At 64.7% G+C, this 110,386-nt stretch carries 111 protein-coding genes (1 of these 111 cut by a window edge); 65 read left to right on the top strand and 46 right to left on the bottom strand.

The annotated features are described in order from the left end of the window. Positions 1-1,338, bottom strand: partial view of a DHA2 family efflux MFS transporter permease subunit gene (locus AC066Y_RS26190; RefSeq protein WP_478276371.1) — the 5' portion only. It extends 267 nt beyond the left edge of the window; the window shows 1,338 of its 1,605 coding nt (coding positions 1-1,338); the start codon lies at positions 1,336-1,338; the stop codon falls past the left edge of the window. Further along, a complete protein-coding gene (locus tag AC066Y_RS26185; RefSeq protein ID WP_478276370.1) occupies positions 1,338-2,615 on the bottom strand; it encodes an HlyD family secretion protein in 1,278 nt (425 codons plus the stop codon). The genes AC066Y_RS26190 and AC066Y_RS26185 overlap by 1 nt, the downstream gene beginning before the upstream one ends. Positions 2,616-2,819: 204 nt before the next feature. Here AC066Y_RS26185 and AC066Y_RS26180 point away from each other — a divergent pair, with 204 nt between their 5' ends. Beyond that, positions 2,820-3,548, top strand: coding sequence for a TetR/AcrR family transcriptional regulator (locus AC066Y_RS26180; RefSeq protein ID WP_478276369.1), 729 nt, complete (start codon positions 2,820-2,822; stop codon positions 3,546-3,548). A gap of 5 nt (positions 3,549-3,553) precedes the next feature. Here AC066Y_RS26180 and AC066Y_RS26175 read toward each other — a convergent pair whose 3' ends face one another. Beyond that, on the bottom strand, positions 3,554-4,270 hold the full coding sequence (locus AC066Y_RS26175) for a dihydrofolate reductase family protein (RefSeq protein ID WP_478276368.1): 717 nt from the start codon (positions 4,268-4,270) through the stop codon (positions 3,554-3,556). A gap of 354 nt (positions 4,271-4,624) precedes the next feature. Between AC066Y_RS26175 and AC066Y_RS26170 the strand changes: the two genes are divergently transcribed. After that, complete coding sequence (locus AC066Y_RS26170) at positions 4,625-4,927, top strand: hypothetical protein (protein WP_478276367.1); 303 nt, start codon at positions 4,625-4,627, stop codon at positions 4,925-4,927. 1 nt (position 4,928) lies between these two features. On the opposite strand, the gene AC066Y_RS26165 is transcribed toward AC066Y_RS26170, so the two are convergent. The 7 genes from AC066Y_RS26165 to AC066Y_RS26135 form a co-directional block, all read right to left on the bottom strand. After that, complete coding sequence (locus AC066Y_RS26165) at positions 4,929-5,696, bottom strand: hypothetical protein (protein ID WP_478276366.1); 768 nt, start codon at positions 5,694-5,696, stop codon at positions 4,929-4,931. A 72-nt stretch (positions 5,697-5,768) separates the two neighbouring features. Next, positions 5,769-6,770, bottom strand: a complete 1,002-nt coding sequence (locus tag AC066Y_RS26160) for a hypothetical protein (protein ID WP_478276365.1) — start codon at positions 6,768-6,770, stop codon at positions 5,769-5,771. A 167-nt stretch (positions 6,771-6,937) separates the two neighbouring features. Next, positions 6,938-7,882 (bottom strand): DUF1259 domain-containing protein, encoded by a 945-nt coding sequence (locus AC066Y_RS26155; protein ID WP_478276364.1) that lies wholly within the window; start codon positions 7,880-7,882, stop codon positions 6,938-6,940. A gap of 46 nt (positions 7,883-7,928) precedes the next feature. Continuing rightward, a complete protein-coding gene (locus AC066Y_RS26150) occupies positions 7,929-8,261 on the bottom strand; it encodes a hypothetical protein (protein ID WP_478276363.1) in 333 nt (110 codons plus the stop codon). 56 nt (positions 8,262-8,317) lie between these two features. After that, a complete protein-coding gene (locus AC066Y_RS26145) occupies positions 8,318-8,551 on the bottom strand; it encodes a hypothetical protein (RefSeq protein ID WP_478276362.1) in 234 nt (77 codons plus the stop codon). 58 nt (positions 8,552-8,609) lie between these two features. Beyond that, positions 8,610-10,001: a chromate efflux transporter gene (chrA, locus tag AC066Y_RS26140; protein WP_478276361.1), complete on the bottom strand. Its 1,392-nt coding sequence runs from the start codon at positions 9,999-10,001 to the stop codon at positions 8,610-8,612. Beyond that, positions 9,998-10,816, bottom strand: coding sequence for a chromate resistance protein ChrB domain-containing protein (locus AC066Y_RS26135; RefSeq protein ID WP_478276360.1), 819 nt, complete (start codon positions 10,814-10,816; stop codon positions 9,998-10,000). The genes chrA and AC066Y_RS26135 overlap by 4 nt, the downstream gene beginning before the upstream one ends. A 468-nt stretch (positions 10,817-11,284) precedes the next feature. On the opposite strand from AC066Y_RS26135, the gene AC066Y_RS26130 reads away from it, so the two are divergent. From AC066Y_RS26130 to AC066Y_RS26120, 3 genes are all read left to right on the top strand, one after another. Continuing rightward, the gene (locus AC066Y_RS26130; RefSeq protein WP_478276359.1) at positions 11,285-11,563 is read left to right on the top strand and encodes a metal/formaldehyde-sensitive transcriptional repressor; all 279 of its coding nucleotides are present in this window, start codon (positions 11,285-11,287) and stop codon (positions 11,561-11,563) included. A gap of 5 nt (positions 11,564-11,568) precedes the next feature. Beyond that, complete coding sequence (locus tag AC066Y_RS26125) at positions 11,569-12,654, top strand: nickel/cobalt efflux transporter (protein WP_478276358.1); 1,086 nt, start codon at positions 11,569-11,571, stop codon at positions 12,652-12,654. 123 nt (positions 12,655-12,777) lie between these two features. Continuing rightward, complete coding sequence (locus tag AC066Y_RS26120; protein WP_478276357.1) at positions 12,778-13,908, top strand: Cj0069 family protein; 1,131 nt, start codon at positions 12,778-12,780, stop codon at positions 13,906-13,908. A 185-nt stretch (positions 13,909-14,093) separates the two neighbouring features. On the opposite strand, the gene maiA is transcribed toward AC066Y_RS26120, so the two are convergent. From maiA to metF, 3 genes are all read right to left on the bottom strand, one after another. Next, the gene (gene maiA, locus AC066Y_RS26115) at positions 14,094-14,753 is read right to left on the bottom strand and encodes a maleylacetoacetate isomerase (RefSeq protein ID WP_478276356.1); all 660 of its coding nucleotides are present in this window, start codon (positions 14,751-14,753) and stop codon (positions 14,094-14,096) included. Between the two features lie 226 nt (positions 14,754-14,979). After that, on the bottom strand, positions 14,980-18,834 hold the full coding sequence (gene metH, locus AC066Y_RS26110; RefSeq protein WP_478276355.1) for a methionine synthase: 3,855 nt from the start codon (positions 18,832-18,834) through the stop codon (positions 14,980-14,982). 14 nt (positions 18,835-18,848) lie between these two features. Continuing rightward, positions 18,849-19,763 (bottom strand): methylenetetrahydrofolate reductase [NAD(P)H], encoded by a 915-nt coding sequence (gene metF, locus AC066Y_RS26105; RefSeq protein WP_092119088.1) that lies wholly within the window; start codon positions 19,761-19,763, stop codon positions 18,849-18,851. Between the two features lie 390 nt (positions 19,764-20,153). Here metF and AC066Y_RS26100 point away from each other — a divergent pair, with 390 nt between their 5' ends. After that, positions 20,154-21,173 carry an LLM class flavin-dependent oxidoreductase gene (locus tag AC066Y_RS26100; RefSeq protein ID WP_478276354.1) on the top strand — a complete coding sequence of 340 codons (1,020 nt, stop codon included), beginning with the start codon at positions 20,154-20,156 and terminating at the stop codon, positions 21,171-21,173. A gap of 146 nt (positions 21,174-21,319) precedes the next feature. Here AC066Y_RS26100 and AC066Y_RS26095 read toward each other — a convergent pair whose 3' ends face one another. Together AC066Y_RS26095 and AC066Y_RS26090 are read right to left on the bottom strand one after the other, a co-directional pair. Continuing rightward, positions 21,320-22,180: a prephenate dehydratase gene (locus tag AC066Y_RS26095; protein WP_478276353.1), complete on the bottom strand. Its 861-nt coding sequence runs from the start codon at positions 22,178-22,180 to the stop codon at positions 21,320-21,322. A 21-nt stretch (positions 22,181-22,201) separates the two neighbouring features. Then, complete coding sequence (locus AC066Y_RS26090; protein ID WP_478276352.1) at positions 22,202-22,942, bottom strand: 3-deoxy-manno-octulosonate cytidylyltransferase; 741 nt, start codon at positions 22,940-22,942, stop codon at positions 22,202-22,204. A 199-nt stretch (positions 22,943-23,141) separates the two neighbouring features. Here AC066Y_RS26090 and AC066Y_RS26085 point away from each other — a divergent pair, with 199 nt between their 5' ends. The 6 genes from AC066Y_RS26085 (at position 23,142) to AC066Y_RS26060 (ending at position 31,624) form a co-directional block, all read left to right on the top strand. Next, positions 23,142-23,690, top strand: a complete 549-nt coding sequence (locus AC066Y_RS26085) for a c-type cytochrome (RefSeq protein ID WP_478276351.1) — start codon at positions 23,142-23,144, stop codon at positions 23,688-23,690. A 215-nt stretch (positions 23,691-23,905) separates the two neighbouring features. Beyond that, entirely contained in the window at positions 23,906-25,810 is a 1,905-nt protein-coding gene (locus tag AC066Y_RS26080; RefSeq protein WP_478276350.1) for an extracellular solute-binding protein, read from the top strand. A 16-nt stretch (positions 25,811-25,826) separates the two neighbouring features. Then, positions 25,827-27,698 (top strand): extracellular solute-binding protein, encoded by a 1,872-nt coding sequence (locus AC066Y_RS26075; protein WP_478276349.1) that lies wholly within the window; start codon positions 25,827-25,829, stop codon positions 27,696-27,698. Positions 27,699-27,701: 3 nt separating this feature from the next. Further along, positions 27,702-28,811 carry a microcin C ABC transporter permease YejB gene (locus AC066Y_RS26070; RefSeq protein ID WP_420968501.1) on the top strand — a complete coding sequence of 370 codons (1,110 nt, stop codon included), beginning with the start codon at positions 27,702-27,704 and terminating at the stop codon, positions 28,809-28,811. Continuing rightward, positions 28,811-29,995 carry an ABC transporter permease gene (locus AC066Y_RS26065; protein ID WP_092119064.1) on the top strand — a complete coding sequence of 395 codons (1,185 nt, stop codon included), beginning with the start codon at positions 28,811-28,813 and terminating at the stop codon, positions 29,993-29,995. The genes AC066Y_RS26070 and AC066Y_RS26065 overlap by 1 nt, the downstream gene beginning before the upstream one ends. Positions 29,996-29,998: 3 nt before the next feature. Next, on the top strand, positions 29,999-31,624 hold the full coding sequence (locus AC066Y_RS26060) for an ABC transporter ATP-binding protein (protein ID WP_478276348.1): 1,626 nt from the start codon (positions 29,999-30,001) through the stop codon (positions 31,622-31,624). A 136-nt stretch (positions 31,625-31,760) separates the two neighbouring features. Here AC066Y_RS26060 and AC066Y_RS26055 read toward each other — a convergent pair whose 3' ends face one another. Further along, positions 31,761-32,603, bottom strand: coding sequence for a C40 family peptidase (locus tag AC066Y_RS26055; RefSeq protein WP_478276347.1), 843 nt, complete (start codon positions 32,601-32,603; stop codon positions 31,761-31,763). Further along, entirely contained in the window at positions 32,596-33,975 is a 1,380-nt protein-coding gene (locus AC066Y_RS26050; RefSeq protein WP_478276346.1) for a leucyl aminopeptidase family protein, read from the bottom strand. Before AC066Y_RS26050 ends, AC066Y_RS26055 begins: the two co-directional genes overlap by 8 nt. A 205-nt stretch (positions 33,976-34,180) precedes the next feature. Here AC066Y_RS26050 and AC066Y_RS26045 point away from each other — a divergent pair, with 205 nt between their 5' ends. Then, positions 34,181-34,978 (top strand): tetratricopeptide repeat protein, encoded by a 798-nt coding sequence (locus AC066Y_RS26045; RefSeq protein WP_478276345.1) that lies wholly within the window; start codon positions 34,181-34,183, stop codon positions 34,976-34,978. 171 nt (positions 34,979-35,149) lie between these two features. Here AC066Y_RS26045 and AC066Y_RS26040 read toward each other — a convergent pair whose 3' ends face one another. The 9 genes from AC066Y_RS26040 to AC066Y_RS26000 form a co-directional block, all read right to left on the bottom strand. After that, a complete protein-coding gene (locus AC066Y_RS26040; RefSeq protein ID WP_478276344.1) occupies positions 35,150-36,124 on the bottom strand; it encodes a type II secretion system F family protein in 975 nt (324 codons plus the stop codon). A 9-nt stretch (positions 36,125-36,133) separates the two neighbouring features. Beyond that, positions 36,134-37,111, bottom strand: a complete 978-nt coding sequence (locus tag AC066Y_RS26035) for a type II secretion system F family protein (RefSeq protein ID WP_478276343.1) — start codon at positions 37,109-37,111, stop codon at positions 36,134-36,136. Between the two features lie 11 nt (positions 37,112-37,122). After that, entirely contained in the window at positions 37,123-38,586 is a 1,464-nt protein-coding gene (locus tag AC066Y_RS26030) for a CpaF family protein (RefSeq protein WP_478276342.1), read from the bottom strand. Between the two features lie 24 nt (positions 38,587-38,610). Next, positions 38,611-39,879 (bottom strand): CpaE/TadZ family protein, encoded by a 1,269-nt coding sequence (locus tag AC066Y_RS26025; RefSeq protein ID WP_092119041.1) that lies wholly within the window; start codon positions 39,877-39,879, stop codon positions 38,611-38,613. Continuing rightward, positions 39,876-40,628 carry a CpaD family pilus assembly protein gene (locus AC066Y_RS26020; RefSeq protein ID WP_478276341.1) on the bottom strand — a complete coding sequence of 251 codons (753 nt, stop codon included), beginning with the start codon at positions 40,626-40,628 and terminating at the stop codon, positions 39,876-39,878. Before AC066Y_RS26020 ends, AC066Y_RS26025 begins: the two co-directional genes overlap by 4 nt. A gap of 8 nt (positions 40,629-40,636) precedes the next feature. Next, a complete protein-coding gene (locus tag AC066Y_RS26015; RefSeq protein WP_478276340.1) occupies positions 40,637-42,121 on the bottom strand; it encodes a type II and III secretion system protein family protein in 1,485 nt (494 codons plus the stop codon). A 2-nt stretch (positions 42,122-42,123) separates the two neighbouring features. Next, on the bottom strand, positions 42,124-42,918 hold the full coding sequence (gene cpaB / locus AC066Y_RS26010; protein ID WP_478276339.1) for a Flp pilus assembly protein CpaB: 795 nt from the start codon (positions 42,916-42,918) through the stop codon (positions 42,124-42,126). 127 nt (positions 42,919-43,045) lie between these two features. Further along, positions 43,046-43,570: an A24 family peptidase gene (locus AC066Y_RS26005; protein WP_092119029.1), complete on the bottom strand. Its 525-nt coding sequence runs from the start codon at positions 43,568-43,570 to the stop codon at positions 43,046-43,048. A gap of 170 nt (positions 43,571-43,740) precedes the next feature. Beyond that, a complete protein-coding gene (locus AC066Y_RS26000; protein ID WP_092119027.1) occupies positions 43,741-43,905 on the bottom strand; it encodes a Flp family type IVb pilin in 165 nt (54 codons plus the stop codon). Positions 43,906-44,183: 278 nt separating this feature from the next. Between AC066Y_RS26000 and AC066Y_RS25995 the strand changes: the two genes are divergently transcribed. The 5 genes from AC066Y_RS25995 (at position 44,184) to AC066Y_RS25975 (ending at position 48,627) form a co-directional block, all read left to right on the top strand. Further along, positions 44,184-45,014, top strand: coding sequence for a sterol desaturase family protein (locus tag AC066Y_RS25995; protein ID WP_478276338.1), 831 nt, complete (start codon positions 44,184-44,186; stop codon positions 45,012-45,014). A gap of 24 nt (positions 45,015-45,038) precedes the next feature. Then, on the top strand, positions 45,039-46,487 hold the full coding sequence (locus AC066Y_RS25990; protein ID WP_478276337.1) for a hypothetical protein: 1,449 nt from the start codon (positions 45,039-45,041) through the stop codon (positions 46,485-46,487). A gap of 269 nt (positions 46,488-46,756) precedes the next feature. After that, on the top strand, positions 46,757-47,263 hold the full coding sequence (locus AC066Y_RS25985; RefSeq protein WP_478276336.1) for a pilus assembly protein N-terminal domain-containing protein: 507 nt from the start codon (positions 46,757-46,759) through the stop codon (positions 47,261-47,263). Between the two features lie 171 nt (positions 47,264-47,434). Further along, a complete protein-coding gene (locus AC066Y_RS25980; protein ID WP_478276335.1) occupies positions 47,435-47,989 on the top strand; it encodes a TadE/TadG family type IV pilus assembly protein in 555 nt (184 codons plus the stop codon). Next, a complete protein-coding gene (locus AC066Y_RS25975) occupies positions 47,986-48,627 on the top strand; it encodes a TadE/TadG family type IV pilus assembly protein (protein WP_478276334.1) in 642 nt (213 codons plus the stop codon). The genes AC066Y_RS25980 and AC066Y_RS25975 overlap by 4 nt, the downstream gene beginning before the upstream one ends. Before the next feature lie 158 nt (positions 48,628-48,785). Here AC066Y_RS25975 and AC066Y_RS25970 read toward each other — a convergent pair whose 3' ends face one another. From AC066Y_RS25970 to AC066Y_RS25960, 3 genes are all read right to left on the bottom strand, one after another. Beyond that, positions 48,786-48,998, bottom strand: coding sequence for a cold-shock protein (locus tag AC066Y_RS25970; RefSeq protein ID WP_016842648.1), 213 nt, complete (start codon positions 48,996-48,998; stop codon positions 48,786-48,788). Positions 48,999-49,265: 267 nt separating this feature from the next. Beyond that, positions 49,266-49,559: a translation initiation factor IF-1 gene (infA, locus tag AC066Y_RS25965; RefSeq protein ID WP_016842649.1), complete on the bottom strand. Its 294-nt coding sequence runs from the start codon at positions 49,557-49,559 to the stop codon at positions 49,266-49,268. Between the two features lie 24 nt (positions 49,560-49,583). Next, positions 49,584-51,014, bottom strand: a complete 1,431-nt coding sequence (locus tag AC066Y_RS25960) for a DEAD/DEAH box helicase (protein WP_478276333.1) — start codon at positions 51,012-51,014, stop codon at positions 49,584-49,586. 532 nt (positions 51,015-51,546) lie between these two features. Between AC066Y_RS25960 and urtA the strand changes: the two genes are divergently transcribed. From urtA to AC066Y_RS25875, 17 genes are all read left to right on the top strand, one after another. After that, complete coding sequence (gene urtA, locus AC066Y_RS25955; RefSeq protein ID WP_092119009.1) at positions 51,547-52,875, top strand: urea ABC transporter substrate-binding protein; 1,329 nt, start codon at positions 51,547-51,549, stop codon at positions 52,873-52,875. 198 nt (positions 52,876-53,073) lie between these two features. Then, complete coding sequence (gene urtB, locus AC066Y_RS25950; protein WP_478276408.1) at positions 53,074-54,669, top strand: urea ABC transporter permease subunit UrtB; 1,596 nt, start codon at positions 53,074-53,076, stop codon at positions 54,667-54,669. Beyond that, on the top strand, positions 54,666-55,835 hold the full coding sequence (urtC, locus tag AC066Y_RS25945; protein ID WP_478276332.1) for an urea ABC transporter permease subunit UrtC: 1,170 nt from the start codon (positions 54,666-54,668) through the stop codon (positions 55,833-55,835). Before urtB ends, urtC begins: the two co-directional genes overlap by 4 nt. Positions 55,836-55,839: 4 nt before the next feature. After that, the gene (urtD, locus tag AC066Y_RS25940) at positions 55,840-56,601 is read left to right on the top strand and encodes an urea ABC transporter ATP-binding protein UrtD (protein WP_050405363.1); all 762 of its coding nucleotides are present in this window, start codon (positions 55,840-55,842) and stop codon (positions 56,599-56,601) included. A gap of 3 nt (positions 56,602-56,604) precedes the next feature. After that, positions 56,605-57,300, top strand: a complete 696-nt coding sequence (gene urtE, locus AC066Y_RS25935) for an urea ABC transporter ATP-binding subunit UrtE (RefSeq protein WP_478276331.1) — start codon at positions 56,605-56,607, stop codon at positions 57,298-57,300. Between the two features lie 51 nt (positions 57,301-57,351). Then, positions 57,352-58,287 carry an urease accessory protein UreD gene (locus tag AC066Y_RS25930; RefSeq protein ID WP_478276330.1) on the top strand — a complete coding sequence of 312 codons (936 nt, stop codon included), beginning with the start codon at positions 57,352-57,354 and terminating at the stop codon, positions 58,285-58,287. Between the two features lie 28 nt (positions 58,288-58,315). Continuing rightward, entirely contained in the window at positions 58,316-58,618 is a 303-nt protein-coding gene (locus AC066Y_RS25925) for an urease subunit gamma (RefSeq protein WP_063695274.1), read from the top strand. A gap of 9 nt (positions 58,619-58,627) precedes the next feature. After that, complete coding sequence (locus AC066Y_RS25920; protein ID WP_038387566.1) at positions 58,628-58,933, top strand: urease subunit beta; 306 nt, start codon at positions 58,628-58,630, stop codon at positions 58,931-58,933. Positions 58,934-59,108: 175 nt separating this feature from the next. Then, the gene (locus tag AC066Y_RS25915) at positions 59,109-59,663 is read left to right on the top strand and encodes an HD domain-containing protein (RefSeq protein WP_478276329.1); all 555 of its coding nucleotides are present in this window, start codon (positions 59,109-59,111) and stop codon (positions 59,661-59,663) included. 1 nt (position 59,664) lies between these two features. Next, the gene (gene ureC, locus AC066Y_RS25910; protein WP_478276328.1) at positions 59,665-61,380 is read left to right on the top strand and encodes an urease subunit alpha; all 1,716 of its coding nucleotides are present in this window, start codon (positions 59,665-59,667) and stop codon (positions 61,378-61,380) included. A gap of 48 nt (positions 61,381-61,428) precedes the next feature. Next, on the top strand, positions 61,429-61,728 hold the full coding sequence (locus tag AC066Y_RS25905) for a putative quinol monooxygenase (protein ID WP_024581875.1): 300 nt from the start codon (positions 61,429-61,431) through the stop codon (positions 61,726-61,728). 25 nt (positions 61,729-61,753) lie between these two features. Continuing rightward, the gene (locus AC066Y_RS25900; RefSeq protein WP_092118991.1) at positions 61,754-62,053 is read left to right on the top strand and encodes a putative quinol monooxygenase; all 300 of its coding nucleotides are present in this window, start codon (positions 61,754-61,756) and stop codon (positions 62,051-62,053) included. Positions 62,054-62,061: 8 nt separating this feature from the next. Further along, complete coding sequence (locus tag AC066Y_RS25895; RefSeq protein ID WP_478276327.1) at positions 62,062-62,691, top strand: urease accessory protein UreE; 630 nt, start codon at positions 62,062-62,064, stop codon at positions 62,689-62,691. Further along, positions 62,672-63,409, top strand: coding sequence for an urease accessory protein UreF (locus AC066Y_RS25890; RefSeq protein WP_478276407.1), 738 nt, complete (start codon positions 62,672-62,674; stop codon positions 63,407-63,409). The genes AC066Y_RS25895 and AC066Y_RS25890 overlap by 20 nt, the downstream gene beginning before the upstream one ends. 171 nt (positions 63,410-63,580) lie before the next feature. Continuing rightward, the gene (gene ureG, locus AC066Y_RS25885; RefSeq protein ID WP_478276326.1) at positions 63,581-64,225 is read left to right on the top strand and encodes an urease accessory protein UreG; all 645 of its coding nucleotides are present in this window, start codon (positions 63,581-63,583) and stop codon (positions 64,223-64,225) included. 404 nt (positions 64,226-64,629) lie between these two features. Next, a complete protein-coding gene (locus AC066Y_RS25880) occupies positions 64,630-66,291 on the top strand; it encodes a CHASE domain-containing protein (RefSeq protein ID WP_478276325.1) in 1,662 nt (553 codons plus the stop codon). Positions 66,292-66,494: 203 nt separating this feature from the next. Continuing rightward, positions 66,495-67,523, top strand: coding sequence for a cytochrome-c peroxidase (locus tag AC066Y_RS25875; protein ID WP_478276324.1), 1,029 nt, complete (start codon positions 66,495-66,497; stop codon positions 67,521-67,523). A gap of 30 nt (positions 67,524-67,553) precedes the next feature. Here the strand turns inward: AC066Y_RS25875 and AC066Y_RS25870 are convergent, their stop codons facing one another. Beyond that, positions 67,554-67,715, bottom strand: a complete 162-nt coding sequence (locus tag AC066Y_RS25870; protein ID WP_171947852.1) for a hypothetical protein — start codon at positions 67,713-67,715, stop codon at positions 67,554-67,556. A 319-nt stretch (positions 67,716-68,034) separates the two neighbouring features. On the opposite strand from AC066Y_RS25870, the gene AC066Y_RS25865 reads away from it, so the two are divergent. After that, complete coding sequence (locus tag AC066Y_RS25865; protein ID WP_478276323.1) at positions 68,035-69,018, top strand: hypothetical protein; 984 nt, start codon at positions 68,035-68,037, stop codon at positions 69,016-69,018. A gap of 21 nt (positions 69,019-69,039) precedes the next feature. On the opposite strand, the gene AC066Y_RS25860 is transcribed toward AC066Y_RS25865, so the two are convergent. Next, positions 69,040-69,405, bottom strand: coding sequence for a methylamine utilization protein (locus AC066Y_RS25860; protein WP_478276322.1), 366 nt, complete (start codon positions 69,403-69,405; stop codon positions 69,040-69,042). 215 nt (positions 69,406-69,620) lie between these two features. On the opposite strand from AC066Y_RS25860, the gene AC066Y_RS25855 reads away from it, so the two are divergent. Then, positions 69,621-72,530: an EAL domain-containing protein gene (locus AC066Y_RS25855; protein ID WP_478276321.1), complete on the top strand. Its 2,910-nt coding sequence runs from the start codon at positions 69,621-69,623 to the stop codon at positions 72,528-72,530. 60 nt (positions 72,531-72,590) lie between these two features. Here AC066Y_RS25855 and AC066Y_RS25850 read toward each other — a convergent pair whose 3' ends face one another. From AC066Y_RS25850 to AC066Y_RS25840, 3 genes are read right to left on the bottom strand one after another with little or no spacing between them, the layout of a single operon-like run. Further along, a complete protein-coding gene (locus tag AC066Y_RS25850) occupies positions 72,591-73,112 on the bottom strand; it encodes a YdeI/OmpD-associated family protein (RefSeq protein WP_478276320.1) in 522 nt (173 codons plus the stop codon). 9 nt (positions 73,113-73,121) lie between these two features. Beyond that, positions 73,122-73,670 carry a sigma-70 family RNA polymerase sigma factor gene (locus AC066Y_RS25845; protein ID WP_092118964.1) on the bottom strand — a complete coding sequence of 183 codons (549 nt, stop codon included), beginning with the start codon at positions 73,668-73,670 and terminating at the stop codon, positions 73,122-73,124. Continuing rightward, on the bottom strand, positions 73,670-73,873 hold the full coding sequence (locus AC066Y_RS25840; RefSeq protein WP_018269610.1) for a NepR family anti-sigma factor: 204 nt from the start codon (positions 73,871-73,873) through the stop codon (positions 73,670-73,672). Before AC066Y_RS25840 ends, AC066Y_RS25845 begins: the two co-directional genes overlap by 1 nt. A 266-nt stretch (positions 73,874-74,139) precedes the next feature. Here AC066Y_RS25840 and AC066Y_RS25835 point away from each other — a divergent pair, with 266 nt between their 5' ends. Then, on the top strand, positions 74,140-74,952 hold the full coding sequence (locus tag AC066Y_RS25835; protein WP_212314214.1) for a response regulator: 813 nt from the start codon (positions 74,140-74,142) through the stop codon (positions 74,950-74,952). Between the two features lie 94 nt (positions 74,953-75,046). Here the strand turns inward: AC066Y_RS25835 and AC066Y_RS25830 are convergent, their stop codons facing one another. Next, positions 75,047-76,258, bottom strand: a complete 1,212-nt coding sequence (locus AC066Y_RS25830; protein WP_478276319.1) for a cytochrome P450 — start codon at positions 76,256-76,258, stop codon at positions 75,047-75,049. Between the two features lie 111 nt (positions 76,259-76,369). On the opposite strand from AC066Y_RS25830, the gene AC066Y_RS25825 reads away from it, so the two are divergent. The 3 genes from AC066Y_RS25825 (at position 76,370) to AC066Y_RS25815 (ending at position 77,636) form a co-directional block, all read left to right on the top strand. After that, on the top strand, positions 76,370-77,095 hold the full coding sequence (locus AC066Y_RS25825) for a TetR/AcrR family transcriptional regulator (protein WP_478276318.1): 726 nt from the start codon (positions 76,370-76,372) through the stop codon (positions 77,093-77,095). An 84-nt stretch (positions 77,096-77,179) separates the two neighbouring features. Next, a complete protein-coding gene (locus AC066Y_RS25820; RefSeq protein ID WP_478276317.1) occupies positions 77,180-77,521 on the top strand; it encodes an EamA family transporter in 342 nt (113 codons plus the stop codon). Further along, positions 77,496-77,636, top strand: coding sequence for a hypothetical protein (locus tag AC066Y_RS25815; RefSeq protein ID WP_173643732.1), 141 nt, complete (start codon positions 77,496-77,498; stop codon positions 77,634-77,636). Before AC066Y_RS25820 ends, AC066Y_RS25815 begins: the two co-directional genes overlap by 26 nt. A 26-nt stretch (positions 77,637-77,662) precedes the next feature. Here AC066Y_RS25815 and AC066Y_RS25810 read toward each other — a convergent pair whose 3' ends face one another. Then, positions 77,663-77,905, bottom strand: coding sequence for a hypothetical protein (locus tag AC066Y_RS25810; RefSeq protein WP_478276316.1), 243 nt, complete (start codon positions 77,903-77,905; stop codon positions 77,663-77,665). Between the two features lie 179 nt (positions 77,906-78,084). Here AC066Y_RS25810 and AC066Y_RS25805 point away from each other — a divergent pair, with 179 nt between their 5' ends. Together AC066Y_RS25805 and AC066Y_RS25800 are read left to right on the top strand one after the other, a co-directional pair. Beyond that, complete coding sequence (locus AC066Y_RS25805; protein ID WP_171947849.1) at positions 78,085-78,261, top strand: hypothetical protein; 177 nt, start codon at positions 78,085-78,087, stop codon at positions 78,259-78,261. Next, entirely contained in the window at positions 78,227-78,421 is a 195-nt protein-coding gene (locus tag AC066Y_RS25800) for a hypothetical protein (RefSeq protein ID WP_478276315.1), read from the top strand. The genes AC066Y_RS25805 and AC066Y_RS25800 overlap by 35 nt, the downstream gene beginning before the upstream one ends. A gap of 214 nt (positions 78,422-78,635) precedes the next feature. Here AC066Y_RS25800 and AC066Y_RS25795 read toward each other — a convergent pair whose 3' ends face one another. After that, positions 78,636-78,890, bottom strand: coding sequence for a hypothetical protein (locus AC066Y_RS25795; RefSeq protein WP_478276314.1), 255 nt, complete (start codon positions 78,888-78,890; stop codon positions 78,636-78,638). Positions 78,891-79,091: 201 nt separating this feature from the next. Between AC066Y_RS25795 and AC066Y_RS25790 the strand changes: the two genes are divergently transcribed. The 5 genes from AC066Y_RS25790 to AC066Y_RS25770 all read left to right on the top strand — a co-directional run bounded on the left by AC066Y_RS25790 (position 79,092) and on the right by AC066Y_RS25770 (position 82,354). Next, a complete protein-coding gene (locus tag AC066Y_RS25790) occupies positions 79,092-79,313 on the top strand; it encodes a hypothetical protein (protein ID WP_092118943.1) in 222 nt (73 codons plus the stop codon). Between the two features lie 61 nt (positions 79,314-79,374). Then, positions 79,375-80,055 carry a transglutaminase-like domain-containing protein gene (locus AC066Y_RS25785; RefSeq protein WP_478276313.1) on the top strand — a complete coding sequence of 227 codons (681 nt, stop codon included), beginning with the start codon at positions 79,375-79,377 and terminating at the stop codon, positions 80,053-80,055. 76 nt (positions 80,056-80,131) lie between these two features. Continuing rightward, complete coding sequence (locus AC066Y_RS25780) at positions 80,132-81,058, top strand: DMT family transporter (RefSeq protein ID WP_478276312.1); 927 nt, start codon at positions 80,132-80,134, stop codon at positions 81,056-81,058. An 83-nt stretch (positions 81,059-81,141) separates the two neighbouring features. After that, on the top strand, positions 81,142-81,321 hold the full coding sequence (locus tag AC066Y_RS25775) for a hypothetical protein (RefSeq protein WP_478276311.1): 180 nt from the start codon (positions 81,142-81,144) through the stop codon (positions 81,319-81,321). Between the two features lie 640 nt (positions 81,322-81,961). Continuing rightward, positions 81,962-82,354 carry a hypothetical protein gene (locus AC066Y_RS25770; RefSeq protein ID WP_478276310.1) on the top strand — a complete coding sequence of 131 codons (393 nt, stop codon included), beginning with the start codon at positions 81,962-81,964 and terminating at the stop codon, positions 82,352-82,354. Between the two features lie 153 nt (positions 82,355-82,507). On the opposite strand, the gene AC066Y_RS25765 is transcribed toward AC066Y_RS25770, so the two are convergent. The 3 genes from AC066Y_RS25765 to AC066Y_RS25755 form a co-directional block, all read right to left on the bottom strand. Continuing rightward, positions 82,508-82,957 carry a hypothetical protein gene (locus tag AC066Y_RS25765; RefSeq protein WP_478276309.1) on the bottom strand — a complete coding sequence of 150 codons (450 nt, stop codon included), beginning with the start codon at positions 82,955-82,957 and terminating at the stop codon, positions 82,508-82,510. Positions 82,958-83,075: 118 nt separating this feature from the next. Beyond that, positions 83,076-83,447: an ElaB/YgaM/YqjD family protein gene (locus AC066Y_RS25760; protein ID WP_092118924.1), complete on the bottom strand. Its 372-nt coding sequence runs from the start codon at positions 83,445-83,447 to the stop codon at positions 83,076-83,078. Between the two features lie 137 nt (positions 83,448-83,584). Further along, positions 83,585-84,697, bottom strand: a complete 1,113-nt coding sequence (locus AC066Y_RS25755) for an AI-2E family transporter (protein WP_478276308.1) — start codon at positions 84,695-84,697, stop codon at positions 83,585-83,587. Positions 84,698-84,907: 210 nt separating this feature from the next. On the opposite strand from AC066Y_RS25755, the gene AC066Y_RS25750 reads away from it, so the two are divergent. The 3 genes from AC066Y_RS25750 to AC066Y_RS25740 all read left to right on the top strand — a co-directional run bounded on the left by AC066Y_RS25750 (position 84,908) and on the right by AC066Y_RS25740 (position 86,752). Next, on the top strand, positions 84,908-85,729 hold the full coding sequence (locus AC066Y_RS25750) for a L,D-transpeptidase (protein WP_478276307.1): 822 nt from the start codon (positions 84,908-84,910) through the stop codon (positions 85,727-85,729). Between the two features lie 125 nt (positions 85,730-85,854). Continuing rightward, complete coding sequence (locus AC066Y_RS25745) at positions 85,855-86,484, top strand: DUF2865 domain-containing protein (protein WP_478276306.1); 630 nt, start codon at positions 85,855-85,857, stop codon at positions 86,482-86,484. A 112-nt stretch (positions 86,485-86,596) separates the two neighbouring features. Next, positions 86,597-86,752: a Thivi_2564 family membrane protein gene (locus AC066Y_RS25740; protein ID WP_061880958.1), complete on the top strand. Its 156-nt coding sequence runs from the start codon at positions 86,597-86,599 to the stop codon at positions 86,750-86,752. Between the two features lie 495 nt (positions 86,753-87,247). On the opposite strand, the gene AC066Y_RS25735 is transcribed toward AC066Y_RS25740, so the two are convergent. Next, positions 87,248-89,410: a malate synthase G gene (locus AC066Y_RS25735; RefSeq protein ID WP_478276305.1), complete on the bottom strand. Its 2,163-nt coding sequence runs from the start codon at positions 89,408-89,410 to the stop codon at positions 87,248-87,250. Between the two features lie 193 nt (positions 89,411-89,603). Continuing rightward, positions 89,604-90,839 (bottom strand): MFS transporter, encoded by a 1,236-nt coding sequence (locus tag AC066Y_RS25730; RefSeq protein WP_478276304.1) that lies wholly within the window; start codon positions 90,837-90,839, stop codon positions 89,604-89,606. Between the two features lie 92 nt (positions 90,840-90,931). Between AC066Y_RS25730 and AC066Y_RS25725 the strand changes: the two genes are divergently transcribed. Further along, entirely contained in the window at positions 90,932-91,933 is a 1,002-nt protein-coding gene (locus AC066Y_RS25725; RefSeq protein ID WP_478276303.1) for an AraC family transcriptional regulator, read from the top strand. Between the two features lie 144 nt (positions 91,934-92,077). Here the strand turns inward: AC066Y_RS25725 and cysC are convergent, their stop codons facing one another. Then, positions 92,078-93,997 carry an adenylyl-sulfate kinase gene (gene cysC / locus AC066Y_RS25720; protein ID WP_478276302.1) on the bottom strand — a complete coding sequence of 640 codons (1,920 nt, stop codon included), beginning with the start codon at positions 93,995-93,997 and terminating at the stop codon, positions 92,078-92,080. A gap of 49 nt (positions 93,998-94,046) precedes the next feature. Beyond that, the gene (gene cysD / locus AC066Y_RS25715) at positions 94,047-94,841 is read right to left on the bottom strand and encodes a sulfate adenylyltransferase subunit CysD (RefSeq protein ID WP_478276301.1); all 795 of its coding nucleotides are present in this window, start codon (positions 94,839-94,841) and stop codon (positions 94,047-94,049) included. A 247-nt stretch (positions 94,842-95,088) separates the two neighbouring features. Here cysD and cysG point away from each other — a divergent pair, with 247 nt between their 5' ends. The 12 genes from cysG (at position 95,089) to AC066Y_RS25655 (ending at position 106,688) form a co-directional block, all read left to right on the top strand. Beyond that, on the top strand, positions 95,089-96,540 hold the full coding sequence (gene cysG / locus AC066Y_RS25710) for a siroheme synthase CysG (RefSeq protein WP_478276300.1): 1,452 nt from the start codon (positions 95,089-95,091) through the stop codon (positions 96,538-96,540). Then, entirely contained in the window at positions 96,537-96,854 is a 318-nt protein-coding gene (locus AC066Y_RS25705; protein ID WP_478276299.1) for a DUF2849 domain-containing protein, read from the top strand. Before cysG ends, AC066Y_RS25705 begins: the two co-directional genes overlap by 4 nt. Before the next feature lie 27 nt (positions 96,855-96,881). Next, positions 96,882-98,537, top strand: a complete 1,656-nt coding sequence (locus AC066Y_RS25700) for a nitrite/sulfite reductase (protein ID WP_478276298.1) — start codon at positions 96,882-96,884, stop codon at positions 98,535-98,537. Beyond that, on the top strand, positions 98,524-99,039 hold the full coding sequence (locus tag AC066Y_RS25695; RefSeq protein ID WP_478276297.1) for a DUF934 domain-containing protein: 516 nt from the start codon (positions 98,524-98,526) through the stop codon (positions 99,037-99,039). Before AC066Y_RS25700 ends, AC066Y_RS25695 begins: the two co-directional genes overlap by 14 nt. A 23-nt stretch (positions 99,040-99,062) precedes the next feature. Next, positions 99,063-99,764 (top strand): phosphoadenylyl-sulfate reductase, encoded by a 702-nt coding sequence (locus AC066Y_RS25690; RefSeq protein ID WP_478276296.1) that lies wholly within the window; start codon positions 99,063-99,065, stop codon positions 99,762-99,764. Positions 99,765-99,946: 182 nt separating this feature from the next. Beyond that, positions 99,947-100,948 carry a sulfate ABC transporter substrate-binding protein gene (locus tag AC066Y_RS25685; protein ID WP_478276295.1) on the top strand — a complete coding sequence of 334 codons (1,002 nt, stop codon included), beginning with the start codon at positions 99,947-99,949 and terminating at the stop codon, positions 100,946-100,948. Positions 100,949-101,083: 135 nt separating this feature from the next. Next, positions 101,084-101,890 carry a sulfate ABC transporter permease subunit CysT gene (cysT, locus tag AC066Y_RS25680; RefSeq protein ID WP_092126216.1) on the top strand — a complete coding sequence of 269 codons (807 nt, stop codon included), beginning with the start codon at positions 101,084-101,086 and terminating at the stop codon, positions 101,888-101,890. Between the two features lie 8 nt (positions 101,891-101,898). Continuing rightward, a complete protein-coding gene (gene cysW / locus AC066Y_RS25675; protein ID WP_478276294.1) occupies positions 101,899-102,861 on the top strand; it encodes a sulfate ABC transporter permease subunit CysW in 963 nt (320 codons plus the stop codon). Continuing rightward, positions 102,851-103,900 (top strand): sulfate/molybdate ABC transporter ATP-binding protein, encoded by a 1,050-nt coding sequence (locus AC066Y_RS25670; protein WP_456720305.1) that lies wholly within the window; start codon positions 102,851-102,853, stop codon positions 103,898-103,900. Before cysW ends, AC066Y_RS25670 begins: the two co-directional genes overlap by 11 nt. Before the next feature lie 142 nt (positions 103,901-104,042). Next, entirely contained in the window at positions 104,043-104,540 is a 498-nt protein-coding gene (locus AC066Y_RS25665; RefSeq protein WP_050405382.1) for a CAP domain-containing protein, read from the top strand. A 162-nt stretch (positions 104,541-104,702) separates the two neighbouring features. After that, positions 104,703-105,887, top strand: a complete 1,185-nt coding sequence (locus AC066Y_RS25660) for a DUF3734 domain-containing protein (RefSeq protein ID WP_478276293.1) — start codon at positions 104,703-104,705, stop codon at positions 105,885-105,887. 12 nt (positions 105,888-105,899) lie between these two features. Then, positions 105,900-106,688, top strand: a complete 789-nt coding sequence (locus AC066Y_RS25655) for a 3-hydroxybutyrate dehydrogenase (RefSeq protein ID WP_021076374.1) — start codon at positions 105,900-105,902, stop codon at positions 106,686-106,688. A 114-nt stretch (positions 106,689-106,802) separates the two neighbouring features. On the opposite strand, the gene AC066Y_RS25650 is transcribed toward AC066Y_RS25655, so the two are convergent. Continuing rightward, the gene (locus AC066Y_RS25650) at positions 106,803-108,194 is read right to left on the bottom strand and encodes a lipopolysaccharide biosynthesis protein (RefSeq protein WP_478276292.1); all 1,392 of its coding nucleotides are present in this window, start codon (positions 108,192-108,194) and stop codon (positions 106,803-106,805) included. A gap of 274 nt (positions 108,195-108,468) precedes the next feature. Next, positions 108,469-109,305 carry a protein-disulfide reductase DsbD domain-containing protein gene (locus AC066Y_RS25645; protein WP_478276291.1) on the bottom strand — a complete coding sequence of 279 codons (837 nt, stop codon included), beginning with the start codon at positions 109,303-109,305 and terminating at the stop codon, positions 108,469-108,471. Positions 109,306-109,441: 136 nt separating this feature from the next. On the opposite strand from AC066Y_RS25645, the gene AC066Y_RS25640 reads away from it, so the two are divergent. Further along, on the top strand, positions 109,442-110,110 hold the full coding sequence (locus tag AC066Y_RS25640) for a YqgE/AlgH family protein (protein WP_478276290.1): 669 nt from the start codon (positions 109,442-109,444) through the stop codon (positions 110,108-110,110). The last annotated feature ends 276 nt before the right edge of the window (positions 110,111-110,386 follow it).

The raw sequence follows: 110,386 nt of genomic DNA, 5'->3' as shown, positions 1-110,386 counted from the left end.
CCGGCTCTGGTGGAACTGCTGGCGATGGGTCAGCACGTTGGAGACGATCGAGACGCCGATCGAGCCGCCGGTGTTGCGCGCCGCGTTGATCAGCGCGGAGGCCTGGTCGGTCTTGTCGGGCGGAATGCCGTCATAGGACGCTGCCATGATCGGCACGAAGATCAAGGGCAAACCGACGCCGATCAGCATGCGCGAGCGCGCCATGAACCAGAAGCCGAGGTCGCCGTACACGTTGGTCATGCTGTACATCGAGGCGGCGATCACCAGCGCGCCGGCGACGATCAAATATTTCGGCTGCACCTTGGCAGCGAGCCGGCCGACCGCGAACATCATCACCATGGTGACCACGCCGCCGGGCGAAAGCACGAGGCCGGCCCAGGTCGCGGTGTAGCCGAAATCCTGCTGCACCAGCTGCGGCAGGAACTGGGTGGTCGCGAGCAGGATGGCGCCGGTCGCCAGCATCACCAGGAAGCAGGCGCCGAACTGCCGGGTTGCGACCATGCGCAGGTCGATCATCGGATTGCGGCGGGTCATCTCCCACGGGATCATCAGCACGAACGCCGTGGCGCTGATCGCCGCAAAGGTGATGATGAAGGGCGAAGAGAACCAGTCGTCCTCGAGGCCGCGGTCGAGCGTCACCTCGAGCGCGCCGAGGAAGGTCGCAACCAGCGCGAAGCCGATGAAATCGAAGCTGTTGTTCTGCGGCTGCGCGGCCTTCTGCGCTCCCTTGGCCTTCGCGGGCTCCTGCAGCACGGCTGCGATCAGCGCGATCGCGAACACGCCGACCGGCGCGTTGATCAGGAAGCACCAGTGCCAGGACAGATTGTCGGACAGCCAGCCGCCGAGCGTCGGCCCGACCACCGGCGCCACCACCACGGCGATGCCGAACACCGCAAACGCCTGGCCGCGCTTGGCCGGCGGGAAGGCGTCGGCGAGGATCGACTGCGCCACCGGAACCATGCCGCCGCCGCCGAGACCCTGCAGGATGCGGAACAGCAGCAGGGCGTTCAGATTGGGCGCGAAGCCGCACAGGATCGAGCTGACGGTGAAGATGCCGAGGCAGATCAGGAAGAACGTCTTCCGTCCCAGCATTTTGGCGAGAAAGCCGGAGGCAGTCAGGATGATGGCGTTGGACACCAGATAGGTCGTGACCACCCAGGACGCTTCGTCCTCGCTCACGCCCATGCCGCCCGCGATATAGGGCAGCGCGACGTTGGCGATGGTGGTGTCGAGCACCTCCATGAAGCTTGCGAGCGCAACCACGATGGCGATCAGCCAGGGATTGACGGCAACGCTCGGAGCCGGGATACCTTTGGCGTCGATTGCGGCCGCGCTCATTACAGCCTCCTAAAATTCAACTTCTCAAGACGCTCGAGCAGCGACGGCGCGGGGTTGATCCGCACCGTCGGGACGACAGACATGCCCGGGCCGAGCGCGACGTCGGTCGGCGGATTGTCCATCACGATCTTGACCGGCACGCGCTGCACGATCTTGACGTAGTTGCCGGTGGCGTTCTGCGCCGGCAGCAGCGAGAACGCGGTGCCCGATCCCGGCTGCACACTTTCGACATGGCCGTTGATCGTACGGCCCGGATAAGCGTCGATGTTCAGCGTCACCTTCTCGCCCGGACGCATCTGGTCGAGCTGGATCTCCTTGAAGTTCGCGGTGACCCAGGTCTGGTCGGGCACGAACATCGTGAGATTGGTGCCGGCCTGCGCGAACTGGCCGACCGCCGCCGACAGGTTGACGACGCGACCCGGCTGCGCGGCGGTGACCGTCGTATAGGAGAGATTGAGCTCTGCCTGGTCGCGCTGGGCCTCGGCCTGGGCAAGGTTTGCGACCGCGCTCTTGCGCTGCGCCTTCAGCGATTCCACCTGGCGCTGCGCCAGGTTGAGCGTCGCCTGCGCGCTCAGCAGAGACGCCTGCTGCTGATGCAGTTGCGAGGTGTACTGTTCGGAGTTCTGCACGGTGCCGTAGCCGGTCTGCTCCAGATGCTGGTAGCGCGTCGCCTGCTGCTGGGCGAAGGTCAGCGCCGCCTGGGCCTGGTCGACCTGGGCCTGGTTGGCTGATATCTGCGCCTGCTGCACGTCGAGCTGCGCATCGACATTCTGGATGCTGGCCTGCGCGGCCGCGACCTGCGCCTCGGCCTGCGCCAGCGCGACGCGATAGTCGCGGTCGTCGATGCGCGCGATCACGTCGCCGGCGGCGATGTGCTGGTTGTCGGTGACCGGAACCGCAGTGATGTAGCCGGAGACTTTTGGCGCGAGCGCGAACTGCCGCGCCGCGATGAAGGCGTCGTCGGTGGATTCGAAATGCCCGGTGTAGTCCATGTAGAGGGTGCCGCCGCCGAGCGTGGCGGCGAGCAGCACGGCGCCGATCGCGGAGACGACCGGACGGCGGCGCAGGAAGCCGCGCCGCTGCGGCGTGACCTCCGGCGTGACCGTTTCCGGCGGCGCGGGCTCCTTGCTTGCGGGGCGCTCCTGCGCGGGCGCCCGCGCGGTGACCTCCGACCGCTCGGATGTGACGTTGGGCTCGTGTGAGGCGGGTGCCGAGGCTGAACCCTCGATGCTCTCGTGCCCTCTTTGGTCGCGCTCCAAAACAGTGTCTTCGAACATGATGGCTGCTCCTGCTGTCGGGCGAGGTCTGCAAGGTTTTCGAAAAAGGGAACGGTACCGTTCCGTTCTGTGCGGCAAATAGTCTCGCGGCAGCGCAGCGTCAATAGAAACGGAACTGTATCGTTCTATTTACAACTAGATGTGATAAGGCTATATTGCTTGATGTTGCCGGCCGGGCCGGCCCATGGAACCCGGGGAAGTCTGATGACCACCAGTACCCTGAAGATGCCGCGGGCGCCCAAGACCAGGACGGCGACCGGGCGGATCGAGGTGCGCGCCGGCCGGCCGCCAAAGGAATTGGCCGGCGAGGTCGACGCGCGCATCCTCGATGCCGCGCGCAAGGTGTTCCTGCAGCGCGGCTTCGAAGGCGCCAGCATCGACGAGATCGCCGAGGCCGCGCGCTCCGGCAAGCGCACCATCTATGCGCGCTTCCGCGACAAGCGCGCGCTGTTCACCGAGGTGGTGACGCGGGACATCCTGTCACGCATCGCCGAGTTCAAGGCGGACGCGCCGCTCGGCGCGACAGTGGAGGAACGCCTCACCAGCGTCGCCTCGACCCTGTTGCATTGGGGGCTCGACGCCGACCGGATCGGCCTGATGCGGCTTGCCATCGCGGAGGCGCATCGCTTCCCGGATCTCGCCGCCACCGTCAACCGCAGGGCGCGCGCGCTGGCCACCGAGCTCGGCGTTCACCTGCTGCGCGACCTGACGCGATCCGACGAGCTCGGCAAGCTGCCGGCCTTCGCGCCGGAGCACCTGCCGACCACGTCGCGCCTGTTCCTCGACATCATCGCGGTGCCGATGCTGATGCGGGCTCTGTACGAAGTCGACCTGAAAGCGCTCGACCCGGAGATCGACGCCCATGTGGCGCGCGGCGTTGCGTTCTTCGTCGCCGCGTGCCGGAGCGGCTGGGTCGAGAGTCCGCAGCAGTAGGCGACTCAGCCCGGCGCGCGCTCCACCGCGTGACGCAGCCACACCATGCCGCCTTCCAGCGTCTCGCAGTGCGTGAGCCGGAGCGACTGCCCGGCGCCGGGGCGGTCGCCGTCCGGGCCGTGATAGTCGACGATGCTCTGCGATCCGGCGACGCCGTCGACCGCCGGATGGATCAATGTACTGAACTCGTCGATCAGCCCGTGCTTGAGGAACGCGCCATTGATCCCGCCGTCGCCTTCGAGCAGCAGCGTCCTGGCGCCGAACAGCGCCGCGAGCTGCGCCATCGCGCTCGCCAGATCGTCGCCCTTCGGGCCGGCAAAGATGTAGGACGCGCCGTCCTCGCGCAGCTCGGCGAGATGGCTGTCAGAGACCTGCTCGCCGAGCACCGCAACGGCGTGATCGCCACCGACATTGTCCTTGCCGAAATGGACGCGGCCGGACGGATCGATGCCGACAGCGAGTTTGCGGCCGTTGCGGTTGCCGAGATACGCCTCGCGCGGCAGCTTGGGCGTATTGGCGAACTGCCGCTCGGTCCCCTTGGCCATCTCGTTCATGGTGACGCGGCCGATGATCCAGCCATCGGCATTGAAGCCGTCATGGATCCTCTCATAGTGGGAGCGCAGCACGTCGGCCGGGATGCCGGCGGCCGGCTTGGTGAAGCGGCTGGGATGAAGCCGGCCGTCGATCGACGTGCCCATGTGGCAGATGATGTGGGGTCGCATGCGATGAACTCTTCGGTGGGAACGACAGCGCCGCACGGGCGGGTGGAGCAGGTCCTGATTTAGAGAGCCGCAAGCAGGTTCTCAACGCCGATAACGCGGCGGTGTTTCAACTTCGCCTGTCCACCTAATCGAACCAGCCATGCCGCTTGAACCAGAGCACCGGCAGATTTCGGCCTCGAGCCGCGCTTCGATGCTGATGTGATCCGTTCACTGCCGACGTCATCGGCGGGCCGAATGCTGTCCCATGCGTTCTTCCTGGTTCCGGCGGCCGCCTTGCGGAGCAGAAGCAGCGTTGTGTTCCGAACCAAGGCCCAGACCGGGAGTTAGCGCTTAGTTCGAGAGAAGGAGGAATCCATGAGAAGCTTTGCCTCTCCGTCACTATTGTTGACCATCTCGGCATTGGTTCTCGCGTTCGCGACAGGCGGAATCGTGGGAGCCGCGCGGGCGCAATCCGCTGCCGTTGAACAGGCACAAACGCCGCAGCAAGCCGACCAGGCCCGTGAACGGGATCGCAGCCGTGCTGAAGACGTGAAAATCGGGCGCGATTGGAAGGCGCAGGGGGGTGAGGACAATCAACCCGGCCGCGCCGAAGTGAACAAGGATCACGAAACTGTCGGCCAGGATTGGCGCGCGCATCCGGCCAACAGGGACCATTAGTCTATCTCGGCAAGCTTGGCGATGCCCGGTGTTGCGCGGCGTGATCTTCGAAAAAGGAGAGCGGAAATCCGAAGGTCACGCCCGCGCGAATTTCGTTGACCGGGTGCCCGCCCGTGAGTGCGTGACGAACCGCGACATCGAAGCTGAGATCGTCGCTCACGCGGTAAATCAGCCCCACCAGGCCTGAGAACGTCTCCTGCTTCCCGAACTCGTTTTCGTAGAAAATCTCGGCGACCGGGCGAACGGTCCATTTCGATGGTCCTTCGACGATGGCGCCGAGGAACAGATCGCCATGATGATCTCGCGTGAGAGCGGTCTCCGCGTTGAGGTGAATCGTACCCCAATCCCAGCGCTGCGAGACGATGCCGGCCAGGCTCGCGCCGACACCGGAATTGCCGGTGCTATCCGGAACAAGGACGCCAAATTCGGTTGCGATGCTTGGGCCGGTTTTGTCCTGCAGGCTGCCGGGTACGAGCACATGTTTGAGAAACGCTCCCGCTGCTGTCAGGCTTGTCGGACTTGGCGGCGAAAGCGGCGTCTGACCTTGACCTTCGAGCACAGCCTCCCAATCGTCGGTCAGGCCGTAGTTGATGACAGTAGCCGGCGCGACAAGGCTTGTTCCGCTCGCGTCGTGCAACCGTCCAGCGGGTTGCAATTCGATCTCCATTTCGCCTTTTTTCGCGACGGCGGCATCGGTGCCGTCGAAGGGCCGATAGGCTTGCGCGGGATCTGTCCACGCGAGCAGATTTGCCGCGATTGCCGGGATCAAGACGAGCAGCCGTGGCGGATTTCGCAAACGTCGGCACCTTGCACGCATGTGCACCTCCCCGACAATCGATCCTCAAGGCGTCGGCTTGAACACCCAGATCGCCGCTGGCCCGCCCAGCCCGGCGCGGACGGCGAGCAGTAGACGGTCCGACTCCGGCACGTATAACGAGGTGCGCGCACCTGCGGACGTCGGGACGCGCGCCAAATGGCGGTAAGTCGTGCCGGCTGCCTCGAACACGTCGATAAAGCCCGCTCCACAACTGACGTAGACTCGCGCACGCCTGGGGTCGACAAAGAGGTCGTCGACGTCGCCGCACGTTTCAGCCTTCCAGAGAGATTTTCCGTCGGCTGCGGAAAAAATGGCGAGCTCGGGCGGCCTGCGGAACGCGACGAGTACGCGACCCCGGTCGCGATCCAGCGCCATTGCAAAATTTCCGCTTCTGTCCATCGGCCAACTCGCAAGAGCCTTTCCGGACTTCCCGTCAACGACCGCCAGCGCATGAGCGTCAGGCAGGTTGACAAAGATTCGACCCGTGCTGGCGTCGATCTGGAAACTTTCCGGGTGCGCTTTCAGCGGGACGCTCTGGATCTTGCGGCGGCTTGAAGGATCGACCATTGCCAGTCCTCCATCCCCATAGCCGATGACCACGCGGCCGGCCACCGCATCAACCCTGACGTTGTCGGCATCGCTGCCAAGGTCGATTTGCCCGGTTGCCTCATAAGCGTTTCCGTCGAACAGCTTGATCGAACCATCGCGGGCATTGGCGACAAAGAGCGTATCGGTGGATGGCTCGTAACCGACGCCCTGCGGCTCATTGAGGCCGGTGATGGTGCGAACCAGCCTGCGATCGGCGAGATCGACAACGCCAACGCTATCGTTGCCGAGCTCGGCAACGAACAGGCGCTGCCGCTTCACGTCGATGGCCATGTGATCGATGCGGCCGCGCACATCGCCAAGCAAGATCTTGGCTTCGAGTTGCAGCGGGGCATTCTCGGCCGATTGTGCCAGAGCCGCATGGCCGGCGAGCATCAGGAGGCTCGTCAACAGCACGGCTATCCGAAACTGACGTGGCATGCCCGTTCCCTCTCTGCTCGACCGGCCATTTTGCCGTGCGCTGATCGAGCTAACCCGGTCCCTCACCGAGACCGCGCACCAATTCGGCGATCCTGCCGGGCTCGATCGCCGTTGCCGCCGTCATTGTGCCGTTCCCCCGTCAGTACTTGTCCCCCGCCCGTTGTACGTCAGCTTTTCATGGTCGCCGTTTTGTCGAGCGCGGCGCGCAGGCCCTTGGCGAGCTTGACGGCGTCGTCATTGGCCCAGAAATGCATGAAGAACAGGCGCGGCTGTTCGTCCAGCATGTGGCTGTGAAGCGCGGTGACGTCGATGCCGTGTGTTCGCAGCGCCATGATCACCGGGTTGACCTCGTCATTGGTGAGCACGAAATCGCCGGTAATCGCCGCCTTGCCGCCGCCGGTCGGCTGGAAATTGATGCCGATGGCGACGCCCATTGGGCCGACCGGGCTCAACGCCATACCCGCTTCGGTGATCGGATCGCGCCGGGGCACGTTGAACTGATAAACGCCGCCATTGGCCTGGCCCTTGACGCCGATGATCTGGTCGAGCTGGGCGGTATCAAGATCGATTGCGGGCGGCGGCGTTGTCGGCGCTGCGGCCTTGAGCGGGGTCTTGCTTTCGGCAAGCCCGTCCCGGATCGCGGTGGCGATCTTGACCGGGTCGCCGTGACCGGCGACATGCATGTAGAAGGTGGCCGGGCTCGCGCCGAGCAGGTGGTTGTGCACCGCCGTGATCTGCAGACCATTTCCGATCATCTTGAGCATCACCGGGTTGATTTCGGATTCGAGCAGCACCAGGTCGCCCATCGCCATGACGCCGTCATGCATGGGCTTGAAGGCGACCCAACCGCCGAGCGCCAGCGCCGGTTTGATGGTGACGCCGTCAAGCGTCACCGTGAGATCGCTCCGCGGAAAGCCGTAGCGATGCACGTCGCCCGAGACGGCCGGCTTTCTGCCCAGCGTGTCGTCGACCTTTTGCCAGTCGATCGTCTGCGCATGAGCCGACGAGACGAATGGCTCGGTGAACACCTGCCAGTCGATCCTTTGCGCGCGCCCGCCGGTGGCGAAGAGGCAGGCGCTGATGCCGATCAGCGCTGAAATCGTGTTTCGCATTGGATTGCTCCCTTGTGGCTGATTTGGATGCGTCAGAACCTCGGCTCTATTCCTTCGAGAGCCCGACGATGGTCCGGAATCCCGAGATGTTCTGCACCGAGATTTCAACGGGATCGCCGACGCGGACGGCATTGAATATCAAGCCGTCCTGAACCTTGAACGGTTCGGTCTTGCCCGGGGACAGGCGTATCAGAAGGGTGTCGCTGCCTTCATCGACGCTGTCGACGACGCCGCGCAGCGTCTCGGTTGCCGGTGCGTGCACGATCGCCGCCTGCAGCGTGACAACTGCCGCCTGCTCCGGGCTGGTGTCGGTGGGCGCTGCAAGCGTCGCACCCGGCCAGAGTGCGGTCATGCACAGGGCCACAGTCGATATCTTCATGATGATCACTCCGTCGATTTGACGATTTGATTGACAGTTTCGCGGCAGGCCGCGGCTCAGTCCTGCTCCTTGACCTGACCGCTGCTGTCGACCACGAGCCGCACCGGCTTGCCGTTCTTCATCGCCCTCGCCGTCATGCCCTCGGCCGTCGACTTGACGTCGCTGATCTCCGCATAGCCGGCGGCCCGAAGTTTCGCGACAAGCTCGTCCAGCGTCAGGGCGTGGGCGGGCATGGAGGTGCCCGCGATTGCGAGCGCAAGGATCAGGTGCGAGAGTGTTGCTTTCTGCATGGTTGTTCTCCTGGTTGTGTTGTGCTGCCCCAGGTTCTCGTGACGCGTGCCGCTCGGCTCAGATGATGCCCGCAAGGCGGAGCAGCACGCCCGTGATGCAGGACGCTGCCAGGACGCTGAGCATCCCGACATTGAAGCGGAAGATCGCAATCGCTGCGGCTGCGGCCAGCGCAAGCGCAGGCCAATCGACGCTGTCAGGCACCGGCGCGTCGAACGACAGGCCAAGCCCGTGCACCGCAAAGGTTTGCCGAAACAGGGTATGCAGCGCGAACCAGATCGACAGGTTGAGGATCACGCCGACCACGGCGGCGGTGATCGCCGAAAGCGCGCCCGCCAGCACCTTGTTGCCGCGCAGCGCTTCGATGTAGGGCGCGCCGACGAAGATCCACAGGAAGCACGGTGTGAACGTCACCCATGTCGCCAGCAACCCGCCGAGCGTGGCGGCTAGCATCGGCGACAGCCCGCTTGCCTCGCGGAACGCGGCCATGAAGCCCACGAACTGGACCACCATGATGAGCGGTCCGGGCGTGGTCTCGGCCATGCCGAGCCCGTCCAGCATCTCGCGCGGGCTGACCCAGTGATAATATTCGGCGGCCTGCTGCGCGACATAGGCGAGCACGGCGTAGGCCCCGCCGAACGTCACCATCGCCATCTTGCTGAAGAAGATCGCGATCTGGGTGAACACGTCACCCGGTCCCAGAGCGATGAGCAGCGCGAACACTGGAATCAGCCAGAGCGCGAGCCAGACGGCGCCGACGCGCAAGGTGCGCGATGCGTTGGGGCGGACGTGATCCGGCAGCGCGTCGCCGAGCATGCTGTCGATCGCGGCCGAACTCTTCCCGCCATGCTCGATGGCGGCAAATTCGCTCCGGCCCAAGCGTGCGCCGACGAAGCCGACGACGGCCGCGCCTCCGATGATCAGCGGAAACGGCACGGCAAAGAAGAAGATCGCGACAAAGGCGATGGCCGCGAGCGCGATCATCACCCGGTTGCGCAGCGCACGCTTGCCGACCCGCACCACAGCCTGGATGACGATGGCCAGCACCGCCGCCTTCAGGCCGAAGAACAGCGCTTCGACAAATCCGACATTGCCGTAGGAAGCGTAGATGTAGCTGAGGCCCATGATGGCGAAGATGCCGGGCAGAATGAACAGCCCGCCCGCCACGATGCCGCCGAGCGTCCGGTGCAGCAGCCAGCCGATATAGGTTGCCAGCTGCTGCGCCTCCGGCCCCGGCAGCAGCATGCAGTAGTTGAGGGCATGCAGGAAACGTCCCTCCGATATCCAGTTCTTCTCCTCGACCAGAATGCGGTGCATCACCGCGATCTGGCCGGCCGGTCCGCCAAAACTCAGGATGGCGACGCGTACCCAGACCAGCAGCGCCTCGTTGAACGAGATGCCGTGTGCGTGATCCTGTCCGTGCGCCTTTGCTGCCGTTGCGACGTCGCTCATGGCTTCACCTTGCTGGTCGGCCAGTTGTGGGTCTCCTTGGTCGCGTCGCGGCACCAGCGATAGAAGGCGTCGTAGAGCAGCAGGCCGGCGCTCAATTGTTCGAGGTCGTCGTCGAACATGCGCGACAGGCCGAGCGAAGCGGCGAGCAGCCCCGGCGCCTCCGGCGAAAGATCGAGCCGCGCGGTATCCGCGGCCCGCACCATCGTCGCGAGCCGCTCCAGTGCAGGCGTCGACAGGCCGAACTCCCTGACCATCACGTCGAAGGTGCAGAGCTCGCCGCGATGGCTCCAGAACACGTTCTCGATGTCGAATGGTGTGGCGTCGAAGCGTTCGGCGACGCCCTCGACCTCCGCCGATGTGACGAACAGAAAGACGGCCGCGGGATCGACAAAGCGGCGGATCAGCCACGGGCAGGCGATGCGATCGATCTTCGGCCGCGATCGTGTCACCCAGACGGTGCGGCCGCGCCCGTCGCGTTTCGGAACCTTGTCGGCGGGAACAGTGGGAAGTTCCGCTTCCCTCCAGCCGAGGTGCCCACCCTCCAGAACTTCAGCTGCAATGTTGCTGCACCGCAGCCAGGCGGCGGTGCCTTCGGCCAGTTTCTGCCCCTTCTGGCAGACGACGACCACGGATTGGCCGGAGAGGCCGGAAGCCCAGTCCTGGAGGTCCAGATGGGAGCGCCTGATGGCGCCAGGGATCAAGCGCGGATCGGCGGCGAAATCCTCATCGAGGCGAACGTCGACGAGCGTCGGCGCTTTGGCCGTACCGATGAGACGAGACAGTTTTTCGGATGAGATCGATGTGTATGACGACATGGTGCGTCCTTGGTGAACAGGACGCGATTCTTGGGCATGTCGCCTCGCGGGGAGATCGCACATCCCCGTGCCCCGGAATTAAGACCTTGTGTTGATCGATGTCAACCGGAGTGCGCCGCGGTCACAAGGGGAAACGTCCAGGTCACTGTCACGAACAGTTCACCTGCGCGGTTTGGAACAATGTTCCGACAGCGACGCAAGACTCAGACAGTCAGGATCGCTGCGATCTAGAAGCCGCAATCCCTGAATTGTTTTGCGCCGACGTGAACTCGCGCGTGGACTTTCACGCGACGCCTCCCTTGCCAGTTGTTTCCTGACCCTTGTTCCTGGATTGACCGGATTCAATGCCGTCGGCGCCGCAATGTAAAGCGCGGGCCAGGTAATCCAGCGTGAGCGCGGCCGCGCCCGCGCACCCCACCGGGCCCGGAACGGGTTGACCGATATAGGGTACCCCCCTATATTATGGCCATGTCGCACACGATCAAGCACAAGTCCAAGCTCGTCGGCCGGGTTCGTCGCATCAAGGGTCAGCTCGACGCCGTCGAGCGGGCCCTGGAGTCCGAGATCGGCTGTGCCGACGTGTTGATGCTGGTGGCGTCGGTTCGCGGCGCCATCAACGGTCTCACCGCGGAACTGCTCGAGGATCATATCCGCCATCACGTCGTGGATCCGGCCCAGGAGAAGGATCCCGAGAGAGCGCAGGGCGCGGCGGACCTGATCGACGTCGTTCGTACCTATTTGAAGTGAAGCACATGACCGATCTGTCCCAGCTGCTCCAGCAGAGCAGCGCGCATGCATGGCTGTTCATCCCCAGTGCGATCCTGCTCGGCGCGCTGCATGGTCTCGAGCCCGGCCACTCCAAGACGATGATGGCGGCCTTCATCGTCGCGATCCGCGGCACCGTGGTGCAGGCGGTGCTGCTCGGCCTGTCGGCGACGATCTCGCACACCGCCATCGTCTGGATCATCGCGCTGGCGGGGCTGCATTTCGGCCAGCAATGGTCCGGCGAACGCAGCGAGGCCTGGCTGCAACTGGCCTCGGCGGCGATCATCATTTCGATCGCCGTCTGGATGGCCCGGCGCACCTGGCGCGAGCAGAATTCCGAACACGACCATCACCACGATCACGACCATGATCACCATCATCACGACGAAACGCGGCAATTGACCCTGGCCGGGCAACCGCTGTCGCTCGAAGTTTTCGAGGACGGCGTGCCGCCGCGCTGGCGGTTGCGAAGCGAGGCCGGGGCGCTGCCGGCAGCCGGCGAGGTCGATGTCGTGACGATCCGCGCTGACGGCAGCGAGCAGCAGTTCCGCTTCGCCGCGCTGGACGGCTATCTGGAAAGCATCGACGAAATTCCCGAGCCGCATGCCTTCAAGGCGCGCGTCTCGGTGCGGGCGGATATTGCGGAAGTCCCGTTCGAGGAGCACGACCATGCGCATATGGACCTCGGCGACGCCGACGATGCGCATGCGCGCGCGCACGCTGCCGACATCCGCAAGCGCTTTGCCGGACGGACCGTCACGACGTGGCAGATCATTCTGTTCGGCCTGACCGGCGGGCTCATTCCGTGTCCGGCGGCGATCACCGTGCTGCTGCTCTGCCTTCAGCTCAAGCAGTTCAGCCTCGGCTTCGTGCTGGTGCTCTGCTTCGGCATCGGGCTTGCGATCACCATGGTCTCGGTCGGCGTCGCGGCCGCGCTCAGTCTGCGTCATGTCGAGCGTCATTGGGGCGGCTTCAGCCGCTTCGCCGGACGCGCCCCCTACGTGTCGGCCGCGCTGATCGTGCTGGTCGGCCTCTACACGGGCTGGCTGGGGTTGCACGGGATCACGGCCTGATCCCACTTCCATCTTGAAACCTGCGCGAGGTGGTCTAGAGTTCCTGCCAAGGGGACAAGGCAGACTCCCCGTGAGACCTCGGTCCAAGCTCTGCGCGACACTCAACCGTCGTGGAGCTTTCATATGGACACCGAACCAAACACATCCCGTCGTTCCAAAATCGCCATCCTGTGGCGTGGCGATGCCGCGTCGCGCCGGGAGGCGACCCCACAAAACAGCCGTTTCGTTCGCGTCTTCGAAGCGCTCGCCGCTTCCGGCATCGACGCTTTTCCCGTCGTCTATGACGAGGCCGTCGCCGATCTCGTCCGCGACCAATTGCTGACTGCGGACGGCGTTCTCGTCTGGGTCGATCCGATCCATCAGGGCAAGACCCGCGCGGCGCTCGATCCGCTGCTGCGCGAGGTCGCGGCGAAGGGACCGTGGGTCAGCGCACATCCCGACATCATCCTCAAGATGGGCGTCAAGGACGTGCTCTATCGAACGCGTCATCTGGGCTGGGGCGCCGACACGCATCGATACGCCACCGCGGGCGCCTTCCGCGCCGAATTCCCGTCGCGCCTTCGCGCGGCCGGCCCGCGCGTGCTCAAGCAGAACCGTGGCAATGGCGGGCAGGGCGTCTGGAAGGTCGAAGCCTTGAAGGTGGAAGGTTTGCCGAATGCGGACGCGACCGTCCGCGTGCTTCACGCACTGCGCGGTAGCCGGCCCGAGGAGCTGCCGCTGGACGCCTTCATGGCGCGCTGCGAGCCGTATTTCGGTTGGGGCGGCTGCATCATCGATCAGGCATTCGAGCCGCGGCTGCCCGAGGGCATGATCCGTTGCTATGTCAGCGGATCGAAGGTCGCGGGCTTCGGACATCAGCTGATCAAGGCCTTGATCCCGCCACCGCCGGAAGGTCCGGATTCACCGGAAGCCCAACCCGGACCGCGCATCATGCACGGTCCTGATGCCGCACAATTCCAGACGCTGCGGCGGCTGATGGAGGAAGAATGGATTCCAGGGTTGATGGCTGCGCTGGCGATCGATGAAGCGTCGCTGCCGGTGATCTGGGACGCGGACTTCCTCTACGGTCCGCGCGATGCCGATGGCGCCGATAGCTATGTGCTCTGCGAGATCAACGCGAGCTCGTGCTTCGCGATTCCCGACGAAGCGCCGGCGGCGATCGCACGGACGGTCATGTCGCGAGAATGCGGTTGTATAACTCACAAGCCGCGCCACGACACTCACCGTCGTCCCGGCGAAGGCCGGGACCCATAACCACGAATGACTATCGTTGCGCGACGTTTGAACGACGAGTCCACTGAATCAGCTGCGAGTCCCGTCATCCTGAGGTGCGAGCGGAGCGAGCCTCGAAGGATGAATCGGCCACCAGCGGGGCCGTCGATCCTTCGAGACGCGCGCAAGTGCGCGCTCCTCAGGATGGCGGGAATGCTAGCGATGCACTACTTTGCCCGCATCGCCTCGGGCGTATCCGGCTGCGCGGAGGGATGCGCCTTGGCGAACGCCGACAGCGCCATTGCGGTGTCGTGGATGCGCTTCACGGTCGGCCAGGGCGACAGGCTGATCTGCTGGTTGATCGCCGCGGTGACATGGCCGACCAGGCAGATATCGGCGAGGGTCGGCGCATCGCCGTGACAGAACTGGCCGGTTGCGTTGTGGCCGGCGAGGTGGCCCTCGAGCGCCGCCAGCGTCTCGACCGTCCAGTGCCGCCGCCAGGCGTTCTGCTGGCTGTCGCGCAGATCGAGCTCGCGGTCGAGATAGCGGCGCACCCGTGGCGTCAGCAGCGGATGGCCCTCGCAGGCGACGACCAGCGCCAGCCCGCGCACCCGAGCGCGGCCGAGCGCATCTGGTGGCAGCAATGGCGGGCTCGGATAGGTCTCGTCGAGATAGTCGATGATTGCGAGCGACTGGAACAGCACCGTGCCGTCGTCGGTCACCAGCGCCGGCAGCGCCATCTGCGGATTGATCTTGCGATAGGCATCAGTGCGATGCGCGTCCGCATCGATGTCGACGAACACGACGTCCGCCGGAACGTCCTTCAGATTGAGCGCAATCCGTACCCGAAAGCTCGCCAGCGATCGCCAGAAGGAGAAGAACTGCATGGGGAGGGTCCGATGTTCACCTCGCCCCGCCCTTTTGCGGGGAGAGGTCGGCGCGCAGCGCCGGGTGAGGGGCATGGCACGATCGTGCCGCACTATAGCCCTCTCCGACTCGGAAATCCTCACCGAACAACAAAGGAAGCCGTCATTGCGGAGGAACCCCTCACCCGAAGCCTTCGGCTTCGACCTCTCCCCGCAAGAGCGGGGCGAGGTGAAGCGGCGGCTGGAGCTACCCCGCACCCACCTTCTTCTTCCGCCAGGCAAGGTGCACCGCGCAGGTGCAGCCCTGCGGATGCGAGGCCAGTTCCTCGTCGTTGGCGGGCGTCGCGGCGGGCGCGATCGCCTGGCCCTTGGCGCCGTCCTGCGAGGGGATGTAGTTGAGCACCGGCGCGAGCCAGCGCTCAATCTCAGCGACCGTCATGGCCTTGCGTGCGGCATAGTCCTCGACCTGATCGCGCTCGATCTTGCCGACGCCGAAATAGAAGCTTTCGGGGTGCGAGAAATACAGGCCCGAAACCGACGAGCCCGGCCACATCGCGTAGCTCTCGGTCAGCTTCACGCCGGACGTGTTCTCGGCATCGAGCAGCGCGAACAGCGTCCGCTTCTCGGTGTGGTCGGGCTGCGCCGGATAGCCGGGCGCGGGGCGGATGCCGTCATACTTTTCGAGGATCAATTCGTCCGGCGACGAGGCCTCGTCGGGCGCATAGCCCCAGAACTCCTTGCGCACGCGCTGGTGCATGCGCTCGGCAAAGGCTTCCGCCAGACGATCGGCCAGCGCCTTGCACAGGATCGAGGAGTAGTCGTCATTGGCGTTCTTGAAGCGGTCGGCGACCGCATCCTCGCCGATCCCCGCCGTGACGACGAAGCAGCCGATATAGTCGGGCACGCCGGTCTCCCTTGGCGCGACGAAGTCGGACAGCGCGGCGTTGAAGCGGCCCTCGCGCTTCTCGAGCTGCTGGCGCAGCGTGTGGAAGGTCGCGATCTTCTTGGCGCGGCTCTCGTCGGCATAGACCTCGATGTCGTCGCCGAGCGCATTGGCCGGCCAGAAGCCGATGGTGGCACGGGCGGTGAACCACTTCTCCTTGATGATCGTGTCGAGCATCTTGCGCGCGTCGGCATAGAGCGAGCGGGCGACCTCACCGACCTTGGGGTCGTCGAGGATCGCCGGGAAGCGGCCGGTCAGCTCCCAGGTCTGGAAGAACGGCGTCCAGTCGATGTAATCCGCGAGCTCGGCGAGATCGTAGGCGTCAAAACTCTTCAGCCCGAAGAACGCCGGCTTCTTCGGCGGCGCTGCCGCAAAGTCGATCGCGACCTTGTTGGCGCGGGCGTCGTTGAGCTTCAGCCGCTTCTTGTCGGCCTGGGCGCGGAAATGCGCCGTCGAGATCTTGGCGTATTCGGCGCGCACCTCGGCGGCATAGGCCTGCTTCTTCTCGGCCGACAGCAGCGAGGAGGCGACGCCGACGGCGCGGCTCGCGTCATTGACATGCACGACCGGGCCGCCCGGATAGTTCGGGTCGATCTTCACCGCGGTATGCACGCGGCTCGTGGTGGCGCCGCCGATCAGCAGCGGCACGTTCATGCCCTGCCGTTCCAGCTCGCCGGCGAGGAAGCTCATCTCGTCGAGCGAGGGCGTGATCAGGCCGGACAGGCCGATGATGTCGGCGCCCTCGGCCTTCGCGGTCTCGATGATCTTGTTGGCGGGCACCATGACGCCGAGGTCGATGACCTCGAAATTGTTGCACTGGAGCACGATGCCGACGATGTTCTTGCCGATGTCATGGACGTCGCCCTTCACGGTCGCGAGCACGATCTTGCCCGCGGCGTTGCGGCCGCCGGTGATGCCGTTGGCGAGGTTGCGCGCCTTCTCCTCCTCCATGAACGGCATCAGATAGGCGACCGCCTGCTTCATCACGCGGGCCGACTTCACCACCTGCGGCAGGAACATCTTGCCGTCGCCGAAGAGATCGCCGACCACGTTCATGCCGGCCATCAGCGGCCCCTCGATGACGTCGAGCGGACGGGACGTGTTCTGGCGGGCGGCTTCGGTGTCGGCCTCGATGAACTCGGTGATGCCGTGCACCAGCGCGTGGCTGAGCCGCTTCTCGACCGGCCATTCGCGCCAGGCGAGATCCTGCTCCTTGGTCTGCTTCTCCTTGCCGCGGAATTTCTCGGCAAGCGCCAAGAGCCGCTCCGACGCGCCCGGGTCGCGGTTGAGGATCACGTCCTCGCAGGTCTGGCGCAGCTCGGGGTCGATGTCGTCATAGACGATCATCTGCCCGGCATTGACGATGCCCATGTCCATGCCGGCATGGATGGCGTGATACAGGAACACCGAGTGCATCGCCTCGCGCACCGGCTCGTTGCCGCGGAACGAGAACGACAGGTTGGAGACGCCGCCGGAGATGTGCGCGCCGGGCAGGTTCTGCCGGATCCAGCGCGTCGCCTCAATGAAGTCGACGCCGTAATTGTTGTGCTCCTCGAGGCCGGTCGCGATCGCGAAGATGTTCGGATCGAAGATGATGTCCTCGGGCGGGAAGTCGAGCCGGTTGACCAGAAGGTCGTAGGCACGCTTGCAGATCTCGGTCTTGCGCGCGAACGTGTCGGCCTGGCCGGTCTCGTCGAACGCCATCACCACCACGGCGGCGCCGTGGCGCTTGGCGACGGTTGCCTCGTGCAGGAACTTCTCCTCGCCTTCCTTCATCGAGATCGAGTTCACGATCGGCTTGCCCTGGATGCATTTCAGGCCGGCCTCGATGACGTGGAATTTCGAGGAGTCGACCATCACGGGCACCCGCGCGATGTCGGGCTCGGCGGCGACGAGGTTGAGGAACGTCACCATCGCCGCTTCGGAATCGAGCAAACCCTCGTCCATGTTGACGTCGATGACCTGGGCGCCGTTCTCGACCTGGTCGCGCGCGACCTGAAGCGCGGCGGTGTAGTCACCCGCGGTAATCAGCTTGCGGAAGCGCGCCGAACCCGTGACGTTGGTGCGTTCGCCGACATTCACGAACGGAATTGCATCGGTCAGCGTGAACGGCTCGAGGCCGGAGAGCTTGAGCCGCGGTTCGATCTCGGGCACGACGCGCGGCTTGTGCGGGGCAACCGCCCTGGCGATCGCCGCGATATGGTCGGGCGTGGTGCCGCAGCAGCCGCCGACGATGTTGACGAGGCCAGCGGCGGCGAACTCGCCGATCAGCCGCGCCATGTAGTCCGGCGTCTCGTCATACTGGCCGAACTCGTTGGGCAGGCCGGCATTCGGATAAGCACACACAAGCGTGTCGGCGACGCGTCCGATATCGGCGATGTGCGCGCGCAGATCCTCGGCGCCGAGCGCGCAGTTGAAGCCGATCGTGATCGGCTTGGCGTGCCGCACCGAATGCCAGAACGCCTCCGGCAACTGCCCCGAGAGCAGCCGGCCGGACTTGTCGGTGATGGTGCCGGAAATCATCACGGGCACGTCGATGCCGCGCTCCGCGATGAGCTCGGCGATCGCATACAGCGCCGCCTTGGCGTTCAGCGTGTCGAAGATGGTCTCGACCAGCAGCAGGTCGGCGCCGCCGTCGAGCAGGCCCTTGGCCTGTTCGCCATAGGCCTTGCGCAGATCGTCGAAGGTCACCGCGCGATAGCCGGGATTGGAGACGTCGGGCGAGATCGAGGCGGTGCGGTTGGTCGGGCCGAGCGCGCCGGCGACGAAGCGCGGCTTGCCGTCCTCGGCGCTCACCCGCTCCGCGGCCGCACGCGCGAGCCGCGCGCCCTGCAGGTTGAGCTCATAGGCGAGGTCCGACATGTCGTAGTCGGCCTGCGCGATCGAGGTCGAGGAGAAGGTATTGGTCGCGACGATGTCGGCACCGGCACGCAGGTAGGCGGCGTGGATGTCCGTGATCGCCTCAGCCTGGGTCAGGATCAGGAGATCGTTGTTGCCCTTGATGTCGCGGTGGAAGTCCTTGAAGCGTTCGCCGCGGAAGGCGGCTTCGTCGAACTGCAAACCCTGGATCATCGTGCCCATGGCGCCGTCGAGCACCAGGATGCGCTCGCGGGCAGCCGCGAGCAAAGCGTTACGCTTGGGGGAAACGGGAACGGACATCGATCGCTTTCTGGTCAGGCAGCTTTTTGGGCACCGGTCGGCCGGATGCCGAGCAGGTGGCTGATCGCGAACACGAGGTCCGCGCGGTTCATGGTGTAGAAGTGGAAGGTGTCGACGCCGTGCTTGAACAGCTTCTGCACCTGGCCGGCGGCAACGGTGGCGGCGACCAGCTTGCGGGTCTCGGCGTCGTTGTCGAGGCCCTCGAATTTCTCGGCGAGCCAGTCCGGCACGCTGGTGCCGGCGCGGGTGACGAAATTGCGGGCCTGCTTGAAATTGTGCATCGGCATGATGCCGGGCACGATCGGAATCTCGATGCCGCGTGCGCGCACCCGGTCGACATAGCGATGGTAGAGGTCGTTGTCGAAGAACACCTGGGTGATCGCGCGCGTCGCGCCGGCGTCGACCTTGGCCTTCAGCGTGTCGATGTCGGCGTCGAAATCGGCGGCTTCCGGATGCTTCTCCGGATAGGCGGACACCGAGATCTCGATGTCGGCGTGGCGCTTCTTGATGGCGGCGACGAGCTCGGCGGAGCTTTGGTAGCCGTCGGGATGGGTGAAGTAGGGCGTGCCGATGCCGCCGGGCGGATCGCCGCGCAGCGCCACGATGTGGCGGACACCGACCTCATGATAGCGGTCGACGATCTCGTCGATCTCGCCGCGCGAGGCGCTGACGCAGGTCAGATGCGCGGCCGGCAGCAGATCGGTCTCGCGCAGGATGCGGCTGATGGTGGAGTGGGTGCGCTCGCGGGTCGAGCCGCCGGCGCCGTAGGTGACCGAGACGAAGTTCGGCGTCAGCGGCGCCAGGCGATTGATGGTCTCCCAGAGACTGCGCTCCATCTCCTCGGTCTTCGGCGGGAAGAACTCGAAGGAGATTTTCGGCGTTTTCGGCGCGCGCTGCCCGTTCGGCAGGGAGGAAATGGTCTCGGTCATGATACGCAAGGGCTCCGCAACTGGAGGGCAGACGTCCGGCCTGGCTATGGAGGCCCTAAGATAGGCGAAACCGGTGGGCCGAAACAGCCCATCGGATATGGGAAATTGCCCATTGACGACCAAGATGTGCTCAAAATGAGCGGTCGAGGACGAGTAGTGGGCTGCGCATTCAGCCGGCGAACAGTGGAATTAATTTATTGAATTATCTGAATAAAAAAGTTATCTCGAGTCGATTGAATGCCCGAATCGGCTGTGGGCAGGATCGCATGTCAACGAATCTTTGCATTTCGTCCCAAGAGTCGCGATGAGCCGCGCCGACTTTCCGGTGCGGGACTGGTCTGCGCGGCCGGCGTCTTTGTCGCCTCGTGGCGCCACATTAGGTTGTCGGCCATGATCCCGCTCTCCGTCCTCGACCTGTCCGTCGTCACGTCAGGCACCAAGCCCGCCGCTGCGCTCCGCAACAGCATCGATCTGGCGCGTCATGTCGATGGTCTCGGCTACGTCAGATACTGGCTCGCCGAGCACCACAACCTCGCCTCCGTCGCGAGCCCGGCGCCCGATCTGATGATCGGGCAGATCGCGGCGGTGACGCAGCATATCCGCGTCGGCTCCGGCGGCGTGATGCTGCCCAACCACGCGCCGCTGGTGGTCGCCGAGCGTTTCAAGATGCTGGAGGCGCTGTTTCCCGGCCGCATCGATCTCGGCCTCGGCCGCGCGCCCGGCACCGATGGCGCCACCGCCTACGCACTGCGCAGCCGGCTCGATCGCCGCGAGGGCGACGATTTCCTCGAGCGGCTGCATGAGCTGATCTTGTGGGAGACGCGCGATTTCCCGGCCGGCCATCCCTACAACAATGTGGTGGCGATGCCGGACGATTCGCCGCTGCCGCCGATCTGGCTGCTCGGCTCGAGCGACTATTCGGCCGAGCTCGCCGCGCAGGTCGGGATGGGCTTTGCGTTCGCGCATCATTTTGCCACTCACGACGCAATCGCGGCGATGACGAATTATCGCGCGCATTTCAAGCCGTCGGGCTGGCGTGCGGCGCCGCAGTCGATCCTGGCGGTCGCCGTCGTCGCGGCCGAGACCGATGCGGAAGCCGGGCGGCTTGCGATGTCGATGGATCTCAACCGGCTGCGCCGCGATCGCGGCCAGTATCTGCCGCTGCCGAGCGTCGAGGAGGCAGAGGCCTATCCCTACACCGACGCCGAGCGCGCCTCGATCGCGCGCAACCGCGCGCGACTTTTCGTCGGCAGCCCCGCAACCGTGATGACGAAGCTGCAGCCGCTGATCGCGGCGAGCCAGGCGGATGAGCTGATGGTGATCACCGCGGTCTACGACCATGCGGCGCGGAAGAAGTCTTACAGCCTGCTTGCCGAGGCGTTCGGCTTGCAGAAGGCCGCCGCATCATGATCGTCGTCGCGGCGCAGGCCGGGACCCATCACCACCGATGGTTATTGTTGCGCGATGCTTGAACGACGAGTCCCATCCACAACATCGGCTGCGGCGTATGGGTACCGGCCTACGCCGGGACGACGTATGGAGACGGCTCGCACGACTCAGCTCTGCGTTTCGCTAAACGTCGCGCGGAACGGATGGCCGGGATAGACGCCGACGATACGGAATTCGCGCGAGAAGAATTTCAGCTCTTCCAGCGCGAAGGCAAGTCCGCGGTCGTCAGGATGACCGTCGACATCGGCATAGAATTGCGTGGCGAAGAAATTGCCGTCGACCATGTAGCTTTCGAGCTTGGTCATGTTGACGCCGTTGGTGGCGAAGCCGCCGAGTGCCTTGTAGAGCGCGGCGGGCAGATTGCGCACCCGGAAAACAAAACTGGTGACCAGCGGCCCGGAGCCCTGCGCAGCCCATTTAGCCTCGCGCGCCAGCACCACGAAGCGGGTGGTGTTGTGGGCCTCGTCCTCGATGTCCTCGGCGAGAATGTCGAGGCCATAGATTTCGGCGGCGAGGCGCGAGGCGATCGCCGCCACGCTCTTGTCGCCGCGCTCGGAAATATCGCGGGCGCTGCCGGCGGTGTCGCCGGCGACGATCGACCGGATGCCGAGCTTGCGGATGATGCGCCGGCACTGGCCGAGCGCGTGGACGTGGCTCTCCACGCTCTTGATGTCGGCGAGCTTGGTGCCCTTGACCGCCATCAGCTGGTGGCGGATCGGCAAGAACCATTCGCCGACGATGAACAGGCCCGAGGCAGGCAGCAAATGATGGATGTCGGCGACGCGGCCGGCGACCGAATTCTCGATCGGGATCATGCCGAGATCGGCCTCGCCCGAGGCAATCGCGGCCAGCGCGTCCTCGAAGGTCGGGCAGGGCATCGGCTCGGCGTCGGGATAGGCCTCGGCGATCGCGATATGGGAATTGGCGCCAGGCTCGCCCTGGAACGCGATTTTCAGCTTCTTGGTCATGGGTGGCCTTTTAGCAGCGGCTTAGGCTTTTGCCAGTATCCGCCGGGCGGTTTCGAGGTCGGCCGGGGTGTCGACGCCGCGGGGGACGGTGTCGACGATGGTGATGTCGATCCGCATCCCGGCCTCCAGCGCCCGCAACTGCTCGAGCTTCTCCTGCTGCTCCAGCGGCGAGGGCGGCAGCCGCACGAACCGCTCCAAGGCGGCACGACGGTATGCATAGAGGCCGATATGGTGGTAGCGCGGTCCGTCGCCGTAGGGCGCGGTGGCGCGGGTGAAATAGAGTGCGCGCAGCCGGTTCGCGCCGATCGGGGAGCCGACCGCCTTGACGACGCTGGGAGCCAGATCCTCCTCCTCGGTATGGATTCGCGAGGCCAGCGTCGAGATGTCGACGGTGGGATCGGCGAGCGGCGGCATCACGCTGCGGATCGTTTCTGACGTGATGGTCGGGAAATCGCCCTGCAGATTGACCACGATTTCGGCTGCGCCGTCCGGGTCGAGGATCGTCATCGCTTCATGGATCCGGTCCGAGCCGGAGGGATGGTCCGGGCGGGTCATGACGACCTCGCCGCCCGCAGCCTTCACTGCGGCTGCGATCTCCGCCGCGTCGGTTGCGACCGCGACCCGGCCGATCCCGGCCGCCTCGGCCCGTCGCAGCACATGGACGATCATCGGCGCGCCCGCGATATCGAGCAGCGGTTTGCCGGGGAGGCGCGTGGCGGCCATACGGGCCGGAATCAGCACCAAGGTACGGGGTTGGGTCATTCGTGTCGGGGCCCGTCCGGCCTGCGGAAATTGGCGGGGAGGAGGTTGAATTCGGCGCGTTTATACGGGTTGCCAGAGCGCGGGCAAACCGATATCTCAACCCTGCTTGGGGCGGTGCGATAAGGCCGATTCCCAGGTCTTTCCCCGCGGCCGTATTCCCGGCCTGAAGTCGACATTCAAGGCCCGGAGCCTGACCGAAATGGACTCCTTCGAACTCAACAAAATCCTCGGTGCGGTCCTCGGCACCTGCATCGTCGTCCTGGTGATGAGCTTTGCCGCCAGCGCGAAATTCGCGCCGAAGCTGCCGGAGAAGCCGGGTTTTGAGATCGCGGTGAAGGAAGAGTCCCATGGCGGTGGCGGCGAGGCCGCTGCGGCCGCCTCCGAGCCGATCGAGAAGCTGCTGCAGACCGCCTCCGTCGAGAAGGGCGCAGCCGCCGCCAAGAAGTGCCAGGCCTGCCATACCTTCGAGAAGGGCGGCCCCAACCGCGTCGGCCCGAACCTCTACGGTATCGTCGGCGAGAAGAAGGGCGAGGGCCGTGGCTTCAATTTCTCGGCCGCGATGAAGAGCAAGGGCGGCGACTGGTCCTTCGACGACCTGAACAAGTTCCTGACCAACCCGAAGGGCTTCGTCCCGGGCACCGCGATGGGCTTCGCCGGCGTGCCGAAGGACAGCGAGCGCGCCGACATCATCGCCTATCTGAATTCGAACTCGGAGCATCCGGCTCCGCTCCCGACCGCTTCGAAGTAACGAATTGCTTCGCGCAAGCATGCGGATGAAACGGCCAGGCACAGCCTGGCCGTTTTCGCATGGGGAATCCGCTGTCGCGGGGTTGTTATCGGGACGTTTCGCCGCACCGATATTGTTCCCGGGCCAATATCATGAGGAAAAAGCAACGTAATTTGTCGAACCGTTGCCTTATATTGGGTCCCATGTAACGGGGGCCGCAAGCAGGAAGACCGAATTTGGCGATCACCCGACGACACCTCCTTCAAGGCAGCGCACTGGCGGCACTCGCCCCGGCGCTCGGACTGAACTCCGGCCTGTCGGCGATCACGCCGGCACTCGCCGACGACGCCCCCAACGGGCTGAAATGGCGCCACGGCCTCTCCACCTACGGGGAAATCAAGTACCCGGCCGACTTCAAGCGTTACGATTATGTCAAGCCGGACGCGCCGAAGGGCGGCGTGGTGCGGCTATTCCAGCCCGGCACCTATGACAGCTTCAACCTGGTGGTTGCGGGATTGAAGGGCACGGTCGCCGCGGCGGTCACCCGCATTTACGACTCGCTGATGGAAGCCTCGCTCGACGAGCCCGATACCTATTACGGCGAGCTCGCCGAGGGCGCAGCCTTCCCCGACGATTTCTCTTACGTGATCTACCGCCTCCGTCCCGGGTCGCGCTGGCACGACGGCAAGCCGGTCACGCCTGAAGACGTGATCTTCTCCTTCGAGGCGCTGAAGGCGAACAGCCCGATGTTCAGCGCTTACTACCGGCATATCGCAAAGGCCGAGAAGATCGGCGATCGCGACGTCAAGTTCACCTTCGACAGCCCGGGCAACCGCGAGCTGCCGATGATCACCGGTCAGCTCGTCATCCTGCCCAAGCATTGGTGGGAGGGCACCGACGCGCAGGGCAAGAAGCGTGACATCACCGCGAGCACGCTGGAGCCGCCGCTCGGGTCCGGCCCCTACAAGATCAAGGAATTCGTCGCCGGACGATCGGTCGTGCTCGAGCGCGTCAAGGATTACTGGGGCAAGGACATTCCGATTGCGATCGGGCAGAACAATTTCGACGAGCTGCGCTACGAGTATTTCCGTGACGACACCGTCGCGCGCGAGGCGCTGAAGGCCGACCAGTTCGATTGGTACAACGAGCGCAGCGCCAAGGAATGGGCGTCGGCCTACGACGTTCCGCCGGTGCGCGAGAACCGGCTGCTCAAGGAGCTCTTCACCGTCCGCAATCAGGGCCGGATGCAGGGCTGGGTGTTCAACCTGAGGCGCCCGAAATTCGCGGACCCCAGGCTGCGCCGGGCCTTCAACTACGCGTTCGATTTCGAAGAGATGAACCGCGTGCTCTCGACCGGCGAGTACCATCGCGATTCGAGCTATTTCGACGGCATCCCCGATCTGATGGCGACCGGCCTGCCGGAAGGCAAGGAGCTCGAGCTCCTGGAGACGGTGCGTGACAAGGTGCCGCCGGAAGTCTTCACCACGCCCTACACGAACCCGGTCGGCGGCACGCCGGAAAACGTCCGCGCCAATCTGCGCGAGGCGACGCGGCTGCTGAAGGAAGCCGGCTTCGAGATCCGCGATCGCAAGCTGGTCGATTCCTCGGGCCAGCCGTTTACGGTCGAGATCCTCGGCAACAGCGGCGATTCCGGCATGGAGCGGATCACGCTGTTCTACAAGCCGAGCCTGGAGCGCCTCGGCATCACCGTCAATCTGCGCGCCGTCGACACCGTGCAGTACCAGAACCGGGTACGCGATTTCGATTTCGAGATGGTCACCCAGGTGTGGGGACAGTCGATCTCGCCCGGCAACGAACAGCGCGACAATTTCGGCTCGCAGGCTGCCGACCGGGCGGGCTCGAACAATCTTCCCGGCATCAAGAATCCGGCCGTCGATGCCATCATCGAGCGCATCATCTTCGCCAACAGCCGCGCCGATCAGATCGCCGCCGCCAAGGCGCTGGACCGGGTTCTGCTCTGGAACTTCTATTGCGTTCCACACTTCAACTACGACAAGCAGCGCTATGTCTATTGGGATCGCTTCAGCCATCCCGATCCGCTGCCGAAATACGCGGTTTCAGGATTTCCAAATCTCTGGTGGTACGACGTCGACAAGGCAGCCAAGCTCAAGCGTTCATAAGCTCAAGGATCCGCGCATGGCGCTATTCTCCCGTCGGCACGCACTCGGTCTCGGCATCGGCGCGTTGAGTGCTGCAGGCCTGCGGACTGCACCGGCACTGGCCGACAACGGAACCGAGATGCACGGCATGTCGGTGTTCGGCGACCTGAAATATCCCGCGGATTTCCAGCAGTTCGACTATGTCAATGTGAGGGCGCCGAAGGGCGGTGTGTTTTCGACGATTCCTTCGACACGTGCCTACAACCAGTCCTTCTACACCTTCAGTTCGTTCAACGCCTTCATCCTCAAGGGTGAGGGCGCGAAGGGCATGGAGCTGACCTTTGACTCTTTGATGGCGCGCGCGGCGGACGAGCCTGATGCGATGTACGGCCTGGCCGCAAGATCGGTCTCAATTTCTCCCGACAAGCTCACATACCGCTTCACGATGCGGCCCGAGGCCCGCTTTCATGACGGCTCGAAACTGACTGCGCAGGATGTCGCCTTCTCGCTCAACACGCTGAAGGAGAAGGGACATCCGTTGATCGTGGTGCAACTGCGCGATTTCGTGAAGGCCGAGGCGCCCGACGACGGCACTGTGATCGTGACCTTCGCGCCAAACCGCGCGCGCGATGTGCCCCTTTATGTTGCGGGTTTGCCGATCTTCTCGAAGGCCTATTATGCGAATCGGCAGTTCGAGGAGTCCACGCTGGAAGTTCCGCTTGGCTCCGGGCCGTACAAGGTCGGCAAGTTCGAGGTCAATCGTTACGTCGAGTATGACCGCATCAAGGATTGGTGGGCGGCAGACTTGCCGGTCAATCGCGGCAGCTACAATTTCGACACCGTGCGCTACGAATTCTATCGCGACCGCGACGTGGCGTTCGAGGGCTTCACCTCGAAGAGCTATCTGTTCCGCGAGGAGTTCACGGCCCGCGTTTGGGCGACGCGGTACGATTTCCCGGCACTCAAGGACGGACGGGTCAAGCGCGAAACATTGCCGGACGAGACTCCGTCCGGTGGACAGGGCTGGTTCATCAACACCCGTCTCGACAAGTTCAAGGACCCGCGCGTCCGCGAGGCGTTGATCTATGCCTTCGATTTCGAGTGGACCAACAAGACTATTATGTACGATGCGTATGCGCGCACCGTCTCGCCGTTCCAGAATTCGGACATGGTGGCGAACGGCTTGCCCTCGCCGGAAGAATTGAGACTGCTCGAACCGTTCCGGGGCCAGGTGCCGGATGAGGTGTTCGGCCAACCCTTTGTGCCGCCGGTGTCAGACGGATCGGGACAGGACCGCGCGCTCCTGCGCAAGGCGACGCAACTGCTCAACGAGGCGGGATGCGTCGTCAGGGACGGCAAGCTCCGGTTGCCTAACGGCGACCAGCTTACAATCGAGTTTCTGCTGGATGAGCCGACGTTCCAGCCGCATCACGCCAGCTTCATCAAGAATCTCAAGCCGCTTGGGATTGATGCGACCATCCGGCAGATCGACGCCGTGCAGTATCGCGCGCGCGTCGAGGCTTTCGATTTCGAGGTGACGACCGAGCGTATGTCCATGTCAGCGACGCCGGGTGACAGCCTGCGGCCTTACTTCTCGTCCCAGGCTGCGGCCACCAAAGGCTCCTACAATCTGGCGGGTGTTGCCAACCCGGCAATCGACGCATTGACCGAAAAGGCCATTAATGCCGAGACGCGGGCGGACTTGACCTTTGCTTGCCGCGCCCTCGATCGCGTCTTCCGCGCCGGCCGCTACTGGGTGCCGCAATGGTACCGCAACACGCATCCGATCGCCTATTGGGATCAGTTCGGCCATACCGAGAAGCTGGCGAAATATACCCAGGGCGTCGGTGCGCCGGAGAATTGGTGGTACGATGCGGCCAAGGCCGCCAAGCTCGAGCAGGCGAAGTAGCCGATGAGCGCCTATATCGCCCGACGTATCTTCCTGATGCTGCCGACGCTGCTCGGCATCCTGTTCGTCTCCTTCGTGGTCGTGCAGTTTGCCCCCGGCGGTCCGGTCGAGCGCGTCATCGCGCAGATCAACGGCGCCGACACCGGCGGCACCTCGCGGGTGTCGGGTGGCGGTGGCGATTTCGGCGCGCAGCGCGGCCAGGGCGCGGGGGCGGCCGGCGCCGTCAACTCGAAATATCGCGGCGCGCAGGGGCTCGATCCCGATTTCATCAAGAAGCTCGAGGTGCAGTTCGGCTTCGACAAGCCGGCGCCGGAGCGGTTCGCGCTGATGGTGTGGAATTTCGCACGGTTCGACTTCGGCGAAAGCTATTTCCGCAGCGTCAGCGTGCTCCAGCTGATCAAGGAGAAGCTGCCGGTCTCGATGTCGCTCGGCATCTGGATGACGCTCTTGACCTATCTGATCTCGATCCCGCTCGGCATCCGCAAGGCGGTGAAGGATGGCTCTCGGTTCGACACCTGGACCTCGGCCGTGATCATCATCGGCTTTGCGATCCCGGGCTTCCTGTTCGCGATCCTGTTGATCGTGCTGTTCGCCGGCGGCTCGTTCCTCAACATCTTCCCGTTGCGCGGCCTGACCTCGGACGGCTGGTCGCAATTCCCCTGGTACTGGAAGATCATCGATTATTTCTGGCACCTGACGCTGCCGCTGGTGTCGATGGCGCTCGGCGCCTTCGCCACCATGACGTTGCTGACGAAGAATTCGTTCCTCGACGAGATACGCAAGCAATATGTGATGACCGCGCGCGCCAAGGGCTGCAGCGAGCGCCAGGTGCTGTACGGCCACATCTTCCGCAACGCCATGCTGATCGTGATCGCGGGCTTCCCGGGCGCGTTCATCCACGCCTTCTTCTCGGGCTCGCTGCTGATCGAGACCATCTTCTCGCTCGACGGGCTCGGCCTGCTCGGCTTCGAGAGCGTCCTCAACCGCGATTATCCGGTGGTGTTCGGGACGCTGTTCATCTTCTCGCTGGTCGGACTGGTGGTCAATCTGATCTCCGATCTGGCCTATATGTGGATCGATCCGCGGATCGACTTCGAGGCGCGGGAGGTCTGATGACGATGCTCGCGCCCCAGCCGGTCGAGACCACGACGCAATCGCCGATGGGTGAGGCGGTGCCCGCCACCCGCCACGCCTTCGCGCCGTCGCCGCTCAACCAGCGGCGCTGGCAGAACTTCAAGGCGAACCGCCGCGGCTACTGGTCGTTCTGGATATTCCTCGTGCTGTTCGTGCTGTCGCTGTTCGCCAATTTCATTGCCAACGACAAGCCGCTGGTCGTCAAATATGACGGCCGCCTCTACTGGCCGGTGGTGTTCACCTATGCCGAGACCACTTTCGGCGGCGATTTCGAGACCGCGGCCGACTATCGCGATCCCTATCTGCAGAAGCAGATCGCCGCCAAGGGCGGCAGCATGATCTGGCCGCCGATCCGCTATTCCTACGACAGCCGCAACCTCGACCCGCCGACGGCGGTGCCGTCGAAGCCGACCTGGCTCCTGACCGAAAAGCAGTGCGCGGACGTGGTGAAGCGGAAGGGGCTGACCGGCTGCCGCGACCTCGAATACAACTGGCTCGGCACCGACGATCAGGGCCGCGACGTCGTCGCACGATTGATCTACGGCTTCCGCATCTCGGTGCTGTTCGGCCTGACGCTGACCATCCTGTCCTCGATCATCGGCGTTGCCGCCGGCGGCGTGCAGGGCTATTTCGGCGGCTGGATCGATCTCGGCTTCCAGCGCTTCATCGAGATCTGGACCGCGATCCCCTCGCTCTATCTGCTGCTGATCATCTCGGCGGTGCTGCCGCCGGGCTTCTTCATCCTGCTCGGCATTCTGCTGTTGTTCTCCTGGGTCTCGCTGGTCGGCCTGGTGCGCGCCGAATTCCTGCGCGGCCGCAACTTCGAATACATTCAGGCGGCGCGCGCGCTCGGCGTCTCCAACCGCGTGATCATGTTCCGCCATCTGCTGCCGAACGCGATGGTCGCGACCATGACGTTCCTGCCCTTCATCGTCTCGTCTTCGGTGATGACGCTGACGGCGCTGGATTTCCTCGGCTTCGGCCTGCCGCCCGGTTCGCCCTCGCTCGGTGAATTGCTGTCGCAGGGCAAGGCCAATGTGCAAGCGCCGTGGCTCGGCCTCACCGGCTTCTTCTCGGTCGCGATCATGCTGTCGCTCCTGATCTTCATCGGCGAAGCCGCGCGCGACGCCTTCGATCCGCGCAAGACGTTCTCGAAGGGCTGACGCATGGACGCGACCAACCAGCCCCTGCTCGACGTCAGCGACCTCTCGGTTGCCTTCGGCCGCTCGCTTGCGGTCGATCGCGTCTCTTTCTCGATCAAGCGCGGCGAATGCACGGCGCTGGTCGGCGAGTCCGGCTCGGGAAAATCGGTCAGCGCGCTGTCGGTATTGAGGCTGCTGCCCTATCCGGCGGCATCGCATCCCTCGGGGGCGATCCGTTTCAAGGGCCGCGATCTCCTGGGATCGTCGGAACGCGAGATGCGCGGGATTCGTGGCAACGACATCTCGATCATCTTTCAGGAGCCGATGACCTCGCTCAATCCGCTCCACACCATCGAATCCCAGATCGGCGAGATCCTGTCGCTGCACAGCGGCATCAGCGGTACCGCGGCGCGGGCGCGGACGCTGGAGTTGCTCGGCCAGGTCGGCATCCCCGAGCCGGAGACGCGGCTCAAGAGCTATCCGCATCAATTGTCCGGCGGCCAGCGCCAGCGCGTGATGATCGCGATGGCGCTTGCCAACGAGCCCGATCTGCTGATCGCGGACGAACCGACCACCGCGCTCGACGTCACCGTGCAGGCGCAGATCCTCGCCTTGCTGGCCGAGATCCGCGCGCGGCTCGGCATGAGCCTGTTGTTCATCACCCACGACCTCGGCATCGTCCGCCGCATCGCCGACACAGTCTGCGTGATGAACAACGGCAAGATCGTCGAACAGGGCCCGGTCGAGCAGGTCTTCACCGCGCCGAAGCACGCCTATACGAAGGCGCTGCTGGCGGCCGAGCCGAAGCCCGATCCGGCGCCGCCGCAGCCGGACGCGCCGGTCGTGATGTCGGCGGACAATCTCAAGGTCTGGTTTCCGATCAAGCGCGGGCTGATGCGCTCGACCGTCGGCCACATCAAGGCGGTCGATGGCGTCAGCCTTGCGGTGCGCAAGGGCGAGACGCTCGGCGTCGTCGGCGAATCCGGCTCCGGCAAGACCACGCTTGGGCTCGCGCTGCTCCGGCTGATCTCGTCCGATGGCCCGATCGTGTTCCTCGGCAAGGACATCCAGGGCCTGCGCTTCAAGCAGATGCTGCCGTTCCGTCGCGACATGCAGATCGTGTTCCAGGATCCGTTCGGCTCGCTCAGCCCGCGCATGTCGGTGGCCGACATCATCGCCGAGGGGCTCGAGGTGCACCAGAAGCAGCTGTCGCGCGAAGAGCGCGAGGTGCGGGTGATCAAGGCGCTCAAGGATGTCGGGCTCGATCCCGACTGGCGCTTCCGCTATCCGCACGAATTCTCCGGCGGCCAGCGCCAGCGCATCTCGATCGCGCGCGCGGTCGTGCTGGAGCCGAACTTCGTCGTGCTGGACGAGCCGACCAGTGCGCTCGACATGCTGCTGCAGGCCCAGATGGTCGATCTTCTGCGCGACCTGCAGCGCAAGCGCGACCTCACCTACATGTTCATCTCGCACGATCTGCGCGTGGTGGCCTCGCTCGCGAGCCACCTGATCGTGATGAAATCCGGCAAGGTCGAGGAGGAGGGGCCGGCCTCCGAGCTGTTCAAGAACCCGAAGAGCGACTACACCCGCGCGCTGTTCGCCGCCGCGTTCCGCATCGAAGCGGCCGGCGAGGGGACGGTGGCGACGTAGCCATCTCTCTCGTTCCACGTCGTCCTGAGGTGCGAGCGGAGCGAGCCTCGAAGGATGCGTGGCCCGAGTTGGGCCGTGGATCCTTCGAGACGCGCTTCGCGCTGCTCAGGATGACGGAAGACGCCCGTCGCGCCAATTAAGGCCGCTTGATCGCGGCGACCTCGCTGCCGCCGGCCTTGATCCGTGCGATCGCGGCGTGTGTGTTCTCCACCACCGTTGCCATGTGATGCGCGTTGGCGTGCACGATCGTCGTCGCATCGCGCACGATGGCGACATGGGCCTTCCAGAAGATCAGGTCGCCGCGCTGCAGATGCCTCGATTCCGCTGCCGTCAATTCGCGGCCGAGCCCGTCCTGCTGCATGTCGCTGTCGCGCGGGCAGCCGGTGCCGGCGGCGGTCAGCGCGATCTGCACCAGGCCGGAGCAATCGATGCCGAGGCTCGACTTGCCGCCCCAGAGATAAGGCGTGCCGACGAACTGCTCGGCGATTGCCACGAAATCCTGCGCCATCGTGTCGAGAGAGGCGAGATGCCGGCTTGGCAGATGCCAGCCCTCGCGGGTCACCGCGAACGGACCGTCCTCGCGGGCAATTGCGAGCCTGGTCCCCATCGCCAGCGCTTCGACCGGCGGCAGCTTGATCGACGGTCCCGGAAACGCCAGCGTGCGCAGCGCCGTCACCTTGTGCGTCGGTGCCGGGCCGGGCGCCGTCAGCGCGGCCTCGGCAATCCAGCCGACATAGCCGTCATCGGCGAGCTGGCCCCAGGCCCAGCCTTCGCCGTTGCGGTCGTAGACCGTGATGCGTTCGCCTTTCAGCGCCTGCGTCATCTGTTCGGCATCGGCCGCCGGCGCGCGCCGCAGCGGCGCGATGGCGTCGCCGACCTCGAGTGTCTCGCCGTCGACGAAGCGCGCCGCCTTCACCTTGCCCTCGAGATATTTTGCCGCGACGTCCTTGCGGGCCGGCGTCAGTCTGACATCATGCATAGCGCTGGCTCAGCAATTTGTAGATTGCGCGCGCGGCCTGGCACTCGCCGCCTTCGGGGCGGCCGGGCTTTGCCGACGGCGTCCAGCCATAGATGTCGACATGCAGCCAGCTCCTGGCGTGCTCGACGAAGCGCTGCAGGAACAGCGCGCAGGTGATCGAGCCGGCGAAACCGCCCGACGGCGCGTTGGTGATGTCGGCGGTCTTGGAGTCGAGCCAGGCATCGTAGGCCGGCCACAGCGGCATCCGCCACAACGGGTCGTTCTCGCTCCTTGCATATGCTGCAACGTCGCCGGCGAGCGCCTCGTCATTGGTGTAGAACGGCGGCAGATCCGGGCCGAGCGCCACGCGCGCCGCGCCGGTCAGCGTGCCGAGATCGACCAGCAGGTCCGGCGTCTCCTCGTCGGCCAGCGCCAGCGCGTCGGCGAGCACCAGCCGCCCTTCGGCATCGGTGTTGCCGATCTCGACGGTGATGCCCTTGCGCGACTTGAAGATGTCGAGTGGACGGAACGCGTTGCCGGCAACCGCGTTCTCGACCGCCGGGATCAGCACGCGCAGCCGCACCTTCAGCTTCGCATCCATCACCATCTGCGCCAGCGCCAGCACATTGCCGGCGCCGCCCATATCCTTCTTCATGATCAGCATGCCGCTCGACGGCTTGAGGTCGAGCCCGCCGGTGTCGAAGCAGACGCCTTTGCCGACCAGCGTCACCTTTGGATGCGCCGGATCGCCCCAGCTCAGATCGATCAGCCGCGGCGCGCGGGTCGATGCCATGCCGACGGCGTGGATCAGCGGGAAGTTCTGTGCGAGCTCGTCACCATCGATGCAATTGAAGGCGGCGCCGAACCGCGTTGCGAGGTCGCGCGCCGCCTCAGCGAGCTCGGCCGGGCCCATGTCGTTGGACGGCGTGTTGATGAGGTCGCGCGCCAGTGCCGCGGCATCCGCCATCCGCGCGATCTCGGCCGTGTCGACGCCATCGGGCGGCACCAGGCGGACCTCGGGGGTCTTGTTCTTGCGATAGCGGCCGAAGCGGTAGCAGCCGAGCGCGAAGGCGAGCGTCGCAAGCCGCGTGTCATGCGGCGCATTGGCAAAGCGATAGACGCCCGGCGGCAGCAGGCCGGGCAGGGCGCCGGCACGGAACGGATCGCGCGCCTTGTGGTCTGCATCCTCGAGGCCGAACAGCACCTGCGCGATGCCGCCATCGGCTGCCGGCAGGGCGAGCGCCTTGCCCGGCTTGGCCGCAAAGTCATTGGCCTCCGCGAACTGGCGCGCCGGCGCCGGCAACTCGCTGCGGATCGCATCCCATGTCGCCTTGCTGGCGAAGGTGATCGGCGTGACGGCGGTCGTGGGTGCGGTCTCGAACACGGATGGCATGCGGCTCTCGGCTGTTCTGGCGTCGTTGCTGGTGACTAACACGCCTTTCGCGATGGATGGTAGCGCGCCCGCGGTGACGCGACCTGCGGGACTGGAACCGGCGTGCCGGCCGCCGGTGCCGCAGTTAACCAGACGTTAGGGTTAACAGTCTATTGCTGGCACGCTCGGCTCGATCCATTTGCCCGATTTCGTGAGTCACAGTGCCATGCGTCGACAGTCCATTTTGACCCGGCATCTTAGTTCCGCGGCCCTCGTGGCGGTCCTCGCCGCCGGGCTTGGCGGTTGCCAGACCATGTCAGACGTCACCGGATCGATCGCGTCCCGGTCCGATCCGGTGCCAGACGATCCGCGCCGCAATCTCGAAGTGTATGGCGAGCGCTATCGCAAGAATCCCAAGGATGTCGACGCCGCGATCGCTTACGGGCAGGCGCTGCGCATGACCGGACAGCGTTCGCAGGCCTGCGCCGTGCTGGAGCAGGCCACACTCGCCAGCCCGGGCAGCAAGCCGCTGCTCGCCGCCTATGGCCGCGCGCTCGCCGACAACGGCAATTCGCAGGCCGCATTCGACGTGCTGAGCCGCGCGCACAGTCCGGACAATCCTGACTGGCGGATCCTGTCGGTGCAGGGCACCACGCTCGACAAGTTGAACCGGCACGAGGAAGCGCGGCGCTATTACGCCAGTGCCCTTCGACTGGCTCCCGACGAGCCGTCGGTGCTGTCCAATCTCGGCCTGTCCTACATGCTGACCAAGGAATTGCCGAAGGCGGAAGAGACGCTGCGCCAGGCCTATGCCAGCGCCCGCGCCGATACCCGCATCCGGCAGAACCTTGCCCTCGTCGTCGGCCTGCAGGGCCGCTTCGCGGAGGCCGAGACCATCGTCAAGGCCGACCTCCCGGCCGATGAGGCGGCCGCCAACGTCGCCTATCTCCGCGACATGCTGAACCGCAAGGACGGGCCGCGCATTTCCTCGCGCGCCGCGCCTGTCGTCGCCAAGGACGACTAAGCCAACACGGCAACTTCCACACCTCCCCTTAAAAAGGGGAGGTCGCTTTGCTCGCCAGAGCAAAGCGGGTGGGTCATCTCTTGCCGCGAGCAGCGTCGTCTGCGGCTGACGCCCGTCCCGACCTTCCCCCTTTCAGGGGGGAGGGGAAGGCAGCCGGCGTTGCGGCGCGGCTCAATGCATCGTGGCGATCTTGATGTAGGACGGCCCGAGGATCACGATGAAAAGGCAGGGCAGGAAGAACAGGATCATCGGCACGGTCAGCTTGGGCGGCAGCGCTGCCGCCTTCTTCTCAGCCTCGTTCATGCGCATGTCGCGGTTTTCCTGCGCCATCACGCGCAGGCTCTGGCCGAGCGGCGTGCCGTAGCGTTCGGATTGCTGCAAAGCCATGCACACCGACTTCACGCCTTCGAGCCCGGTGCGGCGCGCCAGGTTCTCGTAGGCGGACTTGCGGTCCTGCAAATAGGACAGTTCCGCGGTGGTCAGCGCGAACTCCTCCGACAGCGCGATCGACTGTCCGGCGATCTCGTTCGCCACCTTCCGGAACGCGACTTCGACCGACATGCCCGACTCGATGCAGATCAGCAGCAGGTCGAGCGAATCCGGGAAGGCGCGCTTGATCTGGAGCTGGCGCTTGGAGATCGCGTTCTTCAGGAACAGCATCGGCGCCTGGAGGCCGGCATAGGCCGCACCGACGCAAATGCCGATCTTGAGCGTGAGCGACCAGGTCGCGCCCGCGATGAAGAACGTATAGACGATGGCGCCGAGCAGCAGCACGATCGGCGTCACCGCGCGGGCGAACAGGAAGGTGACGTAGGGAGCGTGGCCGCGATAGCCCGCCATCACGAGCTTCTCAAGCGCCGCTTCCTGGGCGAGCCATTTCGTGAGGTTGAGATCATCCACCACCCGGGAGACCACCTGCTTCGGGGTCTGCCGCAGCGCGACCTTCTCCGTCTTGGCGAGACGATCGCGCTCGCGCTGCCGGAGACGCTCCCGCTCGCTGGCGACGGCCTTCATGCGCTTGTTGAGGTCGCCGCCGGCGAGCAGCGGCATCACCAGCGTGTAGACCGTCGCGCTTGCCGCGATGAAGGCAAGCAGCATGGTCATGAACCTGACGTCGTGGAGCTTGGCGACCAGAATATCAATCATGCTGCACCGTCAGAAATCGAAGTTGATCATCTTCTTCATCACCAGCACGCCTATCGACATCCAGACGGCGCAGGCAACCAGCATGAGCTGGCCCATCGAGTTCGTCCACAGCAGGGCGATGTAGTCCGGCGTCGTGAGGAACACGAGGATCATCACGATCGGCGGCAGCGAGCCGATGATGGCGGCGGAAGCTTTCGCTTCCATCGACATCGCCTGGATCTTCTCGGCCATCTTCTTGCGGTCGCGCAGCACCCGCGACAGGTTACCGAGCGCTTCCGACAGATTGCCGCCGGACTTCTGCTGGATCGCGATCACGATGCCGAAGAAGTTCGCTTCCGGCAGCGGCATGCGTTCGTACAGCCGGGCGCAGGCTTCGCCAAGCGGCATGCCGATCGCCTGGGTCTCGATGATCGCAAGGAACTCGCTGCGCAGCGGCTCAGATGCGTCGTTGACGACCGCCTTGAGCGATTCGAACAGCGGCAGGCCGGCCTTGATGCCGCGCACGATGACGTCGACGGCGTCGGGCAGCGCCTTCAGAAAGGCTTTTTCCCGCCGCTTCTTCAAGAAGCCGAGCAGCCAGCGCGGCAGGCCGAGACCCATGGCAAAGCCGATGCCGGCCGCGCCCAGCAGGCCTCCGCCGACCATGAATGCTGCGCCGAACCCGAACAGGCCGAGGCCGCCGGAGATCATCCAGAATTTCTGCTCGGACCACTCCAGTCCGGCCTGCGAGATGCGCACGCCGAGCGGGACTTTCTTGTCCTTCTGCCGGCGCGCCTCGAGCTCCTTGAGCGATCCTTCGACCTGCTCGCGGCGGGAGCGCTGCGTGCGGTCGGTGCTTCGCGGCGTCGATGGTTCGCTGCGTGCCACCGATGCGCGGCGCGACTCGGCCTTCTTTTCCCCCGAGAGGTAGGGATAGAGGAAGACCCAGGCGATGCCGCCCACGGTGGTGGCGGCGAGGAAGGCCAGGGCAAGGGTTTGCGTCTGCATCCTGCGTTCCCCTAGACCGGCGCCGGCGAGTCGGAGGCATCCAGCGCCGCCGCAAGCCGCTTCTCTTCATTGTAGTAGCGCGCACGCTCCCAGAAGCGCGGCCGGCCGATGCCGGTTGAGCGGTGCTTGCCGATGATCTTGCCGTTGGCATCTTCCCCGACCACGTCGTAGAGGAAGATGTCCTGGGTGATGATGGTATCGCCTTCCATGCCCATCACCTCGGTGATGTGGGTGATGCGGCGCGAACCGTCGCGCAGGCGCGCGGCCTGCACGATGATGTCGACCGAGGCGCAGATCATCTCGCGAATGGTGCGCGAGGGAAGCGAGAAGCCGCCCATGGTGATCATGGATTCGCAGCGCGACAGCGCTTCGCGGGGATTGTTGGCGTGCAGCGTTCCCATCGAGCCGTCATGGCCGGTGTTCATCGCCTGCAACAGATCGAACGCCTCGGGTCCGCGGACTTCGCCGACGATGATGCGCTCGGGCCGCATACGCAGGCAGTTGCGGACCAGTTCGCGCATCGTGACCTGGCCCTCGCCCTCGATGTTCGGCGGCCGGGTTTCCAGCCGCACCACATGCGGCTGCTGCAGCTGAAGTTCGGCGGCGTCTTCGCAGGTGATGATGCGTTCGTCGTGCTCGATATAGTTGGTCAGGCAGTTCAGCAGCGTGGTCTTGCCCGAGCCGGTACCGCCCGAGATGATCACGTTGCAGCGGACACGGCCGATGATCTGCAGGATGGTCGCCCCTTCCGGCGTGATCGCGCCGAACTTGACGAGCTGGTCCAGCGTCAGCTTGTCCTTCTTGAACTTACGAATGGTGAGCGCAGGTCCGTCGATCGCCAGCGGCGGCACGATGGCGTTGACGCGCGAGCCGTCGGCGAGGCGGGCGTCGCAGATCGGCGACGATTCGTCGACGCGCCGGCCGACCTGGCTGACGATGCGCTGGCAGATGTTGAGCAGCTGCTGGTTGTCGCGAAAGCGGATGCCGGTGCGCTGGATCTTGCCGGCGACTTCGATGAATACGGTGCCGGCGCCGTTGACCATGATGTCGGCGATGTCGTCGCGCGACAATAGCGGCTCCAGCGGTCCGTAGCCGAGCACGTCGTTGCAGATGTCGTCGAGCAGCTCTTCCTGCTCGGCGATCGACATCACGATGTTCTTGATCGCGATGATCTCGTTGACGATGTCGCGGATTTCCTCGCGCGCCGACTCGCTGTCCAGCTTGGCGAGCTGGGCAAGGTCGATCGCCTCGATCAGGGCGCCGAAGATCGTCGCCTTGACCTGGTAGTAGTTGTCCGAGCGGCGGGCTTCGACGGCGGGAGCAGGCGGTGGCTTGGCAGGGGCCAGCGGCGGTGACGATATCGTCGGGGCGGCGGACTCGCGCGCCATCGGCGACGAGCCGGCAGGCTCCGGCGTCTGAAAAGCGGGCTTGGCTGCCCGCATATCCCCATCGTTTCCGCTACGCTTACCAAACACGACGTCTTGACTCCACGCGGGCCACTATTTGGACCGCAGCTTTTCGAGCAGGGGCGACAGGAAGGACCCCCTTGGCTTCTTGGTTTCGCCGCGGCCTGTCAGCCGCTGCGCCATCTGCAGAAACATCTCGACTGCGCGGTGATTGGCGGAGATTTCCGCGATCATCTGGCCGTTGTTGGCGGCCGAACCGAAGATCTGCGGATCGAACGGGATGGCGGCGATCGGCGGGCTTTCGATCGCCTTGGCGAATTCGCCTGCCGCGATCTCCGGCCGCTTCGGCACGCCGACCTGGTTCAGGCAGTAGAGCGGCGCGCGGTCGTTCGGCCGCGACGCCTTCAAGAGGTCGAACATGTTCTTGGCGTTGCGCAGATTGGCGAGGTCGGGCGCCGCCACGATCAGGATGTCGTCGGCCGCGATCAGCGCGCGCTTGGTCCAGCCGGACCATTGGTGCGGCACGTCGAGCACGATGCAGGGCATCGTGGTGCGCAGCGTGTCGAAGATCGCATCGAACGCTTCGGCGCCGAAATCGTAGACCTTGTCGAGCGTGGCCGGCGCCGCCAGCAGGCTTAGATGGTCGGTGCATTTCGACAGCAGGCGGTCGACGAAGGCGGTATCGACACGGTCCGGCGAGAACACCGCATCCGCGATGCCTTGTGCCGGGTCCTGGTTGTAGTTGAGGCCGGCGGTGCCGAATGCAAGGTCGAGATCGGCCACTACGGAATCCAGCGCCAGATCGCGGGCGATCGCCCAAGCGATATTGTGGGCGATCGTCGAGGCGCCGACGCCGCCCTTCGCGCCGACGACGGCGATGACGCGGCCGACCGCCTTGGCTTCCGGCGCCGAGAACAGGTTGCAGACCGCGCGCACCACGTCGATCGCATGGGCCGGCGCGATCACGTAGTCGCTGACGCCGCGGCGCACCAGCTCGCGATACAGCGTGACGTCGTTGACCCGGCCGATCACGACCACCCTTGTGCCGGCGTCGCACACCGTGGCGAGCTGGTCGAGCCCGGCCAGAATGTCGCTGCGGCCCTCGGTCTCGAGGATGATGACATTGGGCGTCGGCGCCGAGCGATAGGCCTCGATGGCAGCCGCCATGCCGCCCATCTGGATCTTGAGGTGGGCCTTGGCCAGCCGGCGATCCTCGCCCGCCGACTGCACGGCGGCAGCGGTCTCGACCGTCTCGCAGAACGCCTGGACCGAGACCCGTGGCGCCGGAGCAATATGGTCGTCCACGGCCTGCGGCGGGGCGTCCGTCTGCTCTTCGGAGTTTTGCTGCGCGTAGGTGATCATTTTCCTGTGTCGCTTAGCTTGGCCCTGTCGGACTCGGGATACGTCGTGGCGGTGGTGGTGCCCTTGCGATACTTGTCGAAGGCGATATTGCGGCGCGACGTGTAGGCAGGGGTCTCCGCGCGCGGCTGCACGAGGTCAGTCGGGTCTTCGACCATGGCTGCGAGGTTGCGCTGATTGGCGCAGCCGAAATTGTAGTATTGCTTGTTCTGGATGTAGGAACCGTTGTGCATCGACGGGCCGAGATCTTCCGGCCAGAGGCCGCACGGCCCGGCCTCCGCCTTCATCTTTGGATAGTTCACACGGATCGCAGGCATCAGGCGCGGATTCTCGGGATGGTATTTGCGCACGAGGATCCCGCGCGGCGGCACGCCGGCGGCGGCGAAGGTCGCCTGGATCTCGCGCAACGATTCCTGCGCGGGCCGGGCGTTCGGCGTGTCGGCGGGAACGTCGATGGTGACGGCGCCGGTGCCCTCACGCATCCAGTCCCGCGCCATTCCCATCACCTCGGCGCGCTGCTCGGCGGTCAGGCCGCCGCGGCTGCGGCCGACGAAGACCACGATCGAGCGATCGGCCTCGGTCACTGCGATAGGGTGACGCTGGCGATAGTCGGCCGGCGAGTCTGCCATCGCGAAACTGTTGTCGGCGGCGTGCTGGCAGGCGCCGAGCGTCATGGCAAGGCCGACGAGCGCTCCGGCGAGACCGGCCGTGCGCTTGTAATCGGCGGATGTTCTGGGTGTGGTCTGTGTCATCGTCCGCCTCAGTCGGTAATGAAGCCGTAGGTGCCGCGGTAATTCCGCGCCGGCTCGGTGCGGCCAGGCACACCGTAGACGCGATTGATGCTGCCAAGCAGGTCGGCCTGCGGATCGGACGCGTTGGCAAAGCCGTCATCCGGACGCGACAGGTCCTTCTGCGCCACGGCACGAACGACATAGGGCGTCACCAGAACCATTAGTTCGGTCTGGTTGTTGACGAAGTCCCGGCTGCGGAACAGCGTGCCGAGCACGGGCAGGGACGCCAGTCCCGGAAGGCCGTTGATCGCCTGCTTGGTCTGATCCTGGATCAGGCCGGCCATGGCCATCGAGCCACCCGAGGGAATTTCCAGCGTGGTCTCGGCGCGGCGGGTCTTGATCGACGGGATCGTCGTTCCACCCGCGCCGCCGGTCAGCGCGTTCTCGGTCGAGACTTCCGACACTTCCGTCATCACGCGCAGGCTGATGCGCCCTTCGGTCAGCACCACCGGCGTGAAGTTGAGCGAAATGCCGAACTTCTTGAAGCTGACGGTCTGGACGCAATTCCCGATCGCGCCCGTCGACGAGGTCTGACAGGTCACGCCGGTCGGAATTGGAAACTCGCCGCCCGAGATGAAGGTCGCCGATTCGCCTGATATCGCGGTCAGGTTCGGTTCGGCGAGCGTCCGCACGACGCCGGCGCTTTCCATGGCGCGGATCGTCGCCGACACCGACGATCCGAACGATGTCGTGAGCGCGTTGCCGGACACCAGCGGTGAGCTGTTCGCGGTGAACGGGTTGCTGTTGGCGAATTTTACCACGGTCGTGCCGTAGTTGAGGTTTGCGGTGAGGTCGATGCCGAGCTGCTTGATCAGGCTGCGCGAGACTTCGGCGACCGTGACCTTCAGCATCACCTGGTCGCGGCCGCGAACCGTGATGGAGTTCACGACCTTTTCCGGGCCGCCGACCAGCCGCGCGGCGATCTCGCCGGCCTGCTGTGCGTCGATCGGGCTCGCTGCGCTCCCGCTCAGCATCACGCCGTCGCCGACGCCCTCGATCTGGATATCGGAATTCGGCAATGCCGCGCGCAGCGCGGCGCGCACGCCGTTGAGATCGCGCTTGACAGCGATGTCATAGGCCGCGATCTGCTGGCCGGCGGCGTCGAAGAACACGATGTTGGTCTGGCCGACCGTCGCGCCGATGATGTAGGCGCGTTGCGCCGAGCGGACCACGGCGTTGGCGATCTTGGGATCGGCGACCAGCACGTCCTTGATGTCGCGAGGCAGATCGATCACGATCGACTTGCCGACGCCGAGCGAGAGAAAGCGGGCATTCATCTGGCCGCCGTCGGCCGATGCGGCAGGGGCAGGCGCGGCGCGGTAATCGCTCGCCACCACCGGTGTCAGCGCCGGATTGAGCGTGAGCGCCGCGACGGCCGAGAACGACAATGCGCGGACCATGAAGGCCCGCATCGTCCGTTGAGTTGCCCCGCCCTTCATCACGTGTGTCCTCATGGTCACTTCTGCATCGTCGCCTGGTTGGCAACGCCAAAGCGGATGACGTTGATCGTGTCACCGCGCTTCTGCCGGTTGTCGTCGGTCTTGGTGTCGGGCGCGTTGTTGTCGGCGATGCTGCGCAGCGCCAGCGACAGGACGCCGCTCTGGCGCGCGCGCGCCAGCGTCTCGGTCTGTTCGGGCTTCAGCTCAAGCGTCACCGTCTTGCCGATCAGTGCATTGGTGCCGTCCTTTTCCTTCGGCGCCTGGTCGATCGCGAGCACGCGAACGTTGGTCAGGATCACTTCGGAGTTGACGATGTCGGCGCCATTGCGGTCCGGATTCTTGTCCCGCTTCGACAGCAGGACGTCGACCCGGTCATTCGGCAGGATGAAGCCGCCGGCGCCGGTCTCGGGTGAGATTTCGGTCGATACCGCCCGCATGCCGGTCGGCAGGATCGCGGCCATGAAGCCGCTGCCGTCGGCCTTGACGAGCTTCTGCTCGCGAATCGGTTCGCCCTGGATGAACGGGGCGCGCGCGATCGAGCCGGTCACGTCCTTGATCGCTTCGGCGTTGCTGTCCCTGCGCATGAAGCTGGCGCTGGCGGTTGCCGCCGGCCAGGTCTGCCATTGCAAATCCTCGGGCTTGACGGCCTGGCCGAGGCCGATGTCGGTTTTCGCGACCAGGATGTCGACGGTGGGCAGCTGCGCGACCGGCGGAGCCGGCGCCGGCTTGTCGTCGCTTCCGCTCGCCAGATAGAGCGCCGCAAGGCCGGCGCAGCCTGCGATTGCGAGGACCAGAATGCGGGCCTTATCCATTACGCTTCACTTTCCACATGACGCCGCGACGCTGCCGCCGCCGTGATGGGAGTTGACCAGCTATTCGTCAAAGCATGGTTAATGAGGCGTATCTAAATCGCCTTAACGCGCGGTTACCGCTGCTTTCTCAGCGCATGGCGAAGTGCGCGAGATCGATCGTCTTGATCCAGTCCGTCTCGGGATAGATCAGCAGGGCGCCGAGGGCGAGTGCGATGCCGTAGGGAATTCCGGTCTGCTTGTCGTGCAGGCGGCTGAGCCAGGCCTGGTTCGCGAGCGCATAGGGCAGCGGCCATTGCCGGAGCTGCAGCAGCAGCACCGTCAGCGCACCGCCGAACAGCGACGCGAAGACCAGATAGGGGAGCAGATGCTCGAACCCGAACCACAGGCCGGCTGCGGCCGCGACCTTGGCGTCTCCGCCACCGACCCAGCCCATCGCAAACATGCCGAATGCCACCACCAGAACCAGCGCGCCCGCGCCGGCATGGTTGAGGATCTCGTGCACGCCCATCCCGGTCAGCGGCGCCAGGACGAAGAAGCCGGCCGCCAGCGCCAGCGAGATTCGGTTCGGGATCGTCATGGTCAAGAGATCGCTCGCCGCCGCGAAAGCCATCAGGGCCGGAAACAACATCAAGCGTGCGATGTCGAGGATCATGGATTCATGCCGTCAAGCTGGAGCTGCGGTCGAGACCCGACGCTAGCGGCCAATGGTGAACAATCGGGAAAGGACGCCATGGTCGCCATCAAGGCGCCGACGGCCGGTCCGCCAAATAGCAAAGGTCCCGGGGGTGCCGGGACCTTTGATGTGAATTCGTCGGAACCGGCTTACTTCAGCGAGCTGGCGACCGTGTTGAAGGTGCCCGAGAGATTCTTGCCGACGCCGTTGACTGCCGCGATGATCGCGATGGCGATACCGGTGGCGATCAGGCCGTATTCGATGGCGGTCGCGCCCGATTCATCCTTCACGAAGCGCGAGACGAGATTCTTCATAAATAGCTCCTGTGTACACGTGGCTGGTCGAACTAGGTTTGGTCTCGCCGGCGTTCTCAGCACCGTGACCATTGCGGCACCCTACGGTTCGACAATTTCGGCGCGGTTAATTTGATCGTATAAACACACCGGGAACCCGCAGTTGTTGCGCACAGTAAATTTGGAATTAAGCGGACCGCTAAGATTGCGCATTGTTGCCGGGGCCCGCTATCGGCACCTGTTCACGGCTCCTTAAGCGCACATCTATACCCATGGGGCTTCCATCAAATGAGGCCGTCATGCCCAGCCTTCCCTTTGAAGTCATTGAGATGATCGGCCAGACGATGATGAAGGTGGTGCCGATCACGATCGCGCTGGCGCTGTTCTTCACGGTGCTCGCTCATTTCTGGGCCTGCAATCCCGGCAAGCCGTGGTGGCAGAAGCGGGAGCTGGTCACCGACATCTGCTACTGGTTCTTCGTGCCGGTGTTCGCCCGCGTGCTGCGCATCGGGCTCCTGGTGGTGGGCGCAGCCGTGGTGTTCAACGTTCACGACGCCGACGATCTGATCGCGTTCTACGAGAACGGACATGGCCCTCTGGCGCAGCTTCCGCTCTGGCTGCAGTCCATTATCTTCCTCGTCGCCTCCGATTTCATGCTGTACTGGCTGCACCGGATGTTCCACCGCGGCGAGTTCTGGAAGTACCACGCCATTCATCACTCCTCCGAGGATCTTGAATGGATCTCGGCGGCACGCTTCCATCCGGTCAATCTTCTGATCGGCACGATCACGGTCGATGTGATCCTGCTGATGGCGGGCATCTCGCCGAACATCATGCTGTGGGTCGGCCCGTTCACCACATTCCATTCGGCATTCGTGCACGCCAACCTGAACTGGACGCTTGGCCCGTTCAAATATGTGATCGCGACGCCGGTGTTTCACCGCTGGCATCACACCGGGCTCGAGGACGGCGGCGACACCAATTTCGCGGGCACGTTTCCGCTCTGGGATATTCTGTTCGGAACGTTCCGCATGCCCGAAGGCAAGCTTCCGGAAGATTACGGCGTCGATACCGAGCAGGGCGTGCCGTCCGAGATCGGCGGGCAGTTGGCCTATCCGTTCCGGCAATGACGCCGCCAGCCGGCCGGTGCGATCATGAGCGCTGAGACCGCGACCTTCCCGCGCGCGAAAACCTCCGTGTTCGCCGAGCTTCCGGCCTGGTTCTGGATGGCGTGCGGCGTCTATGCGCTGCTGCTGTTCGTCGGCGACAGGCTGCTCGCCGATTCCGACACCTACTGGCAGATTGCCGTCGGCCGCTGGATCCTCGACCATCGCACGCTGCCGTCCGTCGACATCTATTCGTTCACCAAGGCCGGTGAGCCGTGGGTGTCGTCGTCCTGGCTGGCGCAGGTTCTGTTCGCGAAGGCCTATGACCTCGCCGGGTGGACCGGCCCGGTGGTGCTGGCCGCCGCCTGCGCCGCTGCCAGCTTCGCGCTGCTTACCGCCATCCTCAGCCGCGCGTTGCCGACGATCTACGCGAGCCTGATCGCCCTTGCGGCGCTGGTTCTGACCTCCGGGCACCTGCTGGCACGTCCGCATGTGCTGGCGATGCCCATCATGATCGTCTGGGCGAACGGCCTGATGACCGCCAGCGAACGCCGCAAGGCGCCCTCGTTCTGGCTGCTGCCGCTGATCGCGCTGTGGGCCAATCTGCACGGCGGCTTTCTATTTGGTTTGGTGCTGGCCGGCGCATTTGCGCTCGATGCGATATGGAATGCCTTGCCGGCCCAGAGGTTGGCGCTGGCGCTGCGCTGGGCGGCGTTCGGCATCGGCGCTCTGGCTGCGTGCTGCGTGACCCCTTATGGCTGGGGCTCGATCCTCGCCTCGCTCAGGATTCTCGGCCTCGGTGAATTGTTGCATCTCATCTCGGAGTGGAGGCCGGCGACGTTCGGCGAGATCGACCCGTTTGGACTGTCGATCCTCGGCCTGCTCGGCGCTGCGCTTTATTGCGGGGCGAGGTTGCCGCTGCCGCGAATCATCCTGGTGCTGGGCCTGCTGCATATGGCGCTGTCCCATGTCAGAAACCTCGAGCTGTTCGCCCTGCTGCTGCCGCTGGCCGTGCTGACGCCGGTCGCCGCCCAGTTCGGGCTGCGTCGTGCCGCCAGCGCCGTCCGCCCGAGAGTTGCTCCGGCCGCGATCCTTATTGTCGGGCTTTGCGCGTGGACCGCAGTCGTTGCCGCGCGCCAGGTGATATCGCCGCCGCCGATCTATTCGCCGGCCGCCGCCGTTGACGCGATGAAGGCGCACAACGTCAAGCGCGTGCTCAACGATCTGCAGTTCGGCGGCTACCTGATCTGGCGTCAGATGCCTGTTTTCATCGACGGGCGCGCCGAGCTCTATGGCGAGGCGTTCGGCATGAGCCTGGCCCGCGCGCTTCAGCTGAAGGACGTCAACGGTTTCCTCAATCTGCTCGCGACCCATGACATCGATGCGGTGATGCTCGATCCGACCACGCCGGCGTCCAAATTGCTGGATCACATCGGAGGATGGCAGCGCCTCTACGCCGATGACCGCGTGGTCGTTCACGTCCGCGCCGCCAGTTGAAGCCGCCGCAGCCGCTGCTTTAGAGCTTCCTAAGATTGCCATAAGCGCACCTCGTCACGCCCAATGGCCGGACGACGGGATCGGCGACCGGATAGTCCTGCGCGAGGTACCGGACGGTCGGCCGATCCGCTCGGGAAGTCGTGACATCCGCGCAATTCGGCGGTCGATCTTTGCTCTTCCTAAATGAATTGCCGTCAGATTTGCCGGCGTCGGGCGCCGGTCCGCAGCGTATCGCCTTTGCCGGCCTGTTAAACGTCCCGGGGTAGAGTATGTCGTTTCAGTCCCAGCGTATTCGCGCCGTCGCGCGCATTGGATTCATCTCGATGGCCGCAGCCATGCTGCTGGGGCCCGCACTCGCAACGGCAGCGCCGGATCCTGACCGGATCGCGGTCAATGTCGATCAGGCCAAGCTCGTCAAGCTGCCCGGCGGCATTGCCACGATCGTGGTCGGTAATCCCCTGATCGCCGACGTCACCCTGCAGAATGGCGGGGTTGTCGTGGTCACCGGCAAGGGTTACGGCGCGACCAATTTCATCGCACTCGACCGCTCCGGCCAGGTGCTGGTGGATCGCCAGATCCAGGTCGAGGGTCCGACCGATCAACTGGTCACCGTCTATCGCGGCATCGATCGCGAGACCTATAGCTGCATGCCGGTTTGTCAGCGCCGCATCACCCTCGGCGATGGCGAGGCCTATTTCAACGCGACGATGGGCCAGGCCGGTTCGCTCAACAATCAGGCCACCGGCTCGGGCGGCGGCGCGAAGCCGCAGAACTGACGTGCGTCCGCTCGGGCGCTTCACACGCCGGGGCCTTGGCCGATCGCAGGCGGTTCGCCCGACATGCTTAATCAAGGCCTAACGGATCGGGTCGCTCTGTCTCGATCCGGCGAAATACTTCGACAATGACTCTTGGGTAGTTGTTGCCACCATGTTGATCCGGGGTCGTTGATGCCGCTGCCCGCTCATTCTTTTGCGCGCCTTCTCCGTCGCTTTCGCCGAAACCGCCGTGGTGTGACCGCGGTCGAATTCGCGCTGGTCGCGCCGCTGTTTTTCGGGCTGCTCTTTGCGATCATCGAAGTGGCAATGATCTTCTTTGCGAGCCAGGTGCTCGAGACGGTGACGCAGGATTCGTCTCGCTTCATCATGACCGGACAGGCCCAGGGCGCAAGCTATACCCAAGCGCAGTTCAAGAGCTACGTCTGTGGCCAGATCAATGCGCTGTTCGACTGCACCAACGGCGTCTATGTCGACGTCCGCAGCTATCCGTCTGCGACAGGCTTTAGCAGCGTCAACATCACGCCGATAACCGATCCCACCCAGGTGAAATGGTGTCCCGGCAAGGACGGCGACGTCGTGGTGGTCCGGCTGTTCTATCAATGGCAGCTGTTTGTCACCCAGCTGGGCTTCAACGCCTCGAACCTTTCCAATGGCAAGCGGCTCCTGATCGCGACCGCGACATTCAAGAACGAGCCATCCGGAACCGCCGGGGTCACTTGCTCATGAGCAAGGTCGTGAAAACCCTGTCTGCGGCCTTGCTGCGCTCGGTTGCTGCTCTCGCGCATGACCGCCGGGGCCTCGCCGCCGTCGAGTTTGCCTTTATCATGCCGCTGATGCTGGTGATGTTCTTCGGCACCGTCGAGTTTTCATCCGGTGTCGCGGTCGACCGCAAGGTCACGCTGATGGCGCGCGCCGCGTCAGATCTCACCTCGCAGGCGACGCAGGTGGTGGATGCGGACCTGCAAAACTTCTTCAGCGCCAGCGTCGGCATCATGACGCCGTACGATGCGTCACCGACCAAGGTCACGTTGTCGGAGATCTACGTCGACAACTCAAACATCGCGCGGATCCAATGGAGCAAGGCGGGGACGATCGCCTCGGGCGCCACGCAGGCCACGCTGACGGCCTCGACCCGCAGTCAGGGCGATATCGTGACAAGCATCGTTCCGCCGGCGCTGCTGGTTGGGGGCACCTATCTGATCTTCAGCGAAGTAAGCTACAAATACGTTCCGACGATCGGCTATGTGATGGCCAAGACCGGCATCAATCTCAGCGACGTTGCCTTTACGCGGCCGCGGCAGTCGGTTTGCGTCTTCTATGCCCCGACGTCCGCCACCATGCCGACGACCTGCTCGACTTTCTAGAGCGCTTTCGGGCGAAGTGGCTACCGCTTCGCGTGAAGAAAATGCTCGACGCCGCGCTGCCAGAGACGCGATCCAGACAAAAAGGGCCGCACCCGAAGATGCGGCCCTTGATGCTTTGACGACAATTTCCTGGAGCTTCGCGCTCCCGGGAAATCGGCTTATCCAGCGGCGCGCAGATTGTCGGCCGAGGATTTGCCGGAACGGCGGTCAGCAACGATCTCGTAGGAGATCTTCTGGCCTTCACGCAGAGTGCCAAGGCCGGCGCGCTCGACTGCACTGATGTGCACGAACACGTCGTTCCCGCCTTCATCCGGCTGGATGAAGCCGTAGCCCTTGGTCGCGTTAAACCACTTCACGGTTCCCATGCTCACGTGGGTAGTCCCTTCTCAGATATACAAGTTCAAGACCCGCTTGTCGGCGGGGTGGTGAGATCGAATTTTTGGAAGGGTCGTCAGCGTCTGAACCGGCTGTACCGGTATTGGCTAATGTCGTCCGGCCGAAAATCGATGGGTAGGATAATATTCGATAGAAGGCCTCAAAACAATCCTGACGTGCGCGATTTTTTGGCCGGCGCAGCCGCCGGCCATTTGTTGCGCAGGACATCACGACGTCTGCGCGTAACAGTTGCAATGCCCAACCTATCGGCGGCGGAACTGGCCGCCGCGCTGTGCGCCGCCCCGCGGCGGACCGCCGGGTGCGCCACTCGGACGTTCGTCCTTGTGCCGGAAAATCAGGCGGCCCTTTTCGAGATCGTAGGGCGACATTTCGATCGTGACGCGGTCGCCGGCCAGCGTCTTGATGCGGTTTTTCTTCATCTTGCCGGCGGTGTAGGCGACGATCTCGTGGCCGGCGTCGAGTTGCACCCGGTAACGAGCGTCGGGGAGGATTTCGGTCACCAGTCCTTCGAACTGGATCAGCTCTTCCTTAGCCATATGTTTCTCCAGATCGAGCGACGGCTAGTGCTTCGGTCGGTTGTTGCGGTTGGGTTGCGGATTCGGCCGGCTCTCGCGATGCAAGAAGGCGACGCCCTGAATGCCTTCGCTGCTGCCGGCCTGCGACGGACGCGGCGACTCGCCCCGGCTCGTCTGCGGCGCGGCATTATTACCACCTCCGCGGCGGCGGCGGCGAGGCCCTTTTGCACTCGGAGCGGCCTCATTCCCACGGACATTATGCGCGCGCGGCGCAGAGCGGCCGCCCCGGTGGGGGTGGGTCGCCGATGCGGGCGCGGCGGCCTCGCGGCTGCCAGGGGAGCCGCCTTGTGTGCGGCGGTCTTCCCGCGGCACGGTAATCCGGATCAGCCGCTCGATGTCGCGCAGATAGCCCATCTCCTCGGCGCCGGCGACCAGCGAGATCGCGATGCCGTCGGCGCCGGCGCGCGCGGTGCGGCCGATGCGGTGGACGTAGGTCTCCGGGATGTTGGGCAGGTCGAAGTTCACGACATGGCTGACGCCGTCGACGTCGATGCCGCGGGCGGCGATATCGGTCGCCACCAGCGTGCGGATCTCGCCGGAGCGGAATGCCGCCAGCGTGCGCTCGCGATGGTTCTGCGACTTGTTGCCGTGGATCGCATTGGCCTCGATGCCGGCCTTGGCAAGGCTCTTCACCACCTTGTCGGCGCCGTGCTTGGTGCGGGTAAACACCAGGGCGCGATTGACCTGCTCCTGCTTCAGAAGCTGGGCGAGAACCGTCGGCTTGGCCGCGAAATCGACCTGGATCGCGCGCTGGGCGATGCGATCCACCGTCGAGGCCACCGGCGTCACCGCCACGCGGGCGGGGTCGCGCAGCATCGCCTCGGCGAGCTCGGCGATGTCCTTGGGCATGGTGGCCGAGAAGAACAGCGTCTGCCGCCGGATCGGCAGCTTGGCGACGATTTTGCGGATGTCGTTGATGAAGCCCATGTCGAGCATGCGGTCGGCTTCATCGAGCACCAGGAACTCGACCTGGTTGAGCTTCAGCCCGTTGCTCTGCACGAGGTCGAGCAGGCGGCCGGGGGTGGCGACCAGCACCTCGACGCCCTGCATCAGGGAACGGACCTGGCGGCCCATCGGGACGCCGCCAATGGCGAGCGTCGAGGACAGCCGGACGTGGCGGCCATAGGTGTTGAAGCTGTCGAGGATCTGCCCGGACAGTTCGCGGGTCGGCGAGAGCACCAGCACGCGGCAGCTCTTGGGCTGCGGGCGGATGCGGTTCTCGAGCAGCCGGTGCAGGATCGGCAGCGCGAAGGACGCGGTCTTGCCGGTTCCGGTCTGGGCGATGCCGACGACGTCGCGGCCGGCAAGTGCGAGCGGGATGGTCTGGGCCTGGATGGGGGTCGGCGTGAGATAGTTTTCTTCTCGAAGCGCGCGGGCGATGGGATCGGCAAGGCCGAAATCCTGAAAGGAGGTCAAAAGGTGGTTCTTTCCATAAAAGCCATCATCGTCCCGGCCAGTATCGGCCGGAATCGCATGAAAGCATTCGGGGACACCCGCGTGTCTGGGGCGTCAAGCTGGGTTAGCTGAAAGGCGAGCCAGAAGCCGCTTGGGGCAGCTTGAACACGCAGCTCGCAAAGGCACCGCGATGTCGCGGGCATGGCGAGGATATGGACCAGGAACTGGGCGGTTTCAAGATGATATCGCCGGAATAGGCGCGCGGAATGCGCCGAACCATCGCGCAAACTGTCACAAATCGGTGCCGGAAATTTAGCCAAGAAGGTAATTATGCCTACAAAATGACCTGATTGCTCTTTCGGCAGTCAAGTTGACAGCTCAATGATTGAGCAATCGCTCTCCGTATTTGCCCGGAACTCGCGAAATTATCCAGTTGGTTCATCGGCTTACGGTGCCCACACACCGTGGCACAGTTCTTGCGATTCCCTTAACCGCAGGCGGCCAAGCGGCCGTTCGCAAGCGTTCCACGCCTGCGTCAGGGAGACGACATTTCATGCTTACTCAGCTTACTCACAAAATAACGACGATGACCCGCCGCCGCGCGCTCGCGGCGACCGCCGGCCTGGTTTTGGGTCTGGCTGCGTCCTCGCCGTTCGCGCCCGCTCAAGCGGCCGACGACACCATCAAGATTGGTATTCTTCACTCGCTGTCGGGCACCATGGCCATCAGCGAAACCACGCTGAAGGACACGATCCTTTTCCTGATCGACGAGCAGAACAAGAAGGGCGGCGTGCTCGGCAAGAAGCTCGAGGCCGTCGTGGTCGACCCCGCATCGAACTGGCCGCTGTTTGCCGAAAAGGCCCGCGAGCTGATCACCAAGGACAAGGTTGCGGTCGTGTTCGGCTGCTGGACCTCGGTGTCGCGCAAGTCCGTGCTGCCGGTGTTCAAGGAGCTGAACAACATCCTGTTCTATCCGGTGCAGTATGAGGGCGAGGAGTCCGAGCGCAACGTGTTCTACACGGGCGCGGCGCCGAACCAGCAGGCGATCCCCGCCGTCGACTATCTGATGAAGGAAGAAAAGGTGAAGCGCTGGGTGCTGGCCGGCACCGACTACGTCTATCCGCGCACCACCAACAAGATCCTGGAGGCCTATCTGAAGTCGAAGGGCGTCGCCCAGGACGACATCATGATCAACTACACGCCGTTCGGTCACTCCGACTGGCAGACGATCGTGGCCGACATCAAGAAGTTCGGCTCGGCCGGCAAGAAGACCGCCGTGGTCTCGACCATCAACGGCGACGCCAACGTTCCGTTCTACAAGGAGCTCGGCAACCAGGGCATCAAGGCGACCGACATCCCGGTGGTCGCGTTCTCGGTCGGCGAAGAAGAGCTCGCCGGCATCGACACCAAGCCGCTGCTCGGCCATCTCGCCGCCTGGAATTACTTCGAGTCGATCAAGACCCCGGCGAACGAGAAGTTCATCAAGGAGTGGCAGGCCTACACCAAGAATCCGAAGCGCGTGACCAACGATCCGATGGAAGCGCACTACATCGGCTTCAACATGTGGGTGAAGGCGGTCGAGAAGGTGAAGTCAACGGATCCGGACAAGGTGATCGACGCGCTTCCCGGCACCGAGGCGCCGAACCTGACCGGCGGCACCTCGAAGATGCTGCCGAACCACCACATCACCAAGCCGGTGTTCATCGGCGAGATCAAGGGCAACGGCCAGTTCGACGTGGTCTGGAAGACCCCGGGCCTGGTGGCCGGCGACGCCTGGTCGAAGGAGCTCGAGGGCTCCAAGGATCTGATCGGCGATTGGGTCGGCAAGAAGTGCGGCAACTACAACACCAAGACCAACAAGTGCGGCGGCCAGGGCTCCTGATACTGAGCTTGATAGGGAGAATTGCGAAGCGGTTTTCCCTCGCGACAAACGCGGAACGCGTTTGCGCGGATATCACGCTCAAACAAGACGCCTGACCTCAACAACGACACAACACAACCTTCCAACACCGGAGAAGGCGGCATTGCTCGCCGCCTTCTCCTCCACTCCTGCCGGGGTACTGACGTGTTTGCTATTTGTATTGATCGCTTTCGCACTCTGTTTCTCTCGATCCTGCTGCTGAGCTGCCTTGCTGTGCCGGCGCTGGCCGGCCCGTTCGAGGATTCGGTCGCCAAATTCGCCAATGACGAGTTCTCCGACACCGAGACTGCGATCGGCGAGGTTGCCGCATCGGGCAATGCGCTCGCTTCGCCCATCATCGGCGCGCTGCAGGACGGCCGGCTGTCGGCCGATCCGGACAGCAAGAAGGTCTTCATCACCCAGCCCGACGGCAAGATCATCGACGCCGCCACCGGCGCAGCCGTCGACAAGCTGCCGGACAACGCCGCCGCCGTTCGCCTCAACAACCGCCTGCGCCGCACCGTGGAGGCCGCGCTCGGCGGCCTGACGCTGCTGTCGCCGGATCCGGCCAAGCGGCTCGCGGCGGCGCAATCGGTGTTCAAGAGCCACGAGGAGGGCCTGCTGCCGACGGTGGAGGGCGCGCTCGCCAAGGAGAGCGTCAAATCGATCAAGCAGGCTTTCGCCGAGGCGCGCGCCGCCATCATCCTGTTCAAACCGGATGCATCGGACAGTGACAAGCTCGACGCCGTTGCTGTGGTCAAGGCCCGCGGCGACCAGGAGGCGCAGGCGCTGCTTACCGGACTCGGCGACCAGCCGCCGCTGGTCGCCAAGGCGGCGGCTACCGCGGTCACCTCGATCCAGAGCAATCTTGCGATGTGGTCGATGGTGCAGAACGCCTGGTACGGCCTGTCGCTCGGCTCGGTGCTGCTGCTCGCCGCGATCGGGCTTGCCATCACCTTCGGCGTGATGGGCGTCATCAACATGGCGCATGGCGAGATGGTGATGCTTGGCGCCTACACCACCTTCGTGGTGCAGGAGGTGATCCGCACCCGCTATCCCGGGCTGTTCGACTATTCGCTGCTGATCGCAGTGCCGCTTGCCTTCCTGGTCGCGGGCCTCATCGGCGTCCTGATCGAGCGCACCATCATCCGCTTCCTCTACGGCCGTCCGCTGGAGACGCTGCTTGCGACCTGGGGCCTGTCGCTGGTGCTGCAGCAGGCGGTGCGCACCGCGTTCGGCCCGACCAACCGCGAGGTAGGCAACCCCTCCTGGATGAGCGGCGCCTTCGAGCTCGGCCAGATCACCATCACCTATAACCGGCTCTGGATCCTCTGCTTCACGCTCGCGGTGTTCGCCATCCTGCTCGCGATGCTGCGCTACACCGCACTTGGGCTCGAGATGCGCGCGGTGACGCAGAACCGCCGCATGGCGGCCTCGATGGGGATCGCCACCTCGCGCGTCGACGCGCTGACCTTCGGCCTCGGCTCGGGGATCGCCGGCATTGCCGGCGTGGCCTTGTCGCAGATCGACAATGTCAGCCCGAATCTCGGCCAGAGCTACATCATCGACAGCTTCATGGTCGTGGTGTTCGGCGGCGTCGGCAATCTCTGGGGCACGCTGGTCGGCGCCTTCACGCTCGGCATCGCCAACAAATTCCTCGAGCCGGTGGCAGGTGCGGTGCTCGGCAAGATCGCGATCCTGGTGCTGATCATCCTGTTCATCCAGAAGCGGCCGCGCGGCCTGTTCGCGCTCAAGGGCCGGGCGGTGGAAGCATGACGCCGCACATCCTCACCCGTTCGCTCGACCGCGCCGCGACCGCGTTCGTGCTGCTCGTTGCCGCGGTCGGCGTGCTGATCCCGCTGTCCAACCTGCTGCTGCCGCAGGGCTCGATGTTCCAGGTGCCGACCTATCTGGTGGCGCTGTGGGGCAAATATGTCTGCTACGCCATCCTCGCGCTCTCGATCGATCTGATCTGGGGCTATTGCGGCATCCTCTCGCTCGGCCACGGCGCGTTCTTCGCGCTCGGCGGCTACGCGATGGGCATGTACCTGATGCGGCAGATCGGCAGCCGCGGCGTCTACGGCAACCCGATCCTGCCCGACTTCATGGTGTTCCTGAACTGGGACAAGCTGCCCTGGTACTGGTACGGCTTCGACAAGTTCTGGGTTGCCGCGTTGATGGTGCTGCTGGTGCCGGGCCTGCTCGCCTTCTGCTTCGGCTGGCTCGCCTTCCGCTCGCGGGTCACCGGCGTCTATCTGTCGATCATCACGCAGGCGATGACCTATGCGCTGCTGCTGGCGTTCTTCCGCAATGATTTCGGCTTCGGCGGCAACAACGGCCTGACCGACTTCAAGGACATCATCGGCTTCAACGTGCAGGCCGAAGGCACCCGCGCCGCGCTGTTCCTGCTGAGCTGCCTGGCGCTGATCATCGCTTTCCTGATCTGCCGCGCGATCGTGACCTCGAAGCTCGGCAAGGTCCTGATCGCGGTGCGCGACGCCGAAAGCCGGACCCGTTTCCTCGGCTATCGCGTCGAATCCTACAAGCTGTTCGTGTTCACGCTGTCGGCCTGCATGGCCGGTGTCGCCGGCGCGCTCTATGTGCCACAGGTCGGCATCATCAATCCGAGCGAGTTCGCGCCCGGCAATTCGATCGAGGCGGTGATCTGGGTCGCGGTCGGCGGTCGCGGCACGCTGATCGGCGCCGCGCTCGGCGCCGTCGTTGTCAATTACGCCAAGACGTTCTTCACCTCGGGGCCGCTCGCGCCGTACTGGCTGTTCATGCTGGGAGCGCTGTTCATCCTGGTCACGCTGCTGCTGCCGAAGGGCATCGTCGGCACCTTCAACAGCTGGTGGGAGACGTCAAAGGCAAAGAACGGCTCTCCTGACGCCGAGAGCGCCGCGCGCGAAGACGGCGTCGGCGCACCGAACCCGGCGGAGTAGGCTGATGAACGTCATGGATACCCGCGCCACTTCGGCCATGCTCTATCTCGACGGCGTGCACGTCTCGTTCGACGGCTTTCACGCCATCAACAATCTGTCGCTGACGCTCGCGCCCGGCGAGATGCGCGCCATCATCGGTCCGAACGGCGCCGGCAAGACCACGATGATGGACATCATCACCGGCAAGACCAAGCCGGACGAGGGCACCGTGCTGTTCGACGGCACCGTCGACCTGACCCGGCTCGACGAGACCCGGATCGCCGAGCTCGGCATCGGCCGCAAATTCCAGAAACCGACGGTGTTCGAGAGCCAGACCGTGCAGGACAATCTGCTGCTCGCGCTCAATGTCGATCATTCCGTGCGTGGCACGCTGTTCTGGCGCGGCAGCAAGGCCGAGTCCGAGCGCATCGACAAGGTGCTGGAGACCATCCGCCTGACCGATGCGCGCAACCGCCTCGCCGGCAGCCTGTCGCACGGCCAGAAGCAGTGGCTCGAGATCGGCATGCTGCTGGCGCAGGATCCCAAGGTGCTGCTGGTCGACGAGCCGGTCGCCGGGATGACCGATGTCGAGACCCATCTGACCGCGGAGCTGCTCAAAGAGATCAACAAGAACCACACCATCATGGTGGTCGAGCACGACATGACCTTCGTGCGCGAGCTCGGCGTCAAGGTGACCTGCCTGCATGAAGGCACGGTGCTCGCCGAAGGTTCGATCGACCAGGTGTCGTCGAACGAGCGGGTGGTCGAAGTGTATCTGGGGCGCTAGGCGATGCTGAAGGTCGACAACATCAATCTCTATTACGGCGCGGCGCAGGCGCTGCGCGGCGTGTCGCTGACCGCCGAGCCGGGCAAGGTCACCTGCGTGCTCGGCCGCAACGGCGTCGGCAAGACCTCGCTGCTGCGCGCCATGGTCGGCCAGTATCCGATCGCCTCCGGCGCGATCAATTTCGACGGCGAGGACATCACCGCGCTAAAACCCTATGAGCGGGCGCGGCGCGGCATCGGCTTCGTGCCGCAGGGCCGCGAGATCTTCCCGTTGCTGACGGTGGAGGAAAACCTCAAGACCGGATTCGGCCCGCTGAAGCGCGAGGACCGCAACATCCCCGACGACGTGTTCTCGCTGTTTCCGGTGCTGCAGACCATGCTGGGCCGCCGCGGCGGCGATCTCTCCGGCGGCCAGCAGCAGCAGCTTGCGATCGGCCGCGCGCTGGTGATGCGGCCGAAGCTCCTGCTGCTCGACGAGCCCACCGAGGGCATCCAGCCCTCGATCATCAAGGACATCGGCCGCGCGATTTCCTATCTGCGCAACCTCGGCAACATCGCAATCGTGCTGGTCGAACAATATCTCGACTTTGCCTGCGAACTCGGCGACAGTTTTGCCGTGATGGACCGGGGCGCGGTGAAATATGCCTGCGATCGTGCAAGCCTCGATCCCGCCGAGATCAGCCGCCAGATGGCGCTGTGAAGTTGATGTGACGCCGCCGCGCGCGTCGTGGGTTAAGGGAGCGTCGGGGGAATGCGGACCGGGATCGCAGGCGCGGCAGCGGCAACGTTTGCGGCAAACCGCGCTCAAGGCGCGGTCAGGTTCGGCGTGCATCGCAAGGATGGGGCCACCCGCCGCGGCGACCTGCATGAGTCAGGCTCGTTGCGCGTCCGTTTCCCGTCGCCGGAGGACGACGGTCTGTCGGCGATGTTCGTCAACACCGCCGGCGGCATTGCCGGCGGCGACCGCTTCGAGATTGCGATCGCGGCCGGAGAGGGCGCCCGCCTGACCCTGACCACGGCGGCCGCCGAAAAGGTCTATCGTGCTCCGGCAGCGTTTTCGAGCGAAGTGGATGCCGGTTCGCGTGAAGAAAACGCGTCCAAACAAAATGAGGGCCTGGAGCGATCCAACCGGATCGCACCAGGCCCGGCAGCCGCGGCGCGGCTTGACATCGCGCTGAAGGTCGCTGATGGCGCGCATCTCTCCTGGCTGCCGCAGGAGACCATCCTGTTCGACCGCGCCCGTATTCATCGCCGCTTCGACATCGACCTGGCTGAAGGCGCTTCGCTTTTGCTGTGCGAGATCGTGGTGTTTGGCCGTGCCGCGATGGGCGAGACCATGCGCCATGGCGAGTTCGTCGACCGCTGGCGGATGCGGCGCGGCGGCAGGCTGGTGTTTGCCGAGACCATCCGCCTCGACGGCGAGATCGGCGAGAAGCTGGCACGGCCTGCAATCGCAGGGGGCGGCTGCGCGATCGGCACCGCGCTGATCGTGCCGGGCGACGGGGCGCTGGTCGAGCGCATCCGCGCGGCGTCTGACAGCTTCGGCGCCGAGGTCGGCATCTCCGCCTGGAATGGCTTTGCAATGGCGCGCTTCTGTGCCCAAGATGCGGCCCGGTTGCGCGCCGACATGATGGCGGTGCTCGGCCGCGCCTCCTTGGTGCCGCTGCCGCGGCTGTGGCTCAACTAGACCTTTCAAGAACGATCAGAGTGCTCGCATGAATTTGTCTCCCCGCGAAAAGGACAAGCTCCTGGTATCGATGGCCGCCATGGTGGCGCGCCGCCGGCTCGAACGTGGCGTCAAGCTGAACCATCCCGAAGCGGTGGCGCTGATCACCGATTACATCGTCGAGGGCGCGCGCGACGGCCGCACCGTCGCCGAACTGATGCAGGCGGGCGCCAAGGTCTTGACCCGCGCGCAGGTGATGGACGGCATCCCGGAGATGATCCACGACATCCAGGTCGAGGCGACATTTCCCGACGGCACCAAGCTCGTCACCGTGCACGAGCCGATCCGATAGGAGCGCGACATGATCCCCGGCGAACTCTTCATCAAGGACGGCGAGATCGAGCTCAATGCCGGCCGCAAGACCGTGACGCTGTCGGTCGCCAACACCGGCGACCGCCCGATCCAGGTCGGCTCGCACTATCATTTCTTCGAGACCAACCCGGCGCTGAAGTTCGACCGCAAGAAAGCCCGCGGCATGCGCCTCGACATCGCCGCCGGCACCGCCGTCCGCTTCGAACCCGGCCAGACCCGCGACGTCCACCTCGTGGCACTCGCCGGCAAGCGCGTGATCTACGGCTTCCGCGCCGAGGTGAAGGGGAAGCTTTGATTGTAATCTAAGCGACGAGTGTGATGGTGATGGTCGTTAGTGAGGTGAGCACTCCGGTCAGGCTCCCTCCCCCCTTGCGGGGGAGGGTTGGTGAGAGGGGTAAGCCCCAGGCGCCGGCAGAAATTATTTCTCGATGCCATACCAATCGCAATTGCGACGGGAGCGCCGCAACCTGATGCTTCCCGCGCTTTGCATGGTCTCCGAAGCCGCCGAGCTTGCCGCGCGCCGTCACAACGGCATGGCGCGCAAGGGGCGGGGGAATGAGCCTTACATCAACCATCTGGCCGAGGTCGCGAACCTGCTGGCGCAGGTGACTGACGGCGCCGATGCCGAGCTGGTGGCGGCCGGCTGGCTGCACGACACCATCGAGGACACCGAGACCACGCGAGAGGAGCTCGCGCAAAAGTTCAGCGAACGCGTTGCCGCGCTGGTGGTCGAATGCACCGACGACATGAGCCTGCCAAAGGCTGTGCGTCGGCAAAAGCAGATCGAGGATGCTCCGCACAAATCGCCCGGCGCCAAGCTGATCAAGACCGCCGACAAGATCAGCAATATCGGCGCCCGGATCGTGCCGCATCCAGGCAAGGACGAGCGCGACGATCTCGCCGATTATGCGGCCTGGGCCGACAAGGTCGTTGCCGGTTGCCGGGGGATCAATCCGCGGCTCGACCGCATTTTCGATGACACTATCGCGCGCGCCAAGGCCGCGCTGGCTGAAACTGGGGGCTGACATGTCCGTGAAGATCAAGCGTTCCGTCTATGCCGACATGTTCGGGCCGACCACCGGCGACAAGGTGCGGCTCGCCGACACCGATCTGATCATCGAGGTCGAGAAGGATCTCACCACCTATGGCGAGGAGGTGAAGTTCGGCGGCGGCAAGGTGATCCGCGACGGCATGGGGCAGTCGCAGGTGACCAACGCGCAGGGCGCGGCCGATACCGTCATCAGCAATGCGCTGATCGTCGATCACTGGGGCATCGTGAAGGCCGATGTCGCGATCAAGGAGGGCATGATCGCCGCGATCGGCAAGGCCGGCAATCCCGACATCCAGCCCAACGTCACCATCATCATCGGCCCCGGCACCGACGTGATCGCGGGTGAGGGCAAGATCCTCACCGCGGGCGGATTCGACAGCCACATCCACTTCATCTGCCCGCAGCAGATCGAGCACGCGCTGATGAGTGGCGTCACCTCGATGTTGGGAGGCGGCACCGGCCCCTCGCACGGCACCTTCGCCACCACCTGCACGCCCGGCCCGTGGCACATGGGGCGGATGATCCAGTCGTTCGACGCCTTCCCGGTCAATCTCGGCATCTCGGGCAAGGGCAACGCCTCGCGCCCGGCGGCGTTGGTCGAGATGATCAAGGGCGGCGCCTGCGCGCTGAAACTGCACGAGGATTGGGGCACCACGCCGTCGGCGATCGACACCTGTCTGTCGGTGGCCGACGATTACGACGTCCAGGTGATGCTGCATTCCGACACGCTGAACGAGTCCGGCTTTGTCGAGGATACCGTGAAGGCCTTCAAGGGTCGCACCATCCATGCTTTCCACACCGAGGGCGCCGGCGGTGGCCACGCGCCGGATATCATTAAAATTGCCGGTCTGAAGAACGTGCTGCCGTCCTCGACCAATCCGACCCGGCCGTTCACCCGCAATACCATCGACGAGCATCTCGACATGCTGATGGTGTGCCATCACCTCGATCCGTCGATCGCCGAGGACCTCGCCTTCGCCGAAAGCCGGATCCGCAAGGAGACCATCGCGGCCGAGGACATCCTGCACGATCTCGGCGCGCTCTCGATGATGTCGTCGGACTCGCAGGCGATGGGCCGGCTCGGTGAAGTCATCATCCGCACCTGGCAGACCGCCGACAAGATGAAGAAGCAGCGCGGGGCCCTGCCGCAGGATAAAGGCAACGACAACGACAATTTCCGCGTCAAGCGCTACATCGCCAAATACACCATCAACCCGGCGATCGCGCATGGCGTGTCGAAGCTGATCGGTTCGGTGGAGAAGGGCAAGATGGCCGATCTGGTGCTGTGGTCGCCGGCGTTCTTCGGCGTCAAGCCGGATTGCATCATCAAGGGCGGCTCGATCGTCGCGGCGCCGATGGGCGATCCCAACGCATCGATCCCGACGCCGCAGCCGGTGCACTACCGGCCGATGTTCGCCGCCTTCGGCAAGGCGCTGACCGCCTCCTCGGTGGTGTTCACCTCGAAGGCTGCGGTCACCGGCGGCCTCGCCCGCAAGCTCGGGATCGGCAAGAAGCTCTACGCGGTGCACAACACCCGCGGAAAGATCTCCAAGAAGAGCATGATCCATAACGACGCGACGCCCGAGATCGAGGTCGACCCGGAGACCTATGAGGTACGCGCAGATGGCGAACTCCTGACCTGCGCGCCGGCCGAGGTGCTGCCCATGGCACAGCGCTACTTTATGTTCTAAAACCCGTCCCGGTATCTAAAGCCAAAGAGAAAATCGGGAGGAATTTCCGTGATTTACGTCGTAGCCACGCTGACCATCAAGCCCGAGACCCGCGCCGAATTCATCGCTGCGGCGACGGCCTGCATCAAGGAAACCCGCAAGGAGCCCGGCAACATCGCCTACGATTTGCACGAGAGCGTCACCGACCACAGCAAGATGGTGTTCGTCGAGCAGTGGGAGAACGCCGAGGCGCTGGTGCCGCATCGCACCGCCGAGCACATGAAGACGTTCGGCCGGGTCGCGGTGAAGTGCATGGCCGCGCCGCCGAAGATCGAGGTGATCACGCCCGAGAAGGTCGACGTTCGCTAACAAGAGCAAGAACGGGAGAAACACCATGATCTATGTCATCGCAACGACGCCGATGAAGCCGGAGAACAAGGACGACTTCATCAGGGGACACAAGGCCTGTATCGCCGAGACCCACAAGGAGAAGGGCTGTCTCTCCTACGAGGGCCATGTCAGCGTCAACGATCCCAATCTGTATGTGGTCGTCGAGCGCTGGGAGACCCGCGACGACCTGACCGCGCACAGCAAGGCCCCGCACATGAAGGTGTGGCGCGAATATTCCGCCGAAATGAAGACGGGCCCGACGGTGATCGAGATCATCAGCGACGCCAAGGTTCAGAAGCTCTGAGGCAATCGATGATCCGCGCAACCAAAGTCCTGGGACAGCATCGCTGGACAGAAGCGGCCGCCGACACCGTCGTGCTCGATTTCGACGACCGGCACCGGCGGCGGATGGCAATGACCGGGACGCGCGGGCTCAAATTCCTGCTCGATCTCGAGAACGCCGTCGCGCTGCGCGGCGGCGACGCATTGGTGCTGGAGGACGGCCGCCTCATCGAGGTGGTCGCAGCTCCGGAGCCGCTGGCGGAAATTCGCGGCAGCGATCCGCATCATCTGATCCGGGTCGCCTGGCATCTTGGCAACCGCCATCTGCCGACGCAGATCATGCCGAAAGGCCTGCGCATTCGGCGCGATCACGTGATCGAGGCGATGGTGAAGGGGTTAGGGGCCCGCGTCATCGAGATCGAGGCGCCGTTCGATCCCGAAGGCGGCGCCTATGCCGAGCACGCACATGCCGACGAGCACGCGCATGGTCACGCCGGGCACGATCATGCCCATGGCGACGCGCACGATCATGGTCACCACCTCGGTGACGGACATCACCATGACCATGGGCATGACCACGACCACCACCATCATCATGATGAGCATTGCGACCATGCCCATCATCACCACGACCACTCCCATGCTCATGACCACAAATGAGCCTGATCCCGCTGCGGTGCGCGGCGGGATGGCGGAGGACGAGGCGGCCGCGCTGTACCGGTTGATGACGTGGCTGTCGCCGTCCTTTCCGGTCGGGGCGTTCGCCTATTCCAGCGGCATCGAATGGGCGGTCGAGGCCGGCGACGTCACCGATGCCGCGACCCTGCGCGGCTGGCTCGCGGCGATGCTCACCGACGGCAGCGGCTTTTGCGACGCCGTGTTCCTCGCACAGAGCCATCGCGCGGCGTCGGAGCCCGGCCACGCCGGACTGAAGGAGATCGCCGAGCTTGCTGCTGCCTTCGTGCCGTCGCGCGAGCGGCAGCTCGAGACCATGACGCAGGGACGCGCTTTCATCGAGATCGCCCGCGCAGCCTGGAGTTCGTCCGGCCTCGACGCGATGACTGCGGCTTGCGACGGGCCGATCGTGTACCCGGTCGCGGTCGGTATCGTCAGCGCTGCGCATGGCATCCGGCTGGCGCCATCGCTGCATGCCTTCCTGCATGCCGTGCTCTCCAACTGGATTTCCGCAGGCAGCCGGTTGATCCCGCTCGGGCAGACCGACAGCCAGCGCGTGCTGGCCGGTCTCGAGCCGGTCGTTGCCGCGACCGCGGCGCGGGCCAACGCAGCTTCGCTCGACGATCTCGGCAGCGCGACCTTCCGGGCCGACCTCGCAAGCCTGCGTCATGAAGCGCAATATACGAGGCTGTTCCGGTCATGATGCGCTACACTGACGGGTCGTCCCTGCGAAAGCAGGGACCCATAACCACCGGCCTTCGTGGTTATGCGAGTTTGCGGCCCCAGCTTCGCGCAACAACTCAATTCGGTGGTTATGGGTCCCGGCTCCGTGCGCAACTGCGCACTCGGCCGGGACGACGATGGATGGATTGATATGGCAACTTCTCATGGCCCGTTGCGCGTCGGCGTCGGCGGTCCGGTCGGCTCCGGCAAGACCGCGCTGATGGACCTGCTCTGCAAGGCGATGCGCGAGCGTTACGACATCGCCGCGATCACCAACGACATCTACACCAAATGGGACGCCGAGTTTCTGGTGCGCTCCGGTTCGCTGACGCCGGACCGCATCGCCGGCGTCGAGACCGGCGGCTGCCCGCACACCGCGATCCGCGAGGACGCCTCGATGAACCTCGCTGCGGTCGCCGATATGCGGGCGAAATTCCCCGACCTCGACCTGGTGCTGATCGAGTCCGGCGGCGACAATCTGGCGGCGACCTTCTCGCCGGAATTGGCGGATCTGACCATCTACGTCATAGACGTCGCCGCCGGCGACAAGATCCCCTCCAAGGGCGGCCCCGGCATCACGCGATCCGACCTTCTGGTGATCAACAAGATCGACCTCGCGCCCCATGTCGGTGCGTCCTTGGAGAAGATGGACACCGACGCCAGGCGGATGCGCGGCGAACGCCCCTTCGTGATGACCAATCTGAAGAAGAGCGAGGGCCTCGACCGCATCATCAGCTTCATCGAGACCAAGGGTGGCCTTCGGTCGCAGGGCGCGGGCAAGGCGGCTGGCCGTTAATCATTGTGGCGGACCGTGGTGCGCTTCACCGTCACCCTGAGGCGCTCGCGTAGCGAGCCTCGAAGGGTGTGTACGGCCCCACTGTCCGGGCCGTTCGCCCTTCGAGACGCGCTTCGCGCTCCTCAGGGTGACGGACGACGAGAGGGGAGCGCACTCCGCCGCAAAAAAGCTGCGCAATCGCCGGAACAATTTCCAACTTTGACGATTAGCAACCTTTGGTGCCGCCAAAGACCGCCGGATGGCGTCGTCGTTAATGTTGCCGACCGGCTCCTGTTGCGTACCGATGATCGCTATTCCATATTCCCTTGCGGCTGGCGTTCATCGCACCCTGATTTGTCGCCGCCCCCGCAGAAGCCAGATGCCTACCGTCCCCTTTCGCCACCCCCTGATTGCCGAGTAAGCGTGTGGTTCGACTGGGCTTCATCGTTGCATTGATTGCGCTGATCGGAGTTCTGCTCTCCGGTCTTGCCGCCTATCGGGTGCACGATCAGGAGCTCGCGATCGACGGTATCGCGCTGGCGCGGGCGATCGACGTCCATGCCAGCCTGGTGCAGGACCGCCTGACCGAGCGCGAGCTGCTGGCGCGGGTGGCCTCGGGACTGTTCCGAACCCCGTCGATGGTGAAGGCCAATATGCTGCAGCCGCTGCGCTCGGCGATCTACGCCTTCAAGACCGATTTCGTCGTCGCCGCCTGGATCGCGCGGCTCAAGCCGAACGAGCTGACCGCGGCCGAGGCGGAGCTGAAGGCCGCCGGCTTCACCAATCCCTCGATCCGCGATTTCGACGACCAGGCGCTCGACATCAAGGCGCTCGACAAGCCGATCAACGTGCTGATGGACGTCGAGCCGCGCAATCCGGAAACCCTGAGCATCCCGGGCCGCGCCTTCGACCGCCACTCGGTGGTCGGTCCGATGCTGGCGCGGGCAATGGAGAACGCCAAGCCCGTGGCCTCGGATCCGGTGCCGCTGCTGCGGCAGAACGGCCCGGTCGGGGTCGTGCTCGCCGCGCCGGTGTTCCAGGAGGGCGGGTCCGAGCCGGCCGGCTTCATCACCTTCTCCTACGAGCTGTCGTCGCTGATGCTGACCAATGACGATTCCTCGCTGTTCGCGGTGGCGTTGAAGGACCCGCGTGATTCCAACGACGAGTTCACCGCCAACGAGCAGGGTATCGTCACCTCGCGCGCGGTGCGCCAGGACGGCCCGCTGCCGTCGATGGTCCGCACGGTGACGTTCGGCGGCCGGGACTGGTCGCTCGACTATTACGCCAAGAGCAACGCCACGGTGCGTGCGCAGCAGACCGCGACCATCGTCGCGGCGATCGGCCTCGCGCTGACCGGCATCGTCTGCGGCCTGTTCGGCTATGTCGCCTACAACAATTTGCGCCTGAGCCGCGAGATCGAGGTTCGGATCGGCTTCGAGCGCCGGCTGACTGCAGTCATCGACGAGCTCAACCATCGGGTCAAGAACATCCTCGCGGTGATCCAGTCGATCGTGACCCGCACGCTGCGGCACGGCGCCGACATCGACGTCGCGCGCGAACTGTTGATCGGGCGCATCCACGCGATGTCGAATGTCGTCACGCTGCTCAGCGAGAGCCAGTGGCAGGGCGTCAAGCTGAAGGGCCTGTTCGAATCGCGCGCGATTCCGCATGCCGACCGGATCGCGGTGAACGGTCCCGACATCACCGTCAGCGCCCGCGCCGCGCAATCGCTGTCGCTGCTGTTTTTTGAGCTCGCCTCGCACTCCGACGAAGGGCTGTCGCTGGTCGGCAAGCATCCGCACATCGTCGCGAACTGGGAGGTCGCCGGCGAGGATGCGGACTCGATGTTCCATTTCCGCTGGGAGGAGTTCAACACCAGCCTGGCGACGCGGCGGGCCGACAGCGATTTCGGCCTGATCCTGCTCGACCGCGTCGCGCCGGAGGCGCTCGGCGGCACCGCGAAGCGCTACTTCACCGACGTCTCCTATGTCTATGAGCTCACCGCGCCGATGGACACCGTGGTCGATATGACCGAGCGCGACCGCACCGAGCAGCTCTCCGCGCCGGTCCGTCCGGCGAAGAAGTAGAGCGCCCCACGAAGTAGAGCGCCGTGGCCGCCTCAGGTTGAGTAGCTATGGTATTGCGCGGATTGATCGAAATCAGGAGGGCCGGACGACGCTCAAATGATCTGTGACGGAATCCGGCATCCGCAATAGCCCGCAGCCGAGCGTTAAAACTTCGTTGAACATGCTTAGGCATATACCGAGCAGGATACCGTCTGAGGACCCCGATGAGGCTTTGGGTCAGCCTGACCTTGCTCGCGGCAGTCTTGCCTGTCGGGCTGTCGCTTGCCTTGACCTCGGCGACGGCGCCGCGCGACCCTGCGACAATTCGTGCCAGCTATCGCCGGCCCGACGTCGTTCCTTTCCCGAGCAGCAATCCCTATTCGGAGGCGAAATCCGCGCTGGGGCAGATGCTGTTCTTCGATCCGCTGCTGTCGCGGTCCAAGACCCATTCCTGCGCGAGCTGCCACAAGCCGAGCCTGTCATGGGCCGACGGCCTTCCGCGCGCCATCGGTGAGGATCCGAAAGGCTTGCCGATCCGTTCGCCGACGCTGATCGATGTGGCCTTCTTCGAGCCGCTGGGATGGGACGGCAAGTTCAAGGATCTCGAATCCGTTGCATTCGGGCCAATTCTGAGCCCGATGAATCTCAACATGACCGAGCCGGAATTGATCGCGCGTCTCGCGGCGATCCCCGGCTATGTCGATGCATTCACCCACGCGTTCGGCGACGGCGCGATCACGCGGCCGAGGATCGAGCAGTCGCTGGCGACCTTCGAGCGCTCCATCGTCGCAGGCGAAGCCCCGTTCGACCGCTGGATCAAGGGCGACGAGAGCGCGATCAGCGCAACGGCCCAGCGCGGCTTTGAGCTTTTCAATGGCAAGGGACGTTGTTCGTCCTGCCACAGCGGCCCATCCTTCTCCGACGGGTCCTTCCAGGATATCGGCACCGCCAAGGGCCACGACATCGGGCGCGGACGTTACTTTCCGACCTCGGCGAAGCTGAAATATGCGTTCAAGACCCCGACATTGCGCGATGTCGCGCGCCGTGCGCCCTACATGCACGACGGATCGGTCGCGACGCTGGAAGATGTCATCGAGCTCTACAACAAGGGCGGGATCGAGCGGCCGAGCCGGTCGCCCGACATCAAGCCGTTGTCTCTGACGGCAGGCGAGAAGAAGGACCTCATCGCCTTCCTGCAATCCCTGACCGCCACGGCCCCGCCGGTGGCGGGGATCCCCAAATTGCCGCGCTGAGCGCAGCAGAGCGTCTGGAACGGGGGCTCGTCAGGCGAGGTGCGGCAGCGCGGCCCCAAGCAGGCCGAGCCCGACGATCAGGAACGCGCCCGCGCAGGTCTCGAGGGCCGCCGTGCGCGACGGGGACGATTTTGTCACATAGGCAAGGGCTGACCCCACCCCGATACTCACGACGCTCAACACTCCGAACATTTAACCGGCCTCCCGATCCGATTTGTCCGGGTTTCACTACGACAGTTGAATTGAGCCCCTGTGCCGGAATTAGCTAAAATTCGATGGAACCGCCCGGAAAAGATGCAATGAGGGACGGGTTGGGGCCTGCCTGCCGCAATTAACCACAATGCAACCAGCGGATGTCCAGAGGCAGGCGCAAAGCGTAAAATTTGATATAAGTTAAACAAGTCCTTAAGCGTATGTGTGTGTGTGGGCGGTTGGTTCAATGTTTAATGGGCGGGAGCGAGATGCCGCGTCGGCTGTGCGCTCCTTTTTTGCCACGTGCCTTGCAGCGGTTTTGTTTTGCGTCGTAGCCGCGCGCAGTGCCGAGGCACACGTCAAATGGTTTTGCGCTTACGATGTCGCCGGTCAGCCCCGCGGACTCGAGAATGTCCTTTGCCTCGATTTTGAACTGCTGCTCGGTGTCGCCGTCTTCTGGCTGTTTGCGGGCTGCCTGATCGAGCCGACGTCGCTCGGCGATGCGACCATTCGCGTGCTGGACCGCATTACCGAGGGACTTCGGCTGCACACCGAACTGATGATGCGCGCCGTCTGCGCGTTCTTCTTCATCTCGATCTGGGCCGTGGGCGGGATCCTGCTGACCCCCGAGTTGAAGACGTCGTCACCGCTGGTGGGCGCGTTGCAGCTCGCCATCGCCGCCGGCATGCTGTCGCGGCGCACGCTGCCGCTGTCGGCCGTGGGGATGGCGATCCTGTTCGGCATCGGGGTTCGCGGTTACGGCGTCTTCCATCTTGCCGACTACCCGATTTTTCTCGGCGTTGCCGCCTATTTTGCGCTGATCGGGCTGAACAAGGATCTGTTCGGAATCCGGCCGATCGACGTGATGCGGTACGCCGCGGCGGTGACGCTGATGTGGGCATCGATCGAAAAATGGGCCTATCCGGAATGGAGCTTTCCGCTCCTGATCGAGCATACCGGGATGAGCCTCGGCTTCGACAATGAGTTCTACATGCGCGCCGCGGGCATGGTGGAATTCACGCTCGCCTTTGCCCTGATCTGGACGCCGCTGATCCGGCGCTGCGCCGCCGCCGTGCTGACGGGGATGTTCATCAGCGCGTGCTTCGAGTTCGGTAAGATCGACACCATCGGACACTCGGCGATCATCGCCGTGCTGTTTGCGATTCTCGCCGACAACAAGGTGTTGCCGCGCGATCGTCGCGCGCCGTGGCTTGCCCCGGTTGCGCTCTGTGCCGCGCTGTCGCTGACGCTGTTCGTCTACTATTTCGGCCACGCCGCGATCTTCAAGACCTCGGTCCTGTAGATCGTTAATCCCCGAGGGGGACTATTTGGCGACGTGGACCGCGAGCTTCATCTTCGGATGAATGCCGCACAGCACGGTGTAGTCGCCGGGTACGGAAAATGTGACGTCGAACTTGCTGCCCGGTTGCTGGTCGCCCGAGTCGAAACTGAACGCATCGGTGCTCAAATAAGCGTGATGCAGCAGTTCGCCGTCATCGTTAATGAATCGTAAAATCTCGCCGCGCTTGATTGATATCTCTGCGGGCTTGAATTCGCGATCCTTCTGCGAAATGACGTATGGCGCCGCACCCAGAGCGGCGCCGGCTAGCGCTCCCGTGACAATCGCGGCCACTAAAGGCACGCCTCCGGACCGGCCGAGGCGCAGGATGCGCAACAAGCCTGACTGCATGAGACCCCCGCTTGGAATTCCGACGCCGGCCAATCTAACGTGCAAATGATGCGTCTCGCATTTACCTGTAAGGGTGATTATCGCTGGCTGATCTTAACGATTTCAGCATCAGTTCCAGTCACTACTAAAGCAATTTTGAGCAGACAGTCATTTTTCCGCAAGCGCTACGCGTTTCTGCGTGGCTTGAACATCGAGCACTACGGCGAAACGCGGGTATGGATAGCCTATTGGGCAGCCTCAAGGTGAAGACCGGTGCAGCCATTCGGTTCGCAACCGGCGGCCTGTCGCGTCTTGCCCTGACCACGGGTTCGATCCGCACCCAGATTCTGATTTTCTGCCTCGCGATGAGCGCCGTTGCCGTCGCGCTCGGCGGATACTCCATCCTCGGCATCCGCCATGCCGGCGATCTGGTGGCCAAGACGTTCGACGAATCCCTGATGTCGATCAATTACGCCCGCGCGGCCGGGGCGGACTTCGCCTCGATGCGGGTCGCGTCGTCGCAGCGTCTGCTGACCACGGATCTGGAAATTCGCGCCAGCCTCGACAGCCAGATCGAAAAGCTCGCCAAGACGCTCTCGGAAGACCTGACCATCGCTGCCGACCGCTCGCAGTCCTCGCGGGCCGCGCAAGCCGCGGCAAAGGTTCAGGAAGCCGCCGACGCCTGGATGGCGCTGCATCGCCGCGCCATCGGATCGTCGATCGAGGGAAGCCCGGCGGCCGATCCGCAGTCCTCGGGCACCACGGTCGGCGACGTCGATCGCTACTCCAAGATCGTCAGCCAGCAGGTTGAGCTGCTGGTCAACTATACGGCCGGCGACGGCTTTCTGTTCAGGCAGAAGGCGCTCTCGACGATCAAGCGGGATCTGCAGCTCAACGTCGCCGGGCTGACCGTCGCGCTGTTCCTGTCGGCGCTGTTCTCGTGGGTATTGGCGCGCCGGATCATCGGGCCCGTCGCCATTGCATCGCGGGCTGCGCGGAGCATCGCCGGCGGCGACCTCGACGCGACCGTCCCCAAGGGCGGCACCGACGAGCTCGGCACGCTGCTGACCGCCATGGAAACCATGCGCGACAACATCAGGCGGATGGTCGATCAGGAGGTGTCGCAACGCCGCTCCGCGCAGGCGCGGCTTTCCGATGCGCTCGAAACGTCGCACGAAGGCGTCGTGCTGCTCGATGCGGATGGCCAGATCGCGCTGGCCAATTCGCGCGCCAGCGAATTCATCCGTCTCTCGCCGCAGCTTCTGCAGTCGGATCGGCTCGATGCCCCCAGCCTGGCATTGGCCGACAGTGACTTCGATGGCTTCGCGAGTGAGGCGCAGCTTTCCGACGGGCGCTGGCTGCGTGTCAGCCGCAGCGAGACGCAGGAGGGCGGCGTCGTTCTCGTCTACAGCGACATCTCCGCGTTGAAGCAGCAGAAGGCCGAGCTGCATGAAACCAATCTGCGGCTCGACGCGGCGCTCACGCACATGTCGCAAGGGCTGTGCCTCTACAACAGCGAGGCGCGGCTGCAGGTCGCCAACCGCAGGTTCTGCGAGATCTTCGACATTTCGCCGGAGCTCGTCGTTCCCGGAATGACCATGGAGGACGTGCTCGGCCTCAGCGTCGCCGCCGACAATCACGGTGACCAGACCGTCGCCGACCTGCTGGCGGAACGCGAGCGATCGATGGCCCAGCACGAGGGCAACTATCTGCAGCATCTCAGCGATGGACGGATCATTGCCATCGCGCAACGGCCGACATCCGACGGCGGCTGGCTCGTCACCTGCGAGGATGTCACCGAACAGCAGCGCGCCGAGTCGCAGATCGCGTTCATGGCCCGGCACGATGCCCTGACCAGGCTGCCGAACCGGACGCTGCTGGCCGAACGGATCGAGCTGGCGGTCGCTCAGGTCGGCCGCGGATCCGGCTTCGCGGTGTTCTGCCTCGATCTCGATAATTTCAAGCAGGTCAACGATACGCTCGGGCATCCGGTCGGCGACGAACTGCTGTGTGCGGTCGCCGACCGCCTCAACGCCTGCGTCCGCGAGGTCGACACCGTCGCGCGCCTGGGCGGCGACGAGTTCGCGGTCATCCAGTGTGGCGTCCAGGGCGGAGAGGAGGCCGAGCGCCTCGCCCGCCGCATCGTGGAATGCGTCGGCGCTCCGTACGAGCTGAACGGGCATCGCGTCGTGGTCGGATGCAGCGTCGGCATCTCGATGTCGCCGGTCGACGGCAGCACCGGAGAGAAGCTCCTGAAGAACGCCGACGTCGCTCTGTACCGCGCCAAGATGGAAGGCCGGGGTACCTGGCGCTTCTTCGAGCCCGCGATGGACGCCAGCCTGCAGCGGCGCCGGGCGATCGAGCTCGATCTCCGCGAGGCGATGGCCAAGGACGAGTTCTCGTTGTACTACCAGCCGCTTTACGATCTCCATCTCGACCGCATCTGCGGCTTCGAGGCGCTGCTGCGCTGGCATCACCCGAAGCGGGGAATGGTGGCGCCGGACCAGTTCATCCCGATCGCCGAAGAGATCGGCCTGATCGGCCCGTTGGGAGAATGGGTCCTCAATCGCGCCTGCGAGCAGGCCGTCACCTGGCCCAGCGAGATGAAGCTCGCGGTCAACGTCTCCGCGGTCCAGTTTCGCGATCCCGACTTCATCGACGTCGTCGTCAACGGGCTGGCGGCGTCGAAATTGTCGCCGCGCCGGCTGGAGCTTGAAATCACCGAGTCCGTCTTCCTCGCGAACAGCAGCGAGACGCTTGCAACGCTGCACAAGCTGAAGGCGTTAGGACTGCGCATCGCGCTGGACGATTTCGGCACCGGTTATTCGTCGCTCAGCTATCTGCGCAGTTTTCCGTTCGACAAGCTCAAGATCGACAAATCCTTCGTGGGCGACGCGACCGCGGCGCATGGATCGAAATCGATCGTGCGCGCCGTCATCAGCCTTGGCCGGAGCCTTGGCATGACCACGATCGCCGAAGGCATCGAGACCGTCGAGCAGCTGGACTACATGCGGGCCGAGGGCTGCAACGAGGCCCAGGGCTTCCTGTTCAGCCATCCGGTTCCGGTGACCGAGATCGCGGGCAAGATTCTCGAATTGAGAAACGGCTTCAAGCCGACTGCCGTCAGGCAGGCGATGGCGGGCTGATGGCGCGACCGTCGCGCAACGCGGCAGATCACGCAGCAGCGAGCGCCAGCGAAAAACGCTCTAGTCTGACGATGATCGATCGAGACGGGCGATGGTCTGCTCGATCCGGCGTGCGCGCGTCTCCGGCTTTTTGGCTTCGGTGATTGCCTCAACGTATTCTCGCTGGCGCGAGTAGCTGAGCTGATCCCAGCGGGCCCGCGCAGCGGGGGTGAGCGCCTTGTCCAGGTCGGGTGGGACGTCGACAGTGCGTTTTTCGGCATCGAGTTCGAGCGTGACCCGTAATGTCTCGCCGCCCTTTAGGCCCGCCGCCTCGCGGTTGCTCTTTCGCAAGGGAATGCAGACCTGCCCGCCCATCGAGGCGATGGTGCTTCGATAGGTGTAGCCGTTCAGCGTGACCAGAACCGGAGCGCGAACCTTCCCGAAAACAACCTTCGGATCGAACGTCACCGGTATGAAGCAGGCGCTGCCCTCCAGGATGATGGTGGCTTCAAACGTCTTCCTGGTCATGCTGCGCGATACCGTTGTGGACGATCGCCGAATGAAAAAAAGGCGGCCCAGCGGGCCGCCCTTCCATTCCAGCATCGCGCCTGGCTAGCCGCCATTGCCGCCGATCACGGCGCGCACGGTGTTGTCGGGACCGAAATCCTCGGCGCTGTCGACGTAGAGCAGCGCGGAGAGCTTCGATCGCGCGCGGTTGACGCGGCTCTTGATGGTGCCGACCGCGCAGCCGCAGATCGCCGCGGCATCCTCGTAGGAGAAGCCGGAGGCGCCAACCAGGATCAGCGCCTCGCGCTGGTCCTGCGGCAGCTTCTCGAGCGCAGCGCGGAATTCCTCGAACTCCAGATGCGCTGTCTGCGACGGCTGGCTCTTCAGCGTCTTGGCATAATTGCCCTCGGCATCCTCCACCTCGCGCCGCCGCTTCCGGTAGTCGGAGCGAAACAGGTTGCGCAGGATCGTGAACAACCACGCGGGCAGGTTCGAGCCGGGCTGGAACGAGTCGATATTGGCGATCGCGCGCAGCAGGGTCTCCTGCACCAGATCGTCGGCACGGTCACCATTACCGGACAGCGAGATCGCGAACGCGCGCAGGCTCGGGACCGACGCCAGGATGTCGTCGCGAAGTTCATTGGTGAGAGGCATTAGTCCCCTCCATTGTTCTTGTCAGTGTCGCCCCCGGCCACGGCCGCCGCGGCAGCCTCGGGTCCGTCGAGTTTGCGGATCAGCTCCGCAAAGCGGTCGGGCACCCCCTGCCGCACCACGTCGTCGTACATGGCGCGAAGCTGGTGGCCGATTCTCGATTGAATCTCGGCGTTGAGACCGCCCTGCTTCTTTACTTCCTTCATGATGTGATCCACGCTTCCCCGGGAGTGAAGTCTCTGATTTTCAAGTCGATTCCTCGAAAAAAGAGGCTGGCCGCGTTGCCTCGTCGGTCAGGAGCTAATGCAAAGTTGCGCAGAAAGTTCCGGAAGACTGGAACTATTTCGTGGAACTTTTTCGGCGCTCGCGCGTAGTCGGGCATGCAGGGGAACCTGGGGCGCCCCAAAATGGTACGCCGCCCCAGAGTACGGGTTTCAGGCCGGTTGGCCTCACGAACAAGGATGGAGTGGGAATGTCCCGATCACAGATCGTTGCCGAACACCTTCCGCTGCTGCGCCGTTATGCGCGCGCACTGACCGGAAACCAGGCGTCCGGGGACGCCTATGTCGGGGCCATGCTCGAGGCCCTGTTGCAGGACGGATCGTTGCTGGACCAGAGCCACGGTCCGCGCGCCGGCCTGTTTCGGCTGTTCACCCAGATCTGGAATTCGGTGTCGGTGAACAACAATGACAATGCCGATGTGGCGACGCTCTCGTTGCCGCCGGAGCGCCGGCTCTCCAATATAACGCCGCTGCCTCGGCAGGCCTTCCTGCTGTTGTCGCTGGAAGGCTTCTCGGAGGAGGAGGTCGGCTACATTCTCGGCACCGACATTGCCGAGACCCGCAAGCTGACCGATGCCGCCGGCCGCGAGATGGCCGCCGAGATCGCCACCGATGTCCTGATCATCGAGGACGAGACCTTCATCGCCATGGACCTCGAGAGCCTGGTGAAGAATCTCGGCCACAATGTCATCGGCGTTGCGCGCACGCATTCCGATGCGGTGGCGCTCGCCAAGAACAAGAAGCCCGGCCTGATCCTCGCCGACATCCAGCTCGCCGACGGCTCGTCGGGCCTCGATGCGGTGAATGAGCTGCTGCGCACGTTCGAGGTGCCGGTGGTGTTCATCACGGCCTATCCCGAGCGCTTCCTGACCGGCGAACGGCCGGAGCCGGCGTTCCTGATCTCGAAGCCGTTCCAGCCCGCGATGGTGTCGGCGGTGGCGAGTCAGGCGCTGTTCTTCCAGCGCAACTCGCGCAACCGCACGCCGCGCGCGGCGTCGGCATGAGCTGAACTTACGCAAGAGGCACAATGCAAGCCGGTGTGCCGAAAGGTACGCCGGCTTTTTCTTGGGCTAGGCTGCGTGGCGCGCGATGTCGAAGCTATTTGCGGGTGACCTGCACCGGCATCGTGCTGAGCGCGCGCAGGCCGGAGCTGTCGCGGAAGGTTGTGGGACCTGCAATGTCGAACTGCTTCACGCGGCTGGCGAGCGCTGCGATCACGGCCTCCGCCTCCAGCCGCGCTACCATCTGCCCGACACAGCCGTGGATGCCGACGCCGAAGCCCATGTGTCCGGACAGCCGCCGCCTGATGTCGAACTGGTCGGGATGCTCCCAGCGCGTCGCGTCGCGGTTGGCGGAGGCGAGCAGCAGCAGCACCTTCTCGTGCTTGCCGATCCGGATGCCTGCGATCTCGGTGTCATGCGGCGTGGTGCGGAATACGAACGGCGCCGGTGAATCGAAGCGCAGCGTCTCGTCGAACGCCGCGCGCGCCAGCGACGGGTCGGCCGCGAGCAATGCCCATTGCTCCGGATGGCGCGCAAGCGTGTACAGCGCCATGCCGATCGCGCTGATCGTGGTGTCGAGCCCGGCCGAGAGCAGCGAACGCACCAGCAGCGGCGCTTCCTCCGCGCTGATCTCGCCGGTGTCGGCCGCCTCGTAGACCTGCGCGCCAAAACTGCCGGGAAGCAGCGCCTCGCGCTGGCAGCGCGCCGCGACCCAGGGCAGCACGCGCGGCGCCTCTTTCATCAGGTCGCGGAAATAGTCGTTCTCGGGCCCGAAGCCGGCGAACACCATCGCGCCATAGGTCAGGAAGTTCTCGCGGCCCTCCTGGTCGATGCCGAGCGCGTCGGGAAACACGCTGACCGGAAACACCTCCGCAACGTCCTTGATCGCATCGAACGATCCGCGCTCGACCAGCCCGTCGATCAGCCGTGTTGCCGTGGCCTTGAAATCATCCGCGAGCCGCCGCATCGCGCCGGGCGAGAGGATCCGCGCCAGCACCGCGCGGGTTCGGGTGTGCAGCGGCGGATCGGCTTCCAGAACGATGCTCGGCGGCCGCCACGGCGTTTCCTTGAAGTGGTTCGCAAGCCCGGCGCCGCCGGCGTTGCTGAAATTGACATGGTCTCCGAAGATCGCCTTGACCTCGGCAAAGCGCGGCACCGCCCAGATGTCATATCTGGTCAGGCGAACGACTGGCGCCGCGGCACGCAGCGCAGCGTAGGTGCCGTAGGGATCGGCCCGCGTCGCAGGGCTGAACGGATCGAAATCGCTGCGGACAATTTCGCCGGCGAGGGGGCTCGCAAGGGCGCTCATTGCATCCTCCCGTCTTATGATCAGTTAATTGACCATAGTCAATTAACTGGAGTATGACAAGGGGGCCTCGTTTCGATTCCATCGGAGCGGAAAACCCTCTAGGACACGGCCATGTCGATCGAGGAGCGATCCAGCAAGGGTGCGCGGCGCTTTCAGCGCAGGGCGCGTCAGGAGGCCGACAAGGAGGCGCTGAAGGCGTTGATCCTCGAGACCGCGCGCAAGGAGTTCGCCGCCGGCACGCTCGAGACCGTCTCGATCCAGAAGATCGCCGATGCGATCGGCTATTCGAAGGGCACCGTCCTCAAATATTATCCGACCAAGCTGCTGCTGCTGCTCGCGGTGAAGCAGCAGAATCTCGAGGCGGTTGCCGAACAGCTCGAACGGGTCCGCGCGCAGACCGCCGACAGCGATGCGCGGCTGCGGCGGGTGATGGAAACCTATCTCGACTATTGGGCCGACAATCCCGATCACTTCCGTTCGCTGTTCTCGATGTCCGGCACGGTCGAGGACCGCCGTTTTCCCGACGGCGTCTATTTCGGCGAGACCGAGATCGCGCGCCGCAGCTACGAGCTGTTCGTGATCTCGGTGCGGGAGTATCTCGCGGCACAGGGCGCCGAGCCGGCGTCCGGCCTGCCGCCGCGGCTCGCAACCGCGCTGCTTGCGGCCGTGCACGGCGTGGTCGCGCTCGCGCTCGGCACGCCGACCATGAAACTGCCGGACATGCGCGGCACCGGCCGTCTGCTGATCGCAAGCCTGATCGATGCCTGGACCAGCAAGCTTGCCGCCGCGCGGAAAAGCGAGGGCTGGCCGCGGGTCTCGATCGGCACCTTTGCCTGACGGAATGGTATCCGAAGGTACACGCCGATGCGGCGTGCGCGCCGCGAAGTGGAATCGCCTGCCTCCGCCTGCTAAGCGCGGCCGATGGATAAGACGCAACGCGACCGAACGATCGGCTTTCTCTGCCTGGTGGTGACGGCGTTCGGCTGGGCCCTGAACTGGCCGCTGATGAAGCTGTTGCTGCAGCAATGGCCGCCGCTGTTCGCCCGCGGGCTGGCCGGCACCTGCGCGGCGGTGATCCTGGGCACGCTGGCGCTGGCCCGCGGCCAGTCGCTCGCGGTGCCGCGCGAGGCGCTGCCGCGGCTGTTGTTCGCCTCCTTCACCAATATTGGATGGGCTTTGAGGCCGCCCATGGAACCGACGTTCACGCGACGCGTTCTCCTGAAAAGGGAGCTTGGCCATGCGCAAGGCGATCGCGCGGCTTGATGCGGAGCAGAAGGCGCAGCTGCTTTATCTCGCAGATCTCGGTACGGCGATGTTCACCTCGGCGCTTGTGGTGTGCACGCTGAAAGCGGTCGTGGACCTCTTCGTCGCCGGCTGAACCGCCGCATCAGCGCCAACGCGCCGTCATTCCTCTTGCGGCGCGTCCGCTTGGGTGTGCCCATCCGGCCCGCGGTTAAACACCCCATACTCGCTCGACTTCACCCCGGCCCCTCCATCGACGCCGTTGCTGGCCAGGCCGAGCCTGAGCAGCTCGCGCACTGCCGCGGCACGGGTCGGCATGCGGTGCCTGAAGCGGAAATCGTCGAGAGCCGATAATTCTTGGGGGGAAAGCATGACTTGAAGACGTTCAGCGCGAAGCTCGTTCATCGCAAATCGCCCAGAATTAGTTAGTTGAGTAATTTGCTAAACGAACCAATTCGCGGTGGGTTCCGCAGCTTGAGATAATAACGTCGATTGAGTAAGTTAATCAAATAAAATCAATAGCTTAGAAGAAAAACTAAGGGAACGATCCGGCTGCCTCTCCGTTGTCTGGCGGGAGTGACGCCATGACCAATCACGTCAAGCTGCCCCGCAAGCTATCCGAGGAGCCGGAAGCGCCGGAACCGCGGCGCCCGAGCCACGCACGGGTGATCGATCAACTGGACCGCTGGGCCAATAGTCCCGGTCTGCAACCGCCAAGGGTGAGTGATGCAGAAGACGATTCGGAAGCGGAAGCGATCTGAACCCCACACCTTCGAGCAGCGGCTCGAAGAGCATCGCGTGCGGCTTGAGAACCGGCTCGCGCAAGCGCCGAGCGGCGCCGAACGCGAGCAGCTTGCCGCGCGCCTCGAGCAGCTGCGGACAGCGGCCGAGCTGAACGCGATGCTGTCGATGAGCGAATGAGCCGACACCCGGCAGCGACGGGACGCCCACGTGCTCCCGCCGCAGCGCGCGCCTCATCTCTGCGCAATTTCGGAATATTAGAAATATATACCTGAGTTGCCCGACGTCTCAAGCGTTTGGTCGAACGCCGGCCGCGGCCGGCTGCTTTGCATTGGTTGTTTCTATGTTTTGGCAGCGTCCCCTGCGGCGGCCCCGGCACTTCATGCTGCACGAGCTAGTCGGTGGGGTGGCGGCCGGTGCGCGGATTGATCGGCGACGTAGGCGGCCGCCGCAGCGCCTCGGGCAGGAAAGCTTCGCCGCTCCTGGACGAGGCGTCGGCACGCACGTCGGCGGCCCATTGCGCGCGTTCGTGCGCTGTCTGGTTGTCGTTGAACGTCCGCTTCACGTCGACGCCGTCAACCGGATCGTTGACGCCGTTCTGGCTCGCGGGGTGGTCGACGCCGCTGTGAATGTCACTGGAATTGCCCATCGCGGCCTCCACGTTCGGTTGCTTCCGGATCAAGATTTGATCCGGATCAACGTGGCCAGCGCGAGCGTCGTTCCAAATAAGGGCGTTCCGAAAAAGTGAAGGGCGGAGGTATCGTCTGCCGCCCGGAATCCTTGGCGCGCCCGGAGCCAGCCGGTAGGATGGAACCCGGATCGTGGTCAGGGACCAAGGGAAGACTGGGGAATGAAGCATGTCGACGTCGCGGTGATTGCTGCCACGCTGTGGTTGCTGGCGTCGATGGTGCTGGACATCCTGACGCCGAAGTCGATCACCGCGCTGATGATCGCCGCCGCGCTCGCGCCGCCGTTCCTGATCGGGATCGGCATCCATTTCGCACGCGAATATTTCAAGGCAAAGCGGCGCAGCTACCGGCCGCCGCAGTGGGACGAACGCTTCAGGAACTAAGCGGGGCAGGGCTGCAAGAAGGCTGCATTGAACTGCGCACTTGGCTTGCTAAGGTTGCGCCATGACCGAGCGCCTCCCCGATACGATCAGCCGCCTCTACACCGACCCCGGCGAGTATGTCGACAGCGACCATCCCGCCGTCGAGGCGTTCGCCCGCGCCGCCGTCTCACCCGATGCCAGCGCGCGCGACAAGGCCAGCCGGCTCTACACCGCGGTGCGCGACGGCATCCGCTACAGCCCCTATGTCAGCATGCGCTCGCCCGAGAGCTACCGGGCCTCCAGCGTGCTCGCCGCCGGCAATGGCTACTGCGTCGGCAAGGCGGCGCTCTATGCCGCCGCCTGCCGCGTCCACGGCATCCCGGCCCGGGTCGGCTTCGCCGACGTCCGCAACCATCTCACCACCGAGAAGCTGCGCCAGAGCATGGGCTCGGACCTGTTCACGTGGCACGGCTTCACCGAAGTGTTCGTCGACGGCGCCTGGCGCAAGGCGACCCCGACCTTCAACGACACGCTGTGCGCCAAGCTCGGCGTCAAGCCGCTCGATTTCGACGGCCATTCGGATGCGCTGCTGCACCCGTTCGACGGTGCGGGGCGCGCCTACATGCAGTATGTCAATGACCACGGCACCTATCACGACGTCCCGGCCAAATTCCTGATGCGCGAGATGGCGCGCGAATACGCCAACATGCAGGGCGAGGACATGTCCGGCCGCGACATGGAGCGCGAGGCGGCGGAGCAATAGCGCGAGCGCGCTGCGAACGTTGTGCGCTGTCGGATGCCGTCCTGGCTGAACGTGCGCCGGCTGAGGGGGCGGTGTCATGGATGCGGAGCTGCCGAAAGGTCAGGTCGGCCGCCCGGCCACGGGCTGGGAAGACGCGGTCGCGCTGACCGGGTTCATCCTGGTCGCGGTCGGGCAGGCCTCCAACCAGGTGCTGGCGCGCGGCCTGGCCGGCTCGGTGCCGCCGTACTCGCTGGCCTTCTTCCGCTGGAGCATCATCGCCATCGGCCTCGCGCCGTTTGCGATCGCAGCCGTGAGGGACGGCAAGATCCCGCTGGCGCAGAACTTCTGGCCGATCCTCGCCGCGGGCTTCCTCGGCATGTTCCTGTGCGGCGGCCCGGTCTACATCGCCGGCATCACCACCACCGCGATCCATATCGCGCTGATCTTCGCGCTGTCGCCGATCATGGTGCTGTTGATTTCGGCCGCGCTCGGCATCGAGCATATCGGTCCGCTGCAATGGCTCGGCACGGCGCTGGCGCTCGCCGGTGCGCTTTTGATCGTCTCGGGCGGGCATCTGGAAACGCTGACGCAATCGAGCGCGGCCTGGGGCGATCTTCTGGTGGTGTGCGCGATGCTCGGCTGGTCCGGCTACACGCTGGTGCAGTCGCGCGTCGCGCCGCGCGCCTCGCTGCTGGCGCGGGTCAGCCTGTTCTCGGCGGCCGGCGCGCTGTGCTCGCTGCCGCCGGCGCTCCAGGAGATGTGGACGACGCCGGCTGCGGTCTTCAACGCCCGCGCGTTCGAGGCCTATGTGTTCGCCGGCCTCGTCCCCGGCCTGATCGCGTATGCCGGCTTCGCCTGGCTCGGCGCGAGGTTCGGCTCGGTACGGACGTCGCTCGTGCTCTATGTCGCGCCGATCGCAAGCGCATTGCTGTCCTGGATCATTCTCGGCGAGCCGCCGAAGCTGATCCACCTGGTTGGCGGCTTGCTGATCCTTGGCGGCGTCTGGGCGAGCCTGCGCAAATAGATCCAGCTCCTTCCGGGGGTGCAACCTTTTCCAGCCTCGTGAGTTGAATCCAGCGTTGATTCAAGAGCTTAGTCGGAGGTCGTATGAATCTTACTCCCCAGCAGCGCAAGATTCGTAACGAGCAGCGTCAGCAGGACGCATCGCAGGCGATGAAGGAGCACCTCGCCCACGAGAAGGCGTTCTACGACAACTTCCACCGCCTCAAGGCCGAGCGGCAGGCGCGTGAAGCCGCGGAATCACGGAAGCCATCCGCCAAGAAATAAGCGCCGAGAGCCACACCAACCATCGGGATTTCCCGGACCGAGAAGGAGCGAAAGCGAGGGGCGAGCGCAAGCGAGTTCGTCCGAATGACGCGATGAAATCTCCAGGCTCATGGAGGATCTCAGATGTATTTTTCCGATAAGAAAACGGTCACTTGCAAATGCGGCGAGCCCTTGAGCGAATTGATGCTCGTCGACGATCAGACGACTGGAATCAAGTTTCATGTCGGTCGTTGCGCGTCCTGCCGTGAAGTGACGGTCGTTCGATCCCAGGACATGCCACCAAACGATAATGCCTGATGCAGACAGTCCTCTCGCTTGGCGGAGGGACCGCTCCTTCAGCGCCGGGCTTCGATTGCGACGGCTGAGCGACAGGCCGGCTGACGCATCGTTCGCGGCGCGGCCGAAAAAAGAGCAGGGCGCGACCGGCATCACCACGGTCGCGCCCTACGTCGCCGGTCAATGGGGCAGGGGGAATAACCGGCTCCTCCAATGACTCGCAGACCCCCGGACTCGTTCCGCGCGAATCCAAATTTTTTTCGTACACGGTTAAGTGATGGCTGGACGCGAGAACCCCACAGGTTTCCCTCGCGTTGTGTCCGTGATCGCCAACGGGAATTTCCATGGGGCGAGGGACATCACCATGTCAAAGATTCAAAAGGGAATTTTCGCTGCGTTGGCGGCTGGATTGACGCTTGGCGCGGTCCAGCTGGCGTCCGGCCACGATCTCATTGGCGGACAGCAGGTCACCACCCAATTGGCGCCGGAGAGCGCAGTCAATCGGGCCGCCAAGACCGACCGTGCCGCGGTTCCGATGACCAGCCTGCCGAGCCGGACGGTTGCGCTGAAGGTCGATCGGCTTCCCGATACGTCGGTCCTGGTCCGTGTCCCCGTGGCGCGGGAAGAGGCCCGCAATCACCCCGCGGCGCCGGCGCGTGCACGCCCCGGCGACATCCGCAAGGTGGCCTGCGAGCCAGTGGTCAGTGTCCTGACCGAAGTGGCCAAGCTGCTGCAGCCCGGTCGCTGTGTGACCTGAGCCCCCCTTGAACCTTGAACAGTGCCATCGCCCGGCTTGTCCGGGCGATCCAGTATTCCAGAGACAGTCATTGTTGAGCCGATGGGCCGCGGCGTACTTGGATCGTCCGGTCTAAACATCGAGCCGGGCGATGACAGCAGTGCTTGTTGGTGGCTATTCCCCTTCGTCCGGCTCGCTGCTGCCGGCGGCGCTGCGGCTTGCCATCAGGCCGAGTGCGAGACCGCCGACCGCCAGGATCGGGATCAGCCGCTTCACGCCGATCGCTCGCACGATCTGCAGGCCGGTGGCGATCAGCGCGGGGTCGGCGAGCATTGTCGCTGCGGCCGACTTCGCGGCCTTTGCCGCCTTCTCGGCACGCCTCTGCATCTCGCGCTTGCGTGCCATGTAGACGCCGATGGCGATCAGCGTGACGACCAGGAACACCGCGGCGCCGGACAGGCACGCCTCCACCGGACCATAGTGCTGCAGCACATAGACGAAGGCCGCCGCGCACAGGAAGGCGATGGTGATGAACAGCGCGATCGCGGCGGCGGCCGCGAGCGAGGTCAGCCGCAGCGCGCTGCCGGTGGATTGCTTGACGTCATCGATCAGCCGCTGAAGCATTGACCAGCCTTGTCCTGAAGAGCCTTGCCTTGAACCTTGCCTTGAAAAGCGCATCGACGAACGAGGCGGCGGCGCGCCAGCGCTGCCATCGCGTCCAGAACGGTGGCTTGCGCATGACCTAGCGCCGCCAGGTGACGCCGATCAAAAAGCCGAGGCCGAGCGCAAGGCCGACGGTCGCCAGCGGCCGCTGCGTGATCACCTCTTCCAGCGATTCCTCGATCGAGGATGCCGCATCCTGCGCCGCGCCCATCATCGCGCTGCCGCGCTCCGACATGTCGTCGAGCGTCGATTCGGCGTTGGCGCGCACATCCTTGTAGCGGCGGCGGGCCTGCTTGCCTGCGTTGTTGGCAAACGAGTTGAGCGCGTCGGTGATCTGTTCGGTGAGGGCTGCGATATCGTTCTTCACGGCGGTGACATCCTTTTCGAGGCGTTCGTAGGTCGCGTTATCCGTCATGGTCCTGATCCCAAATGCGCTGTCCGTGCTCGACATCGAAAGCTCCCGGAGAGCGTGTGTGTCTGGAGAAAAACGCTTCGCAGCTCGCAAGGTTCCAGATGCGAAACCGGGCTTTGTTGTTCGACGCGTTTTCTTCACGCGAACCGGTGCCCACTTCGCTTGAAAACGCTTTGTTAGTCCTCAGGCAGCTGCGGCGAATTGACCGGCATCAAATGCTCCTTGACGATCAACGCCACGATCAGCAGCGGCGACGACAGGAAGGCGCCCATCGGGCCCCACAGCCAGGTCCAGAATGCGAGCGCGAGAAAGACTGCGAGCGCGTTCAGCGACAGCCTGCGGCCGACGATCGTCGGCGTCACGAAATGCCCTTCCATGAAGGTTACGACGGCAAAACACGCCGGCGCGAGCAGCCCGGCGCCGATGGTCGGCGCGGAGATGATGCCGACCACGACCAGCACCACGAACATCGCGACCGGGCCGATGATCGGAATGAAGTTCAGCGTCGCGGCGAGCGCGCCGAGCCCCGCCGGGTTCGGCATCCCCGTCGCCGCGCAGATCGCGCCGGTGACGATGCCGACGCCGACGTTGATCATCGTCACCGTCAGCAGATAATTGCCGAGATGGGTCTCGACCTCGTTGAGGATACGCAACGTGCGCAATCGTGCCGCGCGGTCGCTGAAGGTCATCACCAGCCCGCGGCGCAGATCCTTCCAGCTCGCGATGAACAGGATCAGGGTTGCGATGAACAGCAGGAATTCGGCGAAGGTCGGCGACACGAATTCCAGCGTTGGCTGCACCCATTCGAATTTCGGCAGCTGGAGGCTGGCGAGCGTGTCGGGCCCGCCGACCATGCTCTGCAACTCCTGCCACAGCATAAGCAGCCGGTCGAACACATGCAGCTTCTCCTTCAGGATCGCCCCGAGTTCGGGCAGCCGCGAGCTCCATTCCATCACGGGCGAGGCAATCAGCCCGACCATGAAGCTGACGGCGGCGCCGACCGCGACCACGATCAGCACCGCGCCGAGCGCGCGCGGAATCCGGTAGCGCTCGAGCAGGCTCGCCGCCGGCGACAGCATGGTGCCGACGATGAAGGCCATGGTGATCGGGAGGAAGAAGGCACGCGCCAGATAGAGCACCCCGACGATGACAATCACCAGCAGGCCGACCAGCGCGAAGGCGACAACCTCGGCGCGGCTGATCACCGGCGGCGTTTCGGCTGTGCTGTCGGGGACGGGCGTGCCTTCGGGCGCATTGCCAAGCATACGTTCACCCGGAAAGGCGCGCACCAGACTCCTCCCGAATGGGGACAAATGAATTTCGCGTCAAATTGCGCACGACAACCGCCTTGTCCCGGCAAAGGTTCCATCGCGCTCTCGTGAGAGTTGGCGGGTTGACAATCGCGACTTCGCGACGATTCGCAGCGGAACCGTCTGATGGTTACGCGCGTTGGGTGGTCATCGCATCACCATGATGCGCATCCCGTCCAGGGGCAGCACATGACACAGCAGTCTCTCTCCAGCCGCCGGCTTGCGTCGCGCGCCGCGCGCACTCATGTCCGCACTTTTGCCTTCGCCAGCGTCCTGTTCGCGACGCCGTTCATGATCACCAATTCGGCCAGCGCTCAGGTTCGCTCGTCCGCGCTCGGCTATGCGTCGACGCAGCCGGGCGGATTCCCCTCCGACGAGGTGATGAACGATCCCTCGACCGAGGACGGTGCACTGCCGGAGCGGCTGCGCCGCACCACCGTCGCGCTCAACACGTCTGAGGCGCCCGGCACCATCATTATCGATACCGGCAATACCGCACTCTATTACGTGCTCGGCGGCGGCCGCGCGATCCGCTACGGCGTCGGCGTCGGCCGCGAAGGCTTCACCTGGGCGGGCACCCAGACCATCAGCAACAAGGCGGAATGGCCGGACTGGCATCCGCCGGCCGAGATGATCAAGCGCCAGCCCTATCTGCCGCGCTTCATGGCCGGCGGCCCCGGCAATCCGCTCGGTGCCCGCGCGATGTATCTCGGCTCCAGCGAGTACCGCATCCACGGCACCAACGATCCGTCGACGATCGGCAAGTTCGTGTCGTCGGGCTGCATCCGCCTGACGAACGAAGACGTCACAGACCTGTTCAACCGCGTCAATGTCGGCACCAAGGTCGTGGTGCTGCCGAAGAACGGGCCGCATATCGCCGCCCGCGAGCTCGGCCCGACCACGACGCAGATCTCGGTCCGGCCGGCTCCGGCGCAACCGCGCCCCGCGGTGATGACGCTGCCGTCCGGCCGTCAGGCGTTGAACATCCCGGCGACTTCCTCGTTGTACTAGAGCGCTTTCGAGCGAGGTAGATACCGGTTCGCGTGAAGAAAGCGCGTCAGAACAAGAATCTAGAGCCGCGTTCCGATTCAATCGGAACGGGGCTTCAGGGATCTGCATCGTACTGAGGGTCGATGATGGCAAGGCGGCACGTGAGGCGGTGGGCGTTCGGGATGGCGGCAGCACTCGGCCTGTCCCTTGCGCCTGCGGCGCAAGCCCAGGATTTCTTCTCGCAACTGTTCGGCGGCTTCATGCAGGGCCGCCCGCCAGTGATCCGGATGCCGTTCGATGACGGCCCGGCGCCAGTGCCGCGGGCCGAGCGTCGCGCGCGCTATGACGCCGGCCAGGCCTATTGCGTGCGCACCTGCGACGGCCGCTATTTCCCGCTGGCTGCGACCGGCAACCAGAGCAAGGCGGAAAGCTGCAACAGCTTCTGCCCGGCGAGCGCGACCGAAGTGGTCTATGGCGGCAATATCGACAACGCCGCGACCGAAGACGGCAAGCCGTATTCCGAACTGCCGAACGCATTCCGCTATCGCGACGAGATCGTCTCGGGCTGCACCTGCAACGGCAAGGACCCCGTCGGGCTCGCCGCGGTGAAGATCGAGGACGATCCGACCTTGCGCAAGGGCGACATCGTCGCCGGCAAGGACGGGCTGATGTCGGTCGGCCGCCCGGACCGCCGCGGGGCATCTCTCAATTTCACGCCGGCGCCGGATCGCATCCGCGCCAAGTATCAGCGCGCGCCCGTGCTGGCGCGCGAATAGGGTCGCTCACGCGAGGCCGCCGCTTTCGGTTCCTTGGTCCGGAACCGGATTCCTCATCGCACGTTAGCAACGGGCGAACATCACATTCACCGATGCCATTAGGGGGCCCCGCATGCTCGTCGGCGTACTCGTCACTTTCCTTGTCGTTATTCTGGTTCTCTATCTCATCAACATGCTGCCGCTCGACGGCCGCGCCAAGCAGATCGCGCGCGTCGTCGTCATCATCATCGGCATCGTCTCGCTGCTGAAATATCTGGCGGTCTTCTAGCTTCGTCATTGCGAGTGAAGCGAAGCAATCCATCTCACCGCGCGAGTGGAGCAATGGATTGCTTCGTCGCTTCACTCCTCGCAACGACGTCGATGCAGCACCATGAGGGTCTACAGTTCAGCCGCGAAACAAGGCGCATATCCTCGTCCACCGCTGTCATCGCCCGGCTCGACCGGGCGATCCAGTACGCTGCGGCTCCTCGATTCAAGCACAGACGTCTCTGGAATACTGGATCACCCGCATGCGCGGGTGATGACGCTGCGAGGGGTGTCCGCAGGATTTCTGAATAATAGAAGAATATCGCTGATTTGCCCGACGAGTCAAGTTGCCGGCAGCCGCCGGCTCCTTTGCATGGGGTTGTTTTCGATATTTTGGCAGTGCGCCCCTGCGACGGCAGGCCATCGCATCCGGCTCCTCTAGCGCCACCTGCGGCGCCAACAAAAAAGCCCCGGCTCATCGCCGGGGCTTTTGCTTGTGGTTGGGATCGCTCGCGGATCAGCCGGCGGCCTTGGCCTCGCGGCGGCGTGCGGTGAGGATGTATTCGGTGTAGCCGTTCGGCTGCGTACGTCCCTCGAAGATGAGGTCGCAGGCCGCCTTGAAGGCGACGCCATCGAACGCCGGCGCCATCGGCTTGTACAGGGCATCCCCGGCGTTCTGCTTGTCGACGACGACGGCCATGCGCTTCAGCGACTCCATCACCTGATCTCTGGTGATGACGCCCTGATGCAGCCAGTTCGCCAGATGCTGGCTCGAGATGCGCAGCGTCGCGCGGTCTTCCATCAGGCCGACATCGTGGATGTCGGGCACCTTGGAGCAGCCGACGCCCTGGTCGATCCAGCGCACAACGTAGCCGAGGATGCCCTGGCAGTTGTTGTCGATCTCCTGCTTCACGTCGTCGGGCGCCCAGTTCGACTGCGACACCGGAATGGTGAGGATGTCGGAGAGTTTTGCACGCGGCCCGCCCTTGGCGAGTTCCTGCTGGCGGGCGATCACGTTGACCTGGTGATAGTGCAGGGCGTGCAGCGTGGCCGCGGTCGGCGACGGCACCCAGGCGGTGGTGGCGCCGGCCTGCGGATGGCCGACTTTCTGCGCCAGCATGTCGGCCATCTTGTCGGGTGCCGCCCACATGCCCTTGCCGATCTGGGCATGGCCGGGCAGGCCGTCGATCAGGCCGTTGTCGACGTTCCAGTCCTCATAGGCCTTGATCCAGGGCTGCGCCTTCATGTCGTTCTTGCGGATCATCGGACCCGCTTCCATCGAGGTGTGGATCTCGTCGCCGGTGCGGTCGAGGAAGCCGGTGTTGATGAACATGATGCGCTTGGAGGCGCGCTGGATGCAGGCCTTGAGGTTGACCGTGGTGCGGCGCTCCTCGTCCATGATGCCGACCTTCAGCGTGTTCTCGGGCAGGCCGAGCATCTTCTCGACCTCGGCGAACAGGTCGCAGGTCAGCGTCACCTCGTCGGGGCCGTGCATCTTCGGCTTGACGATATAGGCCGAGCCGGTGCGGCTGTTCCTGACCTTGGAATTGCCCTTGAGGTCGTGGATCGCGAGCAGGCCGGCGACCGCAGCGTCGAGCAGGCCTTCCGGGATCTCCTCGCCCTTGGCGTCGAGCACCGCGTCGGTGAACATGTGGTGGCCGACATTGCGCATCAGGAGCAGGCTGCGGCCGTGCAGCTTCAGCTCGCCGCCGTCGGGCTTCTTGTAGACGCGGTCGGCATTGAGCGAACGCGTCAGCGTCTTGCCGCCCTTGTCGAAATCGGCCGACAGCGTGCCGTTCATCAGGCCGAGCGTGTTGCGATAGACCAGCACCTTGTCCTCGGCGTCGACGGCGGCGACCGAGTCTTCCATGTCGAGAATGGTCGAGACTGCCGACTCCAGGATCATGTCGGCGACGCCGGCCGGATCGTCCTTGCCGATGACGTTGCTGCGGTCGATCTTGACCTCGACATGCATGCCGTTGTTGACGAGCAGGATCGCGCTGGGCGACGCAGCGTCGCCCAGATAGCCGGCGAACTGGGCGGCGTCCTTCAGCGCGGTCGAGTTGCCGCTCTTCAGCTTGACCGAGAGCTGGCCCGCGATCACGCTGTAGGAGGTCACGTCGGTATGGCTTCCGGTCGCGAGCGGCACAGCGGCGTCGAGGAACGCCTTGGCCTTCGCGATCACCTTGTCGCCGCGGGCCTTGTTGTAACCCTTGCCACTCTCGCTCGGATCATGCGGGATCGCGTCGGTGCCGTAGAAGGCGTCGTACAGCGAACCCCAGCGCGCGTTGGCGGCGTTCAGCGCGTAGCGGGCGTTGGTCAGCGGCACCACGAGCTGCGGGCCGCAGATCTTGCCGATCTCGTCATCGACGTTGGCAGTCTCGACCTTGTGGGTCGCGGGCTCGGGCAGCAGATAGCCGATGTCCTTGAGGAACGCGGTGTAGGCGTTGATGTCGAACGCCTTGCCCTTGTTGGCGTGATGCCAGTCGTCGATCTTGGCCTGCAGCGTGTCGCGGACCGCGAGCAGCTCGCGGTTCTTCGGGCCGAGCTTCTGGATGATGGCGGCGAGTCCTGCCCAGAACGCGTCAGGCGCGATCCCGGTTTTCGGCGTCGCCTCCTTGGCGATGAAATCGAACAGGACAGGGGCGATCTTCAATCCATGGGCATCGACACGAGTCATGATGGGCTTTCTCAAAGAAATGGGGCGTTTAGGGGCTGTTTTCGAAAGAAATCAGCAAAAAACGCGCCAAAGGCGGCGTTCACGCCCTTTTTGCCCTAAAGCCACGGCTCTGAGAAGGCCCCCTTTCCCCGAGGCGCTGCACCGGCAGCCGCCGTGCATTTCTAAAGCCCGATCCAGTCTCGTAAGGACGCCGTTACGGCCCCCTGGTCCGTACCTTGGTGGCGATCAGCAATGCGGCGAGCAACAAGGGAATTGCGCCCGCCACGAACACCGCTGCCGCGCCCATCAAATCGAGCACCAGCCCGCCGCCCGCCGCACCCATGGTGATGCCGAGGAAAATCGAGGCCACCGTCAGTCCGGTGCCGCTTTCGGTCTCATCGGGTACCATGCGGGTGATCCAGGTCGTCGTCGCGACCGGCACGCCGCTGAAGGCAAATCCCCACAGTGCGACCAGCACCAGTGCCGGAATGACGTCCTTGCCATAGACCGAGAGCAACAGACCGAGCACGCTGATCGCCAGCGGCATCGCGATCAGCGTGAGCTTGAGATTGCGCTCGGCCATCAGCCCGCTCGCGAAGGAGCCTATATAGTTGGCAACGCCGAAGGCAAGCAAGGTTGCCGCGACCCCGGCCGCGCCAAGCCCGGTCACGCTTTCAAGGAAGGGACGGATATAGCCGAAATAGCCGAAGTGTCCGGTGAAGACCAACGTCGCCGCGAAGATGCCGGCACCGATCCCCGGCCGTGTCAGGATGTCGACCAGGGTGCCGAGCCCGGCTTCTCCCTTCGGGGCCAAGCGCGGCAAGGCCAGCGCCTGGACGACGAACACCGCCGCGCCCAATGCCGTCGCGAGCAGGAACACGGAGCGCCAGCCCGCCACCTCGCCGAGGTAGCTGCCGAGCGGCACGGCGATGATCATGGCGGCGGGAATGCCGCTCATCACGATCGACAAGGCCCGTGCAACCAGCGACGGCGGCACCAGCCTGATCGTCGTGGCTGCCGCCATCGCCCAAAAGCCGCCAATGGCGAGGCCAAGCACGATGCGCGCCGCCAAGAGGAACGTGATGCTCGGCGCCAGCGCCACCAGCAGGTTGGAGATGACCAGAAGAATCGAGAAGCTGAGCAGCACCGGCTTTCGATTGAAGCTGCGCGTCAGTCTCGGCGTGAACAACGCCCCGACCAGGCCGGCCAGCGAGGTCGCCGTCACCGCCTGACCGGCAAGGCCCGGGCTCACACCGAGGTCTCTCGCCATCGGCGTCAACAGGCCGGACGGCAGGAACTCGGCGGTCAGAAGTGCGGTGACACCCAGCATCATGGCGACGACGGCGCCCCAGGCGGGCTGCTCCGATGCGGCCGGCTTGTCACCAAGCTTGAGAGCGATCTCACCCGGCATCAGCGCAACGGCATCGGCCTGCGCCAAATCGGGGTTCACTTCTTGATCCATTGACCGAAACTTCCATCTTATGCTGCGCTGCCGCAGACATAGATTGGACGGTCTGGACAATCTATGCCATAAACACCCGAATGTTTGATCGCTCGTCCAAATCGCCCGCCGATACGACCGATGCCGCCGTCGATCTGGTGAGCGAATTGTTGCTCGGGATGCGGCTTGAGGGCGTTCACTATCGTCGGGTCCAGACGCGGGCGCCGTTCGGTTTTCGCTTCGAGACGCCGTACGGACGCGCGCAATTCCACTTCGTTGCGCATGGCACGGCGCTGCTGCGCTACGCCGATGCGGCGCTGCTTCCCCTCGGGTGCGGTGACGCAATCTTCCTGCCGCGCGGCGGCGCGCATGATCTCGTCTCGGCCCCGGACGAGCCGAGTTGCGACGTCGAGCGTTTCGAGACCGAGACGCTGTGCGGCAATGTCGATGTGACATCGGCCTGCCCTGACGGATGCCCGCAGGACGAGTCGGTCCTGGTCTTCAGCGCCTGCATGAATTTCGATCTCGGCGGCATGCGCCCGCTCATCGCCCTGATGCCGGAGGTGATGCGGGCCGACACGTTGCTTGTGCGCCAGCCGGAAATCGAACCGATGCTGAAGGCGATGGAGCGGGAGACCTGCACGCCGCGGGCCGGTTCCGTCGGCGTGATGGCGCGGCTCGCCGATGTTCTCGCCGCGTCGATCGTGCGCGGCTGGGTCGAATGTGGCGGCGCCAACGCCATGGGCTGGTTCGAGGCCTTGCGCGATCCGCGTCTCGGCCGCGCCATCGGCGCGCTGCATCGCGCTCCCGGCCGCAACTGGACCGTTGCTGAACTGGCGGCGGAGGCGGGTTGCTCGCGGTCGCTGTTCGCCGAGCGCTTCCAGTCAATGACCGGGCAATCGCCGCTGCGCTATCTTGCCGAGTTGCGCATGCGCCTTGCGACACAGTGGATCGAGCATGAACGCCAGCCGATCGACGTGATCGCGCAACGGCTGGGCTATGCGTCGCAGGCGGCCTTCAGCCGCGCGTTCAAGCGTATCACCGGGCAATCGCCGGGAATGGTGCGGCAACCGGCTGGAAGCCGCCGCGCGGCCGCCGAATAGGCCTCAACCGAACCGGTTTTTGACACCGCCGTCACGCCCCGCTTCAAGCGGGGCATCCGGTGTGCCGCAGCCTCTCCGCTTAAGCACCGACGTCTCTTACAGGGTCGTCCGGTCGAGCCGGACGACGACAGATCGAGTTTAGCTTCAGATGTTCGCCGCGAGGTCGGTCAGTTCGTCGAACAGGATGCCGGTCGTGGCCAGCATCCGCTCGATCGCGTCGGTGGCATCGCTGACCGAGCGGTTCGAGGTGTCGATGGTCAGTTCGTTGCCGGTCGGCGGCTGGTAGTCATTGGTGATGCCGGTAAAGGACGGCAATCCACCCGAGCGCGCCTTGGCGTAGTGGCCCTTGGGGTCGCGGGTCTCGCAGACCTCGGCAGGTGTCGCGACATAGACCTCGCGGAATGCGCTGTCGGCGATGCGGCGGGCTGCCGCGCGATCGGCGGCCGCCGGCGACACCGCGGCGACGATCGCGATATGGCCGTTGCGCGCCAGATGGGTCGCGACCTCGGCGAGGCGGCGAATGTTCTCGGTGCGATCCTGCGGCGAGAAGCCGAGGTCGCTGTTCAGCCCGGCGCGGAAGGTGTCGCCGTCGAGCAGGATCGGCGAACCGCCATTGCTGAACAGCCGCCGCTCCAGCGCGCGCGCCAGCGTCGACTTGCCGGAGCCGGGCAGGCCGGTCAGCCAGACCACTGCGCCATTGTGATGGTAGCGCGCAGAGCGCTCGTCCGGCCGCAGCGCGGATTCCACCGGCACGATGTCGATCGGCACCGCGGGCCGGCCGGCATCGACCGACAGCACGAGGCCGCCGCCGGCGATGCGCCCGTTGACCTCGATCACGAGGCGGCCGGTGCGCGGATTGTCGGTGTAGGGATCGGTCGCAACCGGCTGCGCCAGCGAGATGTCGATCTCGCCGACATGGTTGCGCGCGATCGCGGTGTTCTCTTCGTTGGACAGCGCGCCGGGATCGATCGCCTTTTCGATCGTGACCACGGTGGCGCGGCTTTCCTTGGTGCCGAGCCGGATCAGGATCTGCTCGCCCGTGGTCAGCGGCTTGTCGTGCAGCCAGAAGATCCGCGCGCGGATGCGGCGGGTGTCGCGCGGGCTCTGCCCGCTATGTCCGATGATGTCGCCGCGCTCGAGGAACAGCTCGCGGTCGAGCGTGATGCCGACCGAGCGCCCGGCGCCCCGCGGACCGTTGACCGGCGTCACCGGCCAGCTCTCGACCGTCTTGATCTTCGCGATCTTGCCCGTGGGCATGATGACGATCTCGTCGCCGGCCTTCAGGCTGCCGGACTCGATGCGGCCCGCCACGATGCGGCGGTCGTCGAACTTGTAGATCGCCTGCACCGGCAGCCGCAGCGGCAGCTCCGCCAGCGGCGGTGCCGGCTCGAGCGCATCGAGCGCCTCGACCACGGTCGGTCCCTTGTACCATCCGATCCGTGGCGTGTGTTCGGCAACGCCGTCGCCGTCGCGCGCGGAGATCGGGACCACCGCGGTCGGTGTTACGCCGAGGCCGATCAGATGCGCGGAAATCTCGTCGCTGATCTCCTTGAAGCGATCGGCACTGAAATCGACCCGGTCCATCTTGTTGACGACGACCGCAACCTGCTTCACGCCGAGCAGATGCAGGAGATAGCCGTGCCGCCGCGTCTGCGAGCGGACGCCTTCGAGCGCGTCGATGATCAGCACCGCGCCGTCGGCCTGCGAGGCGCCGGTGATCATGTTGCGCAGAAACTCTGCGTGGCCGGGCGCGTCGATCAGCACGACATCGCGCGAGCGGGTGCGGAAGCGGATCTGGGTGGTGTCGATGGTGATGCCCTGGTCGCGCTCGGTCTGCAGCGCGTCGAGCAGGAACGACCATTCGAACGGCATGCCGCGCCGCGCGCTGACCGCCTTCAGCATCTCCAGCTTGCCGTCCGGCAGGCTGCCGGTCTCATGCAGCAGGCGCCCGACCAGCGTCGACTTGCCGTGATCGACATGGCCGACGATGACGATGCGCACTTGCGGCCGCGTCGTGCCGTTGGGCGTTGCCGAGATCGAGGCAGTGGGAAGGATCATGTTCATCGGAACGCTCGCGCGAAGTGGGAAGCCAAAATGTTGAGAAGCCAGTTGATCAGAGATAGCCGGCGACACGCAGCCGCTCGAACGCATCCTCGGTCTCGTGGTCGAGTGCGCGGCCGGCGCGCTCGGGGATCTTGGTGGCGTCGAGTTCGGCCAGGATCTCGTCGATGTTGGACGCGGCCGAAGCGACCGGGTTGGTGATGTCCTGATCCCCCAGCGAGCGATAGCGCTTGCCGTCCTTGGCGAGATAGAGCGGGATGATCGGAATGCCTTCGCGCTTGGTGTAGGCCCAGATGTCGGCTTCGGTCCAATGCAGGATCGGATGGATGCGCAAGTGCGCGCCCTGCGGCGGCGAGGCGTTGAAGTGATCCCAGAACTCCGGCGGCTGGTCGCGCACGTCCCATTCGCCTTCGAGGCCGCGCGGCGAGAACACGCGCTCCTTGGCGCGCGTCGCCTCTTCGTCGCGGCGGATGCCGGCGATCAAGCCGTCAAAGCCGTATTTGTTGAGCGCCCATTTGAGTCCCTCGGTCTTGCGGGCGGCCGAACGCGCGGCTGGAGGCAAGGTGGGATCAACGGCGTCGATCGGCGGGCAGGGCTCGACGCGCAGATCGAGATCCCATTCCTTGCCGAAGCGGTCGCGGAACGCATACATCTCCGGAAACTTCTTGCCGGTGTCGACATGCAGCGCCGGGAACGGGACGCGGCCGAAGAACGCCTTGCGCGCCAGCCAGATCATCACGTTGGAGTCTTTGCCGAGCGACCACAGCAGCGCGAGCTTTTTCAGCCGGGCAAACGCCTCGCGCAAAATGTAGATGCTCTGGGCCTCCAGCTCATCGAGATGATCCATGGACGGGGGGGCCTGATTGGCAGGAATCCCCGGCACGGAAGATGCATTGCGAAGGGTTGTGGACCGCGTTCCGGCAGCGGCGGATTCGTTGTCGAGAAGATGCATCTCTTGGCCTTGGCCTGTGGAGTTGAAAATTCTAAAGTTGCACTGCAATAGAGAAGAAATAATTTTCTCTTTGCCGGGCTTGATCGAGAGATAAATAGAAAATAATTTCAGTCAACCCCCAAATTGGGGAAGCGAGTGTCTGATGCGATATCTGCCGGTGTTTCTGGATCTGCAAAGCGGCAAGGTGCTGCTCGTTGGAGCGGGCGAGCTCGTGCGCGCCAAGTTGCGGCTGCTCGCAGCTGCCGGCGCCGCAGTTCGCTGGTACGCGACCGACGGCGATCATGAGCTCGCCGGCATCGCGGCGGAGGACGCCGCCCGCATCGAGCGCGCCGAGGGCGATCCGCTCGCGGCCGATCTCTCCGACGTCATCGCCATTCTCTGTGCCGGTGCAGGCGAGGTCGGTGTTGCGATGTCGGTGCGCGCCAAGGCGATTGGCCTGCCGGTCAACGTGATGGACGACCTCGTGCACTCTACCTTCATCATGCCTGCGATCGTCGATCGCGGCGACGTCGTGGTCGCGGTCGGAACCGGCGGCACGTCGCCGGTCGTGGCGCGTCGCATCCGCGAGAAGATCGAGGCGGTGCTGCCGGCGCGGATCGGCGATCTCGCCGGTTTCATCGGCCGCTTCCGCAAGCCGATGCATGCGCGGATTGAAGAATTTCCGCTGCGCCGCCGCTTCTGGGAGCGCATTGTCGACGGCCCGATCGGCGCGCTGGTGCTGGCCGGCCGCAACGACGAAGCCGAGCACGCGCTGAACGCGATCGGCGATCCCGCCGCGTTCGCCGGCGCTGATACGGAAGGCAAGGCTGTTGGTCATGTGACACTGGTCGGCGCCGGTCCGGGCGATCCGGATCTGCTCACCGTGAAGGCGCTGCGCGCGCTGCAGGACGCTGACGTCGTGTTCTATGACGAATTGGTGTCACCTGAAATTCTCGACCGCATCCGGCGCGATGCCACGCGGATTCCGGTCGGCCGCCGCATCGGCAAACCCGGCATCGGCCAGGACGCCATCAACCGCCTGATGATCGAGGCCGCGCAGTCCGGCCAGCGCGCGGTGCGGCTGAAGGGCGGCGATCCCTTTGTGTTCGGCCGCGGCGGCGAGGAAATCGAGGCGCTGCGCGACGCCGGCATCGCCTACTCCATTATTCCCGGCATCTCCGCCGGTCTCGGCGCGGCCGCGCAATTCGAGGTGCCACTGACCTTCCGGCACGAGGCGCTGCGCATCACCTTCCTGACCGCGCACAAGGCGCGCGATGCCGAAGTCGTCGACTGGTCGGTGCTGACCGACACCAGGATGACCGTCGTCGTCTACATGGGCATGACCGCGGCGCCCTCGATCCGTGAAGGCCTGCTCGCTGCGGGCCGCTCGCCGGAGACGCCGGTCGGCGTGTTCGCGCGGGTGACGCGGCCGGACGCCAAGGCCGCGGTCGGCACGCTGGCGCGGCTGCCCGAGCTGGTCAAACAGGTCGATGGCGGTCCGGCCATTCTCATCATCGGCGACGTGGTCGCGCATTCCGCACCGTGGAGCCGATCCAACGTCACCCAATTGTTCTCCAACCAGATGTTCTCCGAACTGCTGAAAGCTGCCGAATGACCTCTCCGCTCGAACAGAAGAAAATCAGGATCGCTGGCCCCTCGGTGGTGACCGCCAACCGTACCTGGGACGGCGCCGTCGTGTACCGAACCGCCAAACAAGGCTGGTCCACCGAACTCGCCGATTCCGCCGTCGTCAGCACTTCCGACGATGCCCGCGCGCTGCTGGCTGAAGCCACCGCCGACGACGTCGGCGCGGTCGGCCCCTATATCGCGCCGGTCGAGCTCAAGGACGGCGGCAAGGTCAAGCCGGGCAATCTCCGCGAACATATCCGCGCCAAGGGCGTCACCATCGATCTCCAGGTCCCCGCGTAAGGCGCCCCGGCGTAAGGCTCATCGAACATGTATGCTTATGACGAACTCGACCGCACGCTGATCAACGAGCGTGTTTCGGAATTCCGCGATCAGGTGAAGCGCCGCCTCTCCGGCGAGCTCACCGAGGACGAATTCAAGATCCTGCGTCTGCAGAACGGCGTGTACCTGCAGCTGCACGCCTACATGTTCCGCGTCGCGATCCCCTACGGCACGCTGTCGTCGAAGCAGCTGCGCCGGCTCGCCCATGTCGCGCGCCGCTACGACCGCGGCTATGGCCACTTTACCACGCGGCAGAACATCCAGTTCAACTGGATCAAGCTCGCAGAGCTGCCCGACGCGCTGGCCGAGCTCGCCGAGGTCGGCATCCATGCGATGCAGACCTCCGGCAACAACATGCGTAACGTCACCTCGGACCAATGGGCCGGTGTTGCGCCCGGTGAGATCGAGGATCCGCGCATCTGGTCGGAGCTGATCCGCCAGCACACCACGCTGCATCCGGAATTCTCGTTCCTGCCGCGCAAGTTCAAGATCGCGATCACCGCCGCCGAGCATGATCGCGCCGCGATCAAGATCCACGACATCGGGCTGCGCCTGCACAAGAACGCCGACGGCGAGACCGGCTTCGAGGTGCTGGTCGGCGGCGGCCTCGGCCGCACCCCGTTCATCGCCAAGACCATCAAGCCGTTCGTTCCCGGCCGCGATATCCTCAGCTACATCGAGGCGATCCTGCGGGTCTACAACCAGTACGGCCGCCGCGACAACATCTACAAGGCGCGCATCAAGATCCTGGTGCACGAGCTCGGCATTGAGAAGTTCGCCAAGGAAGTCGAGGAGGAGTGGAAGGCGATGGGCGATGTCGGGCTGACGCTCGATCACGCCGCCGTCGAGGAGGTCCGCTCGCGCTTCACCTATCCGGCTTACGAAAAGCTGCCGCACATGCCGGACGAGCTGAAGCAGGCCGCGCATGACAAGCTGTTCGAGCGTTGGCGCAAGAATTCGGTGTCGGCGCACAAGGTGCAGGGCTATTCGATCGTGACGCTGTCGCTGAAGCCGGTCGGTGGTCCGCCCGGCGACGCCACCGCCGAGCAGATGGACGCGGTCGCCGACCTCGCCGACAAATATTCGTTCGGCGAGATCCGGGTCGGCCACGAGCAGAACCTGGCGCTGCCGCACGTCGCCAAGCGCGACCTTCCCGCGCTGTTCAAGGCGCTCGATCGGCTGGGCCTCGCGACGCCGAACGTCAATTTGGTCACCGACATCATCGCCTGCCCGGGGTTGGATTACTGCTCGCTGGCCAACGCGCGCTCGATCCCGATCGCGCAGGAGCTGACCCGGCGCTTCGCCAACCACGACACCGCCGACCTGATCGGCCGGCTGCACATCAACATCTCCGGCTGCATCAATGCCTGCGGCCATCACCATGTCGGCCACATCGGCATTCTCGGCGTCGAGAAGAACGGTGAGGAGTTCTACCAGATCACGATCGGCGGCCGCGCCGACGAGAACGCGCAGATGGGCACCCTGATCGGCCCGGCCGTTCCCTATGCGGAAGTCGCCGACGTGATCGAAGACATTGTCGAAGCCTATCTCGCGCTGCGCGACCGTCCCGAGGAATTGTTCGTCGACACGGTGAAGCGTCTGGGCGTCGAGCCTTTCAGGGAGCGCGTTTATGCCACTCGTTAAGCAGGGAAGACTGACCACCGATCTGTTCGTGCATGTCACCGACGGCGCCGAGCTGCCGGGCGACGGCGCGGTGCTGGTGACGGCCGAGCGCTTTCTCGCCGATCCGGAGGCGCTGCTGCGCCGCCCCGGCAAGCTGGGCGTGATCTGGCCGAACAACCGCAACCTCGACGAACTGGTGCCGCATCTCGATCGGCTGGCCTCGGTCGCGCTGGTGTTCCCGACGTTCCGCGACGGCCGCGCCTACAGCCAGGCCCGCCTGCTGCGCGAACGCTACGGCTATGACGGCGAGCTGCGCGCCACCGGTCAGATCCTGCGCGACCAGTTCGTGTTCATGACGCGCGCCGGCTTCGACGCCTTCGAGGTGAAGAAGGATGCCGACGCCGACGCGTTCGCCCAGACCATGAAGCGCTATTCGGTGTTCTATCAGCCGACCGGCGACGGCCGCGTCACCGCGCTCAATCGCCGCATGCAGCTGCGTCACTCGGAGAGCGCCGGCCAGTGAGCGCGCTTGCACCAGAGCTTGCAGTGGCATCAGTCGCATTGCCTCCGGCCGATGCGCTCGATCGCGCGCTGCGTAAAGCATCGCCCGCCGAGGTGATCGCGGCCGCATTGCAGACGGTCGGCCGCGAGAGGCTGGCGCTGGTGTCGTCGTTCGGCACCGAGTCGGCCGCGCTACTTAAGGTGATGGCGGACGTCGATCCGGCAATCCCGGTGGTCTTTCTCGACACCGGCTGGCTGTTCGAGGAGACGCTGGTCTATCGTGATACGCTGATCAAGACACTCGGCCTCACCGATGTGCGCTCGATCGAGCCCGATGAGCAGGCGCTGTTGCGCCAGGACCCGGACCGCGAATTGTGGTTTACCGATCCCGACGCCTGCTGCCGCGTCCGCAAAGTGGAGCCTTTGGCGCGCGCGCTGAAGCCGTTCGCCGGCTGGATCAACGGCCGCAAGCGTTTCCAGGGCGGTGCCCGCGCCGACATCCCGGTCGTCGAGGACGACGGCGTCAGGCTGAAATTCAATCCGTTCGCCAACGTGTCGCGCGAGGAGATTGAGGCGATCTACAGGCTCGGCAGACTGCCGCCGCATCCACTTGTCGCATCGGGATATCAGTCGGTCGGGTGTATGCCTTGCTCGAGCCGGGCTGCGGCCGGCGAGGATGCACGCGACGGCCGCTGGCGTGGCCGGGCGAAGACGGAATGCGGCATCCACACAACGAAGATGTCGTAGAGCGCCAAGCTAGTCGCGATGACGCTCCATCGCGATTGGCGACGTGACAAAGCCTTCGCAGTGCGGCGAGTTCGTAGCACAAGCGCGCTGCGCCGCTGAAAACAAAGAAAACCGGTTTCGTTGACTTAAGGCCGCTTCACCGTGAGTGATGTCTGGCGTGCTCCCTGACATTCTCAGGTTGAATGGAGACAGAAATGATCCGTCGTATGCTGCCGCTGGTCGCGGGATTGTTGTGGGCGAGCTCGGCCTTCGCGGCCGACTATTCGCTGCTCAATGTGTCCTACGATCCGACGCGCGAGCTCTATGTCGATTTCAACAAGGCGTTCGCCGCGACCTATCAGAAGGAGACCGGCAAGAGCGTCGAGATCAAGCAGTCGCATGGCGGCTCGGGCTCGCAGGCGCGCTCGGTGATCGACGGATTGCAGGCGGATATCGTCACCCTGGCGCTGGCCTATGACATCGATGCGATCGCGGGCAAGGGTCTCATTGCCACCGACTGGCAGCAGCGACTGCCGCTCAACGCCTCGCCCTATACCTCGACCATCGTGTTCCTGGTTCGCAAGGGCAATCCCAAGGGCATCAAGGATTGGGACGATTTGATCAAGCCCGGTGTTGCCGTGATCACGCCGAACCCGAAGACCTCGGGCGGCGCGCGCTGGAACTACCTCGCCGCCTGGGGCTATGCGCAGAAGAAGTTCGGCTCGGCCGACAAGGCGAAGAAATTCGTCGCCGACCTCTATCAGAATGTCCCGGTGCTCGACACCGGCGCGCGTGGGTCGACCGTCACCTTCGTCGAGCGCGGCGTCGGCGACGTGCTGCTCGCATGGGAGAACGAAGCCTTTCTGGCGCTGCGCGAATTCGGCCAGGACAAGTTCGAGATCGTGGCCCCGGCGCAGTCGATCCTGGCCGAGCCGCCGGTCGCGGTTGTCGACACGGTTGCCGACAAGAAGGGCACCCGCGCGGTCGCCGAGGCCTATCTGAAGTACTGGTATACGAAGGAAGGCCAGGAGATCGCCGCGCGCAACTCCTACCGGCCGCGCGATCCCGAGATCGCCAAGGAGTACGAAAAATCCTTCGCCAAGGTTGAACTTTTCACCATCGACGACGTTTTCGGTGGTTGGACCAAGGCGCAGAAGGAGCACTTCGCCGAGGGCGGCATCTTCGATCAGATCTACAAGAACTGATTCGCGCATGATCCGGAAAAGTGTGAAGCGGTTTTCCGAAAGAGATCATGCGCAAACAACAACACAAAGCGCGATGATCGCGCTTTGTGTTGAACAGGGGGAATAGTGAGCACAGCTGTCGCACGACGCAGCACGCTGCCGGGGTTCGGTCTCACCATGGGACTGACCCTGACATGGCTCTCCGTGATCATCCTGATTCCGCTGGCTGCGCTGTTCCTCAAGACGTTCGAGCTCAGCCTCGATCAGTTCTGGGGCATCGTCACCAGCCGCCGCACCCTGAACGCCCTGAAGATTTCGTTCGGGCTTTCGTTTGCGGCCGCCTGCGTCAATCTGGTGATGGGCACCATCATCGTCTGGGCGCTGGTGCGCTACCGTTTTCCGGGCCGGCGGCTGTTCGACGCCATCGTCGATATTCCGTTTGCCTTACCGACCGCGGTCGCAGGCGTGGCGCTGACGCAGCTGTTCGCCCAGAAGGGCTGGCTCGGCGCGCCGCTCGCCGAGCTCGGCATCAAGGTCGCGTTCACGCCGATCGGTATCTTCATCGCGATGATCTTCATCGGCATTCCGTTCGTGGTGCGCACGGTGCAGCCGGTGCTGATCGATCTCGATCCCGAGATCGAGGAAGCGGCGGCAAGCCTCGGTGCCAATCGCTGGCACACGGTGTTTCGCGTCATCCTGCCGAGCCTGATCCCGGCGCTGCTCACCGGCTTTGCGCTGGCCTTTGCCCGCGCCATCGGTGAATACGGCTCGGTGATCTTCATCGCCGGCAATCTGCCCAACGTCTCCGAGATCGCGCCGCTGTTGATCGTGATCCGGCTGTCCGAATTCCGCTACGCCGACGCCACCGCGATCGCGGTGGTGATGCTGGTGGCCTCGTTCCTGATCATCTTCCTGATCAACCGGCTGCAGCGCTGGGCGCAAGCCCGCATTCCCGTGCATTGAGGTTCGAGATGTCGATGCAGACGGGATTGGCGACCTCGACCACGCAGCTGCGGACCTACGCGCCGGCGACCGATGTCGGCGTTGCGGCGCCAGCGCCGCGGCTCGAGATCGCGCGCGCCGAGCCAGGCACGGCGCAGCGCAACTTGCGCACCGAGCCGGGCCCTATCCGCCTCATCATCATCGCGCTGGCGATCGCCTTCCTCAGCATCTTCGTCGTGCTGCCGCTGGTCGTCGTGTTCGCGTCGGCCTTCTCGAAAGGCATCGTCGCCTATTTCGCGGCCCTGGCCGAGCCTGAGGCGCTCGCCGCGATCAAGCTGACGCTGCTGATCGCGGCGATCTCGGTCACGCTCAACCTCGTGTTCGGCGTGGTCGCGGCCTGGGCGATCTCGAAATTCGAATTCACCGGCAAGACCTTCCTGATCACGCTGATCGACCTGCCGTTCTCGGTCTCGCCCGTGATCTCGGGCCTGGTCTTCGTGCTGCTGTTCGGCGCGCAGGGCTATTTCGGGCCGTGGCTGCAGGCGCACAACGTCCACATCCTGTTCGCGGTGCCCGGCATCGCGCTGGCGACGATCTTCGTCACCTTCCCCTTCGTGGCGCGCGCGCTGATCCCGTTGATGCAGGAGCAGGGTACCCAGGAAGAGGAGGCGGCGATCTCGCTCGGCGCCTCCGGCCTGCAGACCTTCTTCCGCGTCACGCTGCCCAACATCAAATGGGGACTGCTCTACGGCGTCCTGCTCTGCAACGCGCGCGCGATGGGCGAGTTCGGTGCGGTGTCCGTCGTCTCCGGCCACATCCGGGGCGAGACCAACACGATGCCGCTCCTGGTCGAGATTCTCTACAACGAATATCAGTTCGTCGCCTCGTTCGCGATCGCGTCGCTGCTGGCGATGCTGGCGCTGATCACGCTGGTGGCGAAAACCGTTCTCGAGCGGCGGCTCGACGAGGCAGAGGTGCCCGATGGCGATTGAAGTCAAGAATATCGTAAAGAAGTTCGGCAGCTTTGCCGCGCTCGACAATGTCGATCTCAAGGTCGCCGACGGCGAGCTGCTGGCGTTGCTCGGCCCGTCCGGCTCCGGCAAGACCACGCTGCTGCGGATCATCGCAGGGCTCGATTGGCCTGACTCGGGCGAGGTCGCGATCGACGGCGAGAACGCGCTCTCGCGCGGCGCCAGCGAGCGTCAGGTCGGCTTCGTGTTCCAGCACTACGCGCTGTTCCGCCACATGACGGTGTTCGAGAACGTCGCGTTCGGCCTGCGTGTGCAGCCGCGCGCGATCCGCAAGGACGAGGCCACGATCCGCGCCCGCGTCAAGAACCTGCTCGATCTGGTGCAGCTCGACTGGCTCGCCAATCGCTATCCGAGCCAGTTGTCCGGCGGTCAGCGTCAGCGCATTGCGCTGGCCCGCGCGCTTGCGATCGAGCCGCGGATACTGCTGCTCGACGAGCCGTTCGGCGCGCTCGATGCCAAGGTACGCAAGGAGCTCCGGCAATGGCTGCGCTCGCTGCACAACGAGATCCACGTCACCTCGATCTTCGTCACCCACGACCAGGAGGAGGCGCTCGAAGTCGCCAACCGCGTCGTGGTCATGGACAAGGGCAAGATCGAGCAGATCGGCTCGCCCGGCGAGGTCTATGACAATCCGGCGACCGCCTTCGTTCATGGCTTCATCGGCGAATCCATCGTGCTGCCGGTCGATGTGGCCGGCGATGCCGTCCGGCTCGACGGCCGCCCCCTGAACATTCCGGCGCTGGGTGCGGCGTCCGGCGCGGCCAAGCTGTTCGTCCGCCGCCACGACATGGCGGTCGGCCCGGCGGGAACCGGGGCGCTGGAGGGCGCCATCCGGCATGTCCGCTCGTTCGGTCCGATCCAGCGCGCCGAGGTGGCTCTCGCGGGGAGCGAGGGCAAGACCGTGATCGAGATCGACGCCCCCCGCGACCGCGAGCTGCAGGCCGGCGAAATTGTCTCGCTGCAGCCCCGCCGCTACCGGATCTTTGCCGCCCAGGAGTAGGGCCGTAGCCTCCGCGTGGGCTACGGGGCTACGCGCGTCCCAGGATATCGGTGGCTATTGATGGCCAAAAGTTAGCCCCTGTTCACCATTCAGCCACGGTTGGTATGCAACAACGGCAGGCCAACCTTGGGGGTTTTCAGTAGTGAAACGGACGACGGTCGCCCTGTTCGGGCTTCTGGTGCTTGCCGGCTGCGGCACAGAGACCAAAATCCCGGAAGAACCGGCCATGTATCTCAACATGGCGCAGCCCGGTGCAGTGCTGGACAGCCAGGCCGCCGCGATCATGTTTTCGCAGTACCGCCAGAACAATGGTCTCGGCACCGTGGTGGTGGACCCGGACCTGACCAGGCTCGCCGAGCAGCAGTCGCAGGCGATGGCCGCCCGCAACAAGATGGACCATGACGTCAAGGCCCCCCTCGGCAAGCGGCTGGAGGCCGGCGGCTATCCGGCGACCGTGGCGGTCGAGAACATCTCGGCCGGCTATCACACGCTGGCGGAGGCATTTTCTGGCTGGCGCGATTCACCGCCGCACAAGGCCAATATGCTCAAGAGCGGTGTCACAAAAATGGGCATCGCGGCCGTTTATGCTCCGAATACCAAATACAAGGTGTTCTGGACGCTCATTTTGGCGGCAACCTGATCTCGATAAATTCCGCGTGATCTAGAGCATGATCCGGAAAAGTGTGAAGCGGTTTTCCGAGAAGATCATGCTCAAACAGAGCGCCCTCCATCTCGTTGATTGACGCGGCTGCGAACTGCCGCCACGGTGAGCCTTCAAGTCATTTGAACCGAACGGTTACGAATGGATACTTCGGATTCCGCGCCCGGCTCGACGCCGGCGCAAGGGCAGCGTGTGCTGGTTCTTCAGGGCGGCGGTGCGCTCGGCTCCTATCAGGCCGGCGCCTTTCAGGCGCTCTGTCATGCAGGCTTCGAGCCTGAATGGATCGCCGGCATCTCGATCGGCGCCATCAATGCCGCGATCATCGCCGGCAACGAGCCGGACAAGCGTGTGCCGCGGCTCAAGGAATTCTGGGAGATGGTGTCGGCGCCGGTGCCGTGGAATCCGGTCTCCAAGCATGAGCGCGCCCGCTCGCTGTTCAACGAGACCAGCGCCGCCATCATCGCGACCTTCGGCGTGCCGGGCTTCTTCACGCCGCGGATTCCGCCGGCGCCGCTGTGGCCGCCCGGCAGCTCGCAATCGCTGAGCTATTACGACACCGCGCCGCTGAAGAAGACGCTGGAGCGCCTGGTCGACTTCGATCGCATCAACGATCTGAAGACGCGGCTCTCGGTCGGCGCGGTCGGCGTCACCTCGGGCAATTTCCGCTATTTCGACAATTACGAGTTCAAGAAGCTCGGCAAGAAGATCGGCCCCGAGCACATCATGGCCTCGGGCGCCCTGCCGCCGGGCTTTCCCGCCGTCGTGATCGAAGGCGAGCATTACTGGGACGGCGGCATCGCCTCCAACACCCCGCTCGACTTCGTGCTCGATGAGGAGACCAGCCGCGATCTTCTGATCTTCCAGGTCGACCTGTTCAGTGCGCGCGGGCCGGTGCCGGAGACGCTGCTGGAAGCCGCCGAGCGCGAAAAGGACATCCGCTTTTCCAGCCGGACGCGGATGAACACCGACAAGAACAGGCAGATTCACAACGCCCGCATGGCGGTGCGCGACCTGATCGGCAAGCTGCCAGATTATTTGAAGAACGATCCGTCAGTCGAACTGTTGCGCAAGGCGTCCAAGGAGAACACCGTCACGGTGGTTCACCTGATCTACAAGAGCAAGAACTACGAGAGCTCGTCGAAGGACTACGACTTCTCCCATGTTGCGATGGTCGAGCACTGGGGCGCGGGCGTCCGCGACGTGCATTTGTCGATGCGTCACAAAGAATGGCTAGAACGGCCACAGTCCGGCGAAACCATGGTGACTTACGACCTCACGGGGGACGAACCCACGCCCCCTGAAACGAAGTCCCCTGCAAGCAAATAGGAGCGAAGAACAATGGGTACGTTGACAGGCAAGACCGCCGTTGTGACCGGCTCGACCAGCGGCATCGGATTGGCTTATGCGCGCGCCTTCGCCGGCGCCGGCGCCAATATCGTGCTCAACGGCATGGGTGTGCCGGCCGACATCGAGAAGGAGCGTTCCGGCATCGAGACCGACTTCAAGGTCAAGGCCGTGCATTCGCCGGCCGACATGACCAAGCCGGCCGAGATCGCCGACATGATCGCGCTCGGTGAGAAGACCTTCGGCTCGGTCGACATCCTCGTCAACAATGCCGGCATCCAGTTCGTCTCGCCGATCGAGGAATTCCCGCCAGAGAAGTGGGAAGCGATCATCGCAATCAACTTGTCGTCGGCGTTCTACGGCATCCGCGCCGCGGTGCCCGGCATGAAGAAGCGCGGCTGGGGCCGCATCATCAACACCGCCTCGGCGCACTCGCTGGTCGCATCGCCGTTCAAGTCGGCCTATGTCTCGGCCAAGCACGGCATTGCCGGCCTTACCAAGACCGCGGCGCTCGAGCTCGCGCAGTTCAAGATCACCTGCAACTGCATCAGCCCGGGCTATGTCTGGACGCCGCTGGTCGAGCACCAGATTCCGGAGACCATGAAGGCGCGCAACATGACCAAGGAGCAGGTCATCAAGGACGTTCTGCTCGCCGCCCAGCCGACCAAGGAGTTCGTCACCTCGGAGCAGGTCGCAGCACTCGCGCTGTTCCTGTGCGGCGACGACGCCGCGCAAATCACCGGCGCCAATCTCTCGATCGACGGCGGCTGGACCGCGGAGTAGTTTTCCGGCGGGATTTTTGCCGAAGAATGAGCCGGCCCTGATCCGATCAGGGCCGGCTTTTGCTTTCGATCTGATGATCGCCGCCGGCGGTGAGTCATCCGGCCCGCCTCAATGCTACGGCGCCGACCGCCGTTTCCCGAACGCCAGCACGTGCAACCCGAGGCGCGAGCGCACCACGACGAACAGCAGGATGGTCTCGAAGGTCAGCGACAACGAGGTCGAAGCGGCCGCGCCCATGCCGCCGTAGCGCGGCACCAGCGTCATGCAGAGCCCGGCATTCATGAAGAACGACACCGCATAGGCGGTGGCGCAGATGCTCTGGTGTCCCAGCATGTTCAACAGCCGCTCCACCGGCCCGATCGCCGAGCGCACCACGAGCCCGATCGCCGCGACGAACATGATGCTGTAGCCGTCGACGAATTTCGGGCCGAACAGCCACAGCAGCGGCTTGCCGAAGGCGAGCAAGGCGATGGTCGCGAGCAGCGAGGGCCAGAACGTCCAACTGATGGCGTGTGCGACATAGGCCGACAGCCGCTCCTTGTCGCCGAGCGCGTTGTATTCCGCGAAGCGATGCGCCGTCGTTGCCGACATCGCGTAGTGGACGAACGACACCAGCGCCAGCGTCTTCACCACGGCGAAATAGATGCCGACCTCCTCGGAGGAGCGGAATTGCTGCAGCATCAGCACGTCGGTGTAGCCGAGCAAGAGATAGAAGCTCTCGACCAGCATGATCGGCAGCGAGATCGCGAACCAGCCCCTGACGTCGTGGGTCTTCTCACCCGGCCCGACATGGGCTTTGAGGCGGCGGTTCAGCACGATCATCTGGCCGAGCGCGGCGATGTAGACCGCAGCCGCGCTCGCGATCATCGCGGCCGTCGCGCCGAGATTGAGGCCGAGCGCCAGAGCGCCGGCGGTCAACGCGATGATCAATCCCTGCCGCACGATGAACTGCGGCATCAGGCCGAGCTGCATCCAGTCATGCGCGCGCGAGATGCCGTCCTGGGTGTTGGCGACCACGAAGGGCGGCAATGTCAGGCAGCCGATATAGAGCGGCACGACCGCATTGGGATCGATCCAGGGCGAGGCGAGGTGGATCACGCCCGCGAGCAGCAGCGCCACCGTGCTCGACGCGGCAAGCACCACCCAGCGGCCGCCGGAGAGGAAGCCGCGCAGTGCCGCGAGGTCGCCGCGCGCGCGATATTCCGGAATGATCTTCTGGGAGGATGGCGCGATGCCGAAATCCATCGTGCTGCCGAGCAGCAGCACCCAAGTCCAGACATAGACATAGATGCCGTAGTCCGAGCCGCTCATCCAGCGCGCCAGCAGGATCTGCGCGAGATAGGCGATGGCGGCGCTGATGACGCGGATGACGAAGATCGTGCCGGCGAGGCGCTTGGTGACCGACGCTTCCTTGGTGCCGCCGAGCAGGCGCGCGGCGAGGCCGCGCAGGCGTGCGGCCGGCCCCGATGGCGCGGAGGTTGCGGATTGTGTCTCCATCACAGCCAAGGCGGAAAATTCCTAAAGCGCCGCAAGCCGGCAATGGCCCCCGATCTATCAACGAAACGTTAAGATTGAGTTGGGTGACGGATGTTCCCATCTTGCGTCATCCCGGCCTAGTGCGCGATTGCGCACGGGAGCCGGGATCCATAACCAGAGGGAACAGTTGGTGCATACAGCTTGATCCACTGCGTGCCTCAGACTGCAGCCGCGAGGACGGGTCCCGGCTCCCGTGCGCAATTGCGCACCAGGCCGGAACGACCTATTGGAACGACTTTTGGCGTCAGTTCAAATTGGTATTGAATTCGTAGCTTTTGTCGCCGCCGACCAGCGTCAGCTTCAGCGCGGCGCCGTCCGCTTTGGCACCCGGCGGCAAGCCGTCGAGCTCGAACGAGAAGCGCTTCACGCCCGGCGGCGCGTGCTCGACGAGCTTGGGCACGGGCAGCGCCCAGTCGGGTGTCGGCCCCTCGACGAACAGGCTGAGGTCCTTGGTTTCGGGCGCCGTGACATCGACCAGCACATTGTTGCCGTCGCGCTTGACATCGCGGATCGTGAACGGGGTGGGGTCGCCGATATTGGCGGGCTTCGGCACCGCGTTGAGCGCTTCCGACAGCGCGGCGTCCTCGGTCGAGGCGACGCTGGCGAATGCGAGCTCGGCCTTCGCCTCCACCGGCACGCACAGCTTTTCGCACACCGCGTAGTTGATATCGGCGCGCAGCACCAGCGGCTTGTCGGGATTCTTCGCGACGATGCGCAGCGGCAGCACCACCTGGTGCTTGTAGCCGAGCGAGGTACCTCCGGCGCCGTCGTCGAACTGCCGCGGCGCCGGCCACATCACCGTGACCGCATCGACATTGTCCGACCTGGAGAAATCGAACCGCGGCGGCACGCCGGAATCGCCTGGCGTGCGCCAGTAGGTTTTCCAGCCGTCCTGCAACTGGAAGGCGATGCCGCCGAGCAGCACCGCGCCGCTGCGCGATCCCGCCAGCAGCCTGACCGCCGAATGCGTGTCCTGCTGCCACGGCGAGGCGTCGTCGGCGCGAACCTCCGTTGCCACGGATGCGACGGAAAATATGGCGGCGACGGCAAATGCGGCACGCATGGGAACTGTGACGATCATGAGACGTCTTTACCTGCAACTTTCGTTGCAAACCATTGAATTGCTTGTGATGCACCGCCGCACTGCGGTCGAAGGTTGATTGACAGAACCGCGACCCAATATCAGGATGCCAAATCAGCAGGAGAGGCCTTTGCGGATGCGCCCTGAAGGCAAAACAGGCAAAACAGGCAAGACTCGCAAGACCGCCGCCGGCAGAAGCCCGGCCGTCGGTCCCCATGCCACCGAAGATGGCTATCTCGATGGCCAGATGCTGATCGCGATGCCTGTCATGAACGACCCGCGCTTCGAACGCTCCGTGATCTACATGTGCGCGCATTCCTCCGAGGGCGCGATGGGGATCATCGTCAATCGCCCGGCCGGCAGCATCGATTTCCCGGGGCTGCTGGTGCAGCTCGACATCATCGAGAAGTCGGACCAGATCACGCTGCCGGAAAATGCCGAGATGATGAAGGTGATGAAGGGCGGCCCGGTCGACACCGGCCGCGGCTTCGTGCTGCACTCCAGCGACTTCTACATTCAGGATGCGACGCTGAACATCGACGACGGCATCTCGCTCACCGCGACCGTCGACATCCTCAAGGCGATTGCCAAGGGCTCCGGCCCCAAGCACGCGATCCTCGCGCTCGGCTATGCCGGCTGGGCGCCGGGCCAACTCGAGAACGAGATCCAGCACAATGGCTGGCTGCATTGCGACGCCGATCCGGAGCTGATCTTCGGCACCGATGTCGACGAGAAATATGCACGCGCCCTGCGCAAGATCGGCATCGAGGCCGGCATGCTGTCGAACGACGCCGGGCACGCGTAAACAACGCCGGCGTCGCGCAGATCTGCCGGAGTAGCGACGGTCTCTCCGCATTCACGGTGTCGTCCCGGCGAAGGCCGGGACCCAACCACAGGGCGTCATTGCGACGCCGCGCTGGGGCCACAGCCTTCGCCATCACATGCATTCGTGGTTATGGGTCCCTGTGTCTGGAAAGTCTGTCATGATGGCGGTGGGCGGGAAGCCGTTGGGTCCTTGGCGCTTGACGCCGTGAGCCGGCTCGGTCCCCCGCCCGTTCCATCTATCAACCTGAACAGTTGC

Source organism: Bradyrhizobium sp. USDA3010 (assembly GCF_056429065.1).
The sequence above is the reverse complement of the archived record's forward strand: the minus strand, read 5'-3'. Positions and strand labels throughout refer to the sequence as shown.

Excerpts from the sequence above, each read along its gene's own strand:
- AC066Y_RS25695 (WP_478276297.1), top strand. The coding sequence starts at position 98,524 with ATGCCACTCGTTAAGCAGGGAAGACTGACCACCGATCTGTTCGTGCAT.
- AC066Y_RS26070 (WP_420968501.1), top strand. The coding sequence starts at position 27,702 with ATGAGCGCCTATATCGCCCGACGTATCTTCCTGATGCTGCCGACGCTG.
- AC066Y_RS25995 (WP_478276338.1), top strand. The coding sequence starts at position 44,184 with ATGCCCAGCCTTCCCTTTGAAGTCATTGAGATGATCGGCCAGACGATG.
- chrA (WP_478276361.1), bottom strand. The coding sequence starts at position 10,001 with ATGAGCGACGTCGCAACGGCAGCAAAGGCGCACGGACAGGATCACGCA.
- AC066Y_RS25890 (WP_478276407.1), top strand. The coding sequence starts at position 62,672 with ATGCTCATGACCACAAATGAGCCTGATCCCGCTGCGGTGCGCGGCGGG.
- AC066Y_RS25925 (WP_063695274.1), top strand. The coding sequence starts at position 58,316 with ATGAATTTGTCTCCCCGCGAAAAGGACAAGCTCCTGGTATCGATGGCC.
- urtE (WP_478276331.1), top strand. The coding sequence starts at position 56,605 with ATGCTGAAGGTCGACAACATCAATCTCTATTACGGCGCGGCGCAGGCG.
- AC066Y_RS25875 (WP_478276324.1), top strand. The coding sequence starts at position 66,495 with ATGAGGCTTTGGGTCAGCCTGACCTTGCTCGCGGCAGTCTTGCCTGTC.
- AC066Y_RS25845 (WP_092118964.1), bottom strand. The coding sequence starts at position 73,670 with ATGCCTCTCACCAATGAACTTCGCGACGACATCCTGGCGTCGGTCCCG.
- AC066Y_RS25790 (WP_092118943.1), top strand. The coding sequence starts at position 79,092 with ATGAAGCATGTCGACGTCGCGGTGATTGCTGCCACGCTGTGGTTGCTG.
- AC066Y_RS25765 (WP_478276309.1), bottom strand. The coding sequence starts at position 82,957 with ATGCTTCAGCGGCTGATCGATGACGTCAAGCAATCCACCGGCAGCGCG.
- AC066Y_RS26000 (WP_092119027.1), bottom strand. The coding sequence starts at position 43,905 with ATGAAGAATCTCGTCTCGCGCTTCGTGAAGGATGAATCGGGCGCGACC.
- AC066Y_RS25985 (WP_478276336.1), top strand. The coding sequence starts at position 46,757 with ATGTCGTTTCAGTCCCAGCGTATTCGCGCCGTCGCGCGCATTGGATTC.
- AC066Y_RS26185 (WP_478276370.1), bottom strand. The coding sequence starts at position 2,615 with ATGTTCGAAGACACTGTTTTGGAGCGCGACCAAAGAGGGCACGAGAGC.
- AC066Y_RS25895 (WP_478276327.1), top strand. The coding sequence starts at position 62,062 with ATGATCCGCGCAACCAAAGTCCTGGGACAGCATCGCTGGACAGAAGCG.
- urtD (WP_050405363.1), top strand. The coding sequence starts at position 55,840 with ATGAACGTCATGGATACCCGCGCCACTTCGGCCATGCTCTATCTCGAC.
- AC066Y_RS25835 (WP_212314214.1), top strand. The coding sequence starts at position 74,140 with ATGTCCCGATCACAGATCGTTGCCGAACACCTTCCGCTGCTGCGCCGT.
- AC066Y_RS26040 (WP_478276344.1), bottom strand. The coding sequence starts at position 36,124 with ATGATTGATATTCTGGTCGCCAAGCTCCACGACGTCAGGTTCATGACC.
- AC066Y_RS26045 (WP_478276345.1), top strand. The coding sequence starts at position 34,181 with ATGCGTCGACAGTCCATTTTGACCCGGCATCTTAGTTCCGCGGCCCTC.
- AC066Y_RS26170 (WP_478276367.1), top strand. The coding sequence starts at position 4,625 with ATGAGAAGCTTTGCCTCTCCGTCACTATTGTTGACCATCTCGGCATTG.
- AC066Y_RS25660 (WP_478276293.1), top strand. The coding sequence starts at position 104,703 with ATGGATACTTCGGATTCCGCGCCCGGCTCGACGCCGGCGCAAGGGCAG.
- AC066Y_RS25780 (WP_478276312.1), top strand. The coding sequence starts at position 80,132 with ATGGATGCGGAGCTGCCGAAAGGTCAGGTCGGCCGCCCGGCCACGGGC.
- AC066Y_RS26095 (WP_478276353.1), bottom strand. The coding sequence starts at position 22,180 with ATGACCAAGAAGCTGAAAATCGCGTTCCAGGGCGAGCCTGGCGCCAAT.
- AC066Y_RS25770 (WP_478276310.1), top strand. The coding sequence starts at position 81,962 with ATGTCAAAGATTCAAAAGGGAATTTTCGCTGCGTTGGCGGCTGGATTG.
- AC066Y_RS26090 (WP_478276352.1), bottom strand. The coding sequence starts at position 22,942 with ATGACCCAACCCCGTACCTTGGTGCTGATTCCGGCCCGTATGGCCGCC.
- AC066Y_RS26005 (WP_092119029.1), bottom strand. The coding sequence starts at position 43,570 with ATGATCCTCGACATCGCACGCTTGATGTTGTTTCCGGCCCTGATGGCT.
- AC066Y_RS26025 (WP_092119041.1), bottom strand. The coding sequence starts at position 39,879 with ATGATCACCTACGCGCAGCAAAACTCCGAAGAGCAGACGGACGCCCCG.
- ureG (WP_478276326.1), top strand. The coding sequence starts at position 63,581 with ATGGCAACTTCTCATGGCCCGTTGCGCGTCGGCGTCGGCGGTCCGGTC.
- AC066Y_RS25685 (WP_478276295.1), top strand. The coding sequence starts at position 99,947 with ATGGAGACAGAAATGATCCGTCGTATGCTGCCGCTGGTCGCGGGATTG.
- AC066Y_RS25850 (WP_478276320.1), bottom strand. The coding sequence starts at position 73,112 with ATGCTGGAATGGAAGGGCGGCCCGCTGGGCCGCCTTTTTTTCATTCGG.
- AC066Y_RS25705 (WP_478276299.1), top strand. The coding sequence starts at position 96,537 with ATGACCTCTCCGCTCGAACAGAAGAAAATCAGGATCGCTGGCCCCTCG.
- AC066Y_RS26145 (WP_478276362.1), bottom strand. The coding sequence starts at position 8,551 with ATGCAGAAAGCAACACTCTCGCACCTGATCCTTGCGCTCGCAATCGCG.
- AC066Y_RS25700 (WP_478276298.1), top strand. The coding sequence starts at position 96,882 with ATGTATGCTTATGACGAACTCGACCGCACGCTGATCAACGAGCGTGTT.
- AC066Y_RS26130 (WP_478276359.1), top strand. The coding sequence starts at position 11,285 with ATGTCGCACACGATCAAGCACAAGTCCAAGCTCGTCGGCCGGGTTCGT.
- AC066Y_RS25830 (WP_478276319.1), bottom strand. The coding sequence starts at position 76,258 with ATGAGCGCCCTTGCGAGCCCCCTCGCCGGCGAAATTGTCCGCAGCGAT.
- maiA (WP_478276356.1), bottom strand. The coding sequence starts at position 14,753 with ATGCAGTTCTTCTCCTTCTGGCGATCGCTGGCGAGCTTTCGGGTACGG.
- AC066Y_RS26015 (WP_478276340.1), bottom strand. The coding sequence starts at position 42,121 with ATGAGGACACACGTGATGAAGGGCGGGGCAACTCAACGGACGATGCGG.
- AC066Y_RS26020 (WP_478276341.1), bottom strand. The coding sequence starts at position 40,628 with ATGACACAGACCACACCCAGAACATCCGCCGATTACAAGCGCACGGCC.
- AC066Y_RS25670 (WP_456720305.1), top strand. The coding sequence starts at position 102,851 with ATGGCGATTGAAGTCAAGAATATCGTAAAGAAGTTCGGCAGCTTTGCC.
- AC066Y_RS25870 (WP_171947852.1), bottom strand. The coding sequence starts at position 67,715 with ATGTTCGGAGTGTTGAGCGTCGTGAGTATCGGGGTGGGGTCAGCCCTT.
- AC066Y_RS25740 (WP_061880958.1), top strand. The coding sequence starts at position 86,597 with ATGCTCGTCGGCGTACTCGTCACTTTCCTTGTCGTTATTCTGGTTCTC.
- ureC (WP_478276328.1), top strand. The coding sequence starts at position 59,665 with ATGTCCGTGAAGATCAAGCGTTCCGTCTATGCCGACATGTTCGGGCCG.
- cysD (WP_478276301.1), bottom strand. The coding sequence starts at position 94,841 with ATGGATCATCTCGATGAGCTGGAGGCCCAGAGCATCTACATTTTGCGC.
- AC066Y_RS25900 (WP_092118991.1), top strand. The coding sequence starts at position 61,754 with ATGATCTATGTCATCGCAACGACGCCGATGAAGCCGGAGAACAAGGAC.
- AC066Y_RS26085 (WP_478276351.1), top strand. The coding sequence starts at position 23,142 with ATGGACTCCTTCGAACTCAACAAAATCCTCGGTGCGGTCCTCGGCACC.
- AC066Y_RS26065 (WP_092119064.1), top strand. The coding sequence starts at position 28,811 with ATGACGATGCTCGCGCCCCAGCCGGTCGAGACCACGACGCAATCGCCG.
- AC066Y_RS26150 (WP_478276363.1), bottom strand. The coding sequence starts at position 8,261 with ATGAAGATATCGACTGTGGCCCTGTGCATGACCGCACTCTGGCCGGGT.
- AC066Y_RS26100 (WP_478276354.1), top strand. The coding sequence starts at position 20,154 with ATGATCCCGCTCTCCGTCCTCGACCTGTCCGTCGTCACGTCAGGCACC.
- AC066Y_RS26160 (WP_478276365.1), bottom strand. The coding sequence starts at position 6,770 with ATGCCACGTCAGTTTCGGATAGCCGTGCTGTTGACGAGCCTCCTGATG.
- AC066Y_RS26035 (WP_478276343.1), bottom strand. The coding sequence starts at position 37,111 with ATGCAGACGCAAACCCTTGCCCTGGCCTTCCTCGCCGCCACCACCGTG.
- AC066Y_RS25645 (WP_478276291.1), bottom strand. The coding sequence starts at position 109,305 with ATGATCGTCACAGTTCCCATGCGTGCCGCATTTGCCGTCGCCGCCATA.
- cysW (WP_478276294.1), top strand. The coding sequence starts at position 101,899 with ATGTCGATGCAGACGGGATTGGCGACCTCGACCACGCAGCTGCGGACC.
- infA (WP_016842649.1), bottom strand. The coding sequence starts at position 49,559 with ATGGCTAAGGAAGAGCTGATCCAGTTCGAAGGACTGGTGACCGAAATC.
- AC066Y_RS25840 (WP_018269610.1), bottom strand. The coding sequence starts at position 73,873 with ATGAAGGAAGTAAAGAAGCAGGGCGGTCTCAACGCCGAGATTCAATCG.
- AC066Y_RS25990 (WP_478276337.1), top strand. The coding sequence starts at position 45,039 with ATGAGCGCTGAGACCGCGACCTTCCCGCGCGCGAAAACCTCCGTGTTC.
- urtC (WP_478276332.1), top strand. The coding sequence starts at position 54,666 with ATGACGCCGCACATCCTCACCCGTTCGCTCGACCGCGCCGCGACCGCG.
- cysG (WP_478276300.1), top strand. The coding sequence starts at position 95,089 with ATGCGATATCTGCCGGTGTTTCTGGATCTGCAAAGCGGCAAGGTGCTG.
- AC066Y_RS25750 (WP_478276307.1), top strand. The coding sequence starts at position 84,908 with ATGACACAGCAGTCTCTCTCCAGCCGCCGGCTTGCGTCGCGCGCCGCG.
- AC066Y_RS26060 (WP_478276348.1), top strand. The coding sequence starts at position 29,999 with ATGGACGCGACCAACCAGCCCCTGCTCGACGTCAGCGACCTCTCGGTT.
- urtA (WP_092119009.1), top strand. The coding sequence starts at position 51,547 with ATGCTTACTCAGCTTACTCACAAAATAACGACGATGACCCGCCGCCGC.
- AC066Y_RS25825 (WP_478276318.1), top strand. The coding sequence starts at position 76,370 with ATGTCGATCGAGGAGCGATCCAGCAAGGGTGCGCGGCGCTTTCAGCGC.
- AC066Y_RS25795 (WP_478276314.1), bottom strand. The coding sequence starts at position 78,890 with ATGGGCAATTCCAGTGACATTCACAGCGGCGTCGACCACCCCGCGAGC.
- AC066Y_RS26125 (WP_478276358.1), top strand. The coding sequence starts at position 11,569 with ATGACCGATCTGTCCCAGCTGCTCCAGCAGAGCAGCGCGCATGCATGG.
- cpaB (WP_478276339.1), bottom strand. The coding sequence starts at position 42,918 with ATGGATAAGGCCCGCATTCTGGTCCTCGCAATCGCAGGCTGCGCCGGC.
- AC066Y_RS25745 (WP_478276306.1), top strand. The coding sequence starts at position 85,855 with ATGGCAAGGCGGCACGTGAGGCGGTGGGCGTTCGGGATGGCGGCAGCA.
- AC066Y_RS25980 (WP_478276335.1), top strand. The coding sequence starts at position 47,435 with ATGCCGCTGCCCGCTCATTCTTTTGCGCGCCTTCTCCGTCGCTTTCGC.
- AC066Y_RS25785 (WP_478276313.1), top strand. The coding sequence starts at position 79,375 with ATGACCGAGCGCCTCCCCGATACGATCAGCCGCCTCTACACCGACCCC.
- AC066Y_RS26055 (WP_478276347.1), bottom strand. The coding sequence starts at position 32,603 with ATGCATGATGTCAGACTGACGCCGGCCCGCAAGGACGTCGCGGCAAAA.
- AC066Y_RS25735 (WP_478276305.1), bottom strand. The coding sequence starts at position 89,410 with ATGACTCGTGTCGATGCCCATGGATTGAAGATCGCCCCTGTCCTGTTC.
- AC066Y_RS25815 (WP_173643732.1), top strand. The coding sequence starts at position 77,496 with ATGCGCAAGGCGATCGCGCGGCTTGATGCGGAGCAGAAGGCGCAGCTG.
- metF (WP_092119088.1), bottom strand. The coding sequence starts at position 19,763 with ATGACCGAGACCATTTCCTCCCTGCCGAACGGGCAGCGCGCGCCGAAA.
- AC066Y_RS26135 (WP_478276360.1), bottom strand. The coding sequence starts at position 10,816 with ATGTCGTCATACACATCGATCTCATCCGAAAAACTGTCTCGTCTCATC.
- AC066Y_RS25920 (WP_038387566.1), top strand. The coding sequence starts at position 58,628 with ATGATCCCCGGCGAACTCTTCATCAAGGACGGCGAGATCGAGCTCAAT.
- AC066Y_RS25975 (WP_478276334.1), top strand. The coding sequence starts at position 47,986 with ATGAGCAAGGTCGTGAAAACCCTGTCTGCGGCCTTGCTGCGCTCGGTT.
- metH (WP_478276355.1), bottom strand. The coding sequence starts at position 18,834 with ATGTCCGTTCCCGTTTCCCCCAAGCGTAACGCTTTGCTCGCGGCTGCC.
- AC066Y_RS26175 (WP_478276368.1), bottom strand. The coding sequence starts at position 4,270 with ATGCGACCCCACATCATCTGCCACATGGGCACGTCGATCGACGGCCGG.
- AC066Y_RS25805 (WP_171947849.1), top strand. The coding sequence starts at position 78,085 with ATGACCAATCACGTCAAGCTGCCCCGCAAGCTATCCGAGGAGCCGGAA.
- AC066Y_RS25655 (WP_021076374.1), top strand. The coding sequence starts at position 105,900 with ATGGGTACGTTGACAGGCAAGACCGCCGTTGTGACCGGCTCGACCAGC.
- AC066Y_RS26120 (WP_478276357.1), top strand. The coding sequence starts at position 12,778 with ATGGACACCGAACCAAACACATCCCGTCGTTCCAAAATCGCCATCCTG.
- AC066Y_RS25860 (WP_478276322.1), bottom strand. The coding sequence starts at position 69,405 with ATGCAGTCAGGCTTGTTGCGCATCCTGCGCCTCGGCCGGTCCGGAGGC.
- AC066Y_RS25820 (WP_478276317.1), top strand. The coding sequence starts at position 77,180 with ATGGATAAGACGCAACGCGACCGAACGATCGGCTTTCTCTGCCTGGTG.
- AC066Y_RS25760 (WP_092118924.1), bottom strand. The coding sequence starts at position 83,447 with ATGTCGAGCACGGACAGCGCATTTGGGATCAGGACCATGACGGATAAC.
- AC066Y_RS25855 (WP_478276321.1), top strand. The coding sequence starts at position 69,621 with ATGGATAGCCTATTGGGCAGCCTCAAGGTGAAGACCGGTGCAGCCATT.
- AC066Y_RS25810 (WP_478276316.1), bottom strand. The coding sequence starts at position 77,905 with ATGAACGAGCTTCGCGCTGAACGTCTTCAAGTCATGCTTTCCCCCCAA.
- AC066Y_RS26075 (WP_478276349.1), top strand. The coding sequence starts at position 25,827 with ATGGCGCTATTCTCCCGTCGGCACGCACTCGGTCTCGGCATCGGCGCG.
- AC066Y_RS25915 (WP_478276329.1), top strand. The coding sequence starts at position 59,109 with ATGCTTCCCGCGCTTTGCATGGTCTCCGAAGCCGCCGAGCTTGCCGCG.
- AC066Y_RS26155 (WP_478276364.1), bottom strand. The coding sequence starts at position 7,882 with ATGCGAAACACGATTTCAGCGCTGATCGGCATCAGCGCCTGCCTCTTC.
- AC066Y_RS26180 (WP_478276369.1), top strand. The coding sequence starts at position 2,820 with ATGACCACCAGTACCCTGAAGATGCCGCGGGCGCCCAAGACCAGGACG.
- AC066Y_RS25775 (WP_478276311.1), top strand. The coding sequence starts at position 81,142 with ATGAATCTTACTCCCCAGCAGCGCAAGATTCGTAACGAGCAGCGTCAG.
- AC066Y_RS25640 (WP_478276290.1), top strand. The coding sequence starts at position 109,442 with ATGCGCCCTGAAGGCAAAACAGGCAAAACAGGCAAGACTCGCAAGACC.
- AC066Y_RS25725 (WP_478276303.1), top strand. The coding sequence starts at position 90,932 with ATGTTTGATCGCTCGTCCAAATCGCCCGCCGATACGACCGATGCCGCC.
- cysC (WP_478276302.1), bottom strand. The coding sequence starts at position 93,997 with ATGAACATGATCCTTCCCACTGCCTCGATCTCGGCAACGCCCAACGGC.
- AC066Y_RS26050 (WP_478276346.1), bottom strand. The coding sequence starts at position 33,975 with ATGCCATCCGTGTTCGAGACCGCACCCACGACCGCCGTCACGCCGATC.
- AC066Y_RS25930 (WP_478276330.1), top strand. The coding sequence starts at position 57,352 with ATGCGGACCGGGATCGCAGGCGCGGCAGCGGCAACGTTTGCGGCAAAC.
- AC066Y_RS25800 (WP_478276315.1), top strand. The coding sequence starts at position 78,227 with ATGCAGAAGACGATTCGGAAGCGGAAGCGATCTGAACCCCACACCTTC.